This window comes from Streptomyces piniterrae (assembly GCF_005048155.1).
In the GTDB taxonomy this organism is placed as follows: Bacteria; Actinomycetota; Actinomycetes; order Streptomycetales; family Streptomycetaceae; genus Streptomyces; species Streptomyces piniterrae.
This window is the reverse complement of the sequence record NZ_SUMB01000003.1, coordinates 57,672-171,993: the sequence shown is the minus strand read 5'-3', so window position 1 is coordinate 171,993 and position 114,322 is coordinate 57,672. Positions and strand designations below refer to the sequence as shown.

The following is a 114,322-nucleotide window of genomic DNA, read 5'->3' as shown; positions in this document are numbered from 1 at the left end:
CGTTGCCGGCCACCGCCAACAACAGCACAAAGAAACCGAATTCGTCGGAGCCGAGATTCCCCTCGTGCTCCGCCGCCACCAACTGGCTGACGATGTCCTTGGCCGGACATTCCTTGCGCGCCGCGGCGAGGTTCATCGCGTACGAGATCAGCTCCATGGCCGCATTGCTGCCGACCTCTTCGGTGATGGCCAGTTCGGGATCGTCGTACGCGATCATCTTGTTCGACCAGTCGAAGATGCGGGCCCGGTCGTCCTGGGGGATGCCGATGAGTTCGGCGATCGCCTGGAGGGGCAGCTCGCACGCGACGTCCGTGACGAAGTCCCCGGAGCCCTTCTGCCGTGCCTCGGCGACGATCCGCGCCGCCCGGTGGCGCAGCGCGTCCTCCAGGGCCCGTATGGAGCGCGGGGTGAACCCGCGCTGCACTATCTGGCGGACCCGGGTGTGCTCCGGCGGATCCATGTTCAGCATGATCAGCTTCTGTACGTCGATCTGGTCGCGGGTCATGGACGCGTTGAAGCGGATGATCGACGTGTTGAGGTTCGCGGAGAAGACCTCCGGCTTGGTGGACACCTCCTTGACGTCCTCATGGCGGGTGACGACCCAGTAGCCGTCGTCGTCGAAGCCGGCGATGCCGTGCGGCTGGGCGTTCCACCACACGGGCGCGGTCCGCCGCAGCTGCGCGAACTCCGGGAGCGGGACGCGGGTCTGGTAGACGTCGGGGTCGGTGAAGTCGAACCCATCGGGCAACGCGGGACATGGCATCGGCGACTCCCGGTGCGATCCGGTCGGACAGCCGGCCAGCCGTGCGCGACCGGGCTGATTCTGACGGTTCTGTCAGTGCTGAGTTCTGACGGCACATCAGGTGTGTGGGTCGCGGTGAAGGTAGTAACGAGTTCTACAAGTGGCAAGGGGCATGGCGGCACCTGTTGGCCGCAAAGCGCCCGGATCGTCCGCCGGGGCAAGAGGAGTTGACGGTCGGCCAAGTTGGCGCCGTGCACCGGACAAGGGTCCTGCAGACCTCTTGCGCCCCCAGGGTGCTGCTCATAAGACTGTTTCGAAGAACTAGAACGCGTACTAGTTCTTCTTCCGTGGGTGCCGGGACGCCCCGCGGACGCAAGGAGAGGACGAGTCAGTCATGGCCGCGGAACCCGTCATCGTCGAAGCCGTACGCACCCCCATCGGTAAGCGCGGAGGCGCGCTCGCCAACCTCCACCCCGCCTACCTCCTGGGCGAGACGTACCGCGAACTCCTCGCCCGTACGGGCATCCAGCCCGACTGCGTGGAACAGATCGTCGGCGGCACCGTCACCCACGCCGGCGAACAGTCCATGAACCCCGCGCGCAACGCCTGGCTCACCATGGGCCTCCCCTACGAGACCGCGGCGACCACCGTGGACTGCCAGTGCGGGTCCTCCCAGCAGGCCAACCACATGGTCGCCAACATGATCGCGGGCGGCGTCATCGACATCGGCATCGGCTGCGGCGTCGAGGCGATGTCCCGGGTGCCGCTGGGTAGCGGCTCCAAGCACGGCCCCGGCAAGCCCTGGCCCGACGAGTGGAACGTCGACCTGCCCAACCAGTTCGAGGCGGCGGAACGCATCGGACGCAACCGGGGCCTGACCCGCGAGAACGTCGACTCCCTCGGGCTGATCTCCCAGGAGCGGGCGGCCGCCGCCTGGGCCGAGGAGCGCTTCAAACGGGAGACGTTCGCCGTCCAGGTCCCCACCACCGAGGAAGAGCAGGCCGCGGGCCAGGGCATGTGGCGGCTGGTCGACCGCGACGAGGGGCTGCGCGACACCACCATGGAGGGGCTCGGCGGCCTCAAGCCCGTCATGCCGACCGCCATCCACACCGCGGGCAACTCCTCGCAGATCTCCGACGGCGCCAGCGCGCTGCTGTGGGCCTCCAAGCGGATGGCCCGCGCCCTCAAACTCAAGCCACGGGCCCGCATCGTGGCCCAGGCGCTGGTCGGCGCCGATCCGCACTTCCACCTGGACGGCCCGATCGACGCCACGCGTGCCGTACTGGGCAAGGCCGGTATGTCGCTGAAGGACATCGACATCGTCGAAATCAACGAAGCCTTCGCATCCGTCGTCCTCTCCTGGGCGCAGGTCTTCGAACAGGACCTGGAGAAGGTGAATGTGAACGGCGGCGCCATCGCCCTGGGCCACCCGGTCGGAGCCACCGGGGCCCGCCTGATCACCACGGCACTCCACGAACTGGAGCGCAGGGACAAGGAGTTCGCCCTGATCACGATGTGCGCGGGCGGGGCGCTGGCAACCGGCACGATCATTCAGCGGTTGTAGCGGCGTCGTCCTGCCGAACTGAGGAAAACCACAAGAGAGTTGGGTGGAAACCCTCATACCGCGCGGCACAAGATCAACGTACCGTCGACGACATGACCAGAACTCACCGGAATTCATCCTTAGCGGGCGGGAATCTCGGGAATCGACGTGTATCGCGTGGCTTGGCCGCAGGTGCCGCCCTCCTGCTCGCAGCCCTCACGACAGCGCCCGCGGTGGCAGCACAGCCGGCCACCGCGGGGCATGCGGCCGAGCCGACCCCGGCAGTCGCCGCCACGGCGCGGGCGGAGCAGGAGCGCGGCACACTCCTCTCCATCGCCCCCCTCGGCAAGCAGAACCGCGCCGAAGTCATCGCCCAGGCAAAGGAGTCGGGCCTGGAATCCGGCACCGCCCGGCACGGCGTCGCGTCCTACCGCCTGACCTACCGCACCATCACACCCCAGGGCCGCCCCACCACCGCCTCGGGCCTTCTCGCTCTCCCCGTCGGCACCGACCGCCACCATCTGCCGCCCGTGGTCCACGCCCACGGCACCCTCGCCTACCGCGGCTACGCCCCCTCGGTCGCCGAAGGCCCCGACCGAGCGGTATCGGTGCTGTACGCCTCCGCCGGACGCGCCGCCGTCGCCCCCGACTACCTCGGTCTCGGCACCAGCCCCGGCCGCCACCCGTACATGGACGCCCGATCCTCGGCATCCGCCTCACTCGACATGCTCCGCGCCGCCCGCTCCGCGGCCCCGAAGCTCGGCGCCGGCCTCGACCGCAAGGTCTCCATCACCGGCTTCTCCCAGGGCGGACAGGTAGCCATGGCGCTCGCCCGCGAACTGGACGCCGGTGCCGACCCGCGCTCCCGCCTCGGCATGCTCGCACCGGTGGGAGGGCCTTTCGACCTCGACGGCAGCGAACTCCCCGGCATGTTCGACGGCCGAGTGGACCCGCAATCCGCCGTCTTCTACATCTCCTTCTTCCTCACCTCCCAGAACCGCCTCCACCTCCACCCGCTCTACAACCACCCCGGCGAGGTCTTCCGAGCGCCCTACGCCGACTACATCGAGGACCTCTTCGACGGCTCCCACCCGGCGGAGGACATAGCCGGCAAGCTGCCCGGCCGCCTCGAAGACCTGCTGACCGACACCTGGTACAAGAAGCTCCAGCACCCGTCCGGCGCGTTGCTGGAGGCCCTGCGCGCCAATGACCGCACCTGCGACTGGACCCCGGGCCGAGGAGTCCGCATCACCCTCTACACGGCCACCGGAGACCGAGACGTCCCCATAGCCGACTCCCAGAGCTGCGCCCGCGAGCTGGCCCAGCACGGAGCCACCCCCAAGATCGTCGATCAGGGCGCCGACGCCGACCACAGCACTTCGTTCTTCCGCTCGGTGCCGTACATAGCCCGGTCGCTCCCGGTCGCCCGCTGACCGGGCCGGGGAGACGCGCCAACCCAGAACCAGGAGGAGCCCGACCGCCCGGTGATGCGGTCACCCGGTGATGCGGTCACCCGGCCATGCGCTCACGCGGTTAGGTGCCGAGCCGGGTTCCTTGCCCCGCGGCGCGACGGGGCGGGGAGCCGGTGCCCTCAAAAGTCACAGGTCTCGGAACATCCCGTCACACACCGTCCCAGAAAGGTGAATCGTCAATCGCCGGATCGTGGTCCCGCATGTCCTCGCGCAACTTGGCGACTGCGGTGGCACGAACCTCGTGTTCGCTGGAAGCAAGTTCGTCGCAGCGCTCGGCTATGAGACCGAGAAGAACGGCTAGGTCGGGCAGTGACGAGGCGGCTTGGCCCTTGTAACCCGCGCCGTGGTCCCAGCCGTTGGGATCGTAGTGGTCGATTCCTCCGGACTCGCAGTCGAGCATCAGCTTCTGGTCCCCGCGAGTGCCGAACGAGAGGCAGAAGTTCTCAGGAGGTGACTCGTCGTCCGGGTAGCGATACCCGTACAGCTCGTCGGCATCGAAGAGATACAGCGCGTCGCCGTCTTCGCTCAGCAGGTCGGTGGAGTCGAAGTTGATGATGTCGATGTTGACAGCTGGGAACCCTGTGGTCGTCAAGAAGTCGCGGGTCCCCTGATGTGTGAGCTCCGCGGGCAGGTCGGCTGCGGCAGGTCGCCAGAGCGAGCCTTTGCCGAACCGGGCCTCCAGCCAGGCGGCGCTGGCCTCCGGCACCGTGTCATCCATCTCCGTCATCGCCGTACCCCTCTGGATATCGATCTGCCGTCTGTCGTCGGCCGTCTGCTGCTCGCGGAAGATCAGATCACAGGGGTCGGACAACGGTGTCCGCGCGGCGCCAACGACCGTCCCAGGCCCGGGCCAGGGCTACTGCTACCAGGGCCACAGATACCAGGGCCACGGCTACTGGGGATGCTGCTGGCCCCCGTGTTCGGGAGAGGAGGGGGCGGGGGCATGGGCAGAGGCAGGGGCGGGCGAGAAGGACACCGGGGCGTCGAAAGCGGCGCGGCGGGTCGCTCGGCGCAGGGCCTTGAGGACCGTGCCGCCCAGCGCGAAGGTCAGGAGCACGGTGACGACGGCTCGGGGGAGGTCCCAGCCGAGGGAGGTGGCGAGGCAGTAGGCGAGATAGCGTGCGAGGTTTTCGTCGAGCGGGTCGCCGGGGACGAAGGAGACTCCCGACGTCATACCGGCGATGTAGGGCCAGCCTTGGAGGTTCATGATGAGTCCGTAGACGACGGCCGCGACGGCTCCGTAGGCCGCGAGCATCACCAGTTCGCGGCGGCCGCGCAGCCGGTCGGGGCCGGGGAGCAGTCCCGCGCCCATCGACACCCAGCCCATCGTCAGCATCTGGAACGGCATCCAGGGTCCGACGCCGCCGGTCAGCAGAGCCGACGCGAACATCGCCACGGACCCCAGCACGAAGCCGAAGCCGGGGCCCAGCACCCGGCCGGCCAGCACCATCAGGAAGAACATCGGCTCAATGCCGGCGGTGCCCGCACCGAGCGGGCGCATGGCGGCGCCGGCAGCGGCCAGTACACCGAGCATGGCGATGGCCTTCGCGTCCAGACCGGTGTCGGCGATGGTCGCCACGACCACGGCGAGCAGCATCGGCAGCAGCGCGGCGAACAGCCACGGCGCGTCCTTGGAGTGTGCGAGACCGGAGGCGGAGTCGGCGAGCAGCGGCCAGCCGAAAGCCATCACGCCGATGGCCGAGACAAGAGTCAGCGCGGCGATGGAGCGTGGGCCGAGGCGCACGGCACGGGCCTGCCGGCGGGACGAGTCGGGCCCGGCGTCCGGGCGGTGCGAGGTCATGCCGTCCGCTCCAGGGCCCCTGCGACCTGGGGCACGGTCAGCCACGGCAGCGGGGCGAGGACCTTGGCGACCTGTGGGGCGAAGGAGGGGGAGGAGACAACAACCTCGTTGGTGGGGCCGTCGGCGACGATCTCGCCGTCCGCGAGGATCACGACACGGTGGGCCAGTTCGGCGGCCAGTTCCACGTCATGGGTGGCCAGGACGATGGCGTGTCCGTCGGCGGCCAGCCCGCGCAGCACCTCGGTCAAGCGGGCCTTGGCGGCATAGTCCAGGCCTCGGGTGGGCTCGTCGAGGAGGAGCAGCGGCGGGCGGGCGGTCAGGACGACCGCCAGGGCGAGGGCGAGCCGCTGGCCCTCGGAAAGATCGCGGGGGTGGACGGAGTCCGGGACGTCGGGCAGCAGCCGTGTGACCAGATCGCGGCAACTGCCGGCGGGGGCGCCCGCGTCGTGGTCGGCGGCGGTGCACTCGGCGGCGACGGTGTCCGCGTAGAGGAGATCGCGGGGTTCCTGGGGGACGAGGCCGACGTGCCGCAGGAGGGTGCGCGGGCCGGTGCGGTGCGGGGTGACGCCATCGACGCGGACCGTCCCGGAGGAGGGTTCATGCATGCCGACCAGCGTGGAGAGGAGGGTGGACTTGCCCGCACCGTTGCGGCCCATCAGCGCCATCGTCTCGCCCGGCTGGAGAGTGAGGTTCACCCCGTGGAGCGCGTCGGCGCGACCCCGGCGGACGCCGAGCCCCGAGGCCACCACGGAGGGCGTGGCGGAGGGGCGGGCAGGGGCGGCCCGGTCTGCTGCGGGCGGGGTGATGTCCTCCAGGCGGCTGCGGAGCGGCGCGGCCTTGCGGCGGGCGTCGCGTACGGAGAGCGGGAGCGGGGACCAGTCGGCCAGCCGGCCGAGGGCGACGACCGGGGGGTGCACCGGCGAGACGGCCATGATCTCGGCGGGGTCGCCCATCATCGGGGCCGCGCCCGGGGACGGCAGCAGGATCACCTGGTCCGCGTACTGGACCACCCGCTCCAGACGGTGTTCGGCCATCAGGACCGTCGTCCCGAGGTCGTGCACCAACCGCTGGAGCACCGCCAGCACCTCCTCCGCGGCGGCCGGGTCCAGCGCCGACGTCGGCTCGTCCAGGACGAGGACCTTGGGGTGTGTGGTGAGGACCGAGCCGATCGCCACCCGCTGCATCTGGCCGCCGGAGAGCGTGGCGAGAGCACGGTCGCGCAGGTCGGCCAGGCCCAGCAGATCCAGGGTCTCCTCGACGCGGCGGCGCATCACGTCCGGGGCCAGGCCGAGCGACTCCATGCCGTAGGCGAGCTCGTCCTCGACGGTGTCGGTGACGAAGTGGGACAGCGGGTCCTGGCCCACGGTGCCGACGACATCGGCGAGTTCGCGCGGCTTGTGCGTGCGGGTGTCGCGGCCGTCGACGGTGACCCGGCCGCGCAGGGTGCCCCCGGTGAAGTGCGGTACCAGCCCGCAGACGGCGTTCAGAACGGTCGACTTGCCGACGCCGGACGGGCCGACGAGGAGACACAACTCGCCCTCGGGAACGGTCAGGTCGATGCCCTGCACCGCGGGCGCCGAGGCGTCCCCGTAGGTGACCGAGACCTGCTCGAACCGAATCACTGGCTGGACTCCTTCTTGCCCGGATCGAGCGGATCGAGCGGATTGAGGGGAGAGGGGGGACCGACGGGGGCGGGGTGATCGAGGGGGCGGAGGGAACCTGGCGGATCCAGGCGAGCGGTGCGACCGGGGGAACGGCCGCTGCCGGGCCGCGTCCCGCTACCCCCGTCCGGCGGCCGCGGCGCAACGAACCCCGGCAGCAGGCCGATGAGGACGGCGGCGGCCGGCCAGAGGGGCAGCACCGGGGAGGTGAGGGGGACCGCCGGCGGGTGCAGTGCCGCGGACGCGTGGTCGTTGGCCCAGATCATCAGCGCCGCGACGGCGATACCGGAGCCGGCGACCAACCAGGCGCGCACACCCCACCGTTCGGGCCGGTAGCGGCTGCGTACGGAGCGCCGGCCGCCTAGCCACAGCCCGGCGAGTGCCGCGGCCAGTCCCGCGAGCAGCAGCGGCAGCCCGTAGCCGCCGCCCGCGTCGCCCAGCAGCCCGTACGTCCCGGCGCAGACGCCGAGCAGCCCGCCGAGGGTGAGAACGGAGGTGGTGTGCCGTACGGCAGGCGGCACTTGGGCGGTCCGGCCGTAGCCGCGTGCGTCCATCGCCGCGGCCAGCGCGACGGAACGCTCCAGCGCGCCCTCCAGCACCGGCAGCCCGACCTGGAGAAGGGCCTTGAACCCGCGGTCGGGCCGGCCGCGCAACCGCCGGGCGGCGCGCAGCCGCTGGACGTCGGCGACCAGGTTCGGCGCGAAGGTCATGGCGACGACGACCGCGACGCCCACCTCGTACAGCGCTCCGGGCAGGGACTTCAGCAGCCGGGACGGATTGGCGAGCGCGTTGGCGGCACCGACGCAGATGAGCAGGGTGGCCAGTTTCAGACCGTCGTAGAGGGCGAAGACCATGCCCTCAGTGGTGACCCGGCCGCCGATCCGGACGCCCTTCGCCCAGTCGGGGAGCGGGACTTCGGGGAGTGTGACGAGGGTGTGCGTACCCGGGATCGGCGAGCCGAGGACGAACGCGAAGACGAGCCGGATGGCGATCACGACCAGTCCGAGCCTGACGAACGCCCCGTACGAGCGGGCCCAGGGCGCGTCCGTACGGCGCGCCGCGACGACATAGCCGGCGACGCCGACCAACAGCCCGAGCAGCAGCGGATTGGTGGTGCGGGAGGCCGCGGTCGCCAGCCCGAGCGCCCAGAGCCACCAGGCGCCGGCGTGCAGCGCGTTGGCCCGGGTGGCCTGCGGGGTGCGTGGGGCGCGGGGCGTGCGTGGGGCGCGGGGCGCGCGTGGGGTGCTCATCCGCGCCGGCGGTGAGCCTGCCACACGGCGGCCGCGCCCAGTACGGCGACGGCCGCGATGCCGCCGAACAACCCCGCGGACGGGCCTCCGCCGCCCCCGCCATCGGCCCCGTCAGCCCCGCTGTCGGCGTCGCCATCCGAAGGGGCATCCGAAGCCGCACCCGGCGACGCACCCGAAGACGCATCCGACGACGCCCCCGCCGACGAGGACGACCCCCCGCCCCCGCTCACCTCATCCGCGCACCCCGCCTTCGGATAGCCCGCGATACCGCACAGCAGCGAGTTGGAGTCGTAGCGCAGCGACCGCGTGACACCTGCCAGCGCTTCGGCCGCCGACGCGTCCTCCGGCACCCGGGCGCACGCCGTCCGGGTCTTGGGCGGCGTCTCGCCCCGGGGCGCGTCCGCCGCGGTGCCGAAGTCGATGACGACTCCGATCCGCTTGGTGCCGCCCTTGGCGGGCGTGCCCCGGCATATCGCGTCGAAGTCGGCGGCCGCGCGCGGTTTGCCGGCCGCGGCGGAGTCGGCGCTGACGGTGAACCGGAAGCCCTCGACGGCGCCGTCGGACGGCCGCAGCGTGCCCGGCCCCTCGCTGGCGTAGGCCCACGAGCTGCCGTTGCCGCCACCGCCTTGCCAGAAGGACCAGTAGCGGTACTCCTGCGCCTGCGCGGGCGCGGCGGCGAGGCCGGTGACCGCACCCGTCAGCAGCAGCACACCAATGCCCCTGGTACGCCGCATCACAGCCCGTTCTTCTTCTTACGGCCGCTCAGCAGAAACCCGATACCGGCGCCGATGGCGAGCCCGACACCGATGACCCACCACACCCCGATGCCGCCCTCGCCGCCCTTGCTGTCCTTCTCCGGCGACGCGGACGGCTCGGCGCTGCCGGCCGGCTTGGGGCCGGTGGCGTTGAGCGCGGCCACCAGGTCCGTGCCCCCGAAGGAGCGCGGGTCAGTGTCGGTGGCGTGTGCGACCAGCACCAACTGGGCGTACGCGGCCGGGCCGTTCTGCTTCGCCCAGTCCGCGGAGTTCTTCTCCAGCCACTTCAGGGGCTTCTGGGCGGCGGCGCCGTGCGAGCCGGCGGCCAGCGCCACGACGGCGTCCGCGGTGTTGCCGACATCGGGCTGCTTCTCCGCACCCGGCATCGCGGACGGCAGATGCTGGCCGTTCTTGTCGAGTTGCGCGACGAGATAGGCGGCGCCGGCGTCCGCCGCCTGCGCCGGACCGGTCGCACCGCCCTTGCCGTCCTCGCAGCTCAGCGGCTTGACGGGACGGTCGGCGCCGGTGCCGCCCGGGGCGACGACAAAGCCCTTGCCCAGCGCGCCGGTCGCGGCGGCCGCGGTGGCGTCGGCGTTCGGGGCCAGCGCGTCCTTCTGCGGCTGGAAGGCGAACGCGCCACGCTCCCCGTCCTCGGCGTCGCAGCCCAACTGGAAGCTCAGCAGCGCGTCATACGGACTCCGACCGCTCTGCCCGTCCTCACCGCTCTTGCGGCTCTTGCCGCTCTCACCGTCCTTGCCGTCCTCCGCGCCCTTCTCCGAAGCCGCCGTCGCCGTCACCGCCCCCGGCTTCTCGCTCGTCGCGGCGAGCGCGCCGATCACCACCGCGGTGGAGTTGGCATCGCTCGGCGAGCCGGGTATCGAGCTCCAGCCGCCATCGTCGTTCTGTACGGACTTCAGCCAGGTCACGGCCTTCTTCACGGCCTCGCCATGCCCGCCGACCGCGGCCAGCGCCTGCACCGCGGCGCCCGTCTGGTTCGTGTCCCGCATCGTCTTGGCGTCGCAGGGCTTGCCCGGGTCGGCGCGAAAGGCGGCGAACGAGCCGTCGGCGCACTGCTGCCCGGCGAGCCAGTCGACGGCCGACGCCGCCGGCCGCACCTGGACGGTGTGCTGCGCGAGCAGCGCGAGGGACTGCCGCCACACCCCGTCGTACTGCGGGTCCTTGGTGCCGTACAGCCCGTCGGGCAGCTTCTTGGGCGCGGGAGTGTCCGCGTACGCGGCGGGGGCGCCCATCAGCGGGGCCGCGCCCAGCACCGCCACGGCCGTCAGCGCCATGGCGGCGCGGCGCGCCAGGAAGGCGACGGAACGCGTCGGACGGGCCTGGTGGGCCAAAGAAGCCATGGAAGCCAAAGAAGCCGTGGAAGCCAAGGAAGCCATGGGGGCCATGCGGGCCATCGGGTCGGTGCCTCTCGGGTCGGGTCGCGGCGGTGGTACGCAGCCGCGCTCGGCCGACCGGCCGCGTGGCGATCGCCGGATCGTACGCGGTGGCACCGGGCTCGGCTCCGTATACCTCGACGGTGCCGCGCACCGGCCGTCCGCAGCGGCGGCGGTTCCGGTGGCGGGAGCCTTGGTCGTGCCCCAGCGGGTGCTCCGGCTCGTACGGCCAAGTGCGCGGTGCGCGGAGGGCCGTCCTCACGGATGGGGGTGCCCCCGGGCTCGAGCGGAGCCGAGAGCTGGGGGGGAGGGTCAGCGCCGGATTTCCACCGGCTTCCCCCGATCGGACACGAATGAAGTTGTCCCGCACACCTTAACCGGCACCCGTCCTGGCCCGGAGTCCGCAGGTGCGGAGCCGGGACGCGACGCCCGCCCCCGACGTCACGGCGTCACACCGCCCGGTACAGCGCCGGATCGGACCCCGGCACCAGCTCCGCGTGGCCGAGTTTCACCAGGTGGCGGAGGTGGGCCTCGGCTTCCGAGACGGCGATGTTCCGGGACCCGTAGGGGATCTGTTCCCAGGGGCGGTTCCACTCCATGGATACGGCGAGCTGCCATGGCGTGAGCGGTTCGCGGAGCAGTGCTCTCAGTCCGGACAGCCGCTCTTCATGGTGAGCGGTGAGCTCGCGTACCCGTCCGTCCGCGCCGGTGAACGCATGCTGATGCGCGGGCAGTACCTCGGCGGGGGCGAGCCGGCCGATCCGCTCCAGGGACTCGAGGTAGTCCCCGAGGGGGTCCCCCCTGCTCGAACGAAGTTGAGAGCTTGGGGGAGGATCGGTGACCGTGGCACTGTCCGGGTCCTCGTACAGCCCGATGTGCGGGGTGATGCCCGGCAGCAGATGATCACCGGAGAAGAGCCGCCCGAAGCCGGCGGGCCGGCCCGCGAGCCGCTCGGCGCCGGCGCCCCTGCCGGTGGCTTCCCCGACCCTCCCCGGATGCTGTTCCTCCAGATGCAGGCACACATGCCCCGGCGTATGACCCGGCGTCCAGATCGCGCGCAGTCGCCGCCCCGGCACATCGAGCAGCTCACCGGGGCCGATCTCCCGGTCCGGCAGCGCGGCCCGCCGTCCGGGCAGCGAGCGGCCGCCGCCTTTGGCACGCGCCTTCCGCAGTGGCGCCAGGTGGTCGTCCGGAGCCCCGGCGGTCGCGAGCTTGGCGATCAGGAAGTCCAGCCACTGGCCCGGCTCGGCCTCGCGGGTGCGGAGGACCAGGGCCGTGTCGGCGGCGTGCATGGCGATCCACGCGCCGGACGCCTCCCGCACCTTGGCCGAGAGGCCGTGATGGTCGGGGTGGTGGTGGGTGATCAGGACGCCGTGCAGCTCGGTGAGGGCGAAGCCGCAGGCGTCGACGCCCGCGACGAGGGTGTCCCAGGAGTCCGGATCGTCCCACCCGGTGTCGATGAGCACCGGTCCGCGGTCGGTTTCCAAGAGGTGGACGAGGGTGTGCCCGAGCGGGTTGTCCGGGATCGGGACGGCGATGCTCCACACCCCGCCCCGGTGGTCGATCACCTGTGGCGCCCCGCCCCCGGACGTCCCGGCCTCTGTCATCCCGGCCTCTGGCATCCCGGTCCCCTCTCGATGTGGCGGACGACCCGCTCTCGATGTGGTGGACAACCCGCTGCCCGCACCGGTCCGTCCGCACCCTCACTATAACTAGAACGAGTTTCAATGCGCACTGAAGTGGCCCAGCCTGCCAACCCCTTGCCGTTCGACCGTCATTCGGCCGCACCCCGTGGACTCCTGCAACTAGAACTGGTATCAGTTCCTGATGGCTGAGCAATCCTGACGTAGCGTCAGCGAGCTGCGTTCAGAAATCCCATCCGGAACCGTCGGGAGGCGGCAGCGATGAGCGACCTCGTCGAGCACGGAAAGCTCTACATAGGCGGTGAGTTGGTCGATCCGGCCGGCCGCGACACGATCGAGGTCGTCTCACCGCACACCGAACAGGTCATCGGCCGCGTCCCCCACGCCTCGCGGGCCGACGTGGACCGTGCGGTGGCCGCCGCCCGTACGTCCTTCGACTCCGGGGTCTGGGCGAACGCCCCGTTGGCCGACCGGATCGCGGTGGTGACCCGCATCAAGGACGCCTTCGCGGTGCGCAGCGAGGAGATCGCCAGGGTCATCAGCTCCGAGAACGGCACCCCGTACACCTCCGGCGTCATGGTGCAGTCGCTGGCCGCGATGCTGGTGTGGGAAGCGGCGCTGACCGTGGCCCGCGACTTCCCCTTCGAGGAGCGACGGACCGGGATCCTGGGGCCGCTGCTGATACGGCGCGAACCGGCCGGGGTCGTCGCGGCCGTCGTGCCGTGGAACGTCCCGCAGTTCACCGCCGCCGCCAAGCTGGCCCCCGCGCTGCTGGCCGGCTGCTCGGTGGTGCTGAAGGTGTCGCCGGAGACCCCGCTGGACGCGTATCTGCTCGCCGAGATCGCGACCGAGGCCGGGCTGCCCGAAGGGGTGCTGTCGATCCTGCCGGCGGACCGGGAGGTGAGCGAGTACCTGGTCGGGCACCAGGGCGTCGACAAGGTGTCGTTCACCGGCTCGGTCGCGGCCGGCAAGCGGGTCATGGAGGTCGCGGCCCGCAATCTCAGCCGGGTCACCCTCGAACTCGGCGGCAAGTCCGCTGCGGTGATCCTGCCGGACGCGGACCTGGACGCGGCGGTGGCCGGCATCGTGCCGTTCGCCTGGATGATCAACGGCCAGGCGTGTGTGGCCCAGACCCGGATCCTCGCGCCGCGGTCCCGCTACGACGAGATCGCCGAACGGTTCGCCGCGGCGGCCGGTGCGCTCACCGTCGGCGACCCGCTGGACCCGGCCACCGAAGTGGGCCCGCTCGTCGCCCGCCGCCAGCAGCAGCGGTCCCTCGACTACATCGCGCTCGGCCAGCAGGAGGGCGCCAAGGTCCTCACCGGCGGCGGCAAACCGAAGGACCGGACCACCGGCTGGTATGTCGAGCCGACGCTCTTCGGCGACGTCACCAACTCCATGCGGATCGCCCGTGAGGAGATCTTCGGCCCGGTCATCTGCCTGCTGCCGTACGACGACGAGGCGGAGGCGGTACGCATCGCCAACGACTCGGACTACGGCCTCTCGGGCTCCGTATGGACCGCCGATATCGATCACGGCGTCGACATCGCGCGGCAGGTGCGCACCGGCACGTACTCGGTGAACACCTTCAGCATCGACATGCTCGGCCCGTTCGGCGGCTACAAGAACTCCGGTGTCGGGCGGGAGTTCGGCCCCGAGGGCTTCGGTGAGTACCTGGAGCACAAGATGATCCATCTGCCGGCGGGTGCCTGATGGGTGACCGCTGGCGGGTGGAGGTGGACCGGAGCGTCTGCATCGGGTCGGGGATGTGCGTGGGTGCGGCCCCGGACGACTTCCGGCTGGACGCCGCCCGGCAGTCGCACCCGGTCGAGCCCGAGGCGGACGCGGCGGAGAGCGTGCTGGCGGCGGCCGAGGGATGCCCCGTGGAGGCGATCAGCGTCACCGTCGCGGACAGCGGGGAGGCGGTGTTCCCGCCGGAGGAGTGAGGCGCGGGAGGGAGCCTTCAGGGGTGGTCGAACGGATCCCCTAGGGGGCGCTCGAACGGATCCCCTAGGGGATCGGACGGCCCCTTGCAGACCAACTACCCGTGCTGGTGGTGAAGTTAACGGGACGCGTCGGCCGCCCTCGATGGGACGGGTCGGCCGCCCCTCAACGGGACGGGCCGGCCGTTCCCGGCGCCGTCACGTCGATCAATCGGCAGACCGTCTCGATGTCGATCTTCACCTGTGCGATCGACGCCCGCCCCGACAACCAGGTGATCAGTGCCGAGTGCCAGGTGTGCTCGATGACCCGGACCGCGGACAGCTGCTCCGGGGTGGGCGGGCCGTCCAGCCCCATCGCGTCCAGGATGATCGCGGTCGTCAGCCGGGAGACGGTGTCCACCTCGGGGCTGACCGACCGGTCGGCGAAGGTCAGCGCGCGCACCATCGCGTCCGCCAGATGCGGCTCGCGCTGGAGCGCCCGGAACGCCCGCATCAGGGTCTGTGCCACCCGCGCGCCCGGGTCCTCCTCCGACGGCGGCCGCTTGCGCAGCGTCTCGTGCATGTGCTGGAGCTGGTCCTGCATCGTCGCGACCAGCAGATGCACCTTCGAGGGGAAGTAGCGGTAGAGAGTGCCGAGCGCGACGCCCGACGACTCGGCGACCTCCCGCATCTGTACCGCGTCGAAGCCGCCACGGCTGGCCAGCCTGGCGCTGGTGTGCAGGATGCGGCGGCGCCGGGCCTCCTGACGCTCGGTCAGGGGAGGACTCGCGGGAAGCGCCGACTTGGCCGCCTTGGATTCCGTAGTCATGTGTCCCATTAGGTGGCATTCCGTCCGCGATGGGGTGAGTGCCGGTCGTGTGATCGGCACAGCATGGCAGGGCGTCGGGTGGTGGCGCGAATCACCTGGCGCGCCTCTGTTCCCCTCCTCCTCGGCCGGTAGATTCGAAGCTTCCCGAACTGATCAGTAGCCGAGCGTCGGCCGATCAGTTCTGAAACTTGTTCTAGATTACCGCCAGCGGTTACGCTCCGGCGAACGTCCAGTGAGAAGGGGGCCGAGCGTGACCGCAGAGGCCGTCCAGGCAGCCGCGCCTCGCCCCGCAGAGGCCCCCGCTGCCGCCGCCCCGGCAACCGGCGACCGGCCCCTGCGCATCGCGATGCTCACGTATAAGGGGAACCCGTTCTGCGGCGGGCAGGGCGTCTACGTACGCCACCTCTCCCGCGAACTGGCCCGCCTCGGCCACACCGTCGAGGTGATCGGCGCCCAGCCCTATCCCGTCCTCGACGACGGGGTGACGCTGACCGAGCTGCCCAGCCTCGACCTCTACCGCCAGCCCGACCCGTTCCGCACACCCAAGCGCGGCGAGTACCGCGACTGGATCGACGCCCTCGAAGTCGGCACGATGTGGACCGGCGGCTTCCCCGAACCGCTGACGTTCTCGCTGCGTGCCCGCCGCCACCTGGCCGCCCGCCGCGGCGAGTTCGACGTCGTACACGACAACCAGACCCTCGGATACGGACTGCTCGGCGGCCCCACCGCACTCGGCGCCCCGCTCGTCACCACCATCCACCACCCCATCACCGTCGACCGGCGCCTCGACCTCGACGCCGCCGACGGCTGGAAGCGCCGCGCCTCCGTCCGCCGCTGGTACGGCTTCACCCGTATGCAGAAGCGCGTCGCCCGCCGGCTGCCGTCCGTCCTCACCGTCTCCGGCTCCTCCCGCCAGGAGATCGTCGACGACCTCGGCGTGTCCGAAGACCGCATCCACGTCGTCCACATCGGCGCCGACACCGACCTCTTCTCGCCCGACCCGTCCGTGGCCGAAGTACCGGGCCGGATCGTCACCACCTCCAGCGCCGACGTGCCCCTCAAGGGCCTGATCCACCTCGTCGAGGCGCTCGCCAAGGTGCGTACGGAGAACCCCGACGCGCATCTGGTGGTCGTCGGCAAGCGCGCCGACGACGGTCCGGTCGCCGCCGCCATCGACCGGCTCGGCCTGTCCGGCGCCATCGAGTTCGTCAAGGGCATCAGCGACGCCGAACTCGTCGACCTGGTACGCAGCGCCGAGATCGCCTGCGTCCCCTCCCTCTACGAGGGCTTCTCGCTGCCCGCCGCCGAAGCGATGGCCACCGCCACCCCGCTGCTCGCCACCACCGGCGGCGCCATCCCCGAGGTCGCAGGACCCGACGGCGAGACCTGCCTCGCGGTGCCACCGGGCGACGCGGAGGCCCTCGCAGCCGGACTGCTCCGCCTCCTGGGCGACGCCACGCTCCGCCGCCGCCTCGGCGAGGCCGGCCGGCAACGGGTCCTCGCCCGCTTCACCTGGCGGCAGGCCGCCATCGGCACAGCGGACCGCTACCGCCAGGCCATCGCCCTCCGGACCGACCAGACCGCGGCCCGCACCAGGGGCGCCGCGCCCGCGCCGCGCACCGCCGGACGCGTCTAGTGCGCGGCCCGGCCCCGACGGCGGCCCAGGCCCCGACCTCGCATCCCGCCGGGCATCCCCGGAGCCCCGCCCGCCGCCCTTCCCTCAGCCACCACCGCCATGAACCGCCGGACGAAAGCAGAACGCCGTGCTGACCGTCGACTTTTCCCGTTTCCCGCTCGCCCCGGGCGATCGCGTACTCGACCTGGGCTGCGGCGCGGGCCGGCACGCCTTCGAGTGTTACCGGCGCGGCGCGCAGGTCGTCGCCCTCGACCAGAACGGCGAGGAGATCCGCGAGGTCGCCAAGTGGTTCGCCGCGATGAAGGAGGCCGGCGAGGCGCCCGCGGGCGCCTCCGCCACCGCCATGGAGGGCGATGCGCTGGCCCTTCCGTTCCCGGACGCCAGCTTTGACGTCGTCATCATCTCCGAGGTCATGGAGCACATCCCGGACGACAAGGGTGTGCTCGCCGAAATGGTGCGCGTGCTGCGCCCCGGCGGCCGGATCGCCGTCACCGTCCCGCGCTACGGCCCGGAGAAGATCTGCTGGGCGCTCAGCGACGAGTACCACGAGGTCGAGGGCGGCCATATCCGCATCTACCGCGCCGACGAACTCCTCGGCAAGATGCGCGAGGCCGGCCTGGAGCCCTACGGCACCCACCACGCGCATGGCCTGCACAGCCCCTACTGGTGGCTGAAATGCGCCTTCGGGGTGGACAACGAGAACGCGCTGCCGGTGAAGGCGTACCACAAGCTGCTGGTCTGGGACATCATGAAGAAGCCGCTGGCCACCCGGCTCGCCGAGCAGGCGCTCAACCCACTCATCGGCAAGAGCTTCGTCGCCTACGCCACCAAGCCGCACCTTCCGGAGGCGGAGGCGGAGGCGACCGGGGCGGACGCCGAGGACCACGCGGAGGACCAGGCCGGCGACGAGGCCGGGGACCAGGCCCGGAAGGCCGCCACGGACGCGAAGCCCGCGGCCAAGCGGGCCGCGAAGCCCGCCGCCAAGGCCCCCAGGAAGCCGGCGAAGAAGGCCACCGCATCCACCACCAGCTCCGCCGCCGCCAGGACTTCGGCCGAGTCCACCGCCACGAAGCCGGCCAAGTCCGCCTCCTCGTCCCGCTCCGGGGCCGCCAAGTGACGACTCCCGGGCGTACCGAACGGCTGGTCCTGCCGGGGGTGCTCACCGCCGAAGAGGCGGCCCGTACGGTCGCGGGCATCGCGGCGACCCAGCGCGAGGACGGCGCCATCCCGTGGTTCCGCGGCCACCACCTCGACCCGTGGGACCACACCGAGGCCGCCATGGCCCTGGACGCGGCCGGCGAGCACGAGCGCGCCGAGGCCGCGTACGACTGGCTGGTGCGGCATCAGAACCCGGACGGCTCCTGGTACGCGGCCTACGACGACGGGGACGCCGAGGCGCCCACCGACCGCGGCCGCGAGACCAACTTCTGCGCGTACATCGCGGTCGGCGTCTGGCACCACTACCTGTCCACCGGCGACGAGACCTTCCTCGACCGCATGTGGCCCGCCGTGTACGCGGCGATCGAGTTCGTCCTCGACCTCCAGCAGCCCGGCGGCGAGATCGGCTGGAAGCGCGAGGACGACGGCACCCCCGTCAACGACGCGCTGCTGACCGGCTCGTCCTCCGTCTACCAGGCGCTGCGCTGCGCGCTCGCGCTCGCCGAACAGCGCGAGGAACCGCAACCCGACTGGGAGCTGGCGCTCGGCCGCCTCGGCCACACCATTCGCCGCCACCCCGAACGGTTCCTGGACAAGTCCCGCTATTCCATGGACTGGTACTACCCGATCCTGGGCGGCGCGGTACGCGGCGCGGACGCCGTCGCCCGTATCGACGCGGAGTGGGAGAACTTCGTCGTGCCCGGCCTGGGTGTGCGCTGTGTGCTGCCCAACCCCTGGGTCACCGGCGGCGAGAGCGCCGAACTGGCGCTGGCGCTCTGGGCGATGGGGGAGTCCGAACGGGCCGTCCAGATCCTCAAGTGGATCCAGCATCTGCGTGCCGAGGACGGCATGTACTGGACCGGCTACGTCTTCGACGACGACGCGATCTGGCCCCGCGAACTCACCTCCTGGACGGCCGGCTCCCTCCTCCTCGCGGTGGCCGCCCTGGGCGGCGACGAGGCCACGACGTCGGTCTTCGGCGGCGAGGGCCTCCCGACCGGGCTCGACCCGGACTGCTGCCGGTAGGCACCCACCCCACCGGCAGACACCGCCCCTGCCGGTGGGTGTCCTTCGGCTCCGCCAGTCAGGAGTTGAGCTCCGCCAGTACGCGCAGCGTATGCGGATCCGGGGCGGTGACCAGGAGGTCGGTGACCGGTCCCGAGCGCCACAACTCCAGCCGCTCCGCGATCCGTTCGCGCGGGCCGACCAGCGAGATCTCGTCGGCGAAGGCGTCCGGCACGGCGCGTACGGCTTCCTCCCTGCGGCCCTCGAGGAAGAGTTGCTGTACGCGCCTCGCCTCCTCCTCGAAGCCCATCCTGGCCATCAGATCGGCGTGGAAATTCTTGGCCGCATGCCCCATGCCGCCGATGTAGAAGCCCAGCATGGCCTTGACCGGCAGCAGCCCCTCGGCGACGTCGTCGCAGACCACGGCACGTGCCATCGGAGCGATACGGAAGCCGTCCGGGGCGTCCGCCAGCGACGCCTGGTAGACGTCGGTACGCATCGGTGACCAGTACAGCGGCAGCCAGCCGTCCGCGATCCGGGTCGTCTGAGCGATGTTCCTGGGGCCCTCCGCGCCCAGCAGGACGGGCAGCCCGGCGCGCAGCGGGTGGGTGATGGGCTTGAGGGGCTTGCCGAGGCCGGTGCCGTCCGGTCCTCGGTAGGGGTGCGGATGGAAGAGGCCGTCGGCCTCCACCGGCCCTTGCCTGCGGAGCACTTGACGGATGACGTCGACGTATTCGCGGGTCGCGGTCAGCGGGCTCTTCGGAAACGGCCGCCCGTACCACCCCTCGACGACCTGGGGGCCGGACAGGCCGAGGCCGAGCATCATCCGGCCGCCGGAGAGATGGTCGAGGGTGAGCGCGTGCATCGCGGTGGCGGTGGGGGTGCGGGCGGCCATCTGCGCGATGCCGGTACCCAGTGTGATCCGGGAGGTGTGGGCGGCGATCCAGGTGAGCGCGGTGAAGGCGTCCGAGCCCCAGGCCTCCGCGGTCCATACGGAGTCGTAGCCCAGGCGCTCGGCCTCTTGGGCGAGTTCGAGGTGCCGGGGGTCGGGGCCGCGGCCCCAGTAGCCGAGTGCCAGACCGAGTCGCATGGACGGATCCCGCCTCTCTCGGAAAGCAATTCTGATGGGTAGTCAGATAGCTGCGTCCGGCGAACTGTACGACCCGGTCGTAAACAGCGCAACGGCCCCCCGCCCGCGAGGGGCGAGGGGCCGTGAAAAGGACCGCTGTGCGTCCGGGATCAGCCGCGCTGGATACCGGTGGTGTCCTGCAGGACGCCGCGCCGGCCGTCCTGGGTCTGTGCGATCAGGGCCTGGCCGCGCTGCTCCACCGCGAGGTACCAGGTGCCGGGCGCCAGTTCGGCGATCGGCGACGGCGAACCGTCCTCGCCGTAGAGGGGGCGCGCGACGGGCACCGCGAACCAGAACGGCGCGAAGTCCGAGGGCGTACCGCCCGCCGGGGAGGCACCCGCCGGGGCACCGCCCGCCGGCGCGGCACCCTGGGCGCCACCGGCCGTGCCGCCGGCCGGAGCCGGCTGACCGCCGTAGCCCGGCTGGCCCGGCTGTCCGGGCTGCCCCTGCTGCGGCTGGCCGCCCGGGTAGCCGTAACCCTGGGACGGCTGCTGGCCACCGGGGTAGCCGTAACCCTGGTTGGCGTTCGCGCCGTACGGGGAGGCGGCCGGCTTCGGGGCGCCGACCAGCGCGACCTTCAGCGCGGGCACCAGCGGAGTGGCCACCGCGGCGCCGGCCAGGATCAGGGCGGCGATCAGGCCGACGATGATGCCCGCGCCGGCGCCGTCGCTGTTGACGATCCACCAGAAAGCGGTCCAGGCCACGAAAAGGGTCAGCGCGGTGCCGACCTGGTCGAGCTCGAAGATGCCGAACTTGCGGGGCTGCGGCAGCGCGCGGGCGATGACGATCAGCGCGGCCGCGATGACGCCCGCCAGATACATGGTCATCACCAGGGGAAGGGCGTCCCAGGCGTTCGGGCCGGAGGTCGACGGCGGGCAGTACTTGCCGATGCACTCGTTGTCGCCGGACGAGTAAAGGGGCAGGAACGAGGCGATGAACAGCAACACCGCTGCTCCGATCACCACGCCGTCGCCTCTAGTGAGGGAGCGGATGTTCACGTAAAGGTCCTTTGTCGGTTTCGAGGAACTGGTCGTCGCTATCGCTGGCGCGCGGTGCGAGGCACGGCGGGGCCCTCCATCGTAAAGGGGAACCTATCGCCGAGTCCGCCGGGCCGTCTTCTTGATATCGACAGGTTTCGCCGGGTGCATCGACGGGCCTATTGGTGCCCGTATACGTGGCTTCACACGTGCCCTTATACGTGCGCGTATGGGTGGGTGTGGCAGGGCGGGCGGCCGTGACTGTCGTGGTCGAGCCGGGCCGGCGACCTGGCTCACCGTGTCAGGAAGTCCGCAATGCCCTCGGTGATCCCGCGTGCCGCCTTTTGCCGCCACTGTGCGTCCGTCAAATGCGCCGCATCCTTCGCGTCGCGCATATTGCCGCACTCGATGAACACCTTCGGCACCGTGGACAGATTGAGTCCGCCGAGATCGGAGCGAACGTCCAATCCCGTGCCGCCACCGACGTAATTGGACGGCGCACTTCCGGTCACCGCCACGAACCGCCCCGCCAGCCGCTCGCCCAACTCCCGTGACGGCGGCACGATCGGCGACGTGTCCGCCGCGCCGGCCCGGACGCGCGCCGGGAGGATGACATGGAAGCCGCGGTTGCCGGTGCCCGAGCCATCGGCGTGGATGGAGACCGCGGCGTCGGCGTGGGCCTTGTTCCCGATGGTGGCGCGCTCGTCCACGCACGGCCCGTAGGGGCGGTCGCCGTCCTGGGTGAAGACGACCTTGGCGCCCTGGTCCTGGAGGAGGGCACGGGTGCGGCGGGCGACGTCCAGGGTGAAGGCGGCCTCGGCATAGCCGTCGTTGGTGGCGGTGCCGGTGGTGTCGCATTCCTTGCGCTCGTTGCCGATGTTCACCAGCCGGGCGATCTCCCGGGCATGGTCGCGGTTGCGTGGATTGTGACCGGGGTCGATCACCACGGTCTTTCCCTTGAGGCTGCCGTGTGGGTTCCCCTTGTGGGAGTCGCCGCCAGGAGGGGCCTGGTGGTCCTTGGGACCCTTGGAGTCGGGGTCCTTGGGCTCCTTCGACTCCTTGGAGTTCCCGCCGGCGCCGCCGCTCGCCGCCGCACCCGGCGGCGCGGCCCCCGACGGCTCGCCGCCGGCGCCGCTCAGCGGCCGCCAGACCAGCCAGCCCGCGGCACCCGCGACCACAAGGGCGACGAGCGCGATGACGAGGGTGCCGCGCAGGCGGCGGTGCGGGGGGAAAGTGCTGCCGTTCGACACGTCCGCGATGGTAGCCCGCTCAGATTCCGGGGCCGGTGCGCCGCAGCACGTGCAGCGAGCGGTGCGCGGAGATCTCGGTGAAGGCGCCGGACTCCAGGGCCCTGCGGTAGACGCGGTACGGGGCCTGGCCGCCGTCCGCCGGGTCCGCGAACACATCGTGGATGACCAGCAGACCGTCGGCCGCGACATGCGGGGCCCAGCCCTCGTAGTCGGCGGTGGCGTGCTCGTCGGTGTGCCCGCCGTCGATGAAGACCAGCCCCACCGGCGCCCGCCAGAGGGCCGCGGCCTGCGGCGACCGTCCGACCAGGGCGATCACATGCTCCTCCAGGCCCGCGGCGTGCAGGGTGCGGCGGAACGTGGGAAGGGTGTCCATCCGGCCGACCTCGGGGTCGACGACCGTCGGATCGTGGTACTCCCAGCCCGGCTGCTGCTCCTCGCTGCCCCGGTGGTGGTCGACGGTGACGGCCATCACGCCGGCCTCGCGCGCGGCGTCGGCCAGCAGGATCGTGGAGCGCCCGCAGTAGGTGCCGACCTCGACCAGCGGCAGCCCCAGCGCGCCCGCCTCGGCGGCCGCCGCGTACAGGGCGAGGCCCTCGTCGGCCGGCATGAAGCCCTTGGCCGCCTCGAAGGCGGCGAGAATCTCCGGCTTGGGTGCCGCGGCCATGGCGTCCTCCTGGTCGTACGGGGTGTGGGCGCCCCCATGGTGCCGCATACGTCCGGCGGGGCGATGGGGGCCCCTGCCTGGGGGTCCCGGTTCGAGCGGAGTCGAGAACTTGGGGGAGGGCCCGCGGGCCCGGGAACCTCGGCCTCAGCTGATGAGGTCCGCCACCTGGATGTAGCCCGAGGGCCGCTCGTGCTCCCCGAACCAGAGGTGCGCGGCGCGGGAGCGGGCGACCTCGACCAGCAGGGTGCCGTAGTGGCGGGAGGCGAACACCGGGATCCCGATGCGGTAGCGGCGATCAGCCACGCCCGGAAGGCCGGACCGGTCCTGGACGATGAGCGGGGACAGCGCCCGGTCGTGCTTCTTCACGCCCTCGATGGGGCACAGCTCGAGGCTCAACAGCCGGTGTCCCGTGTTGTTCGGCTCCTGGTGGCACCAGAACAGGCCCGCCGCTTCGAGCGAGGCCCACGGTATGACCACATGCCCCTTCTCGTTGTGCCGCCACCAGACGCCGGTGGCGTCGAAGGCCAGGTACATGTGCCGGTCCGCCCATCCGGACCATGCCATGAATACGGCGGTTGCGCCGAGTACGAGGAACCAGAGCACCGAGAAGATCCACATCGCGATGCCGTATTTCCCGTAGATGAAGCCGGGGAGCGGCATCGCGAGTCCGAGGAGGGCGGCCGCGATGGCGCCGCGCTTGGTCTGTCGCCACCGCTGCTTGCCGAAGGGGAACAGGGCGGCGTCAGGGGCGGGGGAGTGTCCGGGGAGCATACGGGGAGTTTAGGAACCCGAGTTGGCCCGTCCCGAGGTGGGGCGGGGGCGGGTATCCAGGGGTGGGTGGGGCGGGGAAGGCGTTCCAGGCTTTCTGGCTTTCTTCCTGACCGGCATTTTTTTTGACTGGCCGTCAGGGAAGCCTTTCGTCGAAGTGAAACGTGTTCTAGTCTGCCCCGCATGGGCGTCGGAATCACGCAAGAGCAACGTGACCTGGCCGAGGCGGCACGAGGCTGGGTGGCGCGGGCCGTGCCACCCGAGGAAGTACGCAAGCTGCTCGACGCCGAACCCGGGCGGCACGGCCGGCCCGGGTACTGGGACCAGCTCGCCGACCAGGGTCTGCTCGGCCTCCACCTCCCCGAGGCGGTTGGCGGGGGCGGCGGCGAACTGCTGGACCTGGCCGTCGTGCTGGAGGAAATGGGGCGCGCCGCGCTCCCCGGCCCGTATCTGCCGACCACCCTGGCCGCCGAACTGCTCCACCGCGGCGGCGGCCCCCGCTCCCTCGTACGGGAGCTGGCGACCGGTGAACGGATCGCCGCCGCAGCCCTCGGCGCCGGCTCCCTCACCGCGGCGCCGGGGCCGGACGGCTACGTCCTGAACGGGACCGCACCGCCGGTCCTCGCGGGTGGTGACGCGGACCTGATCGTGCTGGCCGCGCAGCCAGCGGCGGAGGCGTCCACGCAGATGTCCGCGTCGGAGTCCACCGGCGCGGCCACCGCCACCCTGTGGTTCGCCGTCGACGCCGCCGCGCTCTCGCTGCGCGTCCAGGAGAGCGCCGACCCCACCCGGCCGACCGCCGAGGTGACCGCCGACGGCGTGCGGGTGCCCGCCGAGCGGCTGCTGTCCCTCGACGGCGGCCTGGTCCGCGACACCGCCGGGGTGCTGTTCGCCGCCGAGGCCTGCGGCACCGCCGCCTGGGCCCTGCACACCGCCGCCGAACACGCCGCGGTACGCGAACAGTTCGGCCGGCCGATCGGCCAGTTCCAGGCGGTCAAACACCTCTGCGCCGACATGCTCGTACGCTGCGAACAGGCCCGCGCCCTGGTCTGGGACGCGGCACGGGCGCTGGGCGAACCCCCCGGGACGCGCGCTCTGGTCGCCTCGCTGGCCACCGCGACCGCCCTGGACGCCGCGTTCACCTGCGCCAAGGACTGCCTCCAGATCCTCGGCGGCATCGGCTTCACCTGGGAGCACGACGCCCATCTCCACCTGCGCCGGGCGACCGTCGCCCGCCAGCTGCTGGGCGGCGGCGACACCCACCGGCTGCGTGCCGCCCGTTACTGCGCCGAGGGCGCCCGCCGCGAGCTGCGGCTCGAACTCCCCGCCGAGGCGGCCGGACACCGCGAGCAGGCGCGTACGGTCATCGACGCGGTACGCGGCCTGGACCCGGGAGCCGTACGCCGGGAGCTGGCCCCCACCGGATACGCCGCCCCGCATCTGCCGAAGCCGTACGGGCTGGGCGCCGGCCCCGTCCAGCAGCTCGCGATCCAGGAGGAACTGGCGGCCGCGGAGGTCAGGATCAGCGATCTCTCCATCGCCACCTGGGTCATCCCCTCCCTCATCGCGTACGGCACCGAGGCGCAGAAGGAGCGCTATCTGCTGCCGTCGCTGCGCGGCGAACTGCTGTGGTGCCAGCTGTTCTCGGAGCCGGAGGCCGGCTCGGACCTGGCGTCGCTGCGGACCCGCGCCGAGAAGGTCGACGCCGGGGAAGGAGGCGGGGAGGGCGGCTGGCGGATCAACGGCCAGAAGGTGTGGACCTCGGCCGCCCAGTGGGCCGGCCACGGCATCCTGCTCGCCCGCACCGACCCGGACGCGCCCAAACGCAAGGGGCTGACCTTCTTCCTCGTCGACATGAAGACCCCGGGGATCGATATCCGCCCGCTGAAGGAGATCACCGGCGACGCGCTCTTCAACGAGGTCTACTTCGACGATGTCCTGCTGCCACCCGACGCGGTTGTCGGCGAGGTCGACGACGGCTGGAAGGTCGCCCGTACCACCCTGGACAACGAACGCGTCCACATGGCCGACCAGTTGACCTTCGACACCGGGCTGGAGGCGCTCATCGAGCGCTCCGCCGACCTGGACGGATCGGTGCGGGCGAGGGTGGGCGCGCTGGCCGCCGAGGCGCACGCACTGGGCTGCATCGGGCTGCGCACCACGCTCCAGCAGGTCTCGGGGCTGGAGCCGGGCGCCGGCGCCAGCATCCGCAAGCTGGTGCAGACCGCGCACCAGCAGAAGGTCGCCGAACTGGCGCTGGAACTGCTCGGCCCGGCCGGGGCGGTACGCGAGGGCGCCGGCGAGCGGGCCCTGCACGGGTTTCTGATGTCGCGCTGTCTGACCATCGCCGGCGGGACCACACAGGTACAGCTGAACGTCGTCGCGGAACGGCTGCTGGGCCTGCCGCGCGACCCGGAGCCCCGCCCTCTGATCTGAACCGCCCGGTGACTCTCCTGGAGGACCTGCATGGCTGGCAAGGCGTACATAGTCGGTGTCGGGATGACCAAGTTCGAGAAGCCCGAGACCCGCGACTGGCAGTACTGGGACATGGCGAAGGAGGCGGGCGGCAAGGCCCTCGCCGATGCCGGGATCGGCTACGAGGCCGTCGAGCAGGTGCCGGTCGGCTACTGCTACCAGGCCTCCACGGCGGGCCAGCGCGCCGCGTACGAACTGGGCCTGACCGGCATCCCCGTCTACAACGTCAACAACAACTGCGCGACCGGCTCCACCGCTCTGATGATGGCGCGCCAGTTCGTCGAGTCGGGCATCAACGACTGCGTGCTGGCGCTCGGCTTCGAGCAGATGAAACGCGGGGCACTGGGCGGCGGTGCGGACGGCGGCAGCTTCGAAACGTCGCCGGTGGCCCGCCACTACGGCGTCATGGCGGCCGCCCACGGCTTCGAGATGACCCCGCCCACCGCCCAGATCTTCGGCAACGCGGCCCGCGAGCACATGGACCGCTACGGCACCACGGCCGAACAGCTCGCCGCGGTCGGAGCCAAGAACCACCGGCACTCCGCGCACAACCCGTACGCCCAGTTCCAGGACGTCTACCCGGTCGAGGAGATCCTCGCGGCCAGGACCATCCACCGGCCGCTGACCAAGCTCCAGTGCTCGCCGACCTCCGACGGGTCGGCCGCTGCCGTCATCGCCTCCGAACGCTTCGTCCGCGAACACGGCCTCACGGAGCGCGCGGTGGAGATCGCCGCCCAGGCGATGACCACCGACACCGAGGACAGCTTCGCGTCCGGCTCCTGCATCGACGTCGTCGGCAAGCCGATGTCCCGGGCCGCGGCCCGGCAGGTGTACGAGGCGAGCGGCCTCGGCGTCGAGGACGTCGACGTCATCGAGCTGCATGACTGCTTCTCGGTCAATGAGCTGCTGACGTACGAGGCGCTGGGGATGTGCGCGGACGGCGAGTCGGGAAAGCTGGTCGCCGACGGGGCCACGACGTACGGCGGGCGCTGGGTGGTCAACCCGTCCGGCGGCCTGATCTCCAAGGGCCACCCCCTGGGTGCGACCGGCCTCGCCCAGGCCGCCGAACTGGTATGGCAGCTACGGGGCGAGGCGGGAGAGCGCCAGGTGGCGGGGGCGAGGGTCGGACTGGCCCACAACATCGGGCTGGGGGGCGCGGCGGTGGTGACGGCGCTGCGCAAGTGAGGGAGCCGCGCAGGTGAGGGCGATCGCTCGTCCGTGGCCCGGGACTTCGGCCCGCAGGCCTAGGACTCCGGTCAGTTGGCGGCTACACCGATATCCCGATGCGGGTGCGGGCGGGCGAATGCGAGCATGGCCCGCATGCCCCCGATAGCCACCCCCGCCACGCCGTCAACACGTCCGCGACGTACTCCCGCCCCGGCCTGGCTGGTGATGCTGCTGGTCTGCGCCGGGCAGTTCCTCGTCGTCCTGGACGTCTCCGTCGTGAACGTGGCGCTGCCCGCCATGCGGTCCGGGCTCGGCCTCAGCGAACTGGGCCTGCAGTGGATCGTCAACGCGTACGTCATCACCTTCGCGGGCTTCATGCTGCTCGGCGGCCGCGCCGCCGATCTCTTCGGCCGTAAGCGGATCTTCGTCCTCGGCCTGGCGCTGTTCACAGTCGCGAGCGTCGGCGGCGGGCTCGCGCAGCAGCCCTGGCAGCTCATCGCGGCCCGCACGATCCAGGGCGTCGGCGCGGCGGTGCTCGCCCCGGCCACCCTCACGATCCTGACGACGTCGTTCCCGGCGGGCCCGGCCCGCACCCGCGCCATCGCCACCTGGACGGCGGTCGGCGCCGGCGGCGGGGCCGCGGGCGGTCTGGTCGGCGGGGTGCTCACACAGTTTCTGTCGTGGCGCTGGGTGCTGCTCATCAACGTGCCCGTCGGGGCGCTCGTGCTGGCCGGAGCGGTGCTGTGGCTCACCGAGAGCCGGCAGAGCGCGGGCCGCCGGCTGGACGTCCCGGGCGCGCTGCTGGTGACCGGTGGCCTCGGCCTGGTGGCGTACGGCATCGTGCAGACCGAGACGCACGGCTGGACGTCGGGGTCCGCGCTGCTGCCGCTGGGCGCCGGACTCGTCGTGATCGCGGCCTTCATCGCCGTCGAGGCGCGCGCCAAGGCACCGCTGATGCCGCTGGGGCTCTTCCGGCTGCGCTCGGTCTCGTCGGCGAACGCGGCGATGATGCTGGCCGGCGCCGCGATGTTCTCCATGTGGTACTTCCTGTCGCTCTACGCGCAGAACGTGCTGTCGTACAGCCCCTTGCAGGCCGGGATCTCGTTCATCCCGCACTCCCTCAGCATCGTCCTGGGATCGAAGATCGCTCCCCGGCTGATGAACCATCTCGGAGCGAAGACCCTGGCCATCGCCGGTGCGGTGATCTCCGCGGGCGGCATGGTGTGGCAGGGCACCATGGATGCCCACGGGACGTACGTCGGGACGATCCTCGGCCCCGGCATTCTGATGGCGCTGGGCGCGGGGCTGACCGCCACACCGGTCGCCTCCATCGCCACGTCCGGCGCCGAACCCGCCGACCAGGGCCTGGTCTCGGGCCTGATCAACACCTCACGCCAAATGGGCGGCGCGCTGGGCCTGTCGGTGCTCTCCACGGTCGCCACGTCCCGCATCGAGGACGGCCACGGCCCGGCGGCACTGGCCGGCGGCTACGGCCTGGCGTTCCAGGTCGGCTCGGCGCTGCTGCTGGGCAGCATCGTGCTGATGGTCATCGCACTGCCGCGGAGCAGGCCGGAGGCCACCGCCGATCAGCGGCCGGAGGCCGCGGGGGACCGGCGGCCCGAGGCCAAGGGTGAACTGCGGATGGGCGACACGGGGGACGTGCGGATGGGCGACACGGGGGACCGGCGGTCGGACGGGGTCGGCGATCGGCGGACGGATATCACCAACGACTAGACGGGCCGGGCCACTTGGGGACCTCCCCTCCCCCTCACAGCCAGCCGTTGCGGCGGGCCGCACGTACCGCCTCCATGCGGTTACGGGTGCCGGTCTTGCCGATGGCCGCCGAGAGGTAGTTGCGGACGGTGGCCTGGGACAGATGCAGCCTCCCGGCAATGTCCGCGACCGTCGCACCGTCCACGGCCGCGGTCAGCGCATCCCGCTCGCGCTGGGTGAGCGGATTGGGCCCCGCGCTCAGCGCCGCCGCCGCCAGCGCCGGATCGATCACCCGCTCCCCGGCCAGCACCCGTCGGATCGCCGCCGCCAGCTCCTCCACCGGGCCGTCCTTCACCAGGAACCCGGACGCCCCGGCTTCCATAGCGCGCCGCAGATAGCCGGGCCGGCCGAAGGTCGTCACGATCAGCACCTTGCAGGACGGCAGCCGCTCGCGCAGATCCGCCGCGGCGTCCAGCCCGCTGCGGCCCGGCAGTTCGATGTCCAGAAGCGCCACGTCGGGCCGGGCCTCCAGCGCGGCCGCAACGATCTGATCGCCCGCCGCGACCTGCGCCACGACCTCCATGTCCTCCTCCAGGCCGAGCAGCAGCGCAAGCGCGCCCCGCATCATCCCCTGGTCCTCGGCGAGGAGGACTCTGACACACCTCGCGGGGCGGTCCTCCGACATCTCATCCATGGCGACAGGCTAAGCCAGCCACCTCGGTCCGCTCCGTGGCCGGGCGGACTGGATGCGCTCCCCTGCACCACTCGCCGCGACCGACATGATCATGCATCGGCCACCCGCCCACCTCCCCCGATGTCGGCCAACTCCCCCGAATTCACTGGTAGTTCGGCGATGACGCGGAAGCCTCGGCGGCCGTCCGGGCCGCTGTGCAGCGTGCCGCCCGCCGCGGCCAGGCGCTCGGCCAGTCCCTTCAGGCCGCTGCCGCCCGCCTGGGCCGTGCCGCCCGCCTGAGATGTGCCGTCCACCTGGGCTGTGCTGCCCACCGCTGCCGTACCGGTCCGGTCGCCGTCCGGCTCCGGGCCGTGGCCGCGTATCCAGGCCTGGTCGCGTGGTGCGGCAGAGCCGTGGGATGCGGGGCCGCGGCCGTCGTCCGTGATCGTCAGGCGTACGCGGTCGTCGTCGGCGTGTACGTCGATCTCGCAGCGGGTGGCGCCGCTGTGCCGGACGGTGTTGGTGACGCCCTCGCGGACCACCCAGCCGAGCAGCGCCCCGGCCTGCGGGGGCAGCGGCGGTCCTGCCTGCCGTACGACCGGCTCGATGGCGGCCGCCTCCAGCAGCGAACGGGCGTGCTCCAGCTCGGTGGCCAGGCTGCCCTCGCGATAGCCGCTGACCGCCTCGCGGATCTCGGTCAGCGCCTGACGGCCGACCGCCTCGATATCGGCGGCCTGGGCGAGCGCCGCTTCCACATCGCGTGGCGCCAGCCGACGGACCGCCTCGGCCTTGACCACCACCACGGACAGGGTGTGCCCCAGCAGGTCGTGCAGATCGCGGGAGAACCGCAGCCGTTCCTTCTCCACCGCCGAACGGGCCAGCTCCTGACGCGTGGTGTTCAGCTCCTGGATGGTGTCGAAGAGGCTGAGGACGGTGGCGGTCACCATGCCGGACAGGAAGGTGCCGTACCCGATGCCGACCGAGCCCCACGGGTCGTCGTCACGCCAGCCCGCCAGGAAGCCGGCCGATCCGCTGAGCGCGATCAGCCAGAGGCCGAGCTTTCTGCCGCGCAGTACCCGCACCGTGCCGGACGCCAGCGACAGCAGCGGGAAGAACAGGAACCAGTCACCGCCGAAACCGAGCGCGATGGCGTAGGTGACGACAGTCAGTGCGCCCAGCGCGTAGACCGGGCGGCGGGAGTCGCGCAGCCGGGGGTTGAAGGAGGAGAAGACGACGCTGATGTAGAGGGAGTTGAAGGCGAGGAGTCCGGCGCCGCCCAGCCAGGGGCTGTCCGACTTGCCCTGGATGACGTTGGAGAACGCGCCCAGGCCCATCAGCAGCCAGGGCAGGAACGCATACCGGCCCGGCCCTCTGCCGGGCTTCTTGCCCGGCCTCACGCGCTGCCCGTCGGGCCCGGACGGTTCGCCGGACCCGTCCGACCAGCACGGACCACCGGTCGTGGCGTCACCGGCACCGGCGTCACCCGCACCGCCGTCCCCGGCCTTCCGCAGGACCGGCCACCACCCTCGTTGGCGCTCCCGCTGCTGCTCCGCTCGCTGTGTCCGCCGTCGCGTCTGCCGCACTGTCGTCTCCCCGTTCTCGCCCTCGCCGACGGCACCTGATCACACTGTCCGCGCGGTCCGACGGTACGCGTGCACCGCGTAACCGCCCGTTCCCGTCCCGCTCATCGCCTTCATCGCCCCGTCCCGCCGGCGTCTTCCCCATTCCGTCTACGACGTTACGGAACGTAATCGCCCTGCGGCAGATGTGAATGTGTGCAATACCCGCTGACAAATGTCATGTGCGGCCGGCCCGGCGTCCTCGCCGCAGCCAGAATCTGACAAACCGTCAGGCCTCTTCCCGCTCAAGTCCGGATCGGCTATACATGAGAGCCATCGGCTAGAACGCGTTCTAGAAGTGAGCTGACGGAGCGCCGCTGAGGCGTTGCCGGGGCGCGGCCGGCCGACCAGAAGCGACCCCGGCGCGACCGACGGTGCGGACGGCCGCGCCGGGGTCTTCACACCGTGGTGAAGGAGCGAACCGCCCGATGCCCATCGACGCCGCCAAGGCCACCTCCGCCGAGCCGCGGACCACCGAACTCGCCTGGGACCACAAGGACGTCCAGCTCTACCACCTCGGCATCGGAGCCGGCGCCGCCACACCCGAGAAGCCCCACCCCGCCACCGACCCCGACGAACTGCGCTACACCCTGGAGAGCGCGCTGCACGTCCTGCCCAGCTTCGCGACCGTCGCCGGCGGCGGGATGGCGCTCGCCGGCGGACTGTCCGCCCCCGGCATCGACGTCGACCTCGCCGCTGTGCTGCACGGCGGCCAGACCGTCACCGTGCACCGCCCCCTCCCCGTCCGCGGCCGCGCCACCCAGACCTCGTCCGTCCCGGCCGTCTACGACAAGGGCAAGGCCGCCGTCATCGTGCTGCGCTCCGAAGTCGGCGACGACGACGGCCCGTTGTGGACCTGCGACACCCAGATCTTCGTCCGCGGCGAGGGCGGCTTCGGCGGCGACCGCGGCCCCTCCGCCCGCCTCGAACTCCCCGATCGCGCCCCCGACCTCACCACCGAACGCCACCTCCGCGAGGACCAGGCGCTGCTCTACCGCCTCTCCGGCGACTGGAATCCGCTGCACGCCGACCCGGAATTCGCCAAGCTCGCCGGGTTCGACCGGCCGATTCTGCACGGGCTGTGCACCTACGGGGTGACGCTCAAGGCCGTCGTCGACTCCGTGCTCGGCGGGGATGTGTCACGGGTGCGGTCGTACACGACCCGCTTCGCCGGCGTGGTCTTCCCCGGGGAGACGCTCCGCCTGCGGCTGTGGCGGGAGCCCGGACGGGTCCAGGTCTCGGTCACCGCCGCCGACCGCGACCACGCGCCGGTCCTGGCGGACACCGTGGTCGAGCACAGCCAGGTCACCGACCCATCCGACACGCCCTAGCCGTCGGGACAACGCGCCCCGGCGGCCGCTCGCCGCCCCGGCGGGCCGACATTCGAGAGGAGCCGCAGCATGCGCGCAGCCGTACAGCACGAGACAGGGCAGGAAAAGCTCGAAGTCCTCGATGACGTCGAAGCGGTGGGCTTCGGTCCCGGCAAGGTCAGGATGCGGGTACGGGCCACCGGGCTGTGCCACTCCGACCTCTCCGCGATGAGCGGGGTGCTGCCGCAGCCGGCGCCCTTCGTCCCCGGGCACGAGGGGGCCGGCGAGATCCTCGACGTCGGCGACGGCGTCACCGGCCTCAAGCCCGGTGACCGGGTGATGATGAGCTGGCTGCCCGCCTGCGGCGGCTGTCCGTCCTGCAAGCGCGGCCAGACCCATCTGTGCCTGGCCGGATTCATGAACGCCGGCACACCCAACTTCAAGCGCCCCGGCGGCGACGTCTTCGGCTTCGCCGGGACCGGCACCTTCGCGGAGGAAGTCGTCGTCACCGCCAACTGCGCGGTACCGATCCCGGACGACGTCCCCTACGAGATCGCCGCGCTCATCGGCTGCGGCGTCACCACCGGACTCGGCGCGGCCATCAACACCGCCCAGGTGACGGCCGGTTCCTCGGTCGCCGTGATCGGCTGCGGCGGCGTCGGCATCTCCACCATCCAGGGCGCCAGGGCCTGCGGCGCGGCCCAGATCGTCGCCGTCGACCCGGTGGCCGGCCGCCGCGAGGCCGCCCTCCGGTTCGGCGCCACCGAAGCGGTCGAACCGGACGGCCTCGCCGACGCCAAGGCCCGGATCACCGCGGGGGAGGGCTTCGACTATGTCTTCGAGGTCGTCGGGAGGTCCGCCACCGCCCGCGTCGCCTACGAGACGACCCGGCGCGGCGGCACGCTGTGCGTCGTCGGCGCGGGCGCCCTCGACGACCACTTCCAGGTCAACATGTTCGAGCTGTTCTTCGACGAGAAGCGCATTCTGCCGTCCCTGTACGGCGGCGGGGATGTGCTGCGCTCCTACGAGCGGGCCATCGCCCTGTGGCGGGCCGGCCGGATAGACCTCGAAGGGCTGATCACCCACCGCGTCCCGCTCGCCGAGATCAACGACGCCCTCGACCAGATGCGCACCGGCACCGCGCTGCGCACCTGCATCGAGATCTGAGGACGCCCGCACAGCCCCGAGAGGTCACCCCACCCCACCCTGAGAGGACAGGAATGGCACAGGCACAGCCACTTGAGGGCCTGACCGCGATCGTCACGGGTGCCGGGCGCGGCCTGGGCCGCGCCGAGGCCGTGGAACTGGCCCGGCTGGGCGCCGCCGTGGTCGTCAACGACTTCGGGCAGCCGGGCCGGGACGGCAGCGGCGAGGCGTCCGCGGCGCCCGCCGAGGACGTCGCCGCCGAGATCCGCGCGGCGGGCGGCCGGGCGGTCGCGCACCTCGGGGACATCGCCGACTTCGCGCAGGCCCGCGCCCTGGTCCAACTGGCCGTCGACACCTACGGACAGCTCGACATCCTGGTCAACAACGCGGGCATCCTGCGCGACCGGATGGTCTTCTCCATGAGCGAGGACGAGTGGGACTCGGTGATCCGCGTCCACCTCAAGGGCCACTTCAACACCACCCACTTCGCCGCGGCCCACTGGCGTGCCCGCTCCAAGGCGGCCGGCGGCCCGGTCCACGGCCGGATCGTCAACACCTCCTCCGAGGCGTTCCTCGCGGGCTCGGCGGGCCAGCCCAACTACGCGGCGGCCAAGGGCGGCATCGTCGGCCTCACCACCTCCACGGCACTGGCGCTGGCCAAATACGGTGTGACCGCCAACGCGATCTGCCCGCGCGCCCGCACCCGTATGACCGAGGACGTCTTCGCGGGCTTGGGTGTTCCGGAGGAGGGCCGGCTCGACCCGCTCGCGCCCGAGCATGTGTCGCCGCTGGTCGGCTATCTGGCGTCGCCGGCCGCGGCGCACGTCAACGGCCAGCTGCTGGTCGTGCACGGCGGCATGGTGGCCATCGCCGAACGGCCCCGTATCGCCGCCCAGTTCGACACCGTGAAGGAGGCCTTCACGTACGAGGAGCTGGACGGGCTGCTGACGCCGTACTACGCCCAGCGGCCGCCGGAGGAGACCTTCGCGGCGGCCGAGGTGCTGGGCCTCAAACACGGCTGAGGGGATCCGGGGCCCGACGTGCCAACGGCCGTGGCCGCCGCACCGCACAGTGCGGTCCGGCGGCCACGGCCGTCGGCCTCGGTCCGGCGGGGCCGCCGGTCAGCCGAACGCGCCGTGGGCCTGCTTCTCCCGGCGGTGCCGCCCGTTGGCGGTGCCCTTGGCCTCCTCGGTGGCGGCCGGGCCACGGTGCCTGCCGGAGCTTGCCGCCTCGGCGGCCTGGGCGGATGCCTCCTGGAGGCTCGCTTCGGTCGTTTCGGTTCGGGCTTCGGACATGGAAAGAGTCACTCCGTCAGATCGCTTACAGCTGTACGCGTCGGGACTCCCCCCGTTGCCGCCCGGATAACCCCAGGCAGCACCGTCGGTGGCCGGTCAGCCGGCTGCGTCCCCCCGCTCGAAAATTCTAACGGGGTGGGAATGCGTGCCCCATGGCGCCTACCAAACTGTCAAGGGAGCCTGTTGCAGGGGCACTGGCCTGCGCATTTGGGGATGCGCGGGGGTGTTGTGCGGGTCGCTCGCCGCGGCCTTCGGATGTGCGGATGCTGTGGAGCGGTTGTCGGGATCCTCGAAAGCCGGGACAATCCCGCCGCTTCTCCTGGGACGGACCGCCACCCGCACCCAGCGGCGGATGTCGCCGTCCGCCTCGGGAGGCGTGCCGGGAGGTGCCTCGTCGTCCGTCCCGGCACGCGCCTCGCCGTCCGCCGCCGGACGGACCTCCGAGGCCACCGGGGGAAGGGCGTCGGCGGTCATCCCGGCAGGGGCGTCGGCGGTCACCTCGGGACGGACGTCCTCACCCGCCTCCCGCCACTCCACCGGCACGGCCACCCGCGCCACCCCGCACGGCTCCGCCTCCGTGGCGTACGGCAGCAGGAGTTCGCCGCCCGCCGTCCACAGCCCGGCGCCCGCCAGCCACCCCGCCGGCACCGGCAGCTGCCGCAACCGGCGCTCCGAGGGCCGCCATACGCCCAGCCACGTGCCGCTCGCCGTGTCGATCCGGAACGCCACCGCACAGCTCTCCGGCATCAGCATCTGCCCCGGCTGCACCGCGAACGGCGTCACCACGGTGTCCGTCGGGCCGGCTGTGCCGGCTGTGTCCGTCGCGTCCGCCGGGCGCAGACACTCGGGGAAGCGCACCGGCCGGCTGCTGCCGAGCACCCCCCAGCCCAGCCGGTCGTGCCCGGGGGCGTCCGACCGCACGATCAGCAGCCCGCTGTCCGGATCGGCGAGCAGCAGCCGGTCGTTGCTCTCCTCCGTGATCTGCAACAGCGGGCTGGTCTCGGCATCCCGCTCCAGGTCGACCACCACGGTCTTCGTCCGCCCGTCCAACTCCCGGTCCAGGGCCAGCAGTCGGCCGCCCCGGTCCAGCCAGGCGCCGCCCGTACAGCGCCCCGGCACCGTGGCGATCCGCTCGGGGCCGTGCGGGCCGCCGTGCACCAGCCACAGCGCGGTGCTCCGCGCGCCGCGCGCCAGGGCGTAGCCGAGCATCCCGCCGGGGGCGGGCGGCAGCAGGGTCAGCTCGGGTGCCGGCACGGTGCCGAGGGGGAGTTCACCGGTCCCCGGGCCCGTCGGGTAGAGCAGCGAGAGGGCGAAGTGGTCGGCGACCCGGCGCAGGATCAGCACCCGGCCGTCCGCGAGCGGCAGCAGTTCGCTGTCCGGCTCCTCCGGCTGGCGGCCCGGCAGCGGCACGGCGTACGGCTCGGGGCCGCCGACCGTCCAGCGCTCGGGGAACCAGCTCTCGGCGTCCTCGTCGTCACGGGTGAGCCGGGCGGCGTACGAGCCGTCGGCGGCGATCGTCATTGCCGGCCGGTGCGGGCGCCCTGGCGCCCGCCGGTCCTCAGCGGCGCCCGGCGCCAGGTCCTCCTCGGCGGCGCGGAACGTCCGGTCCTCCTCAGTGGCACAGATAGTCATCGAGTGCTCACCTCCAGTCAGACAGCGAAGGTAGATTTCGCCTTTCCGGCCCATCAACGCAAGTTCCGGCACTTCACGCATAAGGGTGGCGGTTCCCGGGTTCTCCGGTGCCGGAACGGGGGGTTGTGCTGGCGCCGCCGTGCCGGTCGTACCCCGGGGCATGACGACGGGTCGCCGGGGCACCCGTGAGAGGTAACCTTCCCTCCGTGCCCGCACTGTCTGAAGTCCTCGCCGCGCTCGACGCTCTCTGGCCCCCCGAGCGGGCCGAACAGTGGGACGCCGTCGGCACGGTCTGCGGAGACCCCGACGCTCCCGTCAGCCGTGTCCTGTTCGCCGTCGACCCCGTCCAGGAGATCGTCGACGAGGCCGTCGAGCTCGGCGCCGACCTCCTCGTGACCCACCATCCGCTCTATCTGCGAGGTACGACGACGGTCGCGGCCACCACCTTCAAGGGCAGGGTGGTGCACACGCTGATCAAGCACGACATCGCGCTGTACGTCGCGCACACCAACGCCGACACCGCCGACCCCGGCGTCTCCGACGCCCTCGCCGGCGCCCTCGACCTGCGGATCCTGCGCCCCCTGGTGCCGGACGCGAGCGACCCGTCGGGCCGCCGCGGCCTCGGCCGGGTCTGCGAGCTGGCGCACCCGATGACCCTGGCGGACTTCGCCGCGTACGCCGCGGCCCGGCTGCCGGCCACCGCCCAGGGCATCCGCGCGGCCGGCGACCCGGACCGCGAGATCCGCACCGTCGCCGTCTCCGGCGGCTCGGGCGACAGCCTCTTCGATGACGTACGGGCGGCCGGCGTGGACGCGTTCCTCACCGCCGACCTGCGCCATCACCCGGCCTCCGAAGCCACCCAGAACACCCGCAACGGCCCGCTGGCGCTGCTCGACGCCGCCCACTGGGCCACCGAATGGCCGTGGTGCGAGCAGGCCGCGGCCCAGCTCGACGCGGTCTCCGACCGGCACGGCTGGGGACTGCGCACGCATGTCTCCCGTACGGTCACCGACCCCTGGACCGCCCACGCGGCGTCCTCCCTGCCGAACACCCCGACGCACACCCCAGGAGCCCCACGCTGAACGCCGCGCCCGCCGACCAGATCCGCCTCCTCGACGTCCAGGCCCTGGACGTCCGGCTCACCCAGCTCGCGCACAAGCTGAAGAACCTGCCCGAGCTCGCCGAGCTGCAGACCCTGGAGGCAGACCTCACCCAGCAGCGCGACCTGCTCGTCGCCGCGCAGACCGAGGAGAGCGACACCAGCCGCGAGCAGACCAAGGCGGAGCAGGACGTGGACCAGGTGCGCCAGCGCGCCGCCCGCGACCAGAAGCGCCTGGACTCCGGTGCCGTCACCTCGCCCAAGGACCTGGAGAGCCTCCAGCGCGAACTGGCCTCGCTCGCCAAGCGCCAGGGCGACCTGGAGGACGTCGTCCTGGAGGTCATGGAGCGCCGTGAGGCCGCCCAGGAGCGGGTCACCGAGCTCACCGGCCGGGTCGACTCCATCCAGGCCAAGGTCGATGACGCGGTCGCCCGCCGGAACGCCGCGAGCCAGGAGATCGAGGCCGAGGCCGCCACGGTCACCAAGGAGCGCGAGCTGACCGTCGCCGACATCCCGGCCGACCTCGTCAAGCTCTACGACCGGATCCGCGCCAAGGAGGGCGGCGTCGGCGCGGCCCGCCTCTACCAGCGCCGCTGCGAGGGCTGCCGGCTGGAGCTGAACATCACCGAGCTCAACGACGTGCGGGCGGCCCCCGCCGACACCGTCGTCCGGTGCGAGAACTGCGCCCGCATCCTGGTCCGTACGCCCGACTCGGGTCTGTAGGCCATGGCGCGGAAGTTCATCGTCGAGGCGGACGGCGGCTCCCGGGGCAACCCGGGCCCGGCCGGCTACGGCGCGGTCGTCCTCGACCCGGCGACCGGTGAGGCGCTGGCCGAGGCCGCCGAGTACATCGGCACCGCGACCAACAACGTCGCCGAGTACAAGGGGCTGCTGGCCGGGCTGCGCGCCGCGTACGCGCTGGATCCCCAGGCGCGCATCCATGTGCGGATGGACTCCAAGCTCGTCGTCGAGCAGATGTCGGGACGCTGGAAGATCAAGCACCCGGACATGAAGCCGCTGGCCGCCGAGGCCAGGACGGTCTTCCCGCCCGATCAGGTCACCTACGAGTGGATCCCCCGGGAGAAGAACAAGCACGCCGACCGGCTCGCCAACGAGGCGATGGACGCCGGCAAGAACGGCAAGCAGTGGGAGCCGCGGGACTCGCGCGCGGCGCTGGACACCGGGGCCGCCACGGCCACGGCGCCGGCCCGCAGCGCCGCCGCACGCGCGGCCGACGAGGCGGCCGAGACGGCTGCCGCCCCGCCGCTCGGCTGGGGTCCCCCCGACCTCGGCGCGCCGGCGACCTTCGTCCTGCTGCGGCACGGCGAGACCGCGCTGACCCCGGAGAAGCGCTTCTCCGGAAGCGGTGGCGGCGACCCCGAACTCTCCGCAGCGGGACGCCGCCAGGCCGAGGCGACCGCCGCCGCGCTGGCCGCCCGCGGCACCGTCCAGGCCATCGTCAGCTCGCCGCTGCTGCGCTGCCGCCAGACCGCCGAGGCCGTCGCGGCCCGGCTCGGCCTGGAGGTCCGGATCGACGACGGGCTGCGCGAGGCCGACTTCGGCGCCTGGGAGGGGCTGACCTTCGCCGAGGTGCGCGAACGCTTCCCCGACGACCTCGACGCCTGGCTCGCCTCCGCCAAGGCGGTGCCCACCGGCGGCGGCGAGTCCTTCGCGGCGGTCGCCCGCCGGGTCGCGGTCACCCGCGACAAGCTCATCGCCCGGTACGCGGGCAGGACGGTGCTGGTGGTCACCCATGTGACGCCGGTCAAGACGCTGGTCAGGCTGGCGCTGGGCGCCCCGCCGGAGTCGCTGTTCCGTATGGAGCTCTCCGCGGCGTCCCTGTCGGCGGTCGCGTACTACGCCGACGGGAACGCGTCGCTGCGGCTGCTGAACGACACGTCGCATCTGCGGTAGTTCGCCGGCGCATCCCCCGGCGGGGGCAGCTCGCACACGAAGAGGCCCGGCACATGCGGTAGATGTGCCGGGCCTCTTCGTGTGCGTGCCACGGGCTCGATCCGCCAGTCCGCCTCGCCTCCCGTCAGTCCGTCGGCTCCGCCGACTCCGCCAACTCCGCTGCCTCGCGGGCGAGTTCGCGTACCCGACCCCAGTCCTTCGCGGCCAGCGCATCGGCCGGGAGCATCCATGTGCCGCCGACGCAGGCCACGTTCGGCAGCGCCAGATACGACGGTGCCGACGCCAGGCCGATGCCGCCGGTCGGGCAGAACCGGGCCCGTGGCAGGGGCGCGGCCAGCGAGGCGAGGTAGGCGGTGCCGCCCGCCGCCTCGGCCGGGAAGAACTTCATCTCGGTGATGCCCTCGTCCAGCAGGGTCACCACCTCCGAAGCCGTCGAGACGCCCGGCAGGAACGGGATGCCGGAGTCCCGCATCGCGTGCAGCAGCCGAGCCGACCAGCCGGGGCTGACCAGGAACCGCGCGCCGGCCGAGGCGGCCGCGGCGACCTGCTCGGGGGTGAGCACGGTGCCGGCGCCGACCACCGCCTCCGGGACCTCGTCCGCGATCGCCCCGATCGCGTCCAGCGCGGCGGGCGTCCGCAGGGTCACCTCGATCGCCGGCAGCCCGCCCGCGACCAGCGCACGGGCCAGCGGCACGGCGTCCGCGGCGTCGTGCAGCACGACGACCGGGAGGACGGGGGCGAGCCCCAGCACCGAGGGCGGGGGTCCCCCGTGATCGGACGAACGCTCGGGGGAGGCGGGCACGGAGGAGGAGGCGGCGCTGCTCACGCCGCCCATAGTGCGCCCGTATATCTAGTATTCGCAACGGCTGTTGCGCAGGGTGCAACGCACCCTGTCCGCTGTGCCTACAGCTCGGTCACGACCACATCGATCGCCCATGCTTTGGCGGCCCTGCCGCCCTTCGCCGGAGCCTGCGCCTCCACCGCGTACCCCAGCCCGCGCAGCGCCTCCACCAGCTCCGCCGGACCCGCCGGATCGAGCCCCGCGGTCAGCAGATCCCGGACCAGCCGGCCCTTGGTCGCCTTGTTGAAGTGGCTGACCACCGACCGCTTCTCGACACCGTCCACGATCTTCGACTGGAGTACCCGCACCGTGGCGGTACGCCCGGCGACCTCACCCTTCGGCTTCCACGCCGTCGCATACGCCGCCGACCGCAGATCCAGCACCAGGCCTTCCCCGGCGGCCGCCGGCATCACCTCGGCCATCGGCGCCCGCCAGTACGCGCCCAGCGCACCCAGCCCCGGCAGCTTCACCCCCATCGAGCAGCGGTACGACGGAATCCGGTCCCCGATCCGTACGGCGCCCCACAGCCCCGAGAACACCAGCAGCGACCGCTCGGCCAGCTCGCGCGCCGCCGCATCCAGGGACGCGAGCCCCAGCGCGTCGTACAGCACCCCGGTGTAGATCTCCCCGGCCGTACGCGCCCCGGCGCCGCGCAGTCCCGCGTTCTTGGCGATCTCGCCCTTGAGGCCGTCGCTGAGCCCGAGCACTTCCTGCGCCTTGGTTTCGTCGGCCGCGCACAGCTCGACGAGCTCCTCCAGCACCGCGGCGCGCGCGGCGGCCAGCCCCGGCAACGACAGCGAGCCCGCGTCCAGCGGCGCCCCGGCCCCTCCCGCGGCCTTCCCTTCGGACGGCGGCAACAGCACGAGCACGGTGTTCTCCTTCACGGCGGTACGAGCGGGGGTGCGGCCCCCGGAAAGCGTATGTCCTGCCGCCGCCGCCCGAGGACCCGCCGCCGCCCGCGCCCCACAGCCCCTTGACCAGCACGGACCTGCACGCCGCGCCGGGAGCGCCCGACCGCCATACGCTCGTTTTCATGCCCCGTCGCCATATGTGTGTGACCGACGCAGCCGAGGCCCCGCTGCGCGCCGCGCTGCGTGAGCTGCGCGGAAGGATGGAGATCCCGGACCACTTCCCGCCCTCCGTACAAGCCGAGGCGGACAGCGCGGCGCGCGCCCCGCGGATCCCCGCGGGCGACGGGGCGGTGGCGACCGAGCACACCCTGGAGGACGCCACCGACCTCCCCCTCTTCACCATCGACCCGCCCGGCGCACTCGACCTCGACCAGGCCATGTTCCTGTCCCGGCGAGCCGACGGCGGCTACCGCGTGCACAACGCCATCGCGGACATCGCCTCCTTCGTGACGCCGGGCGGCGCCCTGGACGCCGAGGCACACCACCGGGTGACCACCCTCTACTTCCCCGACGAGCGGGTCCCGCTGCATCCGCCGGTGCTGAGCGAGGGCGCCGCCAGCCTGCTGCCCGACCAGGACCGCCCCGCCGTCCTGTGGCAGCTCGACCTCGACGCGTACGGGGCCCTGGCCGGCGCCTCCGTCCGCCGCGCCCTGGTCCGCTCCCGCGCCAAACTCGACTACGCGGGCGTCCAGCGGATCATCGAAGACGAGACCGCCGAGGAGCCGCTGGTGCTGCTCCGCGAGATCGGCCAGCTACGGGAGGAACTGGAGGCCGCCCGGGGCGCGATCTCCCTCAACGTCCCCGAGCAGGAGATCGCCGAACAGCACGGCCGCTACACCCTCGGCTACCGCGCCCCGCTCCCCGCCGACGCCTGGAGCGCCCAGATCTCCCTGCTCACCGGCATGGCGGCGGCCAACCTGATGCTCGCCTCCGGCACCGGAATCCTCCGTACGCTGCCCACCGCCCCGGACGGCTCGGTCGCCCGGCTGCGGCTGACCGCCCGCGCGCTCGGCGTCGACTGGCCGCACCACACCTCGTACGCCAAGCTCATCCGCGGCCTCGACCCGCGGCGCGCCGGCCACGCCGCCTTCCTCCAGGAGTGCACCACCCTGCTGCGCGGCCCCGGCTACACCGTCTTCGAGGGCACCCCGCCGGCCGCCTCCCACGCGCTGCACGCCGCCGTCGCCGCTCCGTACGCGCACGCCACCGCACCGCTGCGGCGGCTCGTCGACCGCTACACCTCCGAGCTCTGCCTGGCCGCCTCCGCCGGCACCGCCCCGCCCGACTGGGTCCGCGCCGCCCTGCCCCGCCTCCCCGCCGAGATGGAAGCCGGCAGCCGGCACGCCAACGAGGTCGAGCGGGCCTGCGTCGACCTGGTGGAGGCGGCCCTGCTGTGCGACCGGGTCGGCGAGACCTTCGACCACGCCCTGGTCGTCGACGTCGACGACCAGAACCCCACCCACGGCACCGTCCAGCTCTACGAACCGGTGGTGATCGGCCCCGTCGAGACCGCCCCCGAGGGGCCGCCGCTGCCGCTCGGCCACTACCTGCGGGTCCGCCTCACACAGGCGGACCCGGGCAGGGCGGCGGTCCGCTTCACCCCGGCGTGACGGCCCCCGGCCGCCGCCCCGGCGAGCCGTCGGCGGGCCCGCCCATCGCCGCCCGCACGGCCGTCACCACACCCCGGGCGTCATCGGCGTGGAACCGCACCGTACGCGCGACCACTCGCCGCCCCAACAGTCGTACGGCCACGACCGGTTCGCTCAGCTCGACGGTGACGGACGTCTGCCCCGCCACCGCCAGCTCGATCAGCTCCTGCGCTCCTTCCTCCTTCTTGAAGCGCAGGTCACAGCGGACGGCGGCGATCCGCTCCAGCGGTATCCGCACCTCCATCCGGGCGCCGTCGCGTATCCGCAGCGCGTCCGCGCCCAGCACATGCGGCCGGGTCACCGCCGCCGCCTGCAACCCCAGCATCGCCAGCACCGTGTAGACGTCGACGACCAGCATCACCGCATGTGCCACCGGATGGCCCGCCAGCAGCACCGCGAGCCCGACCGTCTCCACCGCGCACACGAACGTCAGCCCGTACACGATCGCCGCCTGCGCCCCCGCGTAGCCGAAGGGCCGGTCGCCCGCCGCGACCCCGATCCGCCGCCGCGCCACCCACCACACCAGGCTCACCAGCCAGCGCCCCTCGTGGCCGCCCAGCCGCCGCACCCGCTCGGCCCGGCCCGGCACCGCCCCGCTCACCGCGCCCGCTCCGCGAGCAGCCCGATCGCCCGGCGTACGGCCGCGGCCTGCGCGGGCGCGAAGTCCGCGAAGAACGCCGCCATGAACCCGTCCGCGCCCTCCTCCGTCTCCCCGGACGCGACCTGCCACGCCCGCGGGTCCATCTCGGCGACCACCGCGTCCGGGATGCAGTCGGACAGCGCCCGCGCGACCCGCGCCACCCTCGGATCGTCCGGCTCGGCCGCCACCAGCTCGTCCAGCAGCTCATACACCTCGTAGACCCGCGCCATCGCCGCCGGCCCCTCGGCCGCCTGCCCGAGCAGGCCCGTCATCCGCTGCCCCGCCTCCGGCTCCGCCATCGTCTCGATCAGCGCCAGCACCTCCCGCTCCTTGGCGGCCATCGCCGGCTCGGGTCCCGGCCGGGCCGCCGCGGTCCTGGCCATCTCCCCGTAGAGCGCCGCCAGTTCCCGGGACACCGGGCCCTCGGCCGGCAGCCCGCCGTGCTCCTCGGCCTGCCGCAGCAGCGCGGCCAGCCGCTCCCGGCGCACCCCGATCGCTGCCTCCTGCCGCGCCAGATCCTCGTCCAGCTCGACCAGCACCTCGCGCAGCTCCCGCCCCGCGTCGTCGGCGAGGACGTCCCGCACCTCCTCCAGCCCGAGCCCCAGCTCGGTCAGCCGCCGGATCCGCGCCAGCGCCACCGCGTCGCGCAGCCCGTACTCCCGGTAGCCGTTGGCGCGCCGCGCCGGTTCCGGCAGCAGCCCCAGATGGTGGTAGTGACGTACGGCTCGTGTGCTCACCCCGGCCAGTGCGGCCAGCTCCCCGATTCTCATGCGGCCAGTAGAAACGTTGACGTCGCGACAAGGTCAAGCGCCGTGGTGCAGGCAGGTAGCATGGTCGGCACGGCGGACGAGCCGGCCGGGCGGCCGCGTGGAGATCTTCGGATCTTCCCGAGGAACGTCCGGGCTCCACAGGGCAGGGTGGTGGGTAACGCCCACCCGGGGTGACCCGCGGGACAGTGCCACAGAAAACAAACCGCCGGGGCCGCAAGGCGCCCGGTAAGGGTGAAACGGTGGTGTAAGAGACCACCAGCCTCCGAGGTGACTCGGAGGGCTAGGTAAACCCCACCCGGAGCAAGGTCAAGAGGGGACACCCCGGTGTCCCTGCGCGGACGATCGAGGGCTGCCCGCCCGAGTCCGCGGGTAGACCGCACGAGGCTGCCGGCAACGACAGCCCTAGATGGATGGCCGCCTCCCCTCGGCCCGCGAGGACCGGGGGAGACAGAACCCGGCGTACAGGCCGACTCGTCCGCCACCAGGCCCTTGACCAGGAAAGACACCCCCTGGTCCGGCCCGGTCCCGCCCGCTTCGCCGGCCGCGGCACCCGGGCCTGAATGTCCTTTGTCGGCCCGGGGAATGCATGCCGCCGACTGGCCTTCCGATGCCCGAGGGAAGGCGGGGGAGGACCGGCGCATGACACTTGCCGCGCGAGGCCGGCCGGAGGCGACCCGCGTCGGCCGCCGGGCGTGGCGGCTCTCGGTCGTCCTTCGCCTGGCCGCGGTGGCCCTCTTCGCGGGGTTATGGGCCAGCCCCGCCTTCGCCGCCCCGGCGCCCGGACGCCCGCACCCCGCGAACCTGACGCCGGCGCCCCGGGCGGGCAGTTGGGTCACCTGCACCGTGGGCTCCTATGTGCTCTCCGTGCACGACATCCGCCCGGCGGCCGGTTCCTTCCGCGCGGACCTGTGGGTGTGGAGCGTGTGCCCCGACCGACGGCAAGACCCCATGAAACTCATGGAGTTCACCAACGCCAACGAGATCACCAAGAGCCTGACGGGGTCCGAGGCGACGGCCGGCCGTTCCTACACGTACATGAAGGTGACCGGCAGTTTCCGCGTCGACTGGGACACCCGGTCGTTCCCCTTCGACCGGCACCGGCTGGTGATCGCCATGGAACCGAACGACGACATCCACGACTCCCGGTACCGGCCGGACCACGAGAACAGCTCGTATGCGCCCGACGGGATCCCGGGCGAATGGAACGCCACGTCCTTCCGCCTCACCAAGAGCCGGCACACCTACCGCACGACATTCGGCGACCCGGCACTCGACCCCCACCACGGCAGCACCTACGACCGGCTCGAGGCGCGGATCGACCTCGCCCGCGCCGAGTACAACAGCTTCGTCAAACTGGCCGGCCCGGTGTACGTGGCCGCCCTGATCACGCTGATGGTCTTCATTCCGGCGCTGGACTGTGTCGAGGTCATGCTCGGACGGCTGGGCCTGCTGGGAGCGGTGCTGTTCGCGATCGTGCTGAACATGCAGCAGTCGTCGGCGACCACCGGTTCCGAGACGGCCCTGACCCTCACCGACAAGATCCACGTTCTCGGTCTGGTCTTCACCCTCGTCATGATCGGGATCAACGTCATGACCTGGACGACGTCCCGGCACAGCGACGAGGCGCCCGACGGCGAACGCCGCTGGGTGATCACCGCGGCGGTCGTGTACGCCGTGGGCAACCTCGCCCTCATCACCTGTGCGGCGATGTCGGGTTGAGGCGGCGATGTCGGGACGGGCAGGGCGCGCTCGGTTCGACGGGCTGCCCGGCCGGAGCCGGGCAGCCCGTGACGCGCGTGCGGCCCGTGACCTGTGTCAGGACGTCTGGGCCTTCTCGTACAGGTTCTTGGCGTCGTCGCCGAAGTACGGGCCGAACATGGTGTTGGGGAGGAACTGGTACCCGAAGCTGTTCACGGAGGACTGCAGGCCGGTGCCGGTGGATTCGTCGAACGAGGTGAACCAGGGGCCGCCGCTGGAGCCGCCGGTCATGTTGCAGGACAGACCGTGGTCCTTGGAGAGCAGCGGGTCCTTGATCGTGGTGCCGCTGCAGTAGATGAGTTTCTTGCCGTCGTACGGGTCGGCGGCGGGGTAGCCGAAGGCGTACATCTGCTTGTTGTAGCCGGTGTTGAAGGCCAGGCCCTGGCCGCCGACGACGTCGGTGAGTTTCTTGCCGTCGAGCGGGCCGACGACCGCGGCGCCGACGTCGTAGTTGATGTCCTCGCTCGCCGTCCACTGGGGCGTGGAGAGCGTCTTGGTGGCCGCCCATTTGCCGTACGGGGCCTGGCCGTCGTGGTAGGCGGGGACGAAGACCCAGTCCTTGTGCCAGGCGCCCTTCAGCTTCACACAGTGCCCCGCCGTGATGATCGTGCTCTTGTTCGCGCTGGTCACGGCGTCGCCGGAGCAGGAAGCCTGGCGGCCCTGGTAGGTGAAGAACACCCGCCCCGCGGTCTTCACGACCGCACCGCCCTTGGTCCACGGCCCACCGGCCTCGCGGACGGACGGGACCTTCGGCAGCTTGGGCAGGGTCGGCTTCACCAGCCGCTCGGCCCCTCTGCGTACGGTCTCGCTCACCGCGCCGGCCTTGACCGGCAGCAGGTCCAGCGGGGTTGCCGAGCGCATCCGTTCCGCGGTCCAGAAGGAGGCGAGGCGGGACTGGGACGCGTTGGCGGACGGGCCGTTCGCGGCACCGGCCGCGCCCGTCTGGAGGGCCGAGGCGAGCAGGGTGCCTACGGCGATCAGCGCGCCCACGGTGGCGCGGGGGATACGAGGGGCACGGGGGACACGAGGGGTTCGGCTCACGCGTGACTCCTTCTGCGGGGCCCGCGCGACGTACCGCGCGGACCGGGTGGGGACCGGCGGCGCGCGTGGCGCCGGCCGGGCAGACGAGCGGTGCGGATGGCGGTCGGACGGAACAGGTGCCGAGAGGAAGGGTCCCACCGCAAGGGGGTGTGCGGTAAGGGGATGTGTCACGGCTGTTGCGGAAGTTTTCCGCCGCGGGGAGAGTCCGGGCGGACGTCAAAGGTGTTGTGGGCAGGGCGGTTTGAGGCGCGGGGCGGGTCCGGGTGACGGGCCGTCACTTCGGGAACCCGGCCCGCCCCCCGAGGCCGGCCGGTGCTACGCGTCGTCCTCGCCGATGGCCGTGGCCGTCCCGCTGACATGCGACCGCGGGTCGCCCGCGCGGAGTTCGACGGTCAGCAGACCCGGGCGGCCCAGGTCGTGGCCCTGGTGGAGGGTGAGGGTGGCCGGTCCGGAGACCAGGCCCACTTCGCGGGCGTACGCGCCGAAGGCGGCCGCCGCGGCGCCCGTCGCCGGGTCCTCGACCACGCCGCCCACCGGGAACGGATCGCGCACATGGAAGACCGACTCGCTCTCCCGCCAGACCAGTTGGAGGGTGGTCAGGTCCAGCCGGTGCATCAGGGCGGCCAGCCGCTCGAAGTCGTAGTCCAGCTTCGCCAGGCGCTCGCGGGTGGCGGCGGCGAGGACCAGATGGTTGTTCCCGGCGAAGGCGATACGCGGCGGGAGGGCCGGATCCAGGTCGGCCGCAGGCCAGTCGAGGGCGGCCAGTGCCTCGGCGAGATCGTTCTGGGCGATGCCCTTCACATGGGGCTCGACGCTGGTGAGGGTGGCCTGGAGGGCGCCGTCCACCTCCCGGACGGTGACCGGGACCGGGCCCGCCTGGGTGGCGAAGACCAGGTCCCCCGGGCCTATTCGCTCGGCGAGCGCGACCGCCGTGGCGACCGTCGCATGCCCGCAGAACGCCACCTCGGCGAGCGGGCTGAAGAAGCGGATGGTGAAGGCGCGGGCCGGCCCGCCGCCCAGCCCCTCGGGCGGGGCGGTCAGGAACGCGGTCTCCGAGTAGCCGAGCCGGGCCGCGATGGCGAGTTGCGCGGCGTCGTCCAGGCCGGACGCGTCCAGTACGACGCCGGCCGGGTTGCCGCCCCTGGGGTCGTTCGAGAAGGCGGTGTAGCGCAGGATCTCGGGGGCGGAGGGGGCGTCCCCGACGGCAGCGGAGGCGGTGCCGGCGGCGGTGTCGTTGAGCGTCATGGTGGGGGAACCAGCCGCGTCGGCCGGCTATTCCCCCGGTCCCGGAACGCCCCGACAGGTCCGCAGGGGCGTCATCCCCGCCCGATATACGGCATGTTGGTCGCCATCACCGTCGCGAACTGCACATTCGCCTCCAGCGGCAGCGCCGCCATATGGGCCACCGTGCGGGCCACATCCGCCGCGTCCATCACCGGCTCGACCGCCAGCTCGCCGTTCGCCTGGAGGATGCCGGTCTGCATCCGGCCGGTCATCTCGGTCGCCGCGTTGCCGATGTCGATCTGGCCGCAGGCGATCCGGTACGGACGGCCGTCCAGGGAGAGGGACTTGGTGAGGCCGGTCATCGCATGCTTCGTGGCGGTGTACGCGATGGAGTGCGGTCGGGGCACATGGGCGGAGATGGAGCCGTTGTTGATGATCCGGCCGCCCTGCGGGTCCTGCGCCTTCATGGCGCGGAACGCGGCCTGCGCGCAGAGGAACGAGCCGGTGAGGTTGACGTCGACGACCGCACGCCAGTCGTCGTACGAGAGCTCTTCCAGCGGTCCTGGCCGGCCGAACGTGCCCGCGTTGTTGAAGAGCAGGTCCAGCCGTCCGAAGCGGTCGTGGACGGCGGCGAAGAGGGCGTCGACCTCGTCGGGGCGGGTGACGTCGGTCGGCACCGCCATGAACGTGGGGCCCTCGTCGAGGCCGGCGCCGGCGCCCGCCTCGCCGTACAGCCGGGCCGTCTCCTCCAGCGCCTGAGCGCGCCGGCCGGCCAGGACCGTCTGCCAGCCGGCGGCGATCAGGGCATGGGCGACCGCCCGCCCGATGCCGGAGCCGGCGCCGGTGACCACGGCGACCTTCCTGGGCTGAGTGTTCTGTGCCATGGCGGCAGCGTACGGGGGCGTGACGGGAGGCCCCGGGAGGGCCCCTCGGGCGCGCGGGCCGTCGTCCCCGGACCTCCGGTCGCGCGCCCGTCCCGTCAGCCGCCCGTCCGGAAGCGGGCCAGCACCGCCGCCTTCGCCGCCGCGAACTCGTCGTCCGTGAGGATCCCGTCCCGCCGCAGCTCGCCCAGCTCGCGCAGTCTGCGCAGCAGCGCGTCATGGTCCTCGGGGTCGGCGGAGGCGGACTCGGCCGGCGGCCGGGGCGTCTCCGGGGCGATCGCAGGCGCCGCGGCCTTCGGCGTGAGCGGCCCGCCCCTCGCGCCCGGATGGGGCAGCCGGGCCGCCACCGCCGCCGCCAGCAGCGCCGTCGTGCCGCTCTCCTTCTTGAAGCCCCACAGTTCGATGGAGTGGGGGTCGTGTTCCGGTTTGAGGGGAGTGCTCGCCCCGCGCGGCCGGAAGCGCAGATAGCCGGATTCCAGCCCCATCGAGGCCCGCCACTCCACCCCTTCCAGGTCGGCGAGCGCAAAGTCCTTGGGGCCCGTGTTGCGCTTGGTCTCGTTGGTGTTCCAGCGCCATTCGATGTGCACCCGCTCACCGTCGAAGGTGGCGATGCCGTCCGCGCCTCCCGCCGAGAGCGGCACGGACGGGCCCGGCAGCAGGAAGCGGTCACTGGGGCCGTCCGGGACCTGTTCGAGGGCCAGCGCCTGCCGCACCTCGTCCACGAAGTACTCGGCGACGCCGGTCCGACCGGGGTCCACCGCCACCTGATACGGATACGCGCTGTCCTCCAGGCTGCCGCCGGTGACCTGGAGCAGCGGGTCCGCGCCGTCCCGCAGGCGGAGCCGCAACCGGCCGCCCTTGCGGGCCGGTTCGTACGCGATCCCGGCCACCGCGGCCAGCGGCACCGCGCACTCGCCGAGGTACTGCCGCAGCTTGTGCACCCCGCGCTCGCTGCCCGGCACGATCCGTACGGCGTCGCCGTCGAAGGTCCAGGTGCCGTCCCGCCCCATCAGTTCAGCCATGTCCCGGATCGTACGGAGCGGGCACGGCGGCACGGGCGGGATGTGCGCGCCGGGGCGCAACAGGCCCCGATGGTGCCGCGATTGTCCATGGGCGTCCGTTGCGGGTCCAGTCCTCACCCGTCTGTCATGCATGCGTCGTACACGGGACAGCGCCGCGCCGTTCCCCGCCCCTCCAATCACGGGTGACAACCACTGTCAGGGGAGGGGCAGATGACACACCACGCAGCCCACGAGCAGGCGACCGCGGCACGCGACCAGGAGATCCGGGCCGCCGCCGCGCACCTCGGCCGCCGCCGTTTTCTCACCGTCACCGGTGCCGCCGCGGCGCTCGCCTTCGCCACCAATCTGCCGGGCACCGGCGCGTACGCCGCGGAGGCCGACGCGCGGAAGATCTCCGAGAACCCCTTCACCCTCGGCGTCGCCTCCGGTGACCCGCTGCCCGGCTCCGTCGTGCTGTGGACCCGGCTCGCCCCGCGCCCGTACGAGCCGGGCAACGGCATGCCGGACGCCCGGGTCCCGGTCCGCTGGGAGGTGGCCTACGACGAGAAGTTCAGACGGCTCGCGGGCCAGGGCCGCGCCGACGCGCACCCGGAGTTCAACCACTCCGTGCACATCGAGCCCACCGGCCTCGCCCCGGACCGCGTCTACTACTACCGCTTCCGTGCCGGCGACTGGACGAGCCCCGTCGGCCGCACCCGCACCGCACCCGCCCGCGCCACCCGGCTCTCCGAGCTGAAGCTCGCCGCCGTCTCCTGCCAGGCGTACCACGACGGCTACTACACGGCCTACCGGCACCTCGCCCAGGAGGACCTCGACATCGTCTTCCACCTGGGCGACTACCTGTACGAGTACCCGGTGACGGCGGCCGGCGGCGCCCGCAACTACACCGACCGCACCCTGCCGGACCTCTTCAACCGCGAGACGGTCACGCTGGAGGACTACCGGCTCCGCTACGCCCTCTACAAGTCGGACCCCGACCTCCAGGCCGCACACGCCGCGCACCCCTTCATCGTCACCTGGGACGACCACGAGGTGGAGAACAACTACGCCTCCGACATCAGCGAGGACAACCTCCCGCCCGCCGAATTCCTGATCCGCCGGGCCGCCGCCTACCGCGCGTACTGGGAGAACCAGCCGCTGCGCGCCCCGCAGCGGCCCAACGGCCCCGACGCCCAGCTCTACCGCCGCGTCCACTACGGGCAGCTCGCCCAGTTCGACATCCTCGACACCCGCCAGTACCGCTCCGACCAGGCCTACGGCGACGGCTGGCACGCCCCGGGCCCCGAGTCCCAGGACCCCGCGCGCACCCTGACCGGCGCGACGCAGGAACGCTGGCTGATCGACGGCTGGCGCGAGTCGTCGGCGCTCTGGAACGTACTGCCGCAGCAGGTCACCTTCTCCGAGCGGCGCAACGCCACCACCGCCGACTACAAGGTCAGCATGGACGGCTGGGACGGCTACCCGGCCTCCCGCGAGCGGCTGCTGGCCGGCGCCGAAGCGGCCGGGGCGGACAATCTCGTCGTGCTCACCGGCGATGTGCACGTCCACTACGCCTTCGACATCAAGCGGGACTTCGCCGACCCCGGATCGCGCACCGCGGGCGTGGAGTTCGTCACCACCTCGATCGCCAGCGGCAAGGACGGCGCCCAGAAGCCGCCCAACTGGGACACGTACATGGCCGCCAACCCGCATCTGAAGTTCTACGACGGGCGGCGCGGCTATGTGACCGTCACCCTGGACCGGGACGCGGCCCGCGCCGACTACCGGACCGTGACCGCCGTCACCACGCCGGGGGCGCCGGTGAGCACCGCCGCGTCCTTCGTCTCGCAGGCGGGCCACCCCGGCCTGCAGTCCGCCTGACCCGGACGTCCGGCGCGGGACCTACGTCGAAGGACCTACTCGGCCAGGTCCAATGGCGCAGCGCGTAAGGGGCTGGGGGCTGCCGCGGGCATGTCACCATGGTTGAGACCTCAAGGACCATGGAGACACTCATGACGGACCCCGGCCCCCGCACGGCCGAGAGCGACGACCTTCCCGGCATATCCGAGCGGGCCGCGGCGGCAGCAGCACCGACCGCTCCGGACAGCGCTTCCACGGCCCGCCGCACCAGCCTGCTCGTCACCCTCGTCCTCGGCGGCCTCACGGCGGTCCCGCCGCTCTCCATGGACATGTACCTCCCGGCCCTGCCGCAGGTCACCTCCGTACTGCACAGCCCGGCCGCCACCGTGCAGCTCACCCTCACCACCTGTCTCGCGGGCATGGCCCTGGGACAGATGATCGTCGGCCCGATGAGCGACAAGTGGGGGCGCCGCCGCCCGCTGCTCACCGGCATGGTGATCTACATCCTGGCGACGGCCCTGTGCGCGGTCGCCGACAGCGCCGAACTCCTCATCGCCTTCCGCCTGTTGCAGGGCCTGGCGGGCGCGGCCGGCATCGTCATCGCACGGGCCGTGGTCCGCGATCTGTACGACGGTGTGGAGATGGCCCGGTTCTTCTCCACGCTGATGCTGATCTCCGGGGTGGCGCCGGTCGTCGCCCCGCTGATCGGCGGCCAGATCCTGCGGCTCACCGACTGGCGCGGCGTCTTCGTCGTCCTCACCGCCGTCGGGGTGCTGCTCACCCTCCTGACCTGGCGCACCCTGCACGAGACCCTGCCACCCGCCCGCCGGCAGCCCGGCGGCCTCGGCCAGACCCTGCGCACCATGCGCGGACTCCTCGCCGACCGGGCGTTCTCCGGCTATCTGCTCGTCGGCGCGTTCGCCTTCGCCGCGCTCTTCGCCTATATCTCCGCCTCGCCGTTCGTCGTCCAGGAGATCTACGGCGCCTCCCCGCAGACCTTCAGCATGCTGTTCGGCCTCAACTCCATCGGTCTGGTGCTGACCGGCCAGATCAACGGCAAGCTGCTGGTCGGCCGGGTCGGCCTGAACACCGTGCTGGGCATCGGCCTGGCGCTGGTCGCGGTCGCCGCGACCGGCCTGCTGCTGATGTCGTCCGGGGTGTTCGGCCGGGTCGGGCTGGTGCCGATGGCCGCCGGCCTGTTCGTCCTGATGTCCGCCATGGGCCTGGTCATGCCGAGCACCAACACCCTGGCGCTGCTGCGCACCCCGCACGCGGCCGGCTCCGCCTCCGCGCTGCTGGGCACCTCGACCTTCCTCCTCGGCTCGGTGGCCTCCCCGCTGGTGGGCGTCGCCGGCGAGCGGACCGCCGTGCCGATGGCCCTCGTACAGCTCTCCTGCGCCGTTTTGGCGCTGTTGAGCTTCCTGGGAATGTGCCGCCCGTGGCAGCGTAGGGGGGAGACCACCGAGGGCACGTCCGGCGAGGGGAACAGGCTCTGAACACACCGCGGCTGAGACATGGCACACCGGCCCAGGCGGGACTCGACCCCGCGTGGATGGAACGGCTGGTCCGGGGTGTGCGGGAGCTGCCGGACGGCCGTCCGCCCTGGTGCACGGGCGCCGTCGTGCTGGCCGGCCGCGGCCAGGTCGTCGCCGCCGAGGACGCCACCGGCTGGGCGCTGCGCTACCGCTGCTACGACCCCGAGCGGGACCGCGGCATCGAGCTGCCCCGGGACCTCTGGGAGCCGATGCGGGTCGGCACCGTCTTCGACCTCGCCTCGGTCACCAAACTCTTCACCGCCATCGCCGCGCTCCAGCAGGTCGAGCGCGGCCGCCTGGAACTCGACGACGAGGTCCGCGCCCATCTGCCCCGCTTCGCGTCCGGCAGCACCGTCTGGCAGCTGCTCACCCACACCTCGGGCCTCGCCCCCGAGCTGCCGTTCCACGACCACCGGGGCCGCGCCGCCCAACTGGCGCTGCTCTGGGAGGAGGCGGCCGCCCCCTCGGGCCCGCCCGGCACCTACCGCTACTCCGACCTCAACCTCATCGCGCTCCAGCTCGTACTGGAGAAGCTGACCGGGCGCCGCCTGGACGCCCTCGTCAGGGACGGCATCACGGGCCCGCTGGGCATGTCCAGCACCTCCTACGGGCCACTGGCGCCGCTGGGCGTGGCGGCGACCGAGGACCAGCGGCGGCCCTGGGCCAAGGCGGACCGCGGTCTGGTGCGCGGCGAGGTGCACGACGAGAACGCCTGGGCGCTGGGCGGCGTCGCCGGGCACGCCGGACTGTTCTCCACCGCCCAGGACCTGGCCGTACTGTGCCGGGCGCTGCTCAACGGCGGCGCCTACGGCACCGCCCGGATCCTCGGCCCGGACACCGTCGCCGCCCTCCTGGACCCGCCCGGTCTGGGCTTCGCCGTCGACCAGCGGTACTTCATGGGGGAGTTGGCGGGCCGTGGCGCGGCGGGACACAGCGGCTTCACCGGCACCAGCCTGGTGCTGGACCGGGCCACGGACACGTTCCTGGTCCTGCTGGCCACCACCGTCCACCCGGTCCGCAGGAACGGCGGCAGCGCCCCCCGCGCGGCGGCCGCGACCTGCCTGGCCCGCGCGGTCGCCCGCGCCGGCTGACCAGCCCGTGCACCCGTGCCGGCCCCGTAGAATTCCTTCAATGCACGACGAACTGCGCGCCGCACTGGCCGGCCTGCTCGACGGCCTGCCGCCCAAGCAGGCCGCGCAGGCCGTGGACCGGCTGATCGCCACGTACCGGGGCCGTACGCCCACCGACGCGCCGGTGCTCCGGGACCGCGCGGATGTCGCCGCCTACGCCGCCTACCGGATGCCCGCGACCTTCGAGGCGGTACGGGCCGCGCTGGCCGCCTTCGCCGTACGGGTGCCGGACTGGTCCCCGGCCACCCATGTGGACATCGGCGGCGGCACCGGCGCCGCCACCTGGGCCGTCGCCGACACCTGGCAGAGCCACCGCAGCACCGTCCTGGACTGGGCGCAGCCCGCGCTCGACCTGGGCCGCGAGCTGGCGGCCAGGGCGCCGGCGTCCACAGCGCTTTCGGACACCGCCTGGCAGCGGCAGACCATCGGCGAGGGGCTGACCGTGCCGCCCGGCACCGACCTGGTGACCGTCTCCTACGTCCTCGGCGAGCTGCGGCCGGACGCCCGCCGCGCCGTGGTGGCCGCGGCGGCCGCCGCCCAGGCCGTCGTACTGATCGAACCGGGCACCCCGGACGGCTACCTCCGTATCCGCGAGGCCCGCGACCAGCTCATCGCCGCCGGGCTGCGGGTCGTCGCGCCCTGCCCGCACAGCGACACCTGCCCGATCGTCGTGGGCGAAGACTGGTGCCACTTCTCGGCCCGGGTCAGCCGCTCCTCGCTGCACCGCCAGGTCAAGGGCGGTGCCCTCCCGTACGAGGACGAGAAGTTCAGCTACGTCGCCGCCACCGCCTTCGAGCCCCCCGCGGCGGCGGAGACGTCGCCGTCTCGTATCGTCCGCAAGCCCCAACTCCGCAAGGGCCAGGTCCTGTTGGACCTCTGTACACCCGACGAGGGGCTGCGGCGGACCACGGTCACCAAGCGCCATGGCGACGCCTACCGCGCGGCCCGCGACGCGGCCTGGGGCGACGACTGGCCGCGTTAGCCGTCTCCCGCACGGTCGGGTGACCCGCCACGCGACCGCTCTTCGAGCCTGCGCAGCAGTTCCCGGCGCTGCGCCTGCGGATCGGGACGGCCGCCACCGTTCCTGCCGCCGCCCCCGCCGCCGCGGAGCGCCCCGCGTGAGAGCTTGCTGCGGGTGCCGCCGACGCCGAGCATTCCGCCGGCATTTCCCTTGCTCATGGGTGTGGTCCTTTCCTCGTCCGACCGGCCGGCTCTTACGCCACCGATTAGCGAGACGGAGCGTCTCGCCTGAGGTCCAGAATGGGCCGCGGTGATCGCCTTGTCAAGACGATACGTCTCGCCTCCCCGTCGATAGACTTCCTCGTATGGCCAACAAGACAGCCCCCGACTCTCCCCCCGGCTCCGCCGGGGGAACCCCCACCCGCCGTAGAAGCGAACGCTCCCGCCGCGCGATCCTCGACGCCTCCCTCGCCCTCGTCGGCGAGGTCGGCTACGACAAGCTCACGATCGAGGGCATCGCCTCCCGCGCCGGAGTGGGCAAGCAGACGATCTACCGCTGGTGGCCGTCCAAGGCCGCCGTCCTGCTGGACGCCTTCACCGCCGACGTGGACGAGTACTCCGCACAGGGCCTCCCGGACACCGGCGATCTGGCGGCGGACCTGAAACTCGTCCTCCGCGCGACCGCCGACGAATTCAACGACCCGGCGTTCCAGGCCCCCTACCGCGCCCTCGCGGTGGCCGGCGCGAACGACGCGGAACTGTCCCGCGCCTTCGTCGACCGGCTGCTCGAACCCGGCATCCGCGTCTATGTCGACCGGCTGCGCGCCGCCCAGGAAGCGGGCGAGGTGGCCGCCGACGTCGACACCCGGGTGGCCGCCGAGATGCTCCTGAGTCCCTTCTCACAACGCTGGCTGATGCGCACCGGCGAACTGACCTACGACTACGTCGACACCCTCGTCGACCTGGTGTTGCGTGGTCTGCGGCCCGGCAGCTGACCGGGCACGGCCGGGCGGGCGTCCTGTCGGCGATGGCTTGAATTGCCCCTATTCGCCCGTCCGTCGTTCACCCCGGATCTCCACACCGGTCACCCGAAGGGCGCGAAGGTGGCAGCATTGATCCCAGACCACCGCTCGAAGTGAGGGGATAGATGGAACGCAAGAGCAGGTTCTCCCAGTGGCTGCGCCGGCCGAAGAGCGGATCGGACGGCGGCGATACGGACACGGGATCAGCGGCCGCGCGCGGCCGTGAGGACCTGCTGCTGGCGGCGGCCGACGCGGGTTTCCCCGTCGCCCCCGCGGCGCACCCGTCCGGCTACGGCTGTTCCTGTGAACGCATCGGCTGTCCCACCCCCGGCCGGCACCCCGTCTCCTTCGGCTGGCAGACCGTCGCCACCACCGACCGCGACAAGGTCACCCGCTGGGTCCGCACCCTCCCGCAGGCCAACTTCGTCACCGCCACCGGCATCGCCCACGACGTACTGGACGTCCCCGTCGAAGCGGGCCGCACCGCCCTCGGCCGGCTGGACGCGGCGGGCATCGACGTCGGGCCCATCACCCTCAGCGGTGCCGGCCCCGGCGACGGCCGGATGCTGTTCTTCACCGCCACCCGCGGCACCCCGGACGACGAGGACGAGTGGTGGCCCTGCGAACTGGACTGCCACCCCGAGACCCTGGACGAGCACCCGGGCCTGCGCTGGCACTGCCGCGGCAGCTATGTCCTCCTGCCGCCGTCACTGCTGCCCGGCGAACAGCCCGCGGTGGCCTGGCTGCGCGGCCCCGAACTGCCGCTGCCCGACCCGCTGACGCTGCTCGAAACGCTCACCGACGCCTGCGCGGAGTTCATCGACGGCCGGCCCGACCACGACCACGAGACGGCGGCCTGGCCGATCGGCCGCTGAGCGCATGGCGAAGGGGCCGCCGGGATTCGTCCCGACGGCCCCTTCGCCATGCACTCAGCGGCCGCGCCTACTGCGCCTTGGCGGACGTTATCCGCTCGATCCGGTTCAGGATCTCGATCTTGCCGCCGGCGTCCTTGGCCGGGACCTTGACCGTCTGCCCGGACACCCAGGTGAAGGCCATCCGGTTGCTGCCCTTCCACGACCCTTCCACGATCCCGCGCAGCTCCGGCGCCACGGTGATCTTCGCCCCCTTGTACCACGTCTTCTGCATATGGGAGACGGTCGAGGTGAACACCAGCGCACCGCCGTCCTTCGTCCGCAGCGAGACCGGCGGGTAGCTCGCGGGCTGGTCCTCCCACTGAAGCTGGGCACCGATCGGATGGGAATTCTTCACGCGGTTCGCCCGCAGACCGTCGGTGAACCTGCCGGAGGCGAAGTCGTCGCCCTTGCCGGTGTTCAGGAAGTCCGCGTACGTCTTGCCCAGCTTGCCCGGGTCCACCGTCAGGCCCGACTTCCCGTCGGCCGGCACCGCCTCGGCGAAGCCGTCCGCGTCCGTCTTCAGCTCCGGCGCCTTGTTGCCGGCGAACGTCGCGAAGTGCACCGCGCGCCACTTCGCGTCGACGCTGTCGCGGCTGAACACCAGGAACCACCGTATGGCGTTGCCCTTGGCGTCCGTGCGGTTGGTCAGCGCGTCCGCGAGGAAGTACTTCGGCCAGCCCGCCTGCTTGGGCACCGCGATGTGCTCGTCCCGGAACTTCAGCGGCCGGAAGTCCGGGTAGCCCTGCGGCCGGACACCACGTTGCGCCTTCAGCCCCGCCTGGTCGATCTCGTGCAGCGCGCCCGCCTCGTAGGCGGCGTTGAGATTCGGGTCGAGCTTGCGGTTGGCCTCGGTGTAGCGCTCGGCGAAGTTCTGGAGCGCCTTGACGCCGTCAGCCTTCGACACCGCCGGCAGCATCTCCTTCTCGCCGTGCACCGTCATGCACCCGCTCAATATCACCAGCGCCGCCGCTGTCGACGTCAGTGTTGCGGGCACCCGGAACGGCGACCTGCGTGTCATGGGGCTCGGGCTCCTTCGGGGCGACCGGGGCGGACTGGGTGGCCGCCGGGGTGGCACGATTCGGCGCAACCCTACCGGGGGCGAAGAAGAACACGAGCGTGGGGATCAGATACAGAGCCCACACCGTGACCTGAAGGACGGTCGGATCCGGCTGGAAGTTGAAGATGCCCTTCAGCAGCGTCCCGTACCAGCTGTCGACCGGAATCTGCTCGCTGACGTCGAACGCCCTGCTGCCCAGACCCGGCAGGAAATCCGCCTCCTGAAGGTCGTGGAAGCCGTACGCCAGCACGCCCGCCGCGACCACCACCAGCATGCCGCCGGTCCAGGTGAAGAACTTCGCCAGGTTGATGCGCACCGCACCGCGGTAGAACAGCCAGCCCAGCAGCACCGACGTCAGCAGCCCCAGCAGCGCCCCGACCAGCGGCCGTACGCCGTCATGGGCGGACTGCGCCGCGGTCCACACGAACAGCGCGGTCTCCAGGCCCTCGCGGCCCACCGACAGGAACGCGGTCACCACCAGCGCCGTGGTCCCCATCGCCAGCGCCGCGTCCAGCTTGCCGTGCAGCTCCGCCTTCAGATGCCGCGCGGTGCGCCGCATCCAGAAGACCATCCACGTCACCAGGCCCACCGCGATGATCGACAGCGAGCCGCCGAGCGCCTCCTGCGCGGTGAACGTCAGCGTCTGCGAACCGAATTGCAGCGCCGCGCCGAACCCGAACGACAGCACCACGGCGAGCCCGATACCGATCCAGACCGGCCGCAAAGCCTCCCGCCGGCCCGTCTTGACCAGATAGGCGATGAGGATGCACACCACGAGGCTGGCTTCCAGGCCCTCGCGCAGCCCGATCAGATAGTTGCCGAACACGTCGATTCCTCCCCTTTCTTCGTGGATCGCTTAGGAATTCGGCAACATCAGGCGGACCGGGCGAAAAGCTCCCGGCCCCACCAGTCGTTCTTGTCGCGGACACCCGGCGGCACCGCGAAAATGCCCGAACCGACGTGCTGGATGTACTCGTTGAGCGTGTCGATGCTCGCCAGCCGCTTCTGGATCGGGACGAACCCGTCCTGCACATCCCGCTGGTACGCCAGGAAGAACAGCCCGGCGTCCAGCCGCCCCAGCCCGTCCGTACCGTCCGTGAAGGAGTAGCCGCGGCGCAGGATCCTCGCCCCGCCGTTGCTGTCCGGGTGCGCCAGCCGCACATGCGCGTCGGGCAGCATCGCCTTCAGGTTCGGCTCGTCCCGCTCGCGCTTCTTGCCGATCGGAGCACCCTCGCCCTTGTCCCGGCCGATGATGTCCTCCTGCTCCTTGAGCGAGGTGCGGTCCCAGATCTCGATATGCATCCGGATCCGCCGGGCGACGAGATACGAGCCGCCCACCATCCACTCAGGGCCGTCCTTCTCGGACACCCACACATGCTTCTTCAGCGCCGCGGCATCGGTGCCCGCGATGTTCCGGGTGCCGTCCTTGAAGCCCATCATGTTGCGCGGGGTCTGCGCCTCCGGCGTCGTCGACGAGGTCTTCCCGAAGCCCAGCTGCGACCAGCGCATCACGATCCTGCCGAAGCCGATCCGGGCGAGGTTGCGGATCGCGTGCACCGCGACCTGCGGATCGTCCGCGCAGGCCTGGATGCACAGATCACCGCCGCTGCGCGTCTTGTCGAGGTTGTCGCCGGGGAACTGCGGCAGGTCGATCAGCGCGTCGGGCCGCCGGTCCTTGATGCCGAACCGGTCCTTGCCGTCCTTCTCGAACAGCGTCGGGCCGATACCGAAGGTGAGGGTGAGCCGGGACGGCGGCAGGCCGAGCGCCTCGCCGGTGTCGTCCGGCGGCGCCTCGGCGAGCCCGCCGACCGCGCCGCCACCGACCGCGGCGCCCGAGGTCATCAGCGCCGCCGCCTTCGTCCACTCCTTGAGCAGCGCGATCAGCTCGTCGCGGTCATCGGTGGTGACGTCGAACGCGGCGAAGTGCAGCCGGTCCTGGACGGCGGTGGCGATACCGGCCTGGTGCGCGCCGTGGAAGGCGACCGCGGAGCCCGCGGTGGCGTCCGCGGCGGCCGGCTGGGCGTCGCTGCCGGTGCGCAGCGCCGCGGCCGTACCGCCGGCCGCGACCGCGCCGAGCGCCAGCCCCGCACCGCCCCAGCCGAGCAGCGCACGCCGGGACGGCGCCCCGCTGGACACCGTGCCCTCGTCAACCGCGTCGTCCGCCGTTCCCTGCTGCGTACCGTCGGTCGTCATCGTGACCCCTTGTCCCCTTCTGTCTCGCTGTCCGGCGACGGACTACTTGGCGGTGACCACTGCGGCGGCCAGCTTCGAAATCGGCTCGGCCAGCGCGCTGACGCCATCGGAGAGCTTCTTCTGGTCAGCCTTGGACACGGTGTCGTACGAGACGAAGCCGTCGCCCTCGCGGTACTCGTCCAGCAGCTCGCCGATCGCCGTGAACTGCCTGTCGAGTTCCTTGACCAGCGCCGGGTCGTTCTTCTTGGCGACCGGCTTCAGCAGCTCGTACGCCTTCTGCGCACCCTCGACATTGGCCTTGAAGTCGACCAGGTCGGTGTGGCTGTAGCGCTCCTCCTCACCGGTCACCTTGCCGGTGTAGACCTCGTCCAGCAGCTCCTTGGCGCCATTGGCCATGGTGGTGGGGTTGATCTCGGCGGTGCCGACCCGCTTCTTCCAGTCCTTGAGGTCCTCGATCAGCTTGTCGGCGAGCTTCTCGTCATCCCCGGAGATCTTCTTCGTCTCCCACAGGGACTTCTCCAGCTTGTGCCAGCCGGTCCACTTCTGGCCCTTCTTCAGGCCGTCCTCGCGGATGTCGACCTTCGGGTCGATGTCACCGAAGGACTCCGCGACCGGCTCGGTGCGCTCCCAGCCGATGCGCGAGACGGCGTACGCCTTCTTCGCGGCGTCGACATCGCCGTCCTTCACCGCGTCGGCGAACTTCTGCGCCAGCGGCAGCGTCTCGTCCGCCTGCTCCTGGACGTACTTGCGGTACGCGGCGACCGCGGCGTCCAGCTTCGGGTCACGCTTGACGGCCGCGCCACCCTTGCCGGTCGCGGTCACCTTCTGGCGGATGCCGTCGCCCTTCATGCCGGGCTTGCAGGCGACCTCGTACGAACCGGCCTTGATCTCGGCGGTGATCTCGGTGCTGGTGCCGGGGCCGATGTTCTCCCGCTCGGTGACGATCCGGTCGCCGGCCGCGTAGATGTACACCTCGGTGACCTTGGAGCCCTTGTTCTTCACCGCGAACCGGACATGTCCGGCGGGGAACTCCTTCTTGGAGAGCTCGCACGCGGTGTCGGACGCGGTCACCTCGACGGCACCCTTCCCGCCGCCCCCCTTGCTGTCGTTCTTCTCGGCGCAGCCGGCGACGGCGGTGAGGGTCGCGGCCACGGCGATGGCGGCGACGGTCGAGGAGCGAAGGGCTCGCATACGGGCTCCAGGCGGTTTTCGATACGGAAACGGGACTGCGGGGGGCTGCGCCACTAAGGCCGACCTAACTTATCTGAGGCTTACCTGAATTCTGCCCACCCTGTCCAGTGATTCGGCTCTCACCAACTACGGCCCGATCACGGATTGATAGGCCCGAAGTCACGGAACCGTCAACGACTGGTCAAGGTAAGGGGCGGAGGGTGATGCGAGACATGACCGGTGGAATTCGGGGACGCTGATATCCGGTCACCGCTGAGCCGGTGCGCGCCGCACCGCATCGTGATCGCAATGGCCGCCGGCATCGCGGCGAATGCGTCGGCGAATTCGAGCCCGCCGCTCATTCCTCCCGCTCATTCCTCCCGCACCCCGAATACCCCTGCCGACCAGTGCTGTTGAATACCGGCATGACCAAAGTTGATGTTCTCCGGGTGTTCTGCGGACCCGATGGCGCGGGCGGCAATCCGCTCGGAGTCGTACGCGACGGCGCGGCCGTTCCCGAGGCCGCACGGCCCGCGCTCGCCGCCGAACTCGGCTTCAGCGAGACCGTGTTCCTCGACGACGCCACCCGCGGCACCGTCGACATCCACACGCCCAGCGTCCGCCTCCCCTTCGCCGGGCATCCGCTCGTCGGACTCGCCTGGCTGCTGAGGAGCCTGGGGCGGCCGCCCCGCACCCTTCGCCCGCCGGCCGGCGAGGTCCCGGTCGGATACGAGGGCGACGTGACCTGGGTACGCGGACGAGCGGAGTGGGCCCCAGGACGCAGGACCGAGCGCTACGCCTCGGTGGCCGAGGTCGACGCGCTGCCCGCACCGCCGCCGGGGGAGGGCTGGCTCTACGCCTGGGCCTGGCAGGACGAGGCCGCCGGTGTGGTGCGGGCGCGGGCCTTCCCGCGCCGGGGCGACAGCATCGTGGAGGACGAGGCCACCGGCGCCGCCGCACTGCTGCTGACCCATCAGCTGGGCCGCCCGCTGGACATCCGTCAGGGCGCCGGCTCGCAGATCCTCACCCGCCCCCATCCCGACGGCACGATCGCGGTCGGCGGGCGGGTACGCGTCGAGACGCCGTAGGAGCCGCCCGATGGTCAGAGCCGGCCAGGCCCCGGTACCGGCGCCGCGACCGTTGACTACCCGCTGATGACCACGTGCTGATGACTATGCGGTGATGACTACGTGCTGATGACTATGCGGTGAGCGGGAACTCCTCGCCCAGCTCCCGGAAGACCGCGGTGTTCAGCGCGAACGCACGCTTGCACTCGTCGACCACCCGCTGCTTCTCCAGATCGTCGACCGGCAGCGCATCCAGCAGTGCCCGGTACTCGCGCTTGAACGCGGCCGGATTGGCTATGTCCTCGAAGACGTAGAACCGCACGCCGTCGCCCTTGCGCGCGAAACCCCAGGTCTTCTCGGCCGTACCGCGGATGACCTGGCCCCCGGAGAGGTCACCGAGATAGCGGGTGTAGTGGTGCGCGACATAGCCGGCCGGCCAGTCGCGGGCGCAGAACGCGACGCGGTCGGCGTACGCGGCGGTGGCCGGCAGCGGCTCCAGGCCCGCGCGCCAGGACGCCCCGCCCAGATGCGTGAGGTCGCGCTCCAGCTCGGCGGTGCGGGCCAGCTCGGGGCGGATGAAGGGGCCCGCGACCGGGTCCTCGGCCAGCGCCTCGGAGGCGTCCTCCAGCGCGCGGTAGACGAACCACAGTTGCTCCGTGTAGCGCCGGTACGCCGAGACGCCGAGCCTGCCGCCGAGCATGTCGCTCATGAACGAGGAGTTCTCGGCCTCCGTGTGCTGCTCGTGCGACGCGGTGCGGATGACCGTGGAGAAGGGCGCGAAGGGTGCGGACTGCGGGGTCGGGCTGGACGCTTCCAAGACGGGCCTCCGGGCCGAGAGGAGCGGACGGGAACGGAAGAAGGGCGACTGTTCCCGACAGGCTGTCGGTAACCAGCCTACCCCTGTTCCCGACGCCCTGTCGGTAAAATTCCCGTCCCGAAATCCGCCCCCGGAATCGGCTCCGGAACCGCCTCCCGGCCCGCGAGCCCCGCCCCCGCCCCGCCCCGCTCCGCCCGCGTCAGGGAAGCGTGAGAATCTCCGTCCCGGTCTCCGTCACCACCAGCGTGTGCTCGAACTGCGCGGTCCGCCTGCGGTCCTTGGTCACGACCGTCCAGCCGTCGTCCCACATGTCGTAGTCGTGCGTGCCCAGCGTCAGCATCGGCTCGATCGTGAAGGTCATACCGGGCTTGATGTCGGTGGTGTGGTGCGGGCTGTCGTAGTGCGGAACGATCAGGCCGGAGTGGAAGGACGAGTTGATGCCGTGACCGGTGAAGTCACGGACCACGCCGTAACCGAACCGCTTGGCGTACGACTCGATGACCCGGCCGATGATGTTGATCTGACGGCCCGGCCTGACGGCCTTGATCGCGCGGTTGAGCGCCTCACGGGTGCGCTCGACGAGCAGCTTCGACTCCTCGTCCACGTCGCCGCACAGGTACGTGGCGTTGTTGTCGCCGTGCACACCGTTGATGTACGCGGTGACGTCCAGGTTCACGATGTCGCCGTCCTTGAGGACGGTGGAGTCCGGGATGCCGTGGCAGATGACCTCGTTCAGCGACGAGCACAGCGACTTGGGGAAGCCGCGGTAGCCGAGCGTGGAGGGGTAGGCGCCGTGGTCGCACATGAACTCGTGGGCGACACGGTCCAGTTCATCCGTGGTCACACCCGGCGCGATCAGCTTGGCGGCCTCCTCCATCGCCTGCGCGGCGATCCGGCCGGCGATCCGCATCCGCTCGATCGTTTCGGCGTCCTGCACCTCGGGCCCCGTGTACGGGGTGGGCGCGTCCTTCCCGACGTACTCGGGACGCGGGATCGAGGAGGGGACGGGGCGGGTGGGGGAGATGGTCCCCGGAACAAGAAGCGACTGGCCAGACATATCAGCGAGTGTATCCGCGGCCCGTCGGGCAGGATGGCGGCACTGGAGCCATCCACAGGAGGCGGCAATGGCGCTGTTCAAGAGGCGTACGGTCGGCAAGCCCGGCGAGTGGTTCTACTGCCTCAAACACGCGACGGTCGAGGAGGGGCCGCAGTGCCGCGCCGCCGACCGGTTCGGCCCGTACGCGACCCGCGAGGAGGCGGAGCACGCCATGCAAACCGCCCAGGAACGCAATCTGGAGTGGGAAACCGACCCGAAGTGGCACGACAAGGGCCGGGCCGACGAGACGGGCGACGGCAGCTGACAGGCTTGCTCCCGCCTGACCGGGCGGGAGCATGGTGAGGTGACCAGGTGACCAGTCGGCCATGTAACCACTGGCATGTGACCACTGGGTGCCGTGGTCGGGGCCTGGTCAGGCGGTGGCCGGGTCGGCGTCGGGGGCCTGGACGGCCTCCTCGGTGCGGGCGCCGCCCCCGCCCGACCGCCGCTCGCGCAGCCGCCGCGCGTGCTCATCCGTCCGCGCGTCGTACGCCAGCAGCTTCGGCAGCCCCAGCGCCAGCAGCCCGACCGCGCCGAAGCACAGCACACCGCCCGCCCACACCGACGTCCGTACGCTGGTCAGCGCGGCCATCCCGCCGACCCGGACCTGGCCCAGCTGCGGGCCCACCGAATACGACAGCAGCTCGATGCCGGCCAGCCGGCCGCGCAGCTCGTCGGGGATCGTCTGGTTCCACATCGCCGACCGGAAGATGCCGCTGATCATGTCGCAGGAGCCGGCCACCGTCAGGAACAGCAGCACCAGCCAGATGCTGTGCATCCGCCCGGCCGCAGCCATCGCCAGCCCCCAGGCGGCGGCCGCCAGCACCACCGCACGGCCCTGCCGGTGGACACGTGACGTCCACCCACTGGTCAGACTGACCAGCAGTGACCCGGCGGGCAGCGCCGCGTACATCAACCCCAGAGCCCACGGGGCGTCCAGCTCGTCGGCGAGGAACGGGAAGATCGCCAGCGGGAAGGCGAACAGCATCGCGGTGAGATCGATGGCGTACGTGCCCAGCAGCTCCTTGCGGCTCCAGGCGTAGCGCGCGCCCTCGGCGATGCCGCGGAGCGACGGCTTCTCGGCGTCGTGCGAGGCGGGCGACGGCGCCAGCCTCAGCGTGAGCACCACGGAGATCACGAAGGTGGCGGCGTCGGCCGCGTACGCCCAGCGCAGCCCGGCGTACGCCAGCAGCCCGCCGGCCACCGCGGGGCCCGCGATGGTGCCGATCTGCCAGCGCAGCGAGTTGAGCGCGGCGGCCGCGGCGAGCTGCTCATGGGGCACGATCCGCGGCACGATCGCATCCAGTGCCGGACGCTGCAGACCGGTCAGCGCGCTGGTCGCCGCGGCGACGACGTACAGCGGCCATACCAGCGGATCCGGCAGCAGGCTGTTGAGCAGCAGGAGCACGGACAGCAGTCCGAGCGCGACCTCGCTCCAGACGATGAGCCGGCGGCGGTCCATGGCATCCGCGAGCGCACCGCCGTAGAGACCGAAAACGATCAACGGGACGATCTCGACGGCGCCCAGCGAGCCGACCGCCAGCGTGGAACCGGTCAGCTCCTTGAGCTGGAGCGGCAGCGCGACGAAGGTCAGCGCGCTGCCGAAGACGGTGACCGCGCCCGCGCACCACATCAGCCGGAAGTCGCGCGAGGAGCGCCAGGGCGCCAGGTCGGGCAGCAGAGCGGCCGCGCGGCGGCGTGCGGTCGGGCGGGGCGGCGAAGGCGGGGGGCTGTCCGAGGTCACGACGCACCATCGTGCGCGGGCGGCCGGGAGCGGCGCAAAGGATTTATGGGGTTATGGGGGTGCGGGGGCAAGGGGGGTATGACGTGGGACGTCATACCCGCCTCGGTTCACCAGCGCGGCGGTGGCGGCGAGGTCAGCTCGTCCGCCAGCCGGGCCAGGCGGTCGCGGAAGCGCCGGTGCGGGCGTGGCGCCGGCAGGCTGTTCTCCCCGGCGGCCGCGCTGACCAGATGCTGAAGGGTGTCGAGGTCCAGGTCCTGCACACCGTCGGCATACGTCCCGGCTGGCGGCTCGCCATGCGCCTCGGCATACGCCCCGGCACACGCTTCGGCATCGGGCCCGGCGTCGTCGACGGGCACGGCGGGGGGAGCGGCGAGCGCGTCATGCGCGAGGGCGTGCAGATCGCGGTCCCCGCCGTCCAGCGCGAGCACCGTCGCGCCGTTGCGCCGGGCGTCGTGCACCCGCTCCAGCAGCCCGGCGCCCGGCTGCTCGGGCGTGACGACCAGCAGCGTCTCGCCCCGCCCGGCGGCCTCCAGCCGGCCCAGCCCGACCGACAGGTGGGCCGGCACCCCGCTCGGGACCCGGTGCCGAACCAGCGTGGGGGACAGCTCCGGCAGCCCCGACCAGGCGGCCTCGTCGTCGAGATGCGCGGCCAGATGCCAGGGCTCGTATGCGGCGCTGCCGACCAGCAGCAGCCCGCCGCCGTGCGGCGCCACGGAGGTGCGCAGCGACCTGGCGAAGCGGCGGGTGGCCTGGACCCACTCGGTTCCGGCGAGGACCTCGCGCAGCAGCGCGACGCGTACGGCATCCATGGGCCCGCATCCTGCCGCAGCGCGGCGGGATCCGGTGCCCGCTTCAACCGGTGTCACCCGTACGGGAGTTTGATCATGAAGTGAAGGTGTGGGTGCGGGTGCGGGTGCGGGTGCGGGTGGGCGGCGGCGCGTCAGCGGACGGGTGGCAGACTGGCGGAGGTGAGCCGACGTCCCACCTCCGCCACGGACTCCTCACTCAGCGGGAGCTGCGGGAAGGCGGTGGCGCCGTGCTCGATCACGCCGAGGAGCCGGAGCGCCGCCTTGAACGAGCCCAGTGCCGAGGAACTGCGGCCCATCTCGCTCTCCGGGCCGGCATCGGTCATGTCGAACAGCGCCACCAGCCGCTCCTGTTCGGCGGCCGCCCGCTCCCAGTCGCCGGCCCGCGCGGCGTCGTAGAGCCGGACATAGCCCGCCGGGTCGACATTGCAGAGGCCCGGGACGACGCCGTCGGCCCCCGCCAACAGGGCGGCGTCCACGGTCAGTTCGGAGCCGGTGAGGAGGGTGAAGCCGGGGGCGGGGCCGGTGCGCCGGGCGGTGCGGCCGCCGAGGCGGACGGCCAGCCGGCGCAGCGCGCCGTCGTCGCCGCTGCTGTCCTTGAGCCCGGCGAGCGTGCCGTCCTCCGCCAGCTCGACCACCAGCGCGGTGGGCAGCTTGCTGTGCACGGCCATGGGGATGTCGTACGCGAAGAGCGGCAGCCCGACGGCCGTACGGATCCGGCGGAAGTGGGCGGCGATCTCCCGCGGATGGGTGCGGGTGTAGAACGGCGCGGTCGCGACCAGCGCATCGGCGCCCAGATCGGCGGCGGTCCTGGCGTGGTCCAGCACCCGGGCGGTGGTCGTGTCGATGGCTCCGGCGAGCACCGGGACCCGGCCGTCCGCGGCCTTGATGACGGTCTCCAGGGCGGTGGCGCGCCGGGCGTCGCTCAGAAAGGCGGCCTCACCGCTGGAGCCGAGCGCGAACAGCCCGTGCACACCGCCGTCGAGGAGGTGGGTCACGAGGCGGGTGAGGGAGGTGGTGTCGACCTCGCCGTGTGCGTCGAGGGGGGTGCAGACCGGCGGGATGACGCCGCGCAGCGGTACGGGCAGTGCCATGGGGGCTCCAACGTGGGGGAGAGGCGTGGGGGAGGTGGTGGCTGCCGTCGTTGGATATGGGACGTGGGATGTCCCATGTCTGCGTGACAATAGAGCAGGCGGAAAGCCGGCCGGTCAAGGATCGGCGGCCCGGGGGCGGAACGGGTCGGCGACAGGGCGGCCCGCGGGAGAGGGAGGGCATGCACATGGTGCGAGGCACGATGGCGGAGGGCGTCCAGGCGCAGATCAAGCAGCTGATCCTGGACCGCGGCCTGACACCGGGCGACCCGCTGCCCACCGAGGCCGAACTGGTCGGCCTGCTCGACGTCAGCCGCAACTCGGTCCGCGAGGCGCTCAAGGCGCTCCAGGCCATGCGCATCGTCGAGATCCGGCACGGCTTCGGCACCTACGTCGGCCCGCTCTCCCTCGAACCGTTCGTCGAGGGCATCGCCTTCCGCGCCGCGGTCCGCCACCACCAGGGCGAGCCGAGCCTGTACGAGCTGATGGAGGTCCGCGAGGCGCTGGAGGCCGGCCTGATCGGCACCGTCGCACGCGATCTGCCCGCCGAGGACCTCACCGTCCTCAGGGGGCTGGTGCAGCGGATGGCGGAGGAGGCGCGCGGCGGGCAGGTGCAGAGCGCCACCGACCGCGCCTTCCATCTCGCCCTCTACCGCTCGCTGGGCAATCACCTCCTGAGCGAGGTGCTGGACGCCTTCTGGGCGGCGCTGCGCCGGGTGCGCGAGGACCTCTCCGACGACCGCCACGATCCGGATGTGACATATCGTCAGCACCTGGAGATCGTCGAGGCGTTGGAGGCGCGCGTCGGCGACCGCGCGGTGGCCGCGATGCACCGGCACTTCGACGGCATCCGACGCCGGCTGGCGGGCGAGGGGGCGCCGTAAGGGGAGAAGAGGGAGGTGGGGGAGATGACGGGCCCCGCGCCACGCCCCACTGTCCGGCCCGCTCCCATCCCGCGTGCGCGACCCCACGTGCGCGACCCCACGTGCACGCTCCCCGCGTCGGCGGCGCACATTTTGTTGAAAGTGTGACCGTTGAACGTGTGACTGCCCCATCCGGACCGGCCACTGGGCCGAATGACCCAAGATCTGCCGCCGCCCCCCGTGCCAGCCTGGAATCCAAGGTCGCTGATCTGACCTGTGCAGGTCAGCGGCGAGACCTTCGCACGAAGGAGCCGGACATGGCTACTCATGTCGGAGCCGCCAACCGTTCGTCCAGTGGCGCGGTGACCGGTTGGACCGTCTTCGCCGCCGTCCTGATGGTCTTCGGCGGCTTCATGGCGATCCTGCAAGGGATCTCGGCGATCGCCAAGGACGAGGTGTTCGTCACCACCACGAACTACGTGTTCAAGTTCAACCTGACGGGCTGGGGCTGGGTCCATCTCATTCTCGGGATCGTGGTCGTGCTGGCCGGCGTCGCGCTGTTCAGCGGGGCGCTCTGGGCGCGGGTGGTCGGCGTGATCATCGCGGGCCTGGCGATGATCGCCAACTTCCTGTGGATCCCCTACTACCCGTTCTGGGCACTGACCCTGATAGTGGTGGACGCCTTCGTCATCTGGGCCCTGTGCACGGGAAACCGGGACACACTGTCGCCGTAGCCCGGACAGCGGCACCGCCCGCCCCGCCTCCCGCGCGTACGCACGGTCGACGCGCGCGGCCCCGGCACGCGCACCTGGGCGCTCTCAGGTGCGCGTGACCGCCGCCCGTACGCCGTACGCCGCCGCGCCCACCGCGAGGACCGCGGCACCGGAGACGACGGAGGTCCACGGCAGGGCGAAGGCCAGCGTCGCGCAGCCGGCCAGGCCGACGACGGGAACGAGGCGGGGCGGGCGCCGCTCGGCCGCCGTGAGGGTGAGGGCGGCGGCGTTGGCGATGGCGTAGTAGGCCAGCACGCCGAAGGAGGAGAAGCCGATCGCCGCCCGGACGTCGGTGGTCGCGGCGAGGACCGCGACCACGGTGCCGACCGCGAGTTCGGCCCGGTGGGGGACGTGGAAGCGGGGGTGGACGGCGGCCAGCGCGGGCGGCAGATGCCGGTCGCGGGCCATCGCCAGGGTGGTGCGGGAGACGCCGAGGATCAGTGCCAGCAGCGAGCCGAGGGCGGCCACCGCGGCGCCGGCGCGTACCACCGGGGCCAGGCCGGGGGCCCCCGCGGCGCGTACCGCGTCGGCCAGCGGCGCCGTCGCCTCGGCCAGCCGGCCGGGGCCGAGCACCGCCAGGACCGCGACGGCGACCGCCCCGTACACCACCAGCGTGATGCCCAGGGCGAGCGGGATCGCCCGCGGAATGGTGCGCTCCGGGTCGCGGACCTCCTCGCCCAGAGTGGCGATCCGCGCATACCCGGCGAACGCGAAGAACAGCAGCCCGGCGGCCTGGAGCACCCCGCCGGCGGTGGCGTCGGCGCCGATGTCCAGCCGTACGGCCTGGGCGGTGCCGCCGGTCAGGCAGGCCGTGAGCACCGCGGCGAGCACCGCGAGGACGAACGCGACGACGGCCCGGGTGAACCAGGCGGATTTCTGCACCCCGGCGTAGTTCACCGCGGTCAGCGCCACCACCGCGGCGACCGCCACCGCATGCGCCTGACCGGGCCATACGTACGAACCGACGGTGAGCGCCATCGCCGCGCAGGAGGCCGTCTTGCCGATGACGAAGCCCCAGCCGGCCAGGTAGCCCCAGAACGCGCCCAGCCGCTCGCGGCCGTAGACGTAGGTGCCGCCGGAGGCCGGGTAGCAGGCGGCGAGGCGGGCCGAGGACGTCGCGTTGCAGTACGCCACGACCGCCGCGACGGCCAGGCCGAGCAGCAGCCCCGATCCCGCGGCGCCGGCGGCCGGCGCGAGCGCGGCGAAGATGCCGGCGCCGATCATGGAGCCCAGGCCGATCGTCACGGCGTCGAACACACCCAGGCGCCGCTTCAACTCGCCGTTCGCGCCCGCCGGTGTCGTCGCGTTCATCGTCCACTCCTTCGTGCACCCGCCGTAGCGAGCCGTCGCGCGTCGTCCGGGCTGGTTTTCCCGCAGTCTGTCGCACGAACCGCATGGTCCGGTTCACCCGGATTTCACCCCATGTCGGCGATCCCTTTACCGACACGAAAAAGCGGCATGTCCGGTGCCTTGACGGTCAGTTGGGCACTCCTTATGGTCGCCGCAGGACAGAGGACATCCTACGTCCGGCCGTTGGGGGTGACCCGTGGCGCACGAGAGCTCAGTGCCGTACCGGGCCGGGACGGAGGGGTACACGAGCTTCCGGATCCCGGCGGTCGTACGGGCGCGCTCCGGAACCCTCCTCGCCTTAGCCGAGGGCCGGGTCACCTCGCCCGCCGACCACGGAGAAATCCACCTCGTCCTCAAACGCTCCCACGACGGCGGCCACACCTGGGGCCCCCTCCAGGTCGTCGCCCGCAACGGCACCGGCACCGCCGGCAACCCCGCACCCGTCGTCCTCGCCGACGGCCGGGTGCTGCTGCTCCAGGTCCACAGCGCCGCCGACGCCACCGAGGACCGCATCCGCCGCGGCCAGGTCTCCGCCGCCGACGGCCGCCGCGTCTGGCTCCAGCACAGCGACGACCACGGCGCCACCTGGAGCCCGCCCCGCGAGATCACCGACCAGACCAAGCGCCCCGAATGGCGCTGGTACGCCACCGGCCCCGGCCATGCGCTGCGGCTGCGCCACGGCCCCCACGCCGGACGGCTGGTCGTCCCCGCCAACCACTCCACCCCACCCACCGCGCCTGATGGCCATGACGACACCGGCACCGAATTCCGCCACAACGGCGGCCACGCCCTGCTCAGCGACGACGACGGCGCCACCTGGCGGATCGGCTACACCGACGGCGACACCCACCCCTCCGTCGCCCCCAACGAGACCACCGCCGCCGAACTCCCCGACGGCACCCTCTACTTGAGCACCCGCACGGAAACCACCGCCGCCTGGCACCGCGCCGACGCCGTCTCGACGGACGGCGGCGAGCACCTCCGCACCCCCTTCCGGCCCCAGGCCGGCCTCGCCGGACCCGTCTGCCAGGGCAGCGTCCTGCACCTCGGCGACCGCGACGAACTGCTCCACTCCGGGCCCGCCGACCCGGCCGCCCGCGCCCTGATGACCGTACGCACCAGCCGCGACGGCGGCCTGACCTGGCGGACCGCACACACCGTCTCCGGGCTCCCCGCCGCCTACTCCGACCTCGTACGCCTCGACCGCACGCACGTCGGACTGCTCTACGAGACGGGCGACTTCAGCGCCTACTCGACGATCACCTTCCGCCGCATCCCCGTGGAGGAGCCGGATGACCAGCAACGACATGCACCCGATGCACCGTAGAACGGTCCTGGGCGGGGCGGCCGCCGTCGCCGCGGGCTTCGCGCTCGCCGGCTGCGGCGACGGCGACGACAGCGACGCGCCCCGGGAGCGAAAGAAAGGACAGCGGATCACCCTGACGTTCTGGTCCTGGGTACCGGGCATCGACAAACCCGTCGACCTGTGGAACCGCAAGCACCCCGACGTCCAGGTCAAGGTCGAGAAGGTATCGGCGGTCAACGGCCAGCAGTACGCCAAGATGCACGCCGCCATCAAGGCCGGCAGCCCGCCCGACCTCGGCCAGATCGAATTCCCCGTCGTCCCCAGCTTCCTGCTCGACAACGGCCTGCTCGACCTCGCCCCCCTCGGCGCCGCCCGCCACAAGGCCAAGTTCTTCGGCTGGCAGTGGCAGCAGTCCGTGTTCGGCAAAGGCATCTACGCCATCCCCCAGGCCTCAGGACCCATGGGCCTGTTCCTCCGCCAGGACCTCTTCGACAAATGGGACGTAGACACTCCTGGGACATGGGACGAATACGAGACCGCCGCCAAAACCCTCCGCAAAAAAGGCGCCTGGATCGAGACCTTCGCCCCCACCAACGGCAACCGCCTCGCCGGCCTCGCCTGGCAGGCCGGCGCCAAGTGGTACACCACCAGCGGCGACACCTGGATCGTGCACATCGACGACGAACCCACCCGCAAGGTCGCCGACTACTGGGAATCACTGGTCAAACAGAAACTGGTCAAGACCATCCCCGACCGGCAGAACGCCTGGTACAAGGACCTCCAGACCGGCACCATCCCCGCCTGGATCGGCGCCAGCTGGGGCGACGCCCTCCTCATCGGCAACGCCCCCGGCACCAAGGGCAAATGGCGCGCCGCACCGCTGCCCCAATGGCAGCCCGGCGGCCAGGCGTACGCCAACTGGGGCGGCTCGACCACCGCCGTCTTCGCCAAGGCCAAATACCCCAAGGACGCACTGGACTTCGCCATCTGGCTCAACACCGACCCCGAGTCCATCGCGCTGCTGATCGACGGCGGCTACGGCTTCCCCAGCGCCAAGAAGGGCTACACCACCGGCGACCTCGACGTCGACAAGGACTTCTTCGGCGGCCAGGCGTACAGCAAGATCTTCGCCGACGCCGGAACACACGTCGACACCAGCTGGCAATGGGGACCCGGCGTCGACACCCTCTACCAGCGACTCGGCGACGCCTTCACCGAAGCGCTCGCCGACGGCGGCTCCTTCCGCGCCGTCCTGAAGAAGGTGCAGGGCCAGACGATCTCCGACCTCAAGGGCAAGGGCCTGAAGGTGGAGAGCGGCGGGTGAGCCGGGAAACCCTGAGCCGGCCGGAGCCGGTCACCCCGCGGCGGCGGACCCCGCAACGGCGCCGCCCGACCAGCCGCCGCCCCTCCCGCACCGAGGCCCGCAACGCCCGCGCCGCGGCCGGCTTCGTCCTGCCCTTCCTCGCCCTCTTCGCCCTCTGCTTTATCGCCCCGATCGTCTACGCCGTCCACCAGAGCCTCCACAAGACCGAACGCACCGGCCCGCTCGGCCTCGGCGGTCAGGAACACGAGGCATTCGCCGGCCTCGCCAACTACGCGCACGCACTCTCCGACGACCGGTTCCTGACCGGCTTCGGCCGGGTCCTCCTCTTCGGCGCCGTCCAGATCCCACTGATGATCGCGCTCGCGACGACTCTCGCCCTCCTCCTGGAGAGCGCCGCCGCCCGCGGCGTCACCTTCTTCCGCAGCGCCTTCTTCCTCCCCTACGGCGTCCCCGGCGTCATCGCCTCGATCCTCTGGGGCTTCCTGTACGTACCGGGCATCAGCCCACTGGTAAAGATCGCCGACGCCATCGGCTGGGACCTGGACTTCCTCTCCCGCGGCACCGTCCTGTGGTCCATCGCCAACATCGTCACCTGGCAGTTCACCGGCTACAACATGCTCGTACTGATCGCCCAGCTCAAGGCCGTACCGGAGGAGCTCTACGAGGCCGCGCGGATCGACGGCGCGAGCGCCTGGCAGGTCGCCCGGCACATCAAACTCCCGCTCATCCGGCCCGCCCTCGTCCTCACCACCGTCTTCAGCATCATCGGCACCCTCCAACTCTTCGCGGAACCCATGGTGCTGCGGCCGCTCGCCTCCTCCATCGACTCCGGCTTCACCCCCAACCTGCACGCCTACAGCGAGGCGTTCGTCGGCAACAACCAGCATGTGGCGGCCGCGGAGGCGGTACTGCTCGCGCTGGTGGCGTGCGTCCTGTCCTTCGGCTTCCTGCGACTGGTCGGCGGCGGAAAGGAGCGGAGATGACCACCCGGCCCCCGGTCCGCTACCGCATCATCACCGCCTCGCTGCTGACCATCGCCGCGATCTACTTCCTGGTGCCCGTCTACTGGCTGATCGTCTCGGCCACCAAGAGCAGCGCCGACCTCTTCGGCACGTTCGGCTTCTGGTTCTCCGACCACCCACGACCCGTCGACCACCTCCTCGACGTCCTGACCTACGACCACGGCATCTACGTCCGCTGGTTCGGCAACTCCCTGCTCTACGCGGGGATCGGCGCCGTCTGCGCGACGCTGCTGTCCGCCGCGGCGGGCTACGCACTGGCCAAGTTCCCGTTCCGCGGCCGCGAAGCGATCTTCAACGCCGTACTGGCGGGGGTCCTGATCCCCGGGACCGCCCTCGCCCTCCCCCTCTACTTCCTCTTCAGCTCCATGGGCCTGTCCAACACCTACTGGGCGGTGCTGATCCCCAGCGTGGTCAGCCCGTTCGGCGTCTACCTGTGCCGGATCTACGCCGCCGCCGCGGTCCCCGACTCGCTCCTGGAAGCCGCCCGGATCGACGGCGCGGGCGAGGCAAGAATCTTCGCGGCCCTCAGCCTCCGACTGATGACCCCCGCACTGGTCACCGTCTTCCTGTTCCAGTTCGTCCACATCTGGAACAACTACTTCCTGCCGCTGGTCATGCTCTCCGACTCCGACCTCTACCCGATCCAACTGGGCCTGACCAGTTGGACGGGATACGCAGACCGGCAACCAGTGCTTTACCAGTACACGGTGGGCGGCGCCTTCCTGTCCGTGGTGCCACTGATGGTGCTGATGACCGTGTTGCAGCGCTACTGGCGCACGGGCCTGACGGAGGGCAGCGTGAAGGCATGAGGCGGCGGACCATGTGATGCCCGGCCGGCTCGCCCGCGGCGCGTGACACTATCGCTGTCATGACTACTCCTGACGATGCCAAGCCCGTGAACGTCGCGACCGCCGCGAAGGCCGCCCTCAAGCGTGACCCCTGGGACCTCCCCGACGTCTCCGGCCTGGTGGTCGGCGTCCTCGGCGGCACCGGCGACCAGGGCCGCGGCCTCGCCTACCGGTTCGCCAAGGCCGGCCAGAAGGTGATCATCGGCTCCCGGGCCGCCGAGCGCGCCCGGACCGCGGCCGGCGAACTCGGCCTGGGCATCGAGGGCGCGGACAACGCCGAGTGCGCACGGCGCAGCGACGTCGTGATCGTCGCGGTGCCCTGGGAAGGCCACGCCAAGACGCTGGAGGCGCTCCGCCAGGACCTGGCCGGCAAGCTCGTCATCGACTGCGTGAACCCCCTCGGCTTCGACAAGAGGGGCGCCTACGCGCTCAAGCCGGAGGAGGGCAGCGCCGCCGAACAGGCCGCCGCGCTGCTCCCGGAATCGCGGGTCGCCGCCGCCTTCCACCACCTCTCCGCCGTGCTGCTCCAGGACCCGGAGACCGCCGAGATCGACACCGATGTGATGGTGCTCGGCGAGTCCCGCGCCGACACCGACATCGTCCAGGCGCTGGCCGCCCGCATCCCCGGTATGCGCGGCGTCTTCGCCGGCCGGCTGCGCAACGCCCACCAGGTCGAGTCCCTGGTCGCCAACCTGATCTCGGTCAACCGCCGCTACAAGGCCCACGCGGGCCTCCGGGTCACGGACGTCTGAGCAGCAGCGCTGACCACTGGCGGGTGCGCGCGGGACATGGGGGACACTGGGGAGGTCCGCACCACTCCCGACAGGAGCCGACCCCCATGCCCTCCGCCACCTCCAGCCCGGTCCCGCGCCTCGCCATCTGGGCGAGCGTCCTGTGCGTCCTCGCCGTCGCCGCGGCCGTCGTCTCGTTCGTGCAGGGCAGCTGGCTCGGCGTGGTCTGGATCCTGATGGCCGGCGTGTCCAGCAACATGGCCTGGTTCTACCTGCGCAAGGCGAAGCTGGAGCGGGCGGCGCGACCGGAGCGTACGGCGGCGGCTGGCTGAGGGCGTCCATAGGGCGTCGTCCCGTAGCGGGCCGTCCCGTGGCGGCGGGGCCGGCGAGCCGGTGGCCTTCACCCTTGCCTTTCCGCGGCCCCGCGCCTCTTGCGTTTGCCTTGCGGTGCCTTGCGGTGCCTCCTTCCTGATCCCGGCAACAATTACGGAGAGTGATTAATTCCGGGGGGAGAGTAATCGGGCTCAGGAATTTTTCAGGGCCTGCGGAGGCCTCCCGTCGACGGACCCGGCGGGTCGCGTCGGGTCCGTCAGGCCAGGTCGCTGACCTGCGGGATCTGGGGCTCGCCCTGCCAGAAGCGGAAGTACTCCTGGCCCCAGTAGGTGTCCCAGTTGGTGATGCCCATGGCGCGCAGGATCGCGTCCACCGCGCTGAAGAAGACGTGGTTGATCTCGGGGACCCACAGCAGCCCGAAGACCGCCAGCAGTCCGAACGGCGCGAACGGCTCCACCTGGCGGCGGAACCCGTGTGACAGCCAGGGCTCGATGACCCCGTAGCCGTCCAGCCCCGGCACCGGGAGGAAGTTCAGGATCGCGGCGGTGACCTGCAGCAGTGCGAGGAAGGCCAGCGCGTACCGGAACGGGTCGGGGACGCCGGACATCTGGTTCAGCCAGAACGGGGCGGTCATGACGATGGCGAACAGCACGTTAGTCAGGGGGCCCGCCGCCGAGATCAGGCTGTGCCGCCAGCGCCCCTTGATCCGGCTCCGCTCGATGAACACCGCGCCGCCCGGCAGCCCGATCCCGCCCATGATGACGAAGATCACCGGCAGGATGACGCTGAGCAGGGCATGGGTGTACTTCAGCGGGTTGAGGGTGAGATAGCCCTTGTCGCCGACCGAGAGGTCACCGCTGTGCAGCGCGGTGCGGGCGTGCGCGTATTCGTGCAGGCAGAGCGACACCACCCAGCCGGACACCACGAAGAGGAAGACCGCGAAGCCGGTGCTCGCCGCGATCTGACGGCTCCAGACGGCCCACGCGGACACTCCCATGACGGCGACGAGCGCGAGGAAGACCGGGCTGACGCGGCGGTCGGCGCGCGGGAAGGCTGTGGTCATGGTGCGGGGCTCCCGAGGGGTGTCGTGGTGGCAGCCATGACCGTATCCGCGGTACGGCGCCGCGCGCACTGCCCCCTTCGGGAACATCCCGCGGAACCGGGTCGTGGAACGAGCCATGGAAACGGACTCGTGCGGCGAAAACGACGAGCGGTGGGCGGGGAGTTCCGGGCAAGGTGGAGTCGTACGGGAGCTGTGCGGGTTGCGCGCGCCGACGGCCGGAGGGGCGGAGGGGCGGAGGGGCGAGAGGATGGCCGGGGGGCCGGGTCGGGCGGGACGGGCGCGGTAGGGGTGGGCTGTTGGGGGCAGGGCGAGCCGAGGGCGGGGCAGGGGCGTAAGGGGTGGTCCAAGGCCGGGATCGGGCGCGTGGAGCAGGGCGTGATCATGGACACGGGGAGGGTGAGCGGAGCGTGGGGGACGCTGCCGTGCACGACAATGGCTCGGTGCGCTACGGAATTCTCGGCACCACCCAGGCCGGCCGGGCCGACGGCACCCCCGTCGCCCTCGGTGGCGCACGTCTGCGTGCCCTGCTGGCGGCCCTGGCGCTGCGGCCGGGGCGGGCGCTGACGTCGGACGCGCTGATCGCCGACATCTGGGGGATGGACCCGCCCGCCGATGCGGCGGGGGCCCTGCAGGCGCTGGTCGGCCGGCTGCGCCGGGCGCTGGGGCATGCCGAGGTCGCTTCCGTGGCCGGCGGCTACCGGCTGTGCGCCGAGCCGGACGCCGTCGACCTGCACCGTTTCGAGCGGCTCGCGGCGGAGGGCGGCCGGGCGTTCGCCGACGCGGACCCGGCCCGCGCCGCCGCCCTCCTCGACGAGGCGCTGGCGCTCTGGCGCGGCCCGGCGCTCGCCGACCTGCCCGACGCGGGCGTGCAGGCGGCTCGCGCCGAGAGCCGCCGCCTGGACGCCCAGCGCGTCCGCCTCGCCGTCGACCTCGCCCTCGGCCGGGCCGGCCAGGCGCTGCCGCTCCTCGTCGCTCTGTGCCACGAGCACCCCCTCGACGAGCCGCTCCAGGCGCTGCGCCTGCGTGCCCTGCGCGACGCGGGCCGCGGTGCCCAGGCGCTCGCCGCGTACGAGGAGATACGTACCGGCCTGGCGGAACGCCTCGGCGCCGACCCCGGGCCCGAACTCCGCGCCCTGCACGGGGAGTTGCTGCGGCAGGGCGGCGCGGCAGGCGACAGGGGGCCAGCGGCCGACGAGCCGGCCGATGGCGGCTCGGCCGCCGCCGGCCCGCGTCACGCCGCCCCGGCCCCCGGCGTCCCGGCCCATAACGGCTCACCCCATGCCGGCTCACCCCACGCCGCCCCAGCCCCAACCGTCCCGTCCGACGCCGCCCCAGCCGTCGCCACCGGCGCCCCGGCCACCGGCGCACCAGTCGCCACCGGAGCCCAGACCTCCACTCCCCACCCACCTCCACCCACCCCACCCATCCACCCCCGCCCCGGCAATCTCCGGGCGCGTCCCACCTCCTTCGTGGGGCGGGACGCCGACCTGGAAGCGCTGCGTGCCGATCTCGCGGGCCATCGTCTGGTGACCCTGCTCGGCCCCGGTGGCGCCGGGAAGACCCGGCTGTCGCAGGAGGGCGCCGAGTCCGCCGCGGCCGCCCTGCCGGACGCCTGGCCGCACGGCGTCTGGCTGGCGGAGCTGGCGCCGCTGGACGATCCGCAGACCGTGCCCGAGGCGGTGCTCACCACGCTCGGCGCGCGGGAGACCGTCGTCCGCGGCACCACCGCAGAGGGCCTGCGCGCCGCCACCGACCCCACCGCCCTGGACCCGCTGGCCCGGCTCGCCGAGCTCTGCGCCGGCCGCCGGATGCTGCTGGTCCTCGACAACTGCGAGCACGTCATCGGCGCCGCCGCCGAACTCGCGGAGCGGCTGCTGGCCGAGTGCCCCGGTGTGACGGTGCTGGCGACGAGTCGTGAGCCGCTGGCCGTGCCGGGCGAGGTGCTGCGCCCCGTGGAGCCGCTGCCCGATCCGGTCGCGCTGCGGCTGCTGGCCGACCGTGGCGCCGCCGCCCGCCCCGGTTTCCGTATCGAGGACGATCCGGCGGCGTGCGCCGAGATCTGCCGTCGGCTGGACGGTCTGCCGCTCGCCATCGAACTCGCCGCCGCCCGGCTGCGGTTGCTGTCCCCGAGGCAGCTCGCCGACCGGTTGGACGACCGCTTCCGGCTGCTGACCAGCGGCAGTCGCACCGTGCTGCCGCGTCAGCAGACGCTGCGCGCGGTCGTCGACTGGTCCTGGGATCTGACCGACGAGCCGGAGCGGGCCGTGCTGCGCCGGCTTTCGGTGTTCGCCGGTGGCTGCGATCTGGGTGCGGCGGAGGAGGTGTGCGCGGGCGACGGTGTCGACGGGCGCGAGGTGGCCGGGCTGCTCGGTTCGCTGATCGACAAGTCGCTGGTGGTGGCGGCGCCGGCGCCCGACGGGCAGATGCGCTACCGGCTGCTGGAGACGGTGGGGGAGTACGCCGGCGAGCGGCTGGACGAGGCGGGGGAGCGGGCCGGTGCCGAGCGCCGGCATCTCGTCGCGTACCGCGAACTGGCGCGTATCGCCGACCCGTTGCTGCGCGGGCCGGGCCAGCGTCTCTGGATGGAGCGGCTGGAGCTGGAGCACGACAATCTGCGGACCGCGCTGCGCCGTGCCGTCGCCGCCGGCGATGAGCACGAGGCGCTGTGCCTGGTGTTGTCGCTGCAGTGGTTCTGGTCGCTGCGCGACCACCGCAGCGACGCCCGACACTGGTCGATGGCGGCCGGTGCGCTCGGCCCCAGCCCCTTTCTGCCGCCCGTCGAACCCGCCCCCGTCCTCCATGAGCGGCCCATCGACCGGCCGCCGCCGATGGACCCCCGGCAGTTGGTGGAGGCCCGCCGCGAGGTGTGGCTGGTCGCTCTGTCCAGCATGGACAGCGACCTTGAGGCGCTGCGTAATCCGCAGATGCAGCAGGTGCTGAACGGGGTTCTCGTCGCCTACCGCAGCGGGCTGCCGCAGACCTGCAAGGTGCCGGGGATCATGTGGTTCTACGCGGTGCTGATCACCGGGAAGTACGGGCAGCTGGAGGAGCTGGTCGACGGAGCGGTGCGGGCCTGCCGCGAGTTCGGCTACGACTGGGAGCTCGCGTTCGTCCTGCAACTGCGTTCCAAGATCCTCAACGACCGTCCGGGTCGGCTGGAGCAGGCGGCCGCGGACGCCGATGAGTCGCTGCGGATCTTTGTCCGGCTGGGGGACGCATGGGGCGCCGCCGAGGCGCTGTCGGGGCGCGGCGAGTCCCGTGAGAAGCGTGGTGCGTATGTGCTCGCGGCGGAGGACTACCGCGCGGCGATGGTCCATGCCGAGGAGCTGGGCGCGCACGGCCAGACCCTGCTGCTGCGTACCCGGCTGGGCGGCGCGCTGATCGAGGACGGCCAGGAGGAGGCCGGCGAGCGGATGCTGCGCGAGGTCCTGGCGGAGGCCAAGGACCGGAACAGCGGGCGGGACGCGGTGCCCTTCGCGCGGATGTGCCTCGCGGCGTGGCTGACGGTGGCGGGGCGTACGCACGAGGCCCGGCACGAACTGCACGCGGTGCGGGAGCTGTTCGGCCCGCGTGCCCAGGAGCTGTTCGCCGGCATCGTGGAGGCTTCGCTGGTCTCGCTGGATGTCGACGACGGGCGGGGCGGTGATCTGCTGCCGAGGTTCCGCGCGGCCCTGGAGCTGATCACGGGGGACGCGATCACGCAGATGGTCGCGCCGGACGTTCCGGTCATCCAACTCCTCGTCGGGGCACGGGTGTTGATGGCCGTCCGCGGTGAGCGCGGGGCGTGGGACGCGGCGCGGCTGGTGGGGGTGTACGACGCGCGGCGGCCGGCCGCACATGTGCAGCCGATGATCATCCGCCGGGACCGGGCGCGTACGGAGGAGGCGGCGCGGGCGGTGCTGGGCGACGCGGAGTACGAGCGCGGGTACGCCGAAGGCGGTGGCCTGTCCCTCGAAGAGGCCACCGCCCTCTTCTGACGCGAGCCGGGCGAAGGCTGTGACTCCCGGGGGCGCCGGGCCCCCGGGCGCGTCAGGTCTTGTCGCGGAACTTCCGGACCGCGAGCGGCATCGTGATGGCGGTGATGGCGACCGCCCAGGCCAGGGTGACCAGCGTCGGGTGCGCCACCGCACCGTGGCCGTCGATCAGGGCGCGGGCCGCGTCCGCCAGCTGGGAGAGCGGGTTGACGTCGGTGAAGTCCTGGAGCCAGCCGGGCATCTTCGTCGTCGGCGTGAAGATCGACGAGCCGAACTGCAGCGGCATCAGCACCAGCATCGCCACGCCCTGGACCGCCTGCGGGGTCTTCATGGCGAGCCCCAGCAGGATGAATATCCACATCAGGGCGGCGCCGAAGACCGTGGACAGCACGATCGCGGCGGCGAATTCGAGCATGCTGCCCTTGATCTCCAGGCCCAGCAGAAAGCCCATGGCGAGCAGGATCGCGGTGGCGACCAGCATCCGGCCGACCTCGACGACGATTTTGGCTATCAGGACCGAGGACCGGGCTATCGGCATGGTCCGGAAGCGGTCCATGACGCCCTTGCGGAAGTCCTCGTTGACGCCCGTGCCCACCGCCATGGCGATGTTCATGCCCATCATGGCCATCATGCCGGGCACCAGATGCTGGACGTAGGCGTCCTGATGGCCCTTGCCGGCGATCTGGCCGCCGAAGACGTAGGTGAACAGCAGGATGAAGACGATCGGCATCAGCAGGGCGTCGAACATCGACTCCGGGTCCTGCTTGATCTGCAGGGCGTTGCGCCGCACCAGGGCGCCGATGTGCCGCAGATTGGCGCGCAGGCCGATCCGTCCCTCGTCGGCGCCGGGTTTGACCCGCGGCGCCGTCATCGTCGCGGCACTCATGCCGACACCCCCGCGTACTGCTGGTCCATGACCTCTTCCTCGGCGTCCGTGGCCTCGGAGGTCTTCTGGCCTGTGATGGCCAGGAACACCTCGTCCAGGCTGGGCAGATGGGTGCTGATCCCGGCGAGCGCGAAACCGCGCTGGCCGAGCAGGCTGACCACGGCCGTCAGCTGTTCGTCGCTGATGATCGGAACGTTGACCACACCCCCGTCGTGGTCAGCGGTCGCGCCCGCGATGCCGTCCAGACCGGCCTGCGCGATGGCGCCGACCATCCGGTCCAGTTCGCCGGGATCGGACGGCCGGATCTGCAGTGTGCGCCCGCCGACCTTGGCCTTCAGCTCGTCGACCCGGCCTTCGGCGATCACCCGGCCGCGGTCGATGACCGTCAGCTCGTTGGCCAACTGCTCGGCCTCTTCCATGTACTGGGTCGTCAGCAGGACCGTGGCACCCTCGCGCACCATCCGCTGGACCTCCTCCCACACCTCGTTGCGGGTGCGCGGGTCCAGGCCCGTGGTCGGCTCGTCCAGATAGAGGACGGCCGGCCGGCCGATCATCGAGGCGGCCAGGTCCAGCCGGCGGCGCATCCCGCCGGAGTACTTGGCGGCGGGTCGTTTGGCGGCCTCGGTCAGGGAGAACCGCTCCAGCATCTCGTCGGCGCGGCGGCGGGCGTCCTTGCGGGAGAGATCGAGCAGCCGCCCGATCATGTAGAGGTTCTCCCAGCCGGAGAGCTTTTCGTCGACCGAGGCGTACTGCCCGGTCAGGCCGATCGTGCGGCGCAGGGCGCGGGGTTGGCGGACCACGTCGAAGCCCGCCACGAAGGCGCTGCCGGCGTCCGGCACCAGGAGGGTGGACAGGCAGCGTACGAGGGTCGTCTTGCCGGCGCCGTTGGGGCCGAGCACGCCGAGCACGGTGCCTTCCCGCACGTCCAGGTCCACCCCGTCGACGGCCTTCACCTCGCCGAAGTGCTTGACCAGACCGCGCACCTCCACGGCGTTCCCGCCCTTGGTGGTTATCGTCTGTCGCGTCATGCCCTCAACGGTGCCAGCCGCCACTGACAACGCACCGACAGACGGCCGATAGCGGACCGACAGCGTGCCGACAGACGAGCGAGAGCGGGTCGGGAGCGGACGGAGAGCAGACCGGGAGGACGGAGAACGGGAGACGCCGCCGACGAACCGGTTTCCCGGCCGTCGGCGGCGTCCCGATGATCCGCCAGCGGATCCGTCAGTGGAAGGTGTGCTCCTCCGCCGGGAAGGCGCCCCCGACGACATCCTCGGCGAACGCCTTGGCCGCGTCGCCCAGAACCTCCCGCAGCTGCGCGTACTTCTTGACGAAGCGCGGTACATGACCACTGGTCAGGCCCGCCATGTCGGTCCAGACCAGTACCTGCGCGTCGCAGTCGGAGCCGGCGCCGATGCCCACCGTCGGGATGTGCAGCGAGCGGGTCACCTCGGCGGCCAGCTCGGCCGGTACGGCCTCCAGGACCACGGCGAAGGCGCCCGCGTCCTGAACCGCCTTGGCGTCCCGCAGCAGTTGCTGGGCCGCCTCCTCGCCGCGGCCCTGTACGGGGTAGCCGCCGAAGGCGTTGACGGACTGCGGGGTCAGGCCGACGTGCGCCATCACCGGGATGCCGGCGGAGACCAGCAGCTCCACCTGGTGCGCGGAGCGCTCGCCGCCCTCCAGCTTGACGGCGCCCACCCCGGCTTCCTTCACCAGCCGGGTGGCGTTGCGCAGCGCCTGGACCGGGCCCTCCTGGTACGAGCCGAACGGCAGGTCGCCGACGATCAGGGCGCGCTTGGTGCCGCGGACCACCGCGGCGGACAGGATGGTGATCTCGTCCATCGTGACGGGCACGGTGGACTCGTATCCGAGGTGACAGTTGCCCATGGAGTCGCCGACGAGCATCACCGGGATGCCGGCCTCGTCGAAGACGGAGGCGGTCATCGCGTCGTAGGCGGTGAGCATCGGCCACTTCTCGCCGCGTTCCTTGGCTGCGGCGATGTCCCGGACGGTGATCCGGCGGGACCCCTTGCCCCCGTACAGCGCTTTGCTGCTGTCGTTTTTGGGCGTGCGGGCAGGCGAAGGCTGCGTCATGGTGACGGCTCCTGTTCATCATCTCGAGGCGCCCTGACGGCGTCCCCGGACTCCCGTCCATGCTGGCATGCGGGACACGCCGAGGGAAAGGGGAGGCCACACCGGTCTTCATCGATACGGAACGGGGCCGTATCGAAAATGGCGTACGCTGGTGCCATGGCCACCTCACCGACTCCACCGGGCATACTCGCCGCCCACCAGGTCCCCGACCGAATCCACCGCCGCCGCTGGGCGATCCTGTCCGTCCTCATGCTCAGCCTGCTGATCGTGGTGCTGGACAACTCCATCCTCAACGTCGCGATGAAGACGATCGCGACGCCCGCACCTGTCGGCCTGGGCGCCACCCAGAGCGAGCTGGAGTGGGCGATCAACTCCTACACCCTCGTCTTCGCCGGGATGCTGTTCACCTCGGGGCTCCTCGGCGACCGGCTGGGCCGCAAGCGGGTGCTCCTCTTCGGCATGGTGGTCTTCGGCGCCGGCTCGGTGCTCGCCGCGTTCGCCGGCACACCCACCGAGCTGATCGCGTTCCGCGCGGTGATGGGCCTCGGCGGCGCCTTCGTCATGCCCGCGACCCTCGCGATCCTGATGAACGTCTTCGAGCGCGACGAGCAGCCCAAGGCGATCGGCATCTGGGCCGGCGGCGTGGGCCTGGCCATCGCGATCGGCCCGATCGCCGGCGGGCTGCTCCTCGACCACTTCTGGTGGGGTTCGGTCTTCCTCGTCAACGTCCCGATCGTGCTGATCGCGCTGGCCGCGATGCTCGTCCTGGTGCCCGACTCCAAGGACCCCCGCCCCGGAAAGCTGGACCCGGCCGGTGTGCTGCTGTCCGTCGTCGGCCTGGTCCTGCTGGTCTACGGGATCATCAAGGGCGGCCAGCTCGCCGACTTCACCGACCCGGAGGTGCTCGGCACCCTCGTCGGCGGCCTCGCCGTGCTGACCGGATTCGTGCTGCACCAGAAGCGCAGCGACCACCCGTCCATCGACATCGGCTACTTCCGCAAGCCCGCCTTCTCGGCCGCCGTCGCCGCCATCGCGCTGGTCTTCTTCGCGCTGATGGGCGTCACGTTCTTCATCGTCTTCTATGTGCAGAGCGTGCGCGGCTACAGCCCGCTGGAGGCCGGGCTGCTGATCCTGCCGCTGGCCGCCGCCCAGATGATCTTCGCGCCGCGGGCCCGGCACGTCGTGGACCGGTTCGGCGCCCGCGCGGTCTGCACGGTCGGCATGCTGACGGTCGCCGTCACCATGGCGGGGATGCTGCTGCTGGACACCGACACCCCGATCTGGGTCATGGAGGTGCTGTTCTTCCTCCAGGGCGCCGGTATGGCGCACATCATGCCGCCGGTCACCGTCTCGATCATGCAGTCGCTGCCCCGTGAGAAGGCCGGCTCCGGCTCGGCCCTCAACAACACGTTCCGCCAGGTCGGCGGCACCCTCGGCGTCGCCGTCCTCGGCTCGGTGCTCTCGACGACCTACCGGGACGGCATCCAGGCCAAGCTCGACGCGCTGCCCGGCGTGCCCGCCGCCGTACGCCACGCGGCCGGCGAATCCATCGAGGCGACCCTCGGCCTGGCCCGCCACCTGGGCCCGGCCGGCCGGGCACTGGCCGACGACGCGGAGGCCGCGTTCATCCACGCCATGCACCTCACCGCGCTCGGCTCGGCCGGCGTCGCGGTGCTCGGCGCCGTGGTCGTCGCGGCCTTCCTGCCGGGCAGGACAGCGGTGGGCCCGGGTACGGCCGAGCCGGCGGAGGAGCGGACGGCGGGGGCATCGCGATGAGCCGGGCGGCGGGCGGGACCGGGGCGGCGGCCGACGCGCGACCGGGGCAGCCGGGGCAGTCGGGACAGCCGGGACAGCCTGGGCTGGAGCAGCCGGGACAGTCGGGGCAGCCGGTGCAGGCGGCCCCCGAGCGTCGCGGCAGGCCGCGCAGCGCAGCCGCCGACACCGCCATCATCGAGGCCGTGCTCCGCATGATCGAGAACGGTGCCTCCATCGGCGAACTGTCGATGGAGCGCATCGCCCGCGAGGCCGGCGTCGGCAAGGCCACCGTCTACCGCCGCTGGCCCGGCAAGGGCGCGCTGATGCTCGACGTGATGCGCTCGCTGGACGAGACCGGCCCGCCGCTGGACGGCGCCTCGCTCCGCGACGACCTGGTCTCGCTGCTGGAGTTCCTCCGCCGGCGCGGGCTGGCCAAGCGCAACTCCGCGGTGATGCGTACCGTCGTCAGCCATGTCCAGGCGCAGCCGGAGCTGTGGGCGGAGTACCACAACACGGTCGTACGGGCCCGCCACGAGGCGCTGATCGACGTGCTGCGGCGCGGCGTGGCCAACGGCGAGATCCGCGCCGATCACGACGTCGAGACCATAGCCGACCTGTTCGTCGGCCCGATGCTGGCCCGCGCCATCCTCCACGAGTGGAAGGAACTCCCCGAGGGCCTCGCGGAGGACATCGTGGACATGGTGCTGGAGGGGGTGCGGCCTTAAGACTTGTCCCGTATGTCACCCCGGAGGGTGAGCTGTTGCGGGATGCACGTGGTGCGGAGATCGGGCGCTCCGGCGTGGTCGCGCAAGGGGCGCGTCTCATCCGGGGTTGCTCGGTTCCGCTGTCCGACGATTCGGGGAGCAGAGGTGCCACGTTGCCGTGGGACTGCTACGCGGCCAGCACCTCGAGAGGTGTTCTGGCTCTGTGTAGTTGACTCCCGCAGGGCTTCTTCCAGCCCTTCTCCATAAACGATCTGGGCGTGCCTCGACATGGCGGTGTCCAGGAACGCGGTCTTCGGGTCGTCCACGTCGCCGAAGTCGACGAACGCCGCCAGTGCAGCCGATACAAGGTCGCGCTTACCGACCAGGCCGCACGCGATGCACTTGTGTTCACGGTCCCTCAGCGTCTTGTTGACGCGCTCGCCGCACAGGCAGTGCTGGGATAGGGCCGTACTCCACGTCGAAGCGCGGACCAGTCGACCACCGGCGGCCTTGCACTCGACGTCCAAGGCCGCCACCAGCATCCCTGGTGTGGTCTGGGACAGTCGCTTGCCCCACAGCCGGTACCAGGTGCGGATGTCGCAGTCCTCCACGACCAGCACGGGGCCGTGGTTGGCGATGATCTCCCGGGCCACGAGGCGGGCGCGGTGGCGGCGGTGCTCGGCGATGGCTGCGGCGTGTTCGGCCTGGCGGGCGCGCTGGGTCCGGTAGTTGGCAGACAACCGGTCACGTCGGAACGCCTGCTTCGGAACACCGTCCGACCGTGCAGCGCGGGCACCACCCGGCACCGTGACCGTCTTGGGCTCCAGGCCCTTGGCGGCGCGATGCTCGGCGCGCTGGGCCTGCTTCTTCGACAGCCCGTACTGTCCGGCGTTGGTGGCCCTGCGTGAACGCTCCAGCGCCCGCGCCCGGCCCCGCTGCTTCTTCGCTTCCCGCTCCAGTCGTGCGCGCTCGGCGTCGGTGAGCGTGACCTCAGTCGAGACCGGCGTGCCACCGTCGAGCTGGGCGGGGAAGGAGACGATGGAGAGGTTGGAGACGTTGCCGTCCACCCCGCCCTTGCGGTCAAGCTGCGTGGCCTGGTCGCGCATGGCCTGTACGGCCGGGGCTGTGTAGCCGGGGCCGAGCACCATCAGGTGCGCCTCGTACACCCAGCCGCCCGGCGCGCTTGCCTTGCGGCGTCGTACGAGATCGACCTTGTGCCAGGTCAGCGGGTTCGACAGGAAGTGCTCAACCCGCGTCCAGGGGCCGGTGCCTTGGGGGACACGGACGGGGAGGACGAGGTCACCGCGCTTGCTGTCGGGGCCTCCGGCGAACACCACAGCGAGGGGTCCGGTGTGGTCCCACCACGACACTTTTCGCATTCCGGGCTTCCCAGAGGCGGTCAGCTTCCCAGTCGGGACGCGCCCCTCGGGCATCGGGGGCTTAGGCATACGGCGCGGCTGCGACATGGCGTGCTGGCCGCCGTCGGTGTAGGCCATGGCGTGGCCGTGGATCGTGCCGACGAGGCGGAAGGTCTCCCACTTGTTGTCGGTGGTGTGGGAGCGGGCCCGTCCGGGGATGCGGGTGAACTCGTGCCAGCGGCCTACCTTCGGCCGCCCGAAACACTTCCCAGTGGCGTCGGGGAACAGGTGTCGGGAGATACCTGTCCAGACCTCGGCGGCGATGTGCATCGCCAGGGCCTTGGAGACGTGGTGCTTGAGATGCCCGGCGTCTTCTAGGTGCCGGTACGCGCAGCGCACCAAGCCGTCAAGGCTCAGGCCCAGCCGCTCACGTATTGCCTTCGCCCCGTCGCGGTCCCGCTCGTGCTTGGCGGCCCAGTACGCGTCGGCCTTGGCGCGGGCATCGCGCTGCACGGCCCGCTTGATCGACCAGATCGCCGCACACAGCTTCTCCAGCCGGTCAAGGTCGGCAGAGTCGGTGATGGCCAGCGGCAGCACCATCACCGACACCTGCCCGTCGTCGGGCTTGCGCCAGCGCTGGGCCTGCTTGCCCTTTCCTCGAAACTGCCGCGGCTTTTGCGCAGCCTGCACGTCCATTACCTCCCTCCACCAACATGGCTTTCCTGTAGGGAACTTGACTAAGTCTATCGAAAACCGCGTAGATCAGAGTATGTAACCAAATAACAAGATGAGTCGTGGCCGTACTGCCGGCCGGGTCTGCGGATCGTCTGTGTCGCCGACGGCGACCTGTTTGCCTTCGCCGGCGTCACGCCCGCCCAGTTCTGAAAAGTGGTCGACCGACTGTGGGCCGTGTGCGGCCCGACAGTCGGACTGGCCGCCCGTGGGCGCTGGACTTCGCCGATCGCGTCCCGCTGATCGCGATGGCGTGCCGAACCAACCTCACCGACCGGCAGCTCGCGGCTGTGTTCGAATTCTCCAAATCGGCCGTGGATCGGACTGCACGATCTGGCCCCGCACCTGGCAGACACCGCCCGGACAACCTCCGCCGAACACCACCAGGAGGATGTCCCCCGGCCGCCTCCCGTCCCCGTCACATGACCGAACCATGCCCGTTCTGTCACAGCCGGGTTCACCTGCCTCTCCTTCGGAACCCCGACCCGTCACCACCCCGTCCTCATTTCTAAGAAAGTGCGTTACGGACCATCGCCTAGGGTCAGGAACCACAGGCGAGGCGCACCGGAGCGAGGCAGTGAGGACGGCGGAATGGCGCAGGCATTTATGACGGAGCCGGGACAGGGCGAGACGCCTGGGCGGACCGGTTCCCGAGCCGGACGCCTGGTGAACTGGTGGCGCCCCGAAGGGATGTGGCGGCGCGGCATCGTGCTCGCCGTCCTCGCGGTGCTGCTCGGGCTGCTGATGTTCCTGCACGCCCGGGTCCCCAACGCGGTGGGAAATCTGGGCAGTCTGCTGGAGACCTTCCTGCCGTGGCTGGGGCTCGGCATCCTGCTGCTCTTCGCCCTCGCGGTGCTGCGCCGCTCGGCGACCGCGCTCGTCGCGCTGCTGCTGCCGGTCGTCGTCTGGGTCAACCTCTTCGGCGGGCAGGTCACCGACAAGGCCGGCACGGGCGGCAATCTCACGGTCGCCACGCACAACGTCGACGCGGACAACCCCGACCCCGCGGCGACCGCCAGGAAGATCGCGGCCTCCGGCGCCGACGTGGTGGCCCTGGAGGAACTGACCAGCGACGCCCTGCCGACGTACAAGCGGGAGCTGGCGAAGACGTTCCCGCACAGCACCGTGCAGGGCACCGTCGGCCTGTGGAGCAAGCACCCGCTGTCCGACTCCGCCCCGGTGGACATCAAGCTGGGCTGGACGCGGGCGCTGCGCGCCGTCGTCACCGCCAACGGTCAGAAGGTCGCCGTCTACGTCGCGCACCTCCCGTCGGTACGGGTCAAGCTCGAGGCGGGCTTCACCGCGAACCAGCGGGACGGCAGCGCCGAGGCGCTGGGCGAGGCGATCGCCGCCGACCCGGTGAAGAAGGCGATTCTGCTCGGCGACCTCAACGGCACCATGAACGACCGGTCGCTGGCCCCGGTCACCTCCCAGATGCGGTCCGCGCAGGGCGCGGCGGGCGACGGCTTCGGCTTCAGCTGGCCGGCGGGCTTCCCGATGGCCCGGATCGACCACATCATGACGAAGGGCATGGACCCGGTCGCGTCCTGGTCGCTGGCGTCGACCGGCAGCGACCACCTGCCGATGGCGGCGAGGGTGAAGCTCTGACGGGGTGGGCGGCGGCCGTCCGACGGCCGGCGCCCACCCGCCGGCCGTCCGACCGGCCGGTCCGTCAGCCCGGTGTGGCGCATCTGACGCGGGATTTTCACGCCCTGTTCCCGTATCGGGGCGCTGGGCCTGAGAGACTTTGTTCCGTAACTGAACTTAAGTCTCCCCGCACCCCTGCCCGTGTGCCCGCCAGCATGCGCATCACCCCGGAAGGTTCTTCATGCCCTTGGCTCTGCTCGCGCTCGCGATCTCGGCCTTCGGAATCGGCACCACCGAATTCGTGATGATGGGCCTGCTGCCCAACGTCGCGGACGACCTGGGCACCTCGGTGCCCACCGCCGGCTACCTCGTCTCCGCCTACGCCCTCGGCGTCGTCATCGGCGCCCCGCTCCTCACCGCCCTCGGCTCCCGCATCCCGCGCAAGCGGATGCTCGTCCTGCTGATGGCGCTCTTCACGGTCGGCAACCTCGCCTCCGCCCTGGCCCCCACCTTCGGTCTGCTGATCGCCGGCCGGCTGCTCGCCGGGCTCCCGCACGGCGCGTTCTTCGGCGTCGGCGCGGTGGTCGCCGCACGGCTGGTGCACGAGAGCCGCCAGGCGCGCGCCGTCGCCACCATGTTCCTCGGCCTGACCATCGCCAACATCGTCGGCGTACCCGCCGCGACACTGCTCGGCCAGCACCTCGGCTGGCGCGCCACCTTCCTCGTGGTGGCCGCCATCGGCCTGGCCGCGATGGCCTCCCTGGCCCGGCTGATCCCGCCGCTGCCGGCCGAGGAGCGCACCGGCCTGGGCCGCGAACTGCGGGCCCTCGGCAACCGCCAGGTGCTGCTCGGCCTGCTCACCACCGTCTTCGGCTTCGCCGGCATCTTCGCCGTCTACAGCTATCTCGCGTCGATGATGACCGAGGTCACCGGCTTCTCCGAGACCTCGGTGACGGTCGTCCTCGCCCTGTTCGGCATCGGCATGACCCTCGGCGCGCTCGCCGCGGGACCGCTCACCGACCGGGCGCTGCGGCCCACCCTGTACGGGTCGCTGGCCGCGCTCGCCCTCGTCCTGGCCGCCTTCCACTTCACCGCCCAGGTGAAGTGGGCCGCCCTGGTCACCGTCGTCGTCATCGGCGCGGTCGGCTTCCTCACGACGACTCCCCTCCAGATGCTCGTCATGAACAAGGCCCAGCAGGCACCGACGCTGGCCGCCGCCTCCAACCAGTCCGCCTTCAACCTCGCCAACGCGGGTGGCGCCTGGGCCGGCGGCCTGGCCCTGTCAGCGGGCTGGGGCTGGACGTCCCCGACCCTGGTCGGCGCCGGTCTGGCGGCGCTCGGTCTGGCCGTCGCCGTCACCGCCGGCCTCCTGGACCGGGGCTCCCGCGACACGTCGAGGATCGTGGCGCGCAGCCCGGAGACAGGGACCGCCGTGGACGCCGGGGCGGTGACGGCGGAACGGTCCACCTGACACGCCCTCAGGACACGAGCGGTACCTGCGCACCCTCTTCCGGGTTCTGGTAGCGCTCCCAGATCTGGTTGAGCTCGTGCTGGTGGTACAGCGGGTACAGGGCGGCGACGATCAAGAGGATCAGCCCGATCCACGGGTTGCAGCTGGGAGGCCGCAACCCCGCCGACTCCTGCATCCTGGCGATGCGCTGACCGGTGTTGTAGACCGAGACGAACGGGGGAACGATCACAAACCAGCCCAGGGTGATGGCCAGGAGCGCCAGCACCGGGCTGACCTCGATCCGTTCGTCGAAGTCCCGGGCCTCCCGGTTCACCTTGTAGTACCAGACGAGGTGGTAGATGCCGAGAGTGAGCAGCGGCCAGATCAGCCACACGAGGACGATGTTCCGAGCCTTGCCGGCGCGACCGAACATGAAGTCACCTCCCCGCCCGGGGGCGAGTCGTCTTCTCGTCCGTTTCCTCGCTTTCAGTCCACCATGACCGGCCGGAGCGTGCATGCCGGCGCCGCCGAGCGGCCACAGCGGCGCCGGTGCCCGATCCCTCAGGCCCCTTCCCGCCAGTGATTGGTGATCGGCAGCCGCCGGTCCTTGCCGAACCCCTTGGCGGAGATCTTGGTGCCCGGCGGGTACTGGCGCCGCTTGTACTCGGCGTGGTCCACCATCCGCAGGACCCGCGTGACCAGTTCCTCGTCGAAGCCCTGCGCCACGATCTCCTCCCGGCCGCGGTCGCGGTCGACGTACAGTTCCAGGACGCGGTCGAGGATCTCGTAGTCGGGCAGTGAGTCGGTGTCGACCTGGCCGGGGCGCAGCTCGGCGCTCGGCGGCTTGGCGATGGAGTTCTCGGGGATCGGCGGCGTCTGGCCGCGGTCCGCCGCGGCCCGGTTGCGCCAGCGGGCGAGCTGGAAGATGACGGTCTTGTAGACGTCCTTGATCGGCCCGTACGCGCCGACCGAGTCGCCGTAGAGGGTCGAATAGCCGCATGCCAGCTCGGACTTGTTGCCCGGCGCCAGAACCAGATGGCCCTCCTGGTTGGAGATCGCCATCAGCGTCGTACCGCGCAGCCGGGACTGGAGGTTCTCCTCGGCGAGGCCCGTCAGGCCCAGCGCCTCCATGTAGGCGTCGAACATCGGACCGATCGGCACCGTACGGAAGTTGAGTCCGGTGCGGCGCGCGAGCTCGGCGGCGTCGGTGAGCGAGTGTTCCGAGGAATAGCGGGACGGCATCGCGACGGCGTGGACGTGGGACGCGCCGAGCGCGTCGCAGGCGATGGCGGCGACCAGCGCCGAGTCGATGCCGCCGGAGAGTCCGATGACCACGCTGCGGAAGCCGTTCTTGGCGACATACGCGCGCAGGCCGACGACGAGCGCGGTGTAGATCTCCTCGATGTCGTCGAGCCGTTCCGCCTCGCCGCCGAGCGTCTCGGGCGGATAGGCGGGCAACGGGTCGGCGGAGAGGGTGACATGGTCGATGCGCAGCCCGTCGTCGACGACGCCGGAGGGGGGCTCGGCGGCCGCGGCCGGCAGTGCCAGGTCGACCAGGACGCAGCCCTCGGCGAACTGCGGGGCCCGTGCGATCACCCCGCCGTCCTTGTCGACGACGATCGAGTCACCGTCGAAGACCAACTCGTCCTGGCCGCCGATCATCGCCAGGTAGGCGGTGGTGCAGCCGGCCTCCTGGGCGCGCTTGCGGACCAGCTCCAGGCGGGTGTCGTGCTTGTCCCGCTCGTACGGCGAGGCGTTGACCGACAGCAGCAGCCCGGCGCCCGCGCTCCGCGCCGCCGGCACCCGGCCGCCGTCCTGCCACAGGTCCTCGCAGATGGCGAGCGCGACATCGACGCCGTGCACGCGCACCACGGGCAGCGTGTCGCCGGGAACGAAGTACCGGAACTCGTCGAAGACGCCGTAGTTGGGCAGATGGTGCTTGGCGAAGGTGAGGGCGACCTCGCCGCGGTGCAGCACGGCGGCGGCGTTCTGGGGGGCGCCTGCGGGGCGCCCGTACCGCGGCACGTCCTGCTCGCCGCGGTCGAGATAGCCGACGACGACCGGGAGTTCGCCCAGGCCCTCCGCGGCCAGCCGGCCGGCGAGCGTCCGCAGCGCGACCCGGCTCGCCTCGACGAACGACGGACGCAGTGCCAGGTCCTCGACGGGATAGCCGGTCAGCGCCATCTCGGGGAACGCGACGAGGTGCGCGCCCTGGTCGGCGGCGTGCCGGGTCCAGTGCACGATCGTCTCGGCGTTCCCGGCGAGATCGCCGACGCAGGAGTCGATCTGGTTCAGGGCGAGACGAAGTTGAGGCACCCCGCCAGTGTAATCGTCTTTCTGACGCAATGGGCGGGGTGCCCGTAACTCCTGGTGCTGCTGTTGCTTCTGGTGTTGTTGCCAGGTGTTGCTGCCCGGCCTTCCGGCTACTCGTTCCCGGCTACTTCTTCCGGTAGCCGAGGACCGTCATCATCCCGGACTCCGAGTGATAGACGTTATGGCAGTGGATCATCCACAGACCGGGGTTGTCGGCGTCGAAATCGACGTCGAGGGTACGTCCCGGCAGCACGATCGCGGTGTCCTTGCGGGGACCGCCGTCCGGCAGCGCGAAGGTGTGCCCGTGCAGATGCATCGGGTGCCACATGCCGGTGCGGTTGCGGAAGGAGAGCCGGACGCGCTCGCCCGCCCGGACCGCGTACCGCTGCGACGCCCGGTACGGCTTCTTGTTGATCGCCCAGTCGTACGCCGCCATGGAGCCGGTGAGATCGAGCTTGATCGTGCGGTCGGGCCGGCCGGCCCCGCCCCCAGGGGCCCGTACGGACTCGGCGGCCTTCAGCCGGTCAGCGGTCAGCGGCCGGGCGTCCAGCTCCTTGGGGCGGGCCGACGGGCCGGGCGCCGCGCCGCCGCCGGTGCGCAGCACGGCCAGCGCGGAGCGCTTCTTGCCCTCGGCGAGCGCGGTGAGCGGGAACACGCCGTCCCGCGCGGTGACCAGGACGTCATAGCGCTCGCCCATCCCCAGCAGCAGCGCCTCGGTCCTGGCGTGCTCGACGGGGAAGCCGTCGGTGTGCGTCACGGTCATGGTGTGGCCGCCGAGCGCGACGCGGTAGGCGGTGTCGCCGCCCGCGTTGATGAAGCGGATCCGGATACGGTCGCCGGGCTTGGCGCGGAACGTCTGCGGATCCTCCGCGGTACGGCCGTTGACCAGGTGGAACGGGTGGTCCACATCGCCCGCGTCGCCGCCCAGCCACTTGCTGGTGGCGCCCATCAGCATCCGGGACGGCCCACGGGACCCGGGGCGCCCCGCCTTGCCCGTGCCGCCCGTATCGCCGTGATCCATGCCGCCCATGTCACCCATGTCGCCGTGGTCCATGCCGTCCATGTCCCCGTGGCCCATGCCGCCCGTGTTCCCGTGGTCCATGCCCGCGTGGCCGGCGTCGCCGCCCATGCCCCTGCGCAGCTCGGCGAGGACCGTGTCCGGGGTGCTGCCGTCCACCCCGTCGACCCAGTCGTCCAGGACGACGACCCACTCCTTGTCGTACGACAGCGGTTCCTTCGGGTCCTCGACGATCAGCGGCGCGTACAGCCCGCGGTCCTGCTGCACGCCCGAATGCGGATGAAGCCAGTACGTACCGGGGTGCGCGACCGCGAACCGGTAGGTGAAGGAGCCGCCCGCCCTGACGGCCCGCTGGGTCAGGCCGGGAACGCCGTCCATGTCGTTGCGGAGTGCCAGTCCGTGCCAGTGCAGGGACGTGGCCTGCGGGAGGTGGTTGGCGAGGGTCAGCGCGAGGGTGTCCCCGGCCGTCACGCGCACCTCCTTGCCGGGCAGATCGTCGCCGTACGCCCAGGAGTTGACGGTCCGCCCGCCGAGTTCCAGCCGGGCCGGGGTGGCGGTGAGCGAGACCTTCCGTACGGGCCCGGAGCCGCGCTTGCGCTCCGCGGCGGCGACCTCGGGGCCGTCGGGGGAGACATAGCCGGCCGGGGCGGCCCCCGTACCGGAGTGGTCCATGCCGTCCATGCCGGCGTGGGAGCCATGGCCGCCGCCCGAACAGGCGGCGAGCAGGCCGCCGCCGGCGACGGCGATACCCGCGCCGAGCAGGGCGCGGCGGGAGTGCGTGATCGAGTGTGTGGCCGAGTGCGTTGAGTCGTTACGCATGGTGAAGGAGCACCTCATGAGGGTGTCGGTGTGATGTGGGTGAAGGCGCGGGGCCGTGGACGCGGGCAGGCGTCACAGGCCGGGGCGCTCCTACACGCGCAGCACCGACAACCGGGCGAGGGCCTTGCGGCGGGGCGGTGGCGGTATCGGCCGCAGGCCGCGCAGCAGCAGGGCGCGCAGCGCGGCCAGCAGACCGGCGAGCCGGCCGCCCCACCCGAGCAGCACCCCCGCGCCGAGGAGGACGAGCAGGGCCGGCGCCCAGTACGAGAGCACGGCCCGGCAGACCGCGCCGGGGTCCATGGCGCCACCGCCGCCGGAGTCGGCCGCGTGGTGGTGGGCGGGGTGAGCCGCGGGGTGTGCGGGCATGGGGTGAGCCGCCACGGGGTGTGCCGGCCCGGCGTGCGCCGCCATCGGGCGGCCTGGCGTCGAGTGGGCCGCCGTCGAGTGGGCCGCCGTCGAGTGGGCCGGCGTCGAGCGAAGCACCGTCGCGTGGCCGGCCACGGGGCCTCCGGCCATGGGCCGCACGGGCGTGTGCGTCATGGCGTGCCCGGCCGCGCGCGGGGCGGCCGCCGAGAGCGTGGCATGGCCGCCGTGCCCGCCCGCCGGATGCCCGAACGTATGCATCGTGACGATGCCGGCGATCAGCGCGGCGAACAGCAGCAGCCGGCCGCACCAAGCGGCGGCCTTCCCCTGCTCTCGCTTCTGCTGCTCGCGCATCGCGGACCTCTCCGGCGGACTCCCACGTCTATGGGCTCGCCCTCGGGGGCACCTTACCCCCGAGGGGTATTGCTCCCGTCAAGGGCCTGCCACCCGCAGCCCTTTGCGCCGTTATCGCCGCATTGCCGTCCACCGCCCGCCTATCCTTGGCCTCTCGCGCCGCCGCGTCCCGCGCCACCGGCGCACACCCGACCACCAGGATGTCCGTGACCCCGACCCGCACCGCCCGCTCCCGCCGACGGGCGGCCGCCGTACCGCTGCTGCTCGGCTCCGTCGCGTACACCGCCTGGGTCCTCGAGGTGGTGGTCTCCACCGGCCTCAACCCGGTGCAGGCGTACGTCAGCGAACTCGCCGCCGCCGACCAGCCGCTCGGCGGCGTCTTCCGGGCCACCGACCTGGTCGCCGGCCTTCTGGTGCTGGCCGGGGCGGCGGCCGCGCTGCTGATGCCGGAGCGCAGGCCCTGGGCGACGGCCGGATGGGCCGCGCTCGCGCTCTTCGGCGCCGCCACCGCCGTCGACTCCCGGCTGCCGCTGAGCTGCGCGCCGACCAGCGACCCGGAGTGCGCGGCACGCGAGACCGCGGGCCTGGTGCCGGCCACCCACACCGCGCACGCCATCAGCAGCTCGCTCGCCATGGTCGGCGCACTCGCCGCCCTGGTCCTGCTCACCTTCGCCGCCCGCCGCTACGACCGGTGGCCGTCGCTCGGCCGCTTCGGGCCGCCGCTGGTGCTGGCCGAACTCGCCGCCACGCTCTGGACGCTGGCGTCCGTCGCGGCCTTCACGACGGGCAAGGGCACCTGGGCCCTGGGCGTCGGCCAGCGCCTCCAGGTCCTGCTGGTCGCCCTGTACGTCGCGCTGCTCGCCTGGTGCGTGGCCCGCGAACCGGCGGCACCCCGACCGGCGGCATCCGAATCGGCGGCACCTGAACCGGTGCCATCCGAACCGGTGCCATCCGAACCAGCGGCACCCGAACCGGCGGCATCCGAACCAGCGGCACCTGAACCGGTGCCATCCGAACCGGTGCCATCCGAACCAGCGGCACCCGAACCGGCGGCATCCGAACCAGCGGCACCTGAACCGGCGCCACCCGACCCGGCAGCACCCGACCCGCGCGCCCGCAGGCCGAAGCCCCCCGCCCGGGACACCCGCACCCGGGACACCGGCACCCGGAACGACAGCGTCCCGGGCACCACCGCTCCCGACACCACCACCCCAGAACCCGGCCCCCCGGAGGCCCCCTGATGACCCGGGCCCGCACCCCCCCTCCCGCCCTCTCCGCCCCCGGCCGCATGCTGCGCGTGGGCGGCATACCGCTGCACGTCCTGTCCGAGGGCCGTGGCCCGGTGTGTGTCCTCAGCGGGGGCCTCGGTATGGCCTGGTTCGACTGGGACGCGGTCGCCGCGCTGCTCGCCCCGCACCGTACGGTCGTCCGCTTCGACCGGCCCGGTCTCGGCCTGAGCGCCCCGGCGCCCGCACCGCCCACCCTCGCCGACGAGGCGGACCGGATCGCCGGTCTCCTGGACGCGCTCGGCCACCCGGGCCCGGCGACCGTCGTCGGCCACTCGCTCGCCGGTTTCCACGCCGAGGCGTTCGCCCGGCTGCACCCGGACCGCTGCGCCGGGCTCGTCCTGGTCGACGGCAGCGTCGAGGAGGACCCACGGCCGCTGCTGCCGCGCACCGTACGCACCGCCTGGGCGAGCGGCGTGGCCACCGCGCTGTCCGCCGCCGGAATCCCGCGCGCCCTCGGCCCGGCCGCCCGCCGACTGATCGGCCGCACCGGGACCGTCGGCAGCCACCCCCCGCACCCCTGGGAGCGCGCCGGATACCGCACCAGCCGTGTGGTGCGCGCCTGCGTCCTGGAGAACGCGACCTACCCCTACCAGGCGGCCGAACTCGCCGCGCTCCGCCCCGGCCATCCGCTGCCCGCGGCGCCGGTGACGGTGCTGGCGGCATACGGCGGCAGCGAGACCGCGCGCGAACTGCGCTGGCTGGAGCGGCAGCGGGCACTCGCCGCGGAGCTGGCCGGCCACTTCGCGGTCGCCGCGCCCGCCGGACACCTGGTGATGGCCGACGCGCCGGAGGCGGTGGCCCGTGCCGTACTGGAGCAGCCCTGAGCGAGATGCCCGAAGCCGGCCTCAACTCGCGGGAATGGCAGGAGAATTGAGGCCTATGGCCGGCTGAGCCGACGGCGCGGGAGGCGGATAGCGGTATGTGTCCGGCGGCAGGGGCGGCGGCATCGAGTACGGAACCGGTGGCGGACCGCCATCGGTACGGCCACCGGCACGGCTGTCAGTGCGGCTGTCGGCACAGCTATCGGCATGACGACGATCAGTACGGCAACGGGCGATGAGCGGCGCGCGGCAGCCGTCCGTAAAGCAGGTAGCCAAGGCGTCCGGGCACGCCCAGATCATTCAGGCCGGCCGTGATATCCACTTCTATCGGAGTGGTCGCCTGGCGCTGGTCCTGGTGTTTTTCTACGTGCTGCTCGCCGGGGGCGATCAGGGCGGTCCCCCGGACGTTTACGCCGTCGAATCCGAAGCGGTGCGGCTGACCAACAAGTCCGCCGGGCACGCCCGTTGCGTCGTCTACCGGGAGCGGCCCAACCGGTCCCTGCTGGACGGCTGTGAGCAGGGCGATTCACGCTGACTGCTGACCCGTTTCTCCAACGGATACGTGCGGTTCGAAATGCCTCCCCCCAGGTATTTCCCTATCTGTCTGGGCGCGGCCGAGAAGGGCCATCGGAGGAAAATCGTCGGGACCTGGACATGCTGGGAATTCAACTCGGCCTGGCAACTGGACCCGCGTCCCGGTGGCTATTATCTGGTGCGCAACCAACTGGCCGAGGAAAAGGGCTGGCGCGATAATTGCCTCACCCGCGAAAAGGCGGCTATGTACCTCGGCCGCTGCGCCGAGGGCGATGCCGTCAAGTGGAAATTTGAATACCTGTGACGAATTCGCCACGTTCCGTAGCCGACCCCCGGGTGACCCGTAGTCGACCGGTAGCCGACCCGTAGTCGACTGGCAGTCCCCGGATAGTCGCACCCGATTGCCACCCCGGCTGCACTGAACGTCCCGCATGCGGGAAGGATCAGCACAGGGGTAACGGCCCGCCGGTTCTGATTCAGGCCAAGGGTGCGTAATGTGACGGTAACCCCCTCACGTGATACTGGTGTGCCACGCACGTTGATCGACGGGCGTGGACAGGCCGATTGACCTGCAAGGATTGGTGACCCATGGACAAGCAGCAGGAGTTTGTGCTCCGAACGCTGGAAGAGCGCGACATTCGCTTCGTCCGGCTGTGGTTCACCGACGTACTCGGATTCCTCAAGTCCGTGGCGGTGGCCCCGGCCGAGCTGGAGCAGGCCTTCGACGAGGGCATCGGCTTCGACGGCTCCGCCATCGAAGGGTTCGCCCGGGTGTACGAGTCCGACATGATCGCCAAGCCGGACCCGGGCACCTTCCAGATCCTGCCCTGGCGCGCCGAGGCCCCCGGCACCGCCCGGATGTTCTGCGACATCCTGATGCCGGACGGCTCCCCGTCGTACGCCGACCCGCGCTATGTCCTCAAGCGCATCCTGGCCAAGACCTCCGACCTCGGGTTCACCTTCTACACCCACCCCGAGATCGAGTTCTTCCTGCTCAAGAACAAGCCGGTGGACGGCACCCGGCCCACCCCCGCCGACTCCTCCGGCTACTTCGACCACACCCCGCAGAACGTCGGCATGGACTTCCGCCGCCAGGCGATCACCATGCTGGAGTCGATGGGCATCTCGGTGGAGTTCAGCCACCACGAGGGCGCGCCCGGCCAGCAGGAGATCGACCTGCGGTACGCCGACGCGCTCTCCACCGCCGACAACATCATGACGTTCCGGCTGGTCATGAAGCAGGTCGCACTGGAGCAGGGCGTCCAGGCGACGTTCATGCCCAAGCCGTTCTCGGAGTACCCGGGCTCCGGCATGCACACCCACCTCTCCCTCTTCGAGGGCGACCGCAACGCCTTCCACGAGCAGGGCGCGGAGTACCAACTCTCCAAGGTGGGCCGCTCGTTCATCGCCGGCCTGCTGCGGCACGCCGGTGAGATCTCCGCCGTCACCAACCAGTGGGTGAACTCCTACAAGCGCATCTGGGGCGGCACCAACCGCACCGCAGGCGCCGGCGGCGAGGCCCCCTCGTACATCTGCTGGGGCCACAACAACCGCTCCGCGCTGATCCGCGTCCCGATGTACAAGCCCGGCAAGGTCGGCTCCGCCCGGGTCGAGGTCCGCTCGATCGACACCGGCGCCAACCCCTACCTGTCGTACGCGGTGCTGCTCGCCGCCGGCCTCAAGGGCATCGAGGAGGGCTACGAGCTGCCGGCCGGCGCCGATGACGACGTCTGGGCGCTGTCCGACTCCGAGCGCCGGGCGATGGGCATCGAGCCGCTGCCGCAGAACCTCGGCGAGGCCATCGAGCTGATGGAGCGCAGCGAGCTGGTCGCCGAGACCCTGGGCGAGCACGTCTTCGACTTCTTCCTGCGCAACAAGAAGCAGGAGTGGGAGGAGTACCGCTCCGAGGTCACCGCCTTCGAGCTGCGCAAGATGCTGCCCGTGCTCTGAGTCCCAGGGAGGCCGCACCGCCATGGCACCACCCGCTCCGCAGGGACGGCGGAGCAGCGCCTTCACCCGGCTGCTGAGGCACGGTTTCACCGACCCCTCGGCGGCCGGGCGGCTGCTCGACGTCCCCGCCTTCGCCTCCGTACGCGACGACTCGGTGCTCCTCGAAGCGCTGAGCGCCACCGCGGATCCCGATCTCGCGCTGCTCGGCCTGGTCCGCCTGGTGGAGGCCCTGGACCAGGACGAACAGCAGTCCCTGCTCAGCACCATCGTCTCGGCGAAACCGCTGCGCGACCGGCTGCTCGGGGTGCTGGGCGCCTCCGAGGCGCTCGGCGACCATCTCGCCCGGCATCCGCAGGACTGGCATTCGCTGGTCACCTACGAGTCGGCCGATCTGCACCCCACCACCCCCGAGTTCGAGCAGGCGCTCGCGGAGGGCATCTGGGGCGAGCGGGGCGCGGGACGCTCCCGCGCGGACGCGCTGCGCGCCGCCTACCGCCGGTGTCTGCTGGGCATCGCGGCCCGCGATGTGTGCGGCACGACCGATGTCGCCGAGGCCGCGGCGGAGCTGGCGGACCTGGCCACCGCCACGGTCCGGGCCGCCCTGGAGATCTCCTGCGAGGAACAGCCGGACGACGCCGCCGTCTCCCGGCTGTCCGTCCTCGCGATGGGCAAGTGCGGCGGCCGTGAGCTGAACTATGTCTCGGACGTCGATGTCATCTTCGTCGCCGAGCCGAAAGGGGAGCTGTCCCGGGACGGGGGCGAGGCCAGGGCGCTGCAGGCCGCGACCCGGCTCGCCTCCCGGATGATGCGGATCTGCTCGGACGTCACCGCCGAGGGCACCATCTGGCCGGTGGACGCCAACCTGCGGCCCGAAGGCCGCAACGGCCCCCTCGTGCGCACCCTGTCCAGCCATCTCGCCTACTACCAGCGCTGGGCCAAGACCTGGGAGTTCCAGGCGCTGCTCAAGGCCCGTCCGATGGCCGGTGACCTGGAGCTGGGCAAGGAGTACGTCGACGCGCTGTCGCAGATGGTGTGGCAGGTCGCCGAGCGGGAGAACTTCGTCGCCGACGTCCGCCAGATGCGCCGCCGGGTCGTCGAGAACATCCCGGCGGACCGGGTCGACCGTGAGCTCAAGCTCGGCCCCGGCGGGCTGCGCGACGTCGAATTCGCCGTCCAGCTGCTGCAGTTGGTGCACGGCCGCAGCGACGCCACACTGCGCAGCGCCACCACGCTGGAGGCCCTCGGGGCACTCGCCGCCGGCGGCTACGTCGGCCGCCAGGACGCCGCCGCCCTCGACGCCGCCTACCGCTTTCTGCGCACCCTGGAACACCGCATCCAGCTCCACCGGATGCGCCGTACGCATCTGATGCCCGAGGAAGAGGCCGATCTGCGGCGCCTGGGCCGCTCGATGGGACTGCGCACCGAACCGGTGGACAGCCTCCGCAAGGAGTGGAAGTGGCACGCCCGCGAGGTGCGCCGGCTGCACGAGAAGCTCTTCTACCGGCCGCTGCTGGACGCCGTCGCGCATCTGGAGACCGGCGAGACCAGGCTGTCCGCCAAGGCCGCGGGACACCGCCTGGAAGCCCTCGGCTACGCCGACCCGGTCGGCGCGCTGCGCCACCTGGAGGCGCTGGCGTCCGGCGTGACCCGCAAGGCCGCGATCCAGCGGACGCTGCTGCCGGTGCTGCTGGCCTGGTTCGCGGACTCCGCCGACCCGGACGCCGGACTCCTCAACTTCCGCAAGGTCTCCGACGCGCTCGGCAGGACGCCCTGGTATCTGCGGCTGCTGCGCGACGAGGGCGCGGCCGCCGAGAACCTCGCCCGGGTGCTGTCGGCCGGGCGGCTCGCCCCCGACCTGCTGCTGCGCGCCCCCGAGGCGGTCGCGCTGCTCGGCGCGCCGGACGGGCTCCAGCCGCGCGGCCGTGACGCGCTGGAGCAGGAGGTGCTGGCGGCGGTCGGCCGCGCGGACGGCGCCGAGGCGGCGGTCGCGGTGGCCCGCGGGGTGCGCCGCCGAGAGCTGTTCCGTACCGCCGCGGCCGACCTGATCGGGGCATACGGCACCGAGGGCACCCCCGCGGAGGAGGACCACGGTCACGCCATCGACGCCGTCGGCTCCGCGGTCTCCGACCTCAACGCCGCCACCCTCGCCGGCGCCCTGCGCGCCGCCGTCCGCGAGCAGTGGGGCGACACCCTGCCCACCCGCTTCGCGGTGATCGGCGTGGGCCGCTTCGGCGGCCATGAGCTCAGCTACGGCTCGGACGCGGATGTGCTCTTCGTGCACGAACCGCGCGACGGGGCCGACGAACACGAAGCCGCCAAGGCCGCGTACGCCGTCGCCAACGAGATGCGCCGGCTGCTGCAACTCCCGTCCGCCGACCCGCCGTTGCTCATCGACGCCGACCTGCGCCCGGAGGGCCGCTCCGGCCCCCTGGTCCGCACCCTCGCCTCGTACGCGGCCTACTACCGCCGCTGGTCGCTGGTCTGGGAGGCCCAGGCCCTGCTCCGCGCCGAACCCGTCGCCGGCGACGCCGAGTTGGCGCAGCGCTTCGTCGATCTCATCGACCCGCTGCGCTACCCGGCCGAGGGCCTCGGCGAGGACGCGGTCCGCGAGATCCGCCGGCTCAAGGCCCGGATGGAGTCCGAACGGCTGCCGCGCGGCGCCGACCCGACCACCCACGCCAAACTGGGGCGCGGCGGTCTGAGCGACGTCGAGTGGACGGTCCAGCTGCTCCAGATGCAGCACGGCTGGGAGTACCCCGGGCTGCGCACCACCCGCACCCGCGAGGCGCTGGCCGCCGCGCACGCCGCGGGCCTGCTCGACACCGAGCACGCCCAGATCCTCGACGAGGCCTGGGTGCTGGCGGCCCGGGTGCGCAACGCGGTGATGCTGGTCCGCGGCCGCCCCGGCGACACGTTCCCCGTCGACGGCCGGGAACTGGCGGCCGTGGGCCGCTACCTCGGCTACGAGGAGGGCCACGTCGGCGAGATGCTGGACGACTACCGGCGGATCACGCGGCGGGCTCGGGGTGTGGTGGAGGAGATCTTCTACGGCGCGTGACGGTTCGCTGCGCTTTGCCTGAGCCGGGCTTGGTTGCTCGCCGTTTTCGGCTGGCCCGCCGTGGGGGGTTGTCGCCGTTGCGCCTGCGGCGGGCGGCTGGTTTTCGGGTGCGGTGCCGGATCTCCGGACTCCGTCCTGAGCTCCGGCACCTCCCGTGGGTGGGTGGGGAGAGATGGTTGGGGCGCGCCTTGGTTGTCGGCTGCGGCTCGGGGAGCCGGGGCGTGGTGGATGGCTATCCGCCGCTGCTACGCCGAACGGGTGAACAAGGCTGGCTCAGCCCGTCTTCAGGAGGCTCGCGTCCGGTGCTGCCAGATGGCGCGTGAGGCGATGCGGCAGCATCCCGTACCAGGCGCAGGCCACTCCGAAGCCGAAGGACAGGCAGAGGACGCCGCCGACCGCGTCCAGCCAGAAGTGGTTGGCGGTGCAGACGATGACCAGCAGTGTCACGGTGGGGTAGAGCAGGCCGAGGGCCCTGGTCCACCAGCGGTGTGACAGGAGGGCGATGGTGATGCCGCACCACAGCGACCAGCCGATGTGCATCGACGGCATCGCGGCGTACTGGTTGGACATCGACGCGAGATTGCCGGACGCCATCGAGCCCCATGTGTCGTGTTTGATCAGGGTGTCGATGAAACCGCCGTCGGGCATCAGGCGTGGCGGCGCCAACGGGTAGAAGTAGTAGCCGAGCAAGGCGACTCCGGTGGTGGCGAACAGGGCCAGCCGGGCCGCGGCGTAGCGGCCCGGGTGCCAGCGGTAGAGCCAGACCAGGACGCCGATCGTCACGATGAAGTGCAGGGTCGCGTAGTAGTAGTTCATCGAGACGATGAGCCAGGTCACGGAATTCACCGCGTGGTTGACGGTGTGTTCCACGGCGATGCCCAGGGAGTGCTCCGCGCGCCAGATCCAGTCGGCGTTCCTGAGTGCCTGTGCCTTCTGTTCGGGCACCGCGTTGCGAATGAGGGAGTACGTCCAGTAACTGACCGCGATGAGCAGGATCTCGAACCAGATCCGGGGCCTGCGCGGCGCCCGTAGCCGGCCGATCCTGCTGCTTTCTGACGGGTGTTCTGCGCGGTCCCCGTCAGGGCGGCGGTCCTCGTCCGGACGCTTCCCGTTGGGTTGCGGGCTGGCCGGATGGCCGTCCAAAGTGCTCACATTCGCATCACCCATAGGCAGACAGTCTGCCAGAAACGGGCGTGTCGCCGATCATCCTTTGGTCGGGTATTCGATGACTTGCATCGGTCTCAAGGGGGAGGGGCGACCCCGGCGATCGTCAGGGGACGGGGGCGCAACCAATCAAGGCCGCGACCCGTCGGGGTCGCGGCCTTGCCGGGGTCGCATGCGTCAGGAGGGCCGGAGCGGCTTGGGGATCCTCGCGGCCTTCGGGGCCGAGGCGGTGGAACCGCGCACCACCAGCTCGGGGAGGAAGACGAACTCGCTGTGCGGGGCGGGCGTACCGCCGATCTCCTCCAGGAGTGCGCGCACCGCCGCCTGCCCCATCGCGGGCACCGGCTGCCGGATCGTGGTCAGCGGCGGGTCGGTGAAGGCGATGAGCGGGGAGTCGTCGAAGCCGACGACGGACATCTCGCGCGGTACGTCGAGGCCGCGCTGCCGGGCCGAGCGGATCGCGCCGAGCGCCATCATGTCGCTGGCGCAGACGATGGCCGTACAGCCCCGGTCGATCAGCGCGCCGGCCGCGGCCTGGCCGCCCTCCAGCGTGTAGAGGGAGTGCTGGATGAAGTCCTCCGCCGCGGCGGGCCCGAGGTCCAGCTGCTCCTGCATGCTGCGCAGAAAGCCCTCTATCTTCCGCTGCACGGGAACGAACCGTTTGGGGCCGACGGCCAGGCCGATCTTCCGGTGGCCCAGGGCCACCAGGTGCGTGACGGCCAGATGCACCGCGGCCCGGTCGTCGGGGGAGACGAACGGGGCCTGGACCTTGTCGGAGAACCCGTTGATGAGGACGAACGGCACGCCCTGGCCGCGGAGCTGCTCGTAGCGCTGCATGTCGGCGGAGGTGTCGGCGTGCAGCCCGGAGACGAAGATGATGCCGGCGACGCCGCGGTCCACGAGCATCTCGGTCAGCTCGTCCTCGGTGGAGCCGCCCGGCGTCTGTGTCGCGAGGACCGGCGTGTAGCCCTGGCGGGTCAGCGCCTGCCCGATGACCTGGGCGAACGCCGGGAAGATGGGGTTCTCCAGCTCCGGTGTGATCAGGCCGACCAGGCCCGCGCTGCGCTGCCGCAGCCGGAGCGGGCGCTCGTAGCCCAGTACGTCGAGGGCGGCGAGCACGGACTGGCGGGTGGCGGCGGACACGCCGGGCTTCCCGTTGAGGACTCGGCTGACGGTGGCCTCGCTGACACCCGCCTGCGCTGCGATATCGGCCAGTCGGGCGGTCATGGGTGGACTGTACCGTCCGCGTTTCAGATTGCCCACCAGGTACAGCTGTCACCGGGGAGTACGGCCGTGTCCCCGTTGACGGTCACCGGGACGCTGGCCAGCAGCGGGCTGCCGGGCAGTGGGATCTCCATGTCGTGGCCGAGGGTGTTGACGGTGCACAGCACACCGGGACGGGTGAAGGCGAGCAGCCCCTCGGGGGACGGCTGCCAGCTCATCGCGCCGTCGCCCAGGCCCGGCAGCCGGCGGCGCAGGTCGAGCGCGGTGCGGTAGAGCTCCAGGGTGGAGGACGGGTCGCCCGTTTGGGCCTGAACGGTCAGCGCGCCCCAGTCGGCGGGCTGCGGCAGCCAGCTGCCGCCGGTCCCGAAGCCGTACGGCGGCAGCTCGCCGGACCAGGGGAGCGGCACCCGGCAGCCGTCGCGGAAGCCGTCCTGGCCGCTGCCGCCGGAGAGGCCGTCGGGGGCCGCCTCGGTGTCGGTGCCGGGACCGGCCGGGCCGGTGGCCCGGCGGCCGCGGAAGAAGGCCGGGTCCTGGCGGACCTCGTCGGGCAGGTCAGTCACCTCGGGCAGGCCCAGTTCCTCGCCCTGGTAGAGGTAGACGGAGCCGGGCAGCGCCAGCATCAGGAGGGTGGCGGCGCGGGCGCGGTCGAGGCTGCCGCCGAGGCGGGTGGTGTGCCGTACGACGTCGTGGTTGGAGAGGACCCAGGTGGTGGGGGCGCCGACCGAGGCGGTCGCGGCGAGTGAGGCGTCGATGACCGAGCGCAGCGCGTCGGCCTGCCAGCCCGTGTTCAGGAACTGGAAGTTGAACGCCTGGTGCAGTTCGTCGGGGCGGACGTAGAGCGCCAGCCGCTCGGGGCTGGGCGCCCAGGCCTCGGCGACGCCGATCACCTGCCTGCCGTGGGCGTCTCCGTATCCGTCCAGCAGCCGGCGCCAGGAGCGGTGGATGGCGTGCACCCCGTCCTGGTCGAAGAAGGGCAGCACCTGGGAGCCGATCAGCTTGGCCTGTTCGCCGAAGCCGATGTCCGGCAGGCCGGGTGCCTTGACCATGCCGTGGGCGACGTCGATCCGGAAGCCGTCAACGCCCAGGTCCAGCCAGAAGCGCAGGATGGCCGCGAACTCGGCGTGCACCTCGGGGTTGTCCCAGTCGAGGTCGGGCTGCTCGGGGGCGAAGAGATGCAGGTACCAGTCGCCGCGGTCGGTGCGGGTCCAGGCGGGGCCGCCGAAGACCGACTCCCAGTCGTTGGGCGGGAGTTCGCCGTGTTCGCCCTTGCCGGGGCGGAAGACATAGCGCTGCCGGGCCAGCTCGGGGTCCCGGAACCAGGGGTGCCGGTCGGAGGTGTGGTTCGGCACGATGTCGACGATGATCCGCAGGCCCAGTTCGTGGGCCTCGCGGATCAGGTCGTCGGCGTCCTGGAGGCTGCCGAAGAGCGGGTCGACGGCGCGGTAGTCGGCGACGTCATAGCCGCCGTCGGCCTGTGGTGACGCATAGAACGGGGTGAGCCAGACGGCGTCCACGCCCAGGTCCCTGAGGTACGGCAGCCGCCGGCACACGCCGCGCAGATCGCCGATGCCGTCGCCGTCGCTGTCGGCGAAGGAGCGGACGTACACCTGGTAGATGACGGCGTCGCGCCACCATCCCGGACCTCGTCCAGGGCCGGGGGGCTGGGGGGCGGGGCTGGGGGAGGTGAGCTCCTGGGTCATCTGCCGTCCCTGTCGAGATCGAGAGTCCTGCGGGCCACGAGTCGTATGTCTGTCATGGGTGCTGCGTCGATCGGTCGTGCTTCAAGGGGTCAACGCTCGGGTGGGCGCGGGGTGACGGAGGAGAGGGGGCGGGAGGTGCTGTTCCGGCCAAAGTGTTGCAATCCGTTCCGGGATTCTTGCAGCAATTTTGCGCAAGGTCTTTCGGTTTGTTTGCAGCGCTGTTACGTTCCAGACCGCCATCTGAGGCGTTTCCCTAAGGAGTTCACATGCGGCGTGGCATACGTGGCGTTACGGCCACCGCCCTGGTAGCGGGCCTGGCACTGGCAGCGACAGCGTGCGGTGGCGGGGAGGGCGACGGCGGCGGCGACAGCGGAGGTGAACTGTCCGGAACCGTTACCTTCTGGGACACCTCCAATGACGCCGAGAAGGCGACTTACAAGAAGCTCGCCGAGGGGTTCCAGAAGGAGCACCCCAAGGTCCACGTCAAATATGTGAACGTGCCGTTCGGCGACGCCAACGCCAAGTTCAAGAACGCGGCCGGCGGCAACTCCGGCGCCCCCGATGTGATGCGCACCGAGGTCGCCTGGACCGCGGACTTCGCCAACCTCGGCTATCTCGCGCCGCTGGACGGCACCCCCGCCCTCGACAACACCGAGGACTACCTCCCGCAGGCCGTCGGCAGCACCAGGTTCAAGGGCAAGACCTACGCCGCGCCGCAGGTCATCGACACCCTCGGGCTCTTCTACAACAAGAAGATCCTCAAGGACGCCGGCGTCGGGGTGCCCAAGAGCTTCACCGAGCTGGCCACCGCCGCCAAGAAGATCAAGGCCAAGACCGGCGCCACCGCCCTCTACCTGCGCGGCGACGACCCCTACTGGTTCCTGCCCTACCTCTACGGCGAGGGCGGCGACATGGTCGACGCGCGCGACAAGATCGTGGAGATCGACGACGGCGCCGGGGTGAAGGCGTTCAAGACGATCAAGAGCCTGGTCGACTCCAAGGCCGCGATCACCGACGCCACCGACGGCCAGGAGAACCAGCTCAAGGCCCTCAAGGACGGCAACGTCGCGATGGCCATCGACGGTCCCTGGGACATCGAGGGCGCCCGCGCCGGCAAGGCCTTCAAGGACAAGAAGAACCTCGGCGTCGCCCCCGTCCCCGGCGGCGGCAGCGCCCAGGGCTCCCCGCAGGGCGGCTGGAACCTGTCGGTCTACGCCGGGTCCGCGAACCTCCGGGCTTCCTACGCCTTCGTGAAGTACATGAGCTCGGCCAAGATCCAGCAGCAGACCACCGAGCAGCTCAGCCTGCTGCCCACCCGCAAGTCCGTATACGACGTCCCGGCCGTGAAGAACAACGAGATGGTCGAGTTCTTCAAGCCCGCCGTCGACGGCGCCGTCCAGCGCCCCTGGATCGCCGAGGGCAACTCGCTCTTCGAGCCGATCAAGGTCCAGATGAACAAGGTGCTCACCGGCGCCGCCTCGCCCGAGCAGGCCGCCAAGGCGACCGGCGACGCCTACCGGAAGCTGCTCAAGGACTACAAGTGACCTTCGCTGTACGGGTGCGCCGGGCATTCGGCACCCACTGGTACGCATGGACGATGGTCGCCCCGGTGGTACTCGTCATCGGGGTGATCATCGGCTATCCGCTGGTGCGCGGCGTCTTCCTCTCCCTCACCGACGCCAACGAGGCCAATGTCGAGCGGCACATCGGCGTCAACCACCTCCCCGCGACCTACAAGTTCACCGGCCTGGACAACTACCAGGCGGTGCTCTCCGACTCCGTCTTCTGGGACCGCCTGGGCTGGACCGTGCTGTGGACGGTCGGCTGTGTCTCGCTCACCTTCCTGACCGGCCTGGCCCTGGCGAACATGCTCAACCGCACGCTGCGCGGCCGCACCTTCTACCGCCTCGCGCTGATCCTGCCCTGGGCCGTCCCCGCCTTCATCTCCATCTTCACCTGGCGGATGCTCTACAACGAGAAGAACGGCATCCTCAACAAGCTGCTCGCCGGCGGCGGTATCGACGCGGTCCCCTGGCTCAACGACCCGACCTGGGCGAAGCTCTCGGTCATCGCCTGCAATGTCTGGCTGGGCGTGCCCTTCATGCTCGTCGCCCTCCTCGGCGGGCTGCAGTCCATCCCCGGCGAGCTGTACGAGGCCGCTGAGATGGACGGCGCCAACGCCTGGCAGCGGTTCCGCAACATCACCGTGCCGGGGCTGCGCGCCGTCAGCAGCACCGTGATCCTGCTCTCCGCCATCTGGACCTTCAACATGTTCCCGGTGATCTTCCTGCTCACCCGGGGCGGGCCCGGCGACGCCACCGAGATCCTGGTGACGTACGCCTACCGGCTCTCCTTCATCGACAGCCCCCGCGACTTCTCCGCTTCCGCGGCCTGGGGCGTACTGATCCTGGTGCTGCTCTCGCTGGTCGCGGTGGTCTACCGCCGGGCGCTGCGCAAGCAGGGAGAGGTGTGGTGACCGTGTCCGCCAAGCCGACCGTGACGCCCAGGCGAAGCATGCGTAACAAGAGAAGCCCGCTGGCCTCGGCCGGGCTGCACGCGGCCCTGATCGCCGCCGCGGCCGTGGCCGTCTTCCCGCCCCTGTGGCTGCTGGTGACCTCGTTCAAACCGAAGAACGACGCCTTCTCCACCGGCCTGGTCACCCACTTCACCTTCGCCAACTACAGCCACGTACTGGCCGATACCGAGTTCCTGACCTGGTTCAGGAACTCCGTGATCATCGTGGGTGCGACCACCGTCCTCGGGGTCTTCATCGCGGCCACCACCGGCTACGCCGTCAGCCGCTTCCGCTTCCCCGGGATGCGCCCGCTGATGTGGCTGCTGCTGATCACCCAGATGTTCCCGGTCGCGGTGCTGATCGTGCCGCTCTACAACCTGCTGGCGAGCCTCAATCTGCTCAACCAGCCCGCGGGCCTGGTCATCACGTACCTCACCATCGCCGTGCCGTTCTGCGCCTGGATGATGAAGGGCTTCTTCGACACCATCCCGGTGGAGATCGACGAGGCGGGGCGGGTCGACGGCCTCAACCCGTTCGGCACCTTCTGGCGCCTGGTGCTGCCGCTCGCCCGGCCGGGGCTCGCCGTCACCGGCTTCTACACCTTCGTGACCGCCTGGGCCGAAGTCGCCTACGCCTCCGCGTTCATGACCGGCGAGGAGAACCTCACCCTCGCCGGCGGCCTGCAGACCTTCGTCAACCAGTACACCAACGACTGGGGATCGATGACCGCCGCCGCCGTGATCATCGCCGTACCGGCCGCGCTCGTCTTCGCCTTCGCCCAGCGCCACCTCGTATCCGGACTGACCGCCGGCACTACCAAGGGATGACATGACCCAACAGCACAACCACACCGACTGGTGGCGCGACGCGGTGATCTACCAGGTCTATCCGCGCAGCTTCGCCGACGGCAACGGCGACGGCATGGGGGACCTGGCGGGTATCGCGAGCCGCCTGCCGTACCTCAAGGAGCTGGGCGTGGACGCCGTCTGGCTCAGCCCCTTCTACGCCTCCCCGCAGGCCGACGCCGGATACGACGTCTCCGACTACCGCGCCATCGAACCGGTCTTCGGCACCCTGGACGACGCCGAAGCGGTGATCCACCAGGCCCACGAACTCGGCCTGCGCATCATCGTCGACATCGTCCCCAACCACTGCTCCACCCAGCACGACTGGTTCCGGCGCGCGCTGGCCGAGGGCCCCGGCTCGACGCTGCGCGAGCGCTTCCACTTCCGCAAGGGGCGCGGCGAGAACGGCGAACTTCCGCCCAACGACTGGGAGTCCATCTTCGGCGGCCCCGCCTGGACCCGGGTCCCCGACGGCGAGTGGTACCTCCACCTCTTCGCCCCGGAGCAGCCCGACTTCAACTGGGAGAACCCCGCCGTCCAGGACGAGTTCCGCTCCATCCTGCGGTTCTGGCTGGACCTGGGCGTGGACGGCTTCCGCGTCGACGTCGCACACGGCCTGGTCAAGGCCGCCGGGCTGCCCGACATGGGCCACGGCGGGCAGCTCAAACTGCTCGGCAACCAGGTCCTGCCGTTCTTCGACCAGGACGGTGTGCACGACATCTACCGCTCCTGGCGCACCGTCCTGGACGAGTACGCGGGGGACCGCATCGGCGTCGCCGAGGCATGGACGCCCAGCGCCGACCGCACCGCCCTCTACCTGCGCCCCGACGAGCTGCACCAGGCGTTCAACTTCCACTACCTGAACACCGACTGGGACGCCGCCGCCCTGCGCGAGGCCATCGACTCCTCGCTGGACGCGATGCGCCCGGTCGGCGCTCCCACCACCTGGGTGCTCTCCAACCACGACGTCGTACGCCACCGCACCCGGCTCGGCGGCGGCCCGGACCGGGCCCGCGCCGCGGCCCTGCTGATGCTGGCGCTGCCCGGCTCGGCGTACGTCTACCAGGGCGAGGAACTGGGCCTGCCCGAGGTGACCGACCTGCCCGACGAGGTCCGCCAGGACCCGGCGTTCTCCCGGGGTTCCAGGGACACCGGCCAGGACGGTCTGCGCGACGGCTGCCGGGTACCGCTCCCGTGGGCCGGCGACGAGCCGCCGTTCGGCTTCGGCACCGGCGGCAGCTGGCTGCCGCAGCCCGCCGACTGGGCCCAGCTGACCGTCCAGGCCCAGACCGGCGACCCGTCCTCCACGCTGGAGCTGTACCGCGCCGCACTCACCCTGCGCCGCGCACACCCCGGACTCGGCGCGGGCGACGCGGTGGAGTGGC

97 protein-coding genes, 1 other RNA gene and 1 pseudogene (2 of these 99 only partly in view) are annotated in these 114,322 nt (G+C 71.7%); 50 read left to right on the top strand and 49 right to left on the bottom strand.

Annotation, left to right across the window (positions count from 1 at the left end; all coding sequences use genetic code 11):
* Positions 1-763, bottom strand: the 5' portion of a protein-coding gene (locus tag FCH28_RS09380) for a cytochrome P450 (RefSeq protein ID WP_136739312.1). 470 nt of this gene lie to the left of the window's left edge; only the first 763 of its 1,233 coding nucleotides appear in the window; its start codon is at positions 761-763; its stop codon lies beyond the left edge, outside the window.
* A 373-nt stretch (positions 764-1,136) separates the two neighbouring features.
* On the opposite strand from FCH28_RS09380, the gene FCH28_RS09375 reads away from it, so the two are divergent.
* Together FCH28_RS09375 and FCH28_RS09370 are read left to right on the top strand one after the other, a co-directional pair.
* On the top strand, positions 1,137-2,306 hold the full coding sequence (locus FCH28_RS09375) for a steroid 3-ketoacyl-CoA thiolase (RefSeq protein ID WP_136739311.1): 1,170 nt from the start codon (positions 1,137-1,139) through the stop codon (positions 2,304-2,306).
* A gap of 212 nt (positions 2,307-2,518) precedes the next feature.
* Complete coding sequence (locus tag FCH28_RS09370) at positions 2,519-3,718, top strand: alpha/beta hydrolase family protein (protein ID WP_246102609.1); 1,200 nt, start codon at positions 2,519-2,521, stop codon at positions 3,716-3,718.
* 187 nt (positions 3,719-3,905) lie between these two features.
* On the opposite strand, the gene FCH28_RS09365 is transcribed toward FCH28_RS09370, so the two are convergent.
* The 7 genes from FCH28_RS09365 to FCH28_RS09335 all read right to left on the bottom strand — a co-directional run bounded on the left by FCH28_RS09365 (position 3,906) and on the right by FCH28_RS09335 (position 12,237).
* Positions 3,906-4,568: an SUKH-4 family immunity protein gene (locus FCH28_RS09365; protein ID WP_246102607.1), complete on the bottom strand. Its 663-nt coding sequence runs from the start codon at positions 4,566-4,568 to the stop codon at positions 3,906-3,908.
* 81 nt (positions 4,569-4,649) lie between these two features.
* On the bottom strand, positions 4,650-5,558 hold the full coding sequence (locus FCH28_RS09360) for an ECF transporter S component (RefSeq protein WP_246102605.1): 909 nt from the start codon (positions 5,556-5,558) through the stop codon (positions 4,650-4,652).
* Positions 5,555-7,180 carry an ABC transporter ATP-binding protein gene (locus tag FCH28_RS09355; RefSeq protein ID WP_136739309.1) on the bottom strand — a complete coding sequence of 542 codons (1,626 nt, stop codon included), beginning with the start codon at positions 7,178-7,180 and terminating at the stop codon, positions 5,555-5,557. Before FCH28_RS09355 ends, FCH28_RS09360 begins: the two co-directional genes overlap by 4 nt.
* The gene (locus FCH28_RS09350; protein ID WP_246102603.1) at positions 7,177-8,469 is read right to left on the bottom strand and encodes an energy-coupling factor transporter transmembrane component T; all 1,293 of its coding nucleotides are present in this window, start codon (positions 8,467-8,469) and stop codon (positions 7,177-7,179) included. Before FCH28_RS09350 ends, FCH28_RS09355 begins: the two co-directional genes overlap by 4 nt.
* Positions 8,466-9,203 (bottom strand): SCO2322 family protein, encoded by a 738-nt coding sequence (locus FCH28_RS09345; protein WP_136739308.1) that lies wholly within the window; start codon positions 9,201-9,203, stop codon positions 8,466-8,468. The genes FCH28_RS09350 and FCH28_RS09345 overlap by 4 nt, the downstream gene beginning before the upstream one ends.
* Positions 9,203-10,582 carry an SCO2321 family membrane protein gene (locus FCH28_RS09340; RefSeq protein WP_136739307.1) on the bottom strand — a complete coding sequence of 460 codons (1,380 nt, stop codon included), beginning with the start codon at positions 10,580-10,582 and terminating at the stop codon, positions 9,203-9,205. Before FCH28_RS09340 ends, FCH28_RS09345 begins: the two co-directional genes overlap by 1 nt.
* A 482-nt stretch (positions 10,583-11,064) precedes the next feature.
* Positions 11,065-12,237: a Strvi_7410 family MBL fold metallo-hydrolase gene (locus FCH28_RS09335; protein ID WP_246102602.1), complete on the bottom strand. Its 1,173-nt coding sequence runs from the start codon at positions 12,235-12,237 to the stop codon at positions 11,065-11,067.
* Positions 12,238-12,519: 282 nt separating this feature from the next.
* Between FCH28_RS09335 and FCH28_RS09330 the strand changes: the two genes are divergently transcribed.
* Positions 12,520-13,971, top strand: a complete 1,452-nt coding sequence (locus FCH28_RS09330) for an aldehyde dehydrogenase (protein WP_136739306.1) — start codon at positions 12,520-12,522, stop codon at positions 13,969-13,971.
* A complete protein-coding gene (locus tag FCH28_RS09325; protein WP_136739305.1) occupies positions 13,971-14,204 on the top strand; it encodes a ferredoxin in 234 nt (77 codons plus the stop codon). The genes FCH28_RS09330 and FCH28_RS09325 overlap by 1 nt, the downstream gene beginning before the upstream one ends.
* Positions 14,205-14,367: 163 nt before the next feature.
* Here the strand turns inward: FCH28_RS09325 and FCH28_RS09320 are convergent, their stop codons facing one another.
* Positions 14,368-15,009, bottom strand: a complete 642-nt coding sequence (locus FCH28_RS09320; protein ID WP_136739304.1) for a TetR family transcriptional regulator — start codon at positions 15,007-15,009, stop codon at positions 14,368-14,370.
* A gap of 250 nt (positions 15,010-15,259) precedes the next feature.
* Between FCH28_RS09320 and FCH28_RS09315 the strand changes: the two genes are divergently transcribed.
* The 3 genes from FCH28_RS09315 (at position 15,260) to FCH28_RS09305 (ending at position 18,829) form a co-directional block, all read left to right on the top strand.
* A complete protein-coding gene (locus tag FCH28_RS09315; RefSeq protein WP_136739303.1) occupies positions 15,260-16,645 on the top strand; it encodes a glycosyltransferase family 4 protein in 1,386 nt (461 codons plus the stop codon).
* Between the two features lie 127 nt (positions 16,646-16,772).
* Entirely contained in the window at positions 16,773-17,762 is a 990-nt protein-coding gene (locus tag FCH28_RS09310) for a class I SAM-dependent methyltransferase (RefSeq protein WP_246102601.1), read from the top strand.
* Positions 17,759-18,829, top strand: coding sequence for a prenyltransferase/squalene oxidase repeat-containing protein (locus FCH28_RS09305; RefSeq protein WP_136739302.1), 1,071 nt, complete (start codon positions 17,759-17,761; stop codon positions 18,827-18,829). Before FCH28_RS09310 ends, FCH28_RS09305 begins: the two co-directional genes overlap by 4 nt.
* 58 nt (positions 18,830-18,887) lie before the next feature.
* On the opposite strand, the gene FCH28_RS09300 is transcribed toward FCH28_RS09305, so the two are convergent.
* From FCH28_RS09300 to FCH28_RS09280, 5 genes are all read right to left on the bottom strand, one after another.
* Positions 18,888-19,898, bottom strand: coding sequence for an LLM class F420-dependent oxidoreductase (locus tag FCH28_RS09300; protein ID WP_136739301.1), 1,011 nt, complete (start codon positions 19,896-19,898; stop codon positions 18,888-18,890).
* 149 nt (positions 19,899-20,047) lie between these two features.
* Positions 20,048-20,935: a DUF5336 domain-containing protein gene (locus tag FCH28_RS09295; protein WP_136739300.1), complete on the bottom strand. Its 888-nt coding sequence runs from the start codon at positions 20,933-20,935 to the stop codon at positions 20,048-20,050.
* A 272-nt stretch (positions 20,936-21,207) separates the two neighbouring features.
* Complete coding sequence (locus FCH28_RS09290) at positions 21,208-22,164, bottom strand: N-acetylmuramoyl-L-alanine amidase (protein ID WP_136739299.1); 957 nt, start codon at positions 22,162-22,164, stop codon at positions 21,208-21,210.
* Between the two features lie 19 nt (positions 22,165-22,183).
* A complete protein-coding gene (locus FCH28_RS09285; protein ID WP_136739298.1) occupies positions 22,184-22,828 on the bottom strand; it encodes a class I SAM-dependent methyltransferase in 645 nt (214 codons plus the stop codon).
* Positions 22,829-22,972: 144 nt separating this feature from the next.
* Complete coding sequence (locus FCH28_RS09280; protein ID WP_136739297.1) at positions 22,973-23,599, bottom strand: hypothetical protein; 627 nt, start codon at positions 23,597-23,599, stop codon at positions 22,973-22,975.
* A 180-nt stretch (positions 23,600-23,779) separates the two neighbouring features.
* On the opposite strand from FCH28_RS09280, the gene FCH28_RS09275 reads away from it, so the two are divergent.
* From FCH28_RS09275 to FCH28_RS09265, 3 genes are all read left to right on the top strand, one after another.
* Positions 23,780-26,032, top strand: a complete 2,253-nt coding sequence (locus FCH28_RS09275; protein WP_136739296.1) for an acyl-CoA dehydrogenase family protein — start codon at positions 23,780-23,782, stop codon at positions 26,030-26,032.
* 30 nt (positions 26,033-26,062) lie between these two features.
* Positions 26,063-27,256, top strand: coding sequence for a lipid-transfer protein (locus tag FCH28_RS09270; RefSeq protein WP_136739295.1), 1,194 nt, complete (start codon positions 26,063-26,065; stop codon positions 27,254-27,256).
* Positions 27,257-27,382: 126 nt separating this feature from the next.
* Positions 27,383-28,972: an MFS transporter gene (locus tag FCH28_RS09265; RefSeq protein ID WP_222852406.1), complete on the top strand. Its 1,590-nt coding sequence runs from the start codon at positions 27,383-27,385 to the stop codon at positions 28,970-28,972.
* A gap of 34 nt (positions 28,973-29,006) precedes the next feature.
* On the opposite strand, the gene FCH28_RS09260 is transcribed toward FCH28_RS09265, so the two are convergent.
* Positions 29,007-29,645, bottom strand: a complete 639-nt coding sequence (locus tag FCH28_RS09260; protein WP_136739294.1) for a response regulator transcription factor — start codon at positions 29,643-29,645, stop codon at positions 29,007-29,009.
* Between the two features lie 89 nt (positions 29,646-29,734).
* Positions 29,735-30,958, bottom strand: a complete 1,224-nt coding sequence (locus tag FCH28_RS09255; RefSeq protein WP_136739905.1) for a histidine kinase — start codon at positions 30,956-30,958, stop codon at positions 29,735-29,737.
* A 713-nt stretch (positions 30,959-31,671) separates the two neighbouring features.
* Here FCH28_RS09255 and FCH28_RS09250 point away from each other — a divergent pair.
* The 3 genes from FCH28_RS09250 to FCH28_RS09240 all read left to right on the top strand — a co-directional run bounded on the left by FCH28_RS09250 (position 31,672) and on the right by FCH28_RS09240 (position 34,721).
* Complete coding sequence (locus FCH28_RS09250) at positions 31,672-32,574, top strand: MaoC/PaaZ C-terminal domain-containing protein (RefSeq protein ID WP_136739293.1); 903 nt, start codon at positions 31,672-31,674, stop codon at positions 32,572-32,574.
* 69 nt (positions 32,575-32,643) lie between these two features.
* Positions 32,644-33,720: a Zn-dependent alcohol dehydrogenase gene (locus FCH28_RS09245; RefSeq protein WP_136739292.1), complete on the top strand. Its 1,077-nt coding sequence runs from the start codon at positions 32,644-32,646 to the stop codon at positions 33,718-33,720.
* Positions 33,721-33,773: 53 nt separating this feature from the next.
* Complete coding sequence (locus FCH28_RS09240; protein WP_136739291.1) at positions 33,774-34,721, top strand: 3-oxoacyl-ACP reductase; 948 nt, start codon at positions 33,774-33,776, stop codon at positions 34,719-34,721.
* A gap of 99 nt (positions 34,722-34,820) precedes the next feature.
* On the opposite strand, the gene FCH28_RS38010 is transcribed toward FCH28_RS09240, so the two are convergent.
* Both FCH28_RS38010 and FCH28_RS09235 read right to left on the bottom strand, forming a co-directional pair.
* Positions 34,821-34,994, bottom strand: a complete 174-nt coding sequence (locus tag FCH28_RS38010; RefSeq protein ID WP_169314109.1) for a hypothetical protein — start codon at positions 34,992-34,994, stop codon at positions 34,821-34,823.
* 159 nt (positions 34,995-35,153) lie between these two features.
* Positions 35,154-36,626 (bottom strand): hypothetical protein, encoded by a 1,473-nt coding sequence (locus tag FCH28_RS09235; RefSeq protein ID WP_425471907.1) that lies wholly within the window; start codon positions 36,624-36,626, stop codon positions 35,154-35,156.
* Between the two features lie 206 nt (positions 36,627-36,832).
* On the opposite strand from FCH28_RS09235, the gene FCH28_RS09230 reads away from it, so the two are divergent.
* From FCH28_RS09230 to FCH28_RS09220, 3 genes are read left to right on the top strand one after another with little or no spacing between them, the layout of a single operon-like run.
* The gene (locus FCH28_RS09230) at positions 36,833-37,708 is read left to right on the top strand and encodes a Nif3-like dinuclear metal center hexameric protein (RefSeq protein WP_136739290.1); all 876 of its coding nucleotides are present in this window, start codon (positions 36,833-36,835) and stop codon (positions 37,706-37,708) included.
* Positions 37,705-38,448, top strand: a complete 744-nt coding sequence (locus FCH28_RS09225) for a zinc ribbon domain-containing protein (RefSeq protein ID WP_187363821.1) — start codon at positions 37,705-37,707, stop codon at positions 38,446-38,448. The genes FCH28_RS09230 and FCH28_RS09225 overlap by 4 nt, the downstream gene beginning before the upstream one ends.
* 3 nt (positions 38,449-38,451) lie before the next feature.
* The gene (locus FCH28_RS09220) at positions 38,452-39,639 is read left to right on the top strand and encodes a bifunctional RNase H/acid phosphatase (protein WP_136739289.1); all 1,188 of its coding nucleotides are present in this window, start codon (positions 38,452-38,454) and stop codon (positions 39,637-39,639) included.
* A 124-nt stretch (positions 39,640-39,763) separates the two neighbouring features.
* On the opposite strand, the gene eda is transcribed toward FCH28_RS09220, so the two are convergent.
* Together eda and yaaA are read right to left on the bottom strand one after the other, a co-directional pair.
* Positions 39,764-40,474, bottom strand: a complete 711-nt coding sequence (gene eda, locus FCH28_RS09215; protein ID WP_136739288.1) for a bifunctional 4-hydroxy-2-oxoglutarate aldolase/2-dehydro-3-deoxy-phosphogluconate aldolase — start codon at positions 40,472-40,474, stop codon at positions 39,764-39,766.
* Positions 40,475-40,542: 68 nt separating this feature from the next.
* Positions 40,543-41,349: a peroxide stress protein YaaA gene (gene yaaA, locus FCH28_RS09210; protein ID WP_136739287.1), complete on the bottom strand. Its 807-nt coding sequence runs from the start codon at positions 41,347-41,349 to the stop codon at positions 40,543-40,545.
* Positions 41,350-41,513: 164 nt separating this feature from the next.
* Here yaaA and FCH28_RS09205 point away from each other — a divergent pair, with 164 nt between their 5' ends.
* Entirely contained in the window at positions 41,514-43,001 is a 1,488-nt protein-coding gene (locus tag FCH28_RS09205) for an RNB domain-containing ribonuclease (RefSeq protein WP_136739286.1), read from the top strand.
* On the opposite strand, the gene FCH28_RS09200 is transcribed toward FCH28_RS09205, so the two are convergent.
* Together FCH28_RS09200 and FCH28_RS09195 are read right to left on the bottom strand one after the other, a co-directional pair.
* Positions 42,988-43,641: a hypothetical protein gene (locus FCH28_RS09200; RefSeq protein ID WP_136739285.1), complete on the bottom strand. Its 654-nt coding sequence runs from the start codon at positions 43,639-43,641 to the stop codon at positions 42,988-42,990. The two genes, FCH28_RS09205 and FCH28_RS09200, sit on opposite strands and share 14 nt — an antisense overlap.
* On the bottom strand, positions 43,638-44,450 hold the full coding sequence (locus tag FCH28_RS09195; RefSeq protein ID WP_136739284.1) for a MerR family transcriptional regulator: 813 nt from the start codon (positions 44,448-44,450) through the stop codon (positions 43,638-43,640). The genes FCH28_RS09200 and FCH28_RS09195 overlap by 4 nt, the downstream gene beginning before the upstream one ends.
* Before the next feature lie 77 nt (positions 44,451-44,527).
* Between FCH28_RS09195 and rnpB the strand changes: the two genes are divergently transcribed.
* Both rnpB and FCH28_RS09185 read left to right on the top strand, forming a co-directional pair.
* An RNA gene (gene rnpB / locus FCH28_RS09190) (RNase P RNA component class A) lies at positions 44,528-44,928 on the top strand.
* A gap of 161 nt (positions 44,929-45,089) precedes the next feature.
* Positions 45,090-46,169 (top strand): ligand-gated ion channel, encoded by a 1,080-nt coding sequence (locus tag FCH28_RS09185; RefSeq protein ID WP_136739283.1) that lies wholly within the window; start codon positions 45,090-45,092, stop codon positions 46,167-46,169.
* 96 nt (positions 46,170-46,265) lie between these two features.
* Here the strand turns inward: FCH28_RS09185 and FCH28_RS09180 are convergent, their stop codons facing one another.
* From FCH28_RS09180 to FCH28_RS09165, 4 genes are all read right to left on the bottom strand, one after another.
* Complete coding sequence (locus tag FCH28_RS09180; protein WP_246102600.1) at positions 46,266-47,249, bottom strand: trypsin-like serine peptidase; 984 nt, start codon at positions 47,247-47,249, stop codon at positions 46,266-46,268.
* 315 nt (positions 47,250-47,564) lie between these two features.
* Entirely contained in the window at positions 47,565-48,494 is a 930-nt protein-coding gene (locus FCH28_RS09175; RefSeq protein ID WP_136739282.1) for a PhzF family phenazine biosynthesis protein, read from the bottom strand.
* A gap of 71 nt (positions 48,495-48,565) precedes the next feature.
* Positions 48,566-49,357: an SDR family oxidoreductase gene (locus FCH28_RS09170; RefSeq protein WP_136739281.1), complete on the bottom strand. Its 792-nt coding sequence runs from the start codon at positions 49,355-49,357 to the stop codon at positions 48,566-48,568.
* A 95-nt stretch (positions 49,358-49,452) separates the two neighbouring features.
* On the bottom strand, positions 49,453-50,376 hold the full coding sequence (locus FCH28_RS09165; RefSeq protein ID WP_136739280.1) for a DUF4429 domain-containing protein: 924 nt from the start codon (positions 50,374-50,376) through the stop codon (positions 49,453-49,455).
* Positions 50,377-50,586: 210 nt separating this feature from the next.
* Between FCH28_RS09165 and FCH28_RS09160 the strand changes: the two genes are divergently transcribed.
* The 4 genes from FCH28_RS09160 (at position 50,587) to FCH28_RS09145 (ending at position 55,862) form a co-directional block, all read left to right on the top strand.
* Positions 50,587-52,236 carry an alkaline phosphatase D family protein gene (locus tag FCH28_RS09160; protein ID WP_136739279.1) on the top strand — a complete coding sequence of 550 codons (1,650 nt, stop codon included), beginning with the start codon at positions 50,587-50,589 and terminating at the stop codon, positions 52,234-52,236.
* 131 nt (positions 52,237-52,367) lie between these two features.
* Complete coding sequence (locus FCH28_RS09155) at positions 52,368-53,711, top strand: Bcr/CflA family multidrug efflux MFS transporter (protein WP_136739278.1); 1,344 nt, start codon at positions 52,368-52,370, stop codon at positions 53,709-53,711.
* A 56-nt stretch (positions 53,712-53,767) separates the two neighbouring features.
* Positions 53,768-54,841, top strand: coding sequence for a serine hydrolase domain-containing protein (locus tag FCH28_RS09150; RefSeq protein WP_136739277.1), 1,074 nt, complete (start codon positions 53,768-53,770; stop codon positions 54,839-54,841).
* Positions 54,842-54,881: 40 nt separating this feature from the next.
* Entirely contained in the window at positions 54,882-55,862 is a 981-nt protein-coding gene (locus tag FCH28_RS09145) for a small ribosomal subunit Rsm22 family protein (RefSeq protein WP_136739276.1), read from the top strand.
* On the opposite strand, the gene FCH28_RS09140 is transcribed toward FCH28_RS09145, so the two are convergent.
* Positions 55,859-56,059 carry a DUF6243 family protein gene (locus tag FCH28_RS09140; protein ID WP_136739275.1) on the bottom strand — a complete coding sequence of 67 codons (201 nt, stop codon included), beginning with the start codon at positions 56,057-56,059 and terminating at the stop codon, positions 55,859-55,861. The two genes, FCH28_RS09145 and FCH28_RS09140, sit on opposite strands and share 4 nt — an antisense overlap.
* 146 nt (positions 56,060-56,205) lie before the next feature.
* On the opposite strand from FCH28_RS09140, the gene FCH28_RS09135 reads away from it, so the two are divergent.
* Both FCH28_RS09135 and FCH28_RS09130 read left to right on the top strand, forming a co-directional pair.
* Complete coding sequence (locus tag FCH28_RS09135) at positions 56,206-56,835, top strand: TetR/AcrR family transcriptional regulator (protein ID WP_136739274.1); 630 nt, start codon at positions 56,206-56,208, stop codon at positions 56,833-56,835.
* Between the two features lie 152 nt (positions 56,836-56,987).
* Positions 56,988-57,737 (top strand): bifunctional DNA primase/polymerase, encoded by a 750-nt coding sequence (locus FCH28_RS09130; RefSeq protein WP_136739273.1) that lies wholly within the window; start codon positions 56,988-56,990, stop codon positions 57,735-57,737.
* 67 nt (positions 57,738-57,804) lie between these two features.
* On the opposite strand, the gene FCH28_RS09125 is transcribed toward FCH28_RS09130, so the two are convergent.
* From FCH28_RS09125 to efeO, 4 genes are read right to left on the bottom strand one after another with little or no spacing between them, the layout of a single operon-like run.
* Positions 57,805-58,716, bottom strand: coding sequence for an SCO2278 family lipoprotein (locus tag FCH28_RS09125; protein WP_136739272.1), 912 nt, complete (start codon positions 58,714-58,716; stop codon positions 57,805-57,807).
* The gene (gene efeU / locus FCH28_RS09120; protein ID WP_136739271.1) at positions 58,667-59,659 is read right to left on the bottom strand and encodes an iron uptake transporter permease EfeU; all 993 of its coding nucleotides are present in this window, start codon (positions 59,657-59,659) and stop codon (positions 58,667-58,669) included. The genes FCH28_RS09125 and efeU overlap by 50 nt, the downstream gene beginning before the upstream one ends.
* Positions 59,660-59,706: 47 nt before the next feature.
* Positions 59,707-61,026 carry an iron uptake transporter deferrochelatase/peroxidase subunit gene (gene efeB, locus FCH28_RS09115; RefSeq protein WP_136739270.1) on the bottom strand — a complete coding sequence of 440 codons (1,320 nt, stop codon included), beginning with the start codon at positions 61,024-61,026 and terminating at the stop codon, positions 59,707-59,709.
* 42 nt (positions 61,027-61,068) lie between these two features.
* A complete protein-coding gene (gene efeO, locus FCH28_RS09110) occupies positions 61,069-62,217 on the bottom strand; it encodes an iron uptake system protein EfeO (RefSeq protein ID WP_136739269.1) in 1,149 nt (382 codons plus the stop codon).
* Between the two features lie 404 nt (positions 62,218-62,621).
* On the opposite strand from efeO, the gene FCH28_RS09105 reads away from it, so the two are divergent.
* A complete protein-coding gene (locus FCH28_RS09105) occupies positions 62,622-63,284 on the top strand; it encodes a PhzF family phenazine biosynthesis protein (RefSeq protein WP_136739268.1) in 663 nt (220 codons plus the stop codon).
* Between the two features lie 112 nt (positions 63,285-63,396).
* Here FCH28_RS09105 and FCH28_RS09100 read toward each other — a convergent pair whose 3' ends face one another.
* Entirely contained in the window at positions 63,397-64,080 is a 684-nt protein-coding gene (locus FCH28_RS09100; RefSeq protein ID WP_136739267.1) for a biliverdin-producing heme oxygenase, read from the bottom strand.
* Between the two features lie 199 nt (positions 64,081-64,279).
* Entirely contained in the window at positions 64,280-65,137 is an 858-nt protein-coding gene (map, locus tag FCH28_RS09095; protein WP_136739266.1) for a type I methionyl aminopeptidase, read from the bottom strand.
* A 67-nt stretch (positions 65,138-65,204) separates the two neighbouring features.
* Here map and FCH28_RS09090 point away from each other — a divergent pair, with 67 nt between their 5' ends.
* Positions 65,205-65,441: a hypothetical protein gene (locus FCH28_RS09090; RefSeq protein ID WP_136739265.1), complete on the top strand. Its 237-nt coding sequence runs from the start codon at positions 65,205-65,207 to the stop codon at positions 65,439-65,441.
* Positions 65,442-65,549: 108 nt separating this feature from the next.
* On the opposite strand, the gene FCH28_RS09085 is transcribed toward FCH28_RS09090, so the two are convergent.
* The 3 genes from FCH28_RS09085 to FCH28_RS09075 form a co-directional block, all read right to left on the bottom strand.
* Positions 65,550-66,920 carry an MFS transporter gene (locus tag FCH28_RS09085; RefSeq protein ID WP_169314108.1) on the bottom strand — a complete coding sequence of 457 codons (1,371 nt, stop codon included), beginning with the start codon at positions 66,918-66,920 and terminating at the stop codon, positions 65,550-65,552.
* Between the two features lie 107 nt (positions 66,921-67,027).
* Entirely contained in the window at positions 67,028-67,729 is a 702-nt protein-coding gene (locus tag FCH28_RS09080) for a hypothetical protein (protein WP_136739264.1), read from the bottom strand.
* Positions 67,730-67,860: 131 nt separating this feature from the next.
* Positions 67,861-68,820, bottom strand: coding sequence for a dihydrodipicolinate synthase family protein (locus tag FCH28_RS09075; protein ID WP_136739263.1), 960 nt, complete (start codon positions 68,818-68,820; stop codon positions 67,861-67,863).
* Between the two features lie 185 nt (positions 68,821-69,005).
* On the opposite strand from FCH28_RS09075, the gene FCH28_RS09070 reads away from it, so the two are divergent.
* Positions 69,006-69,701: a FadR/GntR family transcriptional regulator gene (locus FCH28_RS09070; protein WP_136739262.1), complete on the top strand. Its 696-nt coding sequence runs from the start codon at positions 69,006-69,008 to the stop codon at positions 69,699-69,701.
* A gap of 296 nt (positions 69,702-69,997) precedes the next feature.
* A complete protein-coding gene (locus FCH28_RS09065) occupies positions 69,998-70,414 on the top strand; it encodes a DUF7144 family membrane protein (protein ID WP_136739261.1) in 417 nt (138 codons plus the stop codon).
* Between the two features lie 84 nt (positions 70,415-70,498).
* Here the strand turns inward: FCH28_RS09065 and FCH28_RS09060 are convergent, their stop codons facing one another.
* A complete protein-coding gene (locus FCH28_RS09060; RefSeq protein WP_136739260.1) occupies positions 70,499-71,764 on the bottom strand; it encodes an APC family permease in 1,266 nt (421 codons plus the stop codon).
* 235 nt (positions 71,765-71,999) lie between these two features.
* Here FCH28_RS09060 and FCH28_RS09055 point away from each other — a divergent pair, with 235 nt between their 5' ends.
* From FCH28_RS09055 to FCH28_RS09030, 6 genes are all read left to right on the top strand, one after another.
* Entirely contained in the window at positions 72,000-73,130 is a 1,131-nt protein-coding gene (locus FCH28_RS09055; RefSeq protein ID WP_136739259.1) for a sialidase family protein, read from the top strand.
* Positions 73,096-74,433 (top strand): ABC transporter substrate-binding protein, encoded by a 1,338-nt coding sequence (locus FCH28_RS09050; RefSeq protein ID WP_136739258.1) that lies wholly within the window; start codon positions 73,096-73,098, stop codon positions 74,431-74,433. The genes FCH28_RS09055 and FCH28_RS09050 overlap by 35 nt, the downstream gene beginning before the upstream one ends.
* Positions 74,430-75,416, top strand: a complete 987-nt coding sequence (locus FCH28_RS09045; RefSeq protein ID WP_136739257.1) for a carbohydrate ABC transporter permease — start codon at positions 74,430-74,432, stop codon at positions 75,414-75,416. Before FCH28_RS09050 ends, FCH28_RS09045 begins: the two co-directional genes overlap by 4 nt.
* Entirely contained in the window at positions 75,413-76,264 is an 852-nt protein-coding gene (locus FCH28_RS09040) for a carbohydrate ABC transporter permease (protein WP_136739256.1), read from the top strand. Before FCH28_RS09045 ends, FCH28_RS09040 begins: the two co-directional genes overlap by 4 nt.
* A 59-nt stretch (positions 76,265-76,323) precedes the next feature.
* Positions 76,324-77,055, top strand: a complete 732-nt coding sequence (gene npdG / locus FCH28_RS09035; protein ID WP_169314107.1) for an NADPH-dependent F420 reductase — start codon at positions 76,324-76,326, stop codon at positions 77,053-77,055.
* An 86-nt stretch (positions 77,056-77,141) separates the two neighbouring features.
* Positions 77,142-77,366: a hypothetical protein gene (locus FCH28_RS09030; RefSeq protein ID WP_136739255.1), complete on the top strand. Its 225-nt coding sequence runs from the start codon at positions 77,142-77,144 to the stop codon at positions 77,364-77,366.
* 257 nt (positions 77,367-77,623) lie between these two features.
* Here FCH28_RS09030 and FCH28_RS09025 read toward each other — a convergent pair whose 3' ends face one another.
* The gene (locus tag FCH28_RS09025; protein WP_136739254.1) at positions 77,624-78,430 is read right to left on the bottom strand and encodes a site-2 protease family protein; all 807 of its coding nucleotides are present in this window, start codon (positions 78,428-78,430) and stop codon (positions 77,624-77,626) included.
* A 440-nt stretch (positions 78,431-78,870) separates the two neighbouring features.
* Between FCH28_RS09025 and FCH28_RS09020 the strand changes: the two genes are divergently transcribed.
* A complete protein-coding gene (locus tag FCH28_RS09020; RefSeq protein ID WP_136739900.1) occupies positions 78,871-82,407 on the top strand; it encodes an AfsR/SARP family transcriptional regulator in 3,537 nt (1,178 codons plus the stop codon).
* Positions 82,408-82,459: 52 nt separating this feature from the next.
* On the opposite strand, the gene FCH28_RS09015 is transcribed toward FCH28_RS09020, so the two are convergent.
* The 3 genes from FCH28_RS09015 to panB all read right to left on the bottom strand — a co-directional run bounded on the left by FCH28_RS09015 (position 82,460) and on the right by panB (position 85,384).
* Positions 82,460-83,290 (bottom strand): ABC transporter permease, encoded by an 831-nt coding sequence (locus FCH28_RS09015; RefSeq protein ID WP_136739253.1) that lies wholly within the window; start codon positions 83,288-83,290, stop codon positions 82,460-82,462.
* Positions 83,287-84,318, bottom strand: coding sequence for an ATP-binding cassette domain-containing protein (locus tag FCH28_RS09010; protein ID WP_136739252.1), 1,032 nt, complete (start codon positions 84,316-84,318; stop codon positions 83,287-83,289). Before FCH28_RS09010 ends, FCH28_RS09015 begins: the two co-directional genes overlap by 4 nt.
* Positions 84,319-84,514: 196 nt before the next feature.
* A complete protein-coding gene (gene panB / locus FCH28_RS09005; RefSeq protein WP_136739251.1) occupies positions 84,515-85,384 on the bottom strand; it encodes a 3-methyl-2-oxobutanoate hydroxymethyltransferase in 870 nt (289 codons plus the stop codon).
* A 156-nt stretch (positions 85,385-85,540) separates the two neighbouring features.
* Between panB and FCH28_RS09000 the strand changes: the two genes are divergently transcribed.
* Positions 85,541-87,160, top strand: coding sequence for an MFS transporter (locus FCH28_RS09000; RefSeq protein WP_136739250.1), 1,620 nt, complete (start codon positions 85,541-85,543; stop codon positions 87,158-87,160).
* A complete protein-coding gene (locus FCH28_RS08995; RefSeq protein ID WP_136739249.1) occupies positions 87,157-87,864 on the top strand; it encodes a TetR/AcrR family transcriptional regulator in 708 nt (235 codons plus the stop codon). The genes FCH28_RS09000 and FCH28_RS08995 overlap by 4 nt, the downstream gene beginning before the upstream one ends.
* Here the strand turns inward: FCH28_RS08995 and FCH28_RS08990 are convergent.
* Positions 87,861-89,891, bottom strand: a complete 2,031-nt coding sequence (locus FCH28_RS08990; protein WP_136739248.1) for a zinc ribbon domain-containing protein — start codon at positions 89,889-89,891, stop codon at positions 87,861-87,863. The genes FCH28_RS08995 and FCH28_RS08990 overlap by 4 nt on opposite strands.
* A gap of 732 nt (positions 89,892-90,623) precedes the next feature.
* Here FCH28_RS08990 and FCH28_RS08985 point away from each other — a divergent pair.
* Together FCH28_RS08985 and FCH28_RS08980 are read left to right on the top strand one after the other, a co-directional pair.
* A complete protein-coding gene (locus FCH28_RS08985) occupies positions 90,624-91,541 on the top strand; it encodes an endonuclease/exonuclease/phosphatase family protein (protein ID WP_425471917.1) in 918 nt (305 codons plus the stop codon).
* Positions 91,542-91,761: 220 nt separating this feature from the next.
* Positions 91,762-92,991 (top strand): MFS transporter, encoded by a 1,230-nt coding sequence (locus FCH28_RS08980; RefSeq protein WP_136739246.1) that lies wholly within the window; start codon positions 91,762-91,764, stop codon positions 92,989-92,991.
* Between the two features lie 7 nt (positions 92,992-92,998).
* Here FCH28_RS08980 and FCH28_RS08975 read toward each other — a convergent pair whose 3' ends face one another.
* From FCH28_RS08975 to FCH28_RS08960, 4 genes are all read right to left on the bottom strand, one after another.
* On the bottom strand, positions 92,999-93,403 hold the full coding sequence (locus FCH28_RS08975; protein ID WP_136739245.1) for a DUF4234 domain-containing protein: 405 nt from the start codon (positions 93,401-93,403) through the stop codon (positions 92,999-93,001).
* 128 nt (positions 93,404-93,531) lie between these two features.
* Positions 93,532-95,286: an NAD+ synthase gene (locus tag FCH28_RS08970; protein ID WP_136739244.1), complete on the bottom strand. Its 1,755-nt coding sequence runs from the start codon at positions 95,284-95,286 to the stop codon at positions 93,532-93,534.
* A gap of 121 nt (positions 95,287-95,407) precedes the next feature.
* Positions 95,408-97,120 carry a multicopper oxidase family protein gene (locus FCH28_RS08965; protein WP_136739243.1) on the bottom strand — a complete coding sequence of 571 codons (1,713 nt, stop codon included), beginning with the start codon at positions 97,118-97,120 and terminating at the stop codon, positions 95,408-95,410.
* Between the two features lie 90 nt (positions 97,121-97,210).
* Entirely contained in the window at positions 97,211-97,837 is a 627-nt protein-coding gene (locus tag FCH28_RS08960) for a hypothetical protein (RefSeq protein ID WP_136739242.1), read from the bottom strand.
* 200 nt (positions 97,838-98,037) lie between these two features.
* Between FCH28_RS08960 and FCH28_RS08955 the strand changes: the two are divergent.
* From FCH28_RS08955 to FCH28_RS08930, 6 genes and pseudogenes are all read left to right on the top strand, one after another.
* Positions 98,038-98,718 (top strand): annotated as a pseudogene (locus tag FCH28_RS08955) (DUF998 domain-containing protein); the annotation flags it as partial.
* A 359-nt stretch (positions 98,719-99,077) separates the two neighbouring features.
* The gene (locus tag FCH28_RS08950; RefSeq protein WP_187363795.1) at positions 99,078-99,950 is read left to right on the top strand and encodes an alpha/beta fold hydrolase; all 873 of its coding nucleotides are present in this window, start codon (positions 99,078-99,080) and stop codon (positions 99,948-99,950) included.
* Positions 99,951-100,182: 232 nt separating this feature from the next.
* Positions 100,183-100,482: a hypothetical protein gene (locus FCH28_RS08945; protein ID WP_136739241.1), complete on the top strand. Its 300-nt coding sequence runs from the start codon at positions 100,183-100,185 to the stop codon at positions 100,480-100,482.
* 27 nt (positions 100,483-100,509) lie between these two features.
* Complete coding sequence (locus tag FCH28_RS08940) at positions 100,510-100,785, top strand: hypothetical protein (RefSeq protein WP_136739240.1); 276 nt, start codon at positions 100,510-100,512, stop codon at positions 100,783-100,785.
* 284 nt (positions 100,786-101,069) lie between these two features.
* A complete protein-coding gene (gene glnA, locus FCH28_RS08935) occupies positions 101,070-102,431 on the top strand; it encodes a type I glutamate--ammonia ligase (RefSeq protein ID WP_136739239.1) in 1,362 nt (453 codons plus the stop codon).
* 22 nt (positions 102,432-102,453) lie between these two features.
* Positions 102,454-105,489: a bifunctional [glutamine synthetase] adenylyltransferase/[glutamine synthetase]-adenylyl-L-tyrosine phosphorylase gene (locus tag FCH28_RS08930; protein WP_136739238.1), complete on the top strand. Its 3,036-nt coding sequence runs from the start codon at positions 102,454-102,456 to the stop codon at positions 105,487-105,489.
* 273 nt (positions 105,490-105,762) lie between these two features.
* Here FCH28_RS08930 and FCH28_RS08925 read toward each other — a convergent pair whose 3' ends face one another.
* The 3 genes from FCH28_RS08925 to FCH28_RS08915 all read right to left on the bottom strand — a co-directional run bounded on the left by FCH28_RS08925 (position 105,763) and on the right by FCH28_RS08915 (position 109,577).
* On the bottom strand, positions 105,763-106,656 hold the full coding sequence (locus tag FCH28_RS08925) for a phosphatase PAP2 family protein (protein WP_136739237.1): 894 nt from the start codon (positions 106,654-106,656) through the stop codon (positions 105,763-105,765).
* A gap of 174 nt (positions 106,657-106,830) precedes the next feature.
* Entirely contained in the window at positions 106,831-107,880 is a 1,050-nt protein-coding gene (locus FCH28_RS08920) for a LacI family DNA-binding transcriptional regulator (protein WP_136739236.1), read from the bottom strand.
* Between the two features lie 23 nt (positions 107,881-107,903).
* Positions 107,904-109,577, bottom strand: coding sequence for a glycoside hydrolase family 13 protein (locus tag FCH28_RS08915; protein WP_136739235.1), 1,674 nt, complete (start codon positions 109,575-109,577; stop codon positions 107,904-107,906).
* A 266-nt stretch (positions 109,578-109,843) separates the two neighbouring features.
* Here FCH28_RS08915 and FCH28_RS08910 point away from each other — a divergent pair, with 266 nt between their 5' ends.
* The 4 genes in view from FCH28_RS08910 to FCH28_RS08895 are tightly spaced (at most 53 nt apart) and all read left to right on the top strand, a layout consistent with a single transcriptional unit that may run on beyond the window.
* Entirely contained in the window at positions 109,844-111,121 is a 1,278-nt protein-coding gene (locus FCH28_RS08910; RefSeq protein ID WP_136739234.1) for an extracellular solute-binding protein, read from the top strand.
* A gap of 53 nt (positions 111,122-111,174) precedes the next feature.
* Positions 111,175-112,053 carry a carbohydrate ABC transporter permease gene (locus FCH28_RS08905; RefSeq protein WP_425471916.1) on the top strand — a complete coding sequence of 293 codons (879 nt, stop codon included), beginning with the start codon at positions 111,175-111,177 and terminating at the stop codon, positions 112,051-112,053.
* A 38-nt stretch (positions 112,054-112,091) separates the two neighbouring features.
* A complete protein-coding gene (locus FCH28_RS08900) occupies positions 112,092-112,919 on the top strand; it encodes a sugar ABC transporter permease (protein WP_136739232.1) in 828 nt (275 codons plus the stop codon).
* Position 112,920: 1 nt separating this feature from the next.
* Positions 112,921-114,322, top strand: the 5' portion of a protein-coding gene (locus FCH28_RS08895; RefSeq protein ID WP_136739231.1) for a glycoside hydrolase family 13 protein. It continues 188 nt past the right edge of the window; the window shows 1,402 of its 1,590 coding nt (coding positions 1-1,402); its start codon is at positions 112,921-112,923; the stop codon falls past the right edge of the window.

What these genes read in the sequence shown, in the direction of transcription:
- FCH28_RS09375 (WP_136739311.1), top strand. Translation starts at nt 1,137, where the DNA reads ATGGCCGCGGAACCCGTCATCGTCGAAGCCGTACGCACCCCCATCGGT.
- FCH28_RS09360 (WP_246102605.1), bottom strand. Translation starts at nt 5,558, where the DNA reads ATGACCTCGCACCGCCCGGACGCCGGGCCCGACTCGTCCCGCCGGCAG.
- FCH28_RS09350 (WP_246102603.1), bottom strand. Translation starts at nt 8,469, where the DNA reads ATGAGCACCCCACGCGCGCCCCGCGCCCCACGCACGCCCCGCGCCCCA.
- FCH28_RS09345 (WP_136739308.1), bottom strand. Translation starts at nt 9,203, where the DNA reads ATGCGGCGTACCAGGGGCATTGGTGTGCTGCTGCTGACGGGTGCGGTC.
- FCH28_RS09340 (WP_136739307.1), bottom strand. Translation starts at nt 10,582, where the DNA reads ATGGCTTCTTTGGCCCACCAGGCCCGTCCGACGCGTTCCGTCGCCTTC.
- FCH28_RS09335 (WP_246102602.1), bottom strand. Translation starts at nt 12,237, where the DNA reads ATGCCAGAGGCCGGGATGACAGAGGCCGGGACGTCCGGGGGCGGGGCG.
- FCH28_RS09330 (WP_136739306.1), top strand. Translation starts at nt 12,520, where the DNA reads ATGAGCGACCTCGTCGAGCACGGAAAGCTCTACATAGGCGGTGAGTTG.
- FCH28_RS09325 (WP_136739305.1), top strand. Translation starts at nt 13,971, where the DNA reads ATGGGTGACCGCTGGCGGGTGGAGGTGGACCGGAGCGTCTGCATCGGG.
- FCH28_RS09320 (WP_136739304.1), bottom strand. Translation starts at nt 15,009, where the DNA reads ATGACTACGGAATCCAAGGCGGCCAAGTCGGCGCTTCCCGCGAGTCCT.
- FCH28_RS09300 (WP_136739301.1), bottom strand. Translation starts at nt 19,898, where the DNA reads ATGCGACTCGGTCTGGCACTCGGCTACTGGGGCCGCGGCCCCGACCCC.
- FCH28_RS09285 (WP_136739298.1), bottom strand. Translation starts at nt 22,828, where the DNA reads ATGGCCGCGGCACCCAAGCCGGAGATTCTCGCCGCCTTCGAGGCGGCC.
- FCH28_RS09280 (WP_136739297.1), bottom strand. Translation starts at nt 23,599, where the DNA reads ATGCTCCCCGGACACTCCCCCGCCCCTGACGCCGCCCTGTTCCCCTTC.
- FCH28_RS09275 (WP_136739296.1), top strand. Translation starts at nt 23,780, where the DNA reads ATGGGCGTCGGAATCACGCAAGAGCAACGTGACCTGGCCGAGGCGGCA.
- FCH28_RS09270 (WP_136739295.1), top strand. Translation starts at nt 26,063, where the DNA reads ATGGCTGGCAAGGCGTACATAGTCGGTGTCGGGATGACCAAGTTCGAG.
- FCH28_RS09265 (WP_222852406.1), top strand. Translation starts at nt 27,383, where the DNA reads ATGGCCCGCATGCCCCCGATAGCCACCCCCGCCACGCCGTCAACACGT.
- FCH28_RS09260 (WP_136739294.1), bottom strand. Translation starts at nt 29,645, where the DNA reads ATGGATGAGATGTCGGAGGACCGCCCCGCGAGGTGTGTCAGAGTCCTC.
- FCH28_RS09255 (WP_136739905.1), bottom strand. Translation starts at nt 30,958, where the DNA reads ATGGGCCTGGGCGCGTTCTCCAACGTCATCCAGGGCAAGTCGGACAGC.
- FCH28_RS09250 (WP_136739293.1), top strand. Translation starts at nt 31,672, where the DNA reads ATGCCCATCGACGCCGCCAAGGCCACCTCCGCCGAGCCGCGGACCACC.
- FCH28_RS09245 (WP_136739292.1), top strand. Translation starts at nt 32,644, where the DNA reads ATGCGCGCAGCCGTACAGCACGAGACAGGGCAGGAAAAGCTCGAAGTC.
- FCH28_RS09240 (WP_136739291.1), top strand. Translation starts at nt 33,774, where the DNA reads ATGGCACAGGCACAGCCACTTGAGGGCCTGACCGCGATCGTCACGGGT.
- FCH28_RS38010 (WP_169314109.1), bottom strand. Translation starts at nt 34,994, where the DNA reads ATGTCCGAAGCCCGAACCGAAACGACCGAAGCGAGCCTCCAGGAGGCA.
- FCH28_RS09235 (WP_425471907.1), bottom strand. Translation starts at nt 36,626, where the DNA reads ATGACTATCTGTGCCACTGAGGAGGACCGGACGTTCCGCGCCGCCGAG.
- FCH28_RS09220 (WP_136739289.1), top strand. Translation starts at nt 38,452, where the DNA reads ATGGCGCGGAAGTTCATCGTCGAGGCGGACGGCGGCTCCCGGGGCAAC.
- eda (WP_136739288.1), bottom strand. Translation starts at nt 40,474, where the DNA reads ATGGGCGGCGTGAGCAGCGCCGCCTCCTCCTCCGTGCCCGCCTCCCCC.
- FCH28_RS09205 (WP_136739286.1), top strand. Translation starts at nt 41,514, where the DNA reads ATGCCCCGTCGCCATATGTGTGTGACCGACGCAGCCGAGGCCCCGCTG.
- FCH28_RS09195 (WP_136739284.1), bottom strand. Translation starts at nt 44,450, where the DNA reads ATGAGAATCGGGGAGCTGGCCGCACTGGCCGGGGTGAGCACACGAGCC.
- FCH28_RS09185 (WP_136739283.1), top strand. Translation starts at nt 45,090, where the DNA reads ATGACACTTGCCGCGCGAGGCCGGCCGGAGGCGACCCGCGTCGGCCGC.
- FCH28_RS09175 (WP_136739282.1), bottom strand. Translation starts at nt 48,494, where the DNA reads ATGACGCTCAACGACACCGCCGCCGGCACCGCCTCCGCTGCCGTCGGG.
- FCH28_RS09170 (WP_136739281.1), bottom strand. Translation starts at nt 49,357, where the DNA reads ATGGCACAGAACACTCAGCCCAGGAAGGTCGCCGTGGTCACCGGCGCC.
- FCH28_RS09165 (WP_136739280.1), bottom strand. Translation starts at nt 50,376, where the DNA reads ATGGCTGAACTGATGGGGCGGGACGGCACCTGGACCTTCGACGGCGAC.
- FCH28_RS09160 (WP_136739279.1), top strand. Translation starts at nt 50,587, where the DNA reads ATGACACACCACGCAGCCCACGAGCAGGCGACCGCGGCACGCGACCAG.
- FCH28_RS09155 (WP_136739278.1), top strand. Translation starts at nt 52,368, where the DNA reads ATGACGGACCCCGGCCCCCGCACGGCCGAGAGCGACGACCTTCCCGGC.
- FCH28_RS09150 (WP_136739277.1), top strand. Translation starts at nt 53,768, where the DNA reads ATGGAACGGCTGGTCCGGGGTGTGCGGGAGCTGCCGGACGGCCGTCCG.
- FCH28_RS09145 (WP_136739276.1), top strand. Translation starts at nt 54,882, where the DNA reads ATGCACGACGAACTGCGCGCCGCACTGGCCGGCCTGCTCGACGGCCTG.
- FCH28_RS09140 (WP_136739275.1), bottom strand. Translation starts at nt 56,059, where the DNA reads ATGAGCAAGGGAAATGCCGGCGGAATGCTCGGCGTCGGCGGCACCCGC.
- FCH28_RS09135 (WP_136739274.1), top strand. Translation starts at nt 56,206, where the DNA reads ATGGCCAACAAGACAGCCCCCGACTCTCCCCCCGGCTCCGCCGGGGGA.
- FCH28_RS09130 (WP_136739273.1), top strand. Translation starts at nt 56,988, where the DNA reads ATGGAACGCAAGAGCAGGTTCTCCCAGTGGCTGCGCCGGCCGAAGAGC.
- FCH28_RS09125 (WP_136739272.1), bottom strand. Translation starts at nt 58,716, where the DNA reads ATGACGGTGCACGGCGAGAAGGAGATGCTGCCGGCGGTGTCGAAGGCT.
- efeB (WP_136739270.1), bottom strand. Translation starts at nt 61,026, where the DNA reads ATGACGACCGACGGTACGCAGCAGGGAACGGCGGACGACGCGGTTGAC.
- efeO (WP_136739269.1), bottom strand. Translation starts at nt 62,217, where the DNA reads ATGCGAGCCCTTCGCTCCTCGACCGTCGCCGCCATCGCCGTGGCCGCG.
- FCH28_RS09105 (WP_136739268.1), top strand. Translation starts at nt 62,622, where the DNA reads ATGACCAAAGTTGATGTTCTCCGGGTGTTCTGCGGACCCGATGGCGCG.
- map (WP_136739266.1), bottom strand. Translation starts at nt 65,137, where the DNA reads ATGTCTGGCCAGTCGCTTCTTGTTCCGGGGACCATCTCCCCCACCCGC.
- FCH28_RS09090 (WP_136739265.1), top strand. Translation starts at nt 65,205, where the DNA reads ATGGCGCTGTTCAAGAGGCGTACGGTCGGCAAGCCCGGCGAGTGGTTC.
- FCH28_RS09080 (WP_136739264.1), bottom strand. Translation starts at nt 67,729, where the DNA reads ATGGATGCCGTACGCGTCGCGCTGCTGCGCGAGGTCCTCGCCGGAACC.
- FCH28_RS09075 (WP_136739263.1), bottom strand. Translation starts at nt 68,820, where the DNA reads ATGGCACTGCCCGTACCGCTGCGCGGCGTCATCCCGCCGGTCTGCACC.
- FCH28_RS09070 (WP_136739262.1), top strand. Translation starts at nt 69,006, where the DNA reads ATGGTGCGAGGCACGATGGCGGAGGGCGTCCAGGCGCAGATCAAGCAG.
- FCH28_RS09065 (WP_136739261.1), top strand. Translation starts at nt 69,998, where the DNA reads ATGGCTACTCATGTCGGAGCCGCCAACCGTTCGTCCAGTGGCGCGGTG.
- FCH28_RS09060 (WP_136739260.1), bottom strand. Translation starts at nt 71,764, where the DNA reads ATGAACGCGACGACACCGGCGGGCGCGAACGGCGAGTTGAAGCGGCGC.
- FCH28_RS09050 (WP_136739258.1), top strand. Translation starts at nt 73,096, where the DNA reads ATGACCAGCAACGACATGCACCCGATGCACCGTAGAACGGTCCTGGGC.
- FCH28_RS09040 (WP_136739256.1), top strand. Translation starts at nt 75,413, where the DNA reads ATGACCACCCGGCCCCCGGTCCGCTACCGCATCATCACCGCCTCGCTG.
- npdG (WP_169314107.1), top strand. Translation starts at nt 76,324, where the DNA reads ATGACTACTCCTGACGATGCCAAGCCCGTGAACGTCGCGACCGCCGCG.
- FCH28_RS09030 (WP_136739255.1), top strand. Translation starts at nt 77,142, where the DNA reads ATGCCCTCCGCCACCTCCAGCCCGGTCCCGCGCCTCGCCATCTGGGCG.
- FCH28_RS09025 (WP_136739254.1), bottom strand. Translation starts at nt 78,430, where the DNA reads ATGACCACAGCCTTCCCGCGCGCCGACCGCCGCGTCAGCCCGGTCTTC.
- FCH28_RS09015 (WP_136739253.1), bottom strand. Translation starts at nt 83,290, where the DNA reads ATGAGTGCCGCGACGATGACGGCGCCGCGGGTCAAACCCGGCGCCGAC.
- FCH28_RS09010 (WP_136739252.1), bottom strand. Translation starts at nt 84,318, where the DNA reads ATGACGCGACAGACGATAACCACCAAGGGCGGGAACGCCGTGGAGGTG.
- panB (WP_136739251.1), bottom strand. Translation starts at nt 85,384, where the DNA reads ATGACGCAGCCTTCGCCTGCCCGCACGCCCAAAAACGACAGCAGCAAA.
- FCH28_RS09000 (WP_136739250.1), top strand. Translation starts at nt 85,541, where the DNA reads ATGGCCACCTCACCGACTCCACCGGGCATACTCGCCGCCCACCAGGTC.
- FCH28_RS08995 (WP_136739249.1), top strand. Translation starts at nt 87,157, where the DNA reads ATGAGCCGGGCGGCGGGCGGGACCGGGGCGGCGGCCGACGCGCGACCG.
- FCH28_RS08985 (WP_425471917.1), top strand. Translation starts at nt 90,624, where the DNA reads ATGTGGCGGCGCGGCATCGTGCTCGCCGTCCTCGCGGTGCTGCTCGGG.
- FCH28_RS08980 (WP_136739246.1), top strand. Translation starts at nt 91,762, where the DNA reads ATGCCCTTGGCTCTGCTCGCGCTCGCGATCTCGGCCTTCGGAATCGGC.
- FCH28_RS08975 (WP_136739245.1), bottom strand. Translation starts at nt 93,403, where the DNA reads ATGTTCGGTCGCGCCGGCAAGGCTCGGAACATCGTCCTCGTGTGGCTG.
- FCH28_RS08965 (WP_136739243.1), bottom strand. Translation starts at nt 97,120, where the DNA reads ATGCGTAACGACTCAACGCACTCGGCCACACACTCGATCACGCACTCC.
- FCH28_RS08960 (WP_136739242.1), bottom strand. Translation starts at nt 97,837, where the DNA reads ATGCGCGAGCAGCAGAAGCGAGAGCAGGGGAAGGCCGCCGCTTGGTGC.
- FCH28_RS08950 (WP_187363795.1), top strand. Translation starts at nt 99,078, where the DNA reads ATGACCCGGGCCCGCACCCCCCCTCCCGCCCTCTCCGCCCCCGGCCGC.
- FCH28_RS08945 (WP_136739241.1), top strand. Translation starts at nt 100,183, where the DNA reads ATGAGCGGCGCGCGGCAGCCGTCCGTAAAGCAGGTAGCCAAGGCGTCC.
- glnA (WP_136739239.1), top strand. Translation starts at nt 101,070, where the DNA reads ATGGACAAGCAGCAGGAGTTTGTGCTCCGAACGCTGGAAGAGCGCGAC.
- FCH28_RS08930 (WP_136739238.1), top strand. Translation starts at nt 102,454, where the DNA reads ATGGCACCACCCGCTCCGCAGGGACGGCGGAGCAGCGCCTTCACCCGG.
- FCH28_RS08925 (WP_136739237.1), bottom strand. Translation starts at nt 106,656, where the DNA reads ATGGGTGATGCGAATGTGAGCACTTTGGACGGCCATCCGGCCAGCCCG.
- FCH28_RS08920 (WP_136739236.1), bottom strand. Translation starts at nt 107,880, where the DNA reads ATGACCGCCCGACTGGCCGATATCGCAGCGCAGGCGGGTGTCAGCGAG.
- FCH28_RS08915 (WP_136739235.1), bottom strand. Translation starts at nt 109,577, where the DNA reads ATGACCCAGGAGCTCACCTCCCCCAGCCCCGCCCCCCAGCCCCCCGGC.
- FCH28_RS08910 (WP_136739234.1), top strand. Translation starts at nt 109,844, where the DNA reads ATGCGGCGTGGCATACGTGGCGTTACGGCCACCGCCCTGGTAGCGGGC.
- FCH28_RS08905 (WP_425471916.1), top strand. Translation starts at nt 111,175, where the DNA reads ATGGTCGCCCCGGTGGTACTCGTCATCGGGGTGATCATCGGCTATCCG.
- FCH28_RS08900 (WP_136739232.1), top strand. Translation starts at nt 112,092, where the DNA reads ATGCGTAACAAGAGAAGCCCGCTGGCCTCGGCCGGGCTGCACGCGGCC.